Source organism: Acinetobacter sp. UNC436CL71CviS28, assembly GCF_000620525.1.
Classification (GTDB): domain Bacteria; phylum Pseudomonadota; class Gammaproteobacteria; order Pseudomonadales; family Moraxellaceae; genus Acinetobacter; species Acinetobacter radioresistens.
On record NZ_JIBB01000002.1, the window covers coordinates 57,672 to 173,014 of the forward strand.

Here is a 115,343-nt window from a genome sequence, read left to right on the forward strand (position 1 = left end):
ATCAATTCCCTGTTCGCTTTCGCCAATACCGCCTGTATCGACTACGATAAAGGATTTGTTTTGATACACAGCATCGCCATATTTGCGGTCACGTGTTAGGCCGGCGAAGTCGGCTACAAGGGCATCACGGCTCTTGGTAATCTGGTTGAACAACGTTGATTTTCCGACGTTCGGACGACCAATGAGCGCAATTACGGGTTTCATAGATTAACCTTTATTCAAGATCAGCCAGTTGGTCTGGTCTGAACATCAGAAACTTTGGAAGAAAATAATAGATCACAGATCTAAATAAAAACACGGGGCATTGAAATTTCAATTACCCCGCGTTTCAAAAAATACGGTTGGGTTTATTTTAGCACAAGCAGAGAAGAATTAACGATTCTGCCAGACGCTTAACGCTCCCTTTCTGGTAGAAACGTAGAGCTGCCCATCAATTACCTGTAGTGAACGTACTTCGCCACCGGTTTTAGAGCGACCTACCAGTTGCCCAGAGGCTGGATCAATCAAATGTAATACACCATCCAGATCACCAACCACCAGCTCTTGACCAAGTATCACTGGATTACTTAAACGACGGTTGAGCAGGCTATCATTCTGCCAGAGCTGTTCACCTGTCGTGAGATTAAATGCCGTGACTTTACCATCGTTCTGTGCAACAAAAACCGTGTTGTTAAAAACTTCCGGACGCTGTGTACTGCTGGCATCTTCACTCCAGACTACCTGTTGTGATGCCAGATCAGTTACAGTAACTTGCCCCTGATAACTGGTCGTCACCAAAAACTGGCCAGCCATCACAGGATCACCATCAATATCAATCAGGCGCTGCACATCCGAGCGACCGCTACTGACCGCTACACGGCGCTGCATACGCGGCACACCCGTTAATACATCCAAAGCATAAATATAGGCATTAGATGAAGCAATCAGTACTGTACGCGGATCAGCAGAAACTGGGGCTGCCTGGCCACGCAGACTAAACTGTGCATTTGGCAACCGGTATGCCCAGACCTCTTGCCCAGAGGCTAGGTCATGTGCAAAGACATTCCCATCATTTGCCACAGTAATAACACGACCAGCTTGTATCAGTGAGGGGCTGAGTAAAGCCCCTGATAACTGCGCAGTCCATAATTGCTTGCCTGTTGCCTGTTCCAGGGCAAACAGCTGACCTTTACGGTTACCGACAACAACCACGCCATCAGCTGCCTCAGCTCCGGCACTTAGCCCTTGCTTGCTGACACGAGTCTGCCAGAGACGCTGTTTACCACGAAAAGCTGCTACTTCGCCTTTAGGATCTACTGCAAAAATAACGCCGTTATCGACTGCGAGTCGTAACCGGAGTGGATCAGCTTCATCGGTAGAAGAAACATTTTGCGAAAATACAGGCACCAGACTTTTTGCTTGCGCAAGTTTTGGCAGTGGATTCGGTTTGGCCTCTTCTACTTTAATTTTATTACTTGAGCAACCGATCAGCGCAGCTGATAATACTGCCATTGCAAATGATATTTTATATTTTCTATCCATTAAGACTCATCCACTTGTGTTTCCAAAATAGGGCGTTCGATTTCAGGATCATCAACTAAAACGCCTACACTTTCGAGTTTAATTTGTAAAATTTGTCGTTCTTTTTTACGCTCAGCAAGTGCATCCCATGCGCTCTGATAAGCTTTTCTTGCTGAGGCAATATCATTTTTTGCCACATACACGTCGCCACGTGCTTCTTCAGCAGTAGCTTTAAAAGCCGGATCAGTTACATCAGCCAGAGTTTTAAGTGCCGCATCATATTTGTTTTGAGCCAATTGGGCATAAGCCAAGCGCAGTTTCAATACATGAACCAGACCTTCATCCTTGAGTTTAGTCGCTTCCACCCGCTTGAGTGCTTTTTCTGCTGCAGCATAATCACCACGGTCATAAGCCTGCTTAGCCATTACAAACTGGGCCTGAAGTGCATGTACAGAATCAGGCGCTTCTTTCACAATCTTGTCAGCAGATTGTGAAAGTGCATTCAGGGCATTAATATCCTGACTATTTACATTTCTGGCTTCATCCATAAGCTGCTGCACCTTGGCAGTACGCATCTGGTTCTCAGCCAGAGTTTTCTTTTGCCAGTATTCCCAGCCAAAAAAGGCAATTAACGCAATTAAAATACCGCTAATAATGGCAGAGCCATATTTTTTGGTAAATGACTTTAAATTATCTAGCTGGTCTTCATCACTTAATGCGTTCATGTGATTATCCTTTTTTGTTTATATTCTCGGCTTATTCGGAGGCAAGCTGTTCAATCAGGTACGGCGTAAGATTATCTATTTCAACTTCAACCTGCTCTGCATTTTCCAGACGTTTTACTGTCAGCTTCCGGTTTTCCCATTCGCGCTGCCCCAGAATCACGGCAAAAATTGCTCCAGACTGATCGGCCTTTTTCATTTGGCTTTTCATGCTGCCCTGTGATCCGGTTTTTAGGCGGAATGGACTGTTAGCTGCCTCAAACTGGTTACGGAACTGTTCTGCCATGACTAGGACTTTCCCCTGATAAGCAGGTTCTGCCAGCAAGAATATCTCGCAGTCACGCACGGCAGTATTATCTTCAACCTGTTCAAGCAGAAGTAATAAACGTTCCATTCCCATAGCAAAACCCACAGCCGGTACAGACTGGTCTGCTTTACCTTTAAGCTGGCCTACCAAACCGTCATAACGGCCACCGGCACACACTGTGCCCTGTGAGCCTAAATGAGTGGTGGTCCATTCAAAGACAGTTTTGTTGTAATAGTCGAGGCCCCGTACCAACTTTTGATTAATGACAAAACTAATGCCTGCATCAGTCAAATACTGTTGCAACAGGTTAAAGTGCGCCAATGTTTCCTCACCCATAAAGTCATGAAGTTTTGGCGCATTTTCTAAAATAGATTGAGTTTTAGCATCTTTAGAATCCAGAATCCGCAAGGGATTCGTGGTTAAACGGCGCTGTGAATCTTCATCCAGATCTGATTTATGTGATTCTAGAAATCTGACCAGTGCTGCACGGTAAGCTGCACGTTCATCAGCTTCACCCAAGGTATTTAGCTCTAACTGAACTTTCTCTGCCACCCCCATACGTTTCCACAGACGTGCAGTCATCAGAATCAGCTCTGCATCCATATCTGGCGTTGCTACACCAAAAGTTTCGACCCCAAACTGATGAAACTGACGATAGCGGCCTTTTTGCGGTTTTTCATAACGGAACATCGGACCGATATACCACACACGAGGCGTCGCTCCGCGCAGCAGGTTATGCTCAAGCATTGCACGCACACAGCCTGCCGTTCCTTCAGGACGTAATGTCAGAGACTCCGGCGGATTACCTTTGTCCAGAAATGTATACATCTCTTTTTCAACAATATCGGTTGCATCACCGATCGAACGTTTAAACAGATTCGTCTGTTCAACTATCGGCAAACGGATTTGTTGATAGCCATATGCATCCATCAAAGATGACAGGTGCTGCTCTAGACGTCTCCAGGCCAGGGTCTGTGCTGGAAGAATGTCATTAAAACCTTTGATTGCGACAATTGAACTCATGATGAACTACGAATGATCTCTTTAGATTTAGCTTCTTCAAGCTCGGAAACACGTTGACGAACCATAGTTTCGATTTCATCAACCAGCTGATTGGTATCAATTAAATGACTTTTTTCACCATTACGGTACACCAGTGAACGTGGACTTGCACCCACTACACCAATATCGGCTTCTTTAGCCTCGCCCGGACCATTGACCTTACAGCCAATTACGGAAACATCCATAGGTGTACGGATATCTTCCAGACGCTCCTCTAAAGCCTGCATAACTTTAATCACGTTGAATTCCTGACGTGAGCAGCTTGGACAGGCAATAAAGTTGATACCATTGGAGCGCAGACTGAGCGATTTTAAAATATCAAAACCGATTTTAATTTCTTCTTCAGGTTCAGCCGCCAAGGAAATACGCATGGTATCTCCGATGCCTTCCATTAACAAACCGCCTAGCGCAATGGCGGATTTGACAGAGCCTGTCCGGTAGACACCTGCCTCAGTCACACCTAGATGCAGCGGATTATCAATCTGCTGTGACAAGAGGCGATAAGCATCCATAGTCAGAAATACATTAGAAGCTTTAACCGAAACTTTAAACTCCTGAAAATTCAGGCGATCAAGAATGTCAATATGGCGCATCGCTGACTCAAGCAATGCCTGCCCGGTCGGTTCACCATATTTTTTCTGAATGTCCTTTTCCAGTGAACCAGCATTTACTCCAATACGCATAGAGATATCATGATGTCTGGCTGCAGCGACTACTTCACGGATTTTGGCTTCAGAACCAATATTTCCAGGATTAATACGCAGGCAATCTGCGCCAAAATCAGCAACAGCCAAGGCAATTTTATAGTCAAAGTGAATGTCAGCCACCAAAGGCACACTTACTTGCTTACGGATTTCACCAAATGCCTTTGCCGCTTCCATACTTGGCACTGAAACCCGCATGATATCCGCTCCTACATCTACACAGCGCTGAATCTGTGCAACTGTTGCAGCCACATCACAGGTTTCGGTATTGGTCATACTCTGGATACTGATGGGAGCATCACCTCCCACATACACTGAACCGACACGGATTTTACGTGTCGGCCGGCGTTTAATCGGATTTTCAATCATTGCATCGCTCTACTGTTGCGAATTAGCGAGACAAACGGAATTCTGCTTTTCCGTTCACCGTATATGGAGACAATGAAATCTGCTCACTATTTAAACTGAGTGATACTGCGGTCGCATCATCAAGACGGATCTGATATGGGCTTTCACCGCTTAGTGTCAGGGTGGAATCCTGACGTCCTGTCGCCAGCACCTTACCTGTCGCATCAACTATATGAACAGAGGTAGGCCGGGTAAAATTCAAGACCAGCTGATCACCAGATGCTGCTGCATTCGGACTGTTATCCAGATCAACAACCTGAACCTCTGACTGGGCTACAGCTGGACGCTCAGTTTCGTCCTTTTTACCTGATGTCCAGTTCTGGATAGCAGCCACCACCAGCCAGACTAGCAGTAGAATCACAGCTGCCACAATAGCCCGTTTTATCCATTTTCGGTTACGGTCACTGTTAGAACCAGGCAGTTTACCCATAATTTTAATCGGGGAGTTATTCAGTGCATGATTTGGCAGCAGGCCGGTATCATTGGCATAAATCTCATCAAACCGCTGGATAATGGCAGTTGCATCTGTACCCAGATACTTAGCATAAGAGCGGTAATAACCTTTAATAAATGCTGCCTCAGGCAGGGTTTTATAATCATCCTGCTCAAGCGCCTTCAAAGTCTTTAAAGGTATTTTAAGGTCAGCCGCCACAGTTTCAAGTTCAAGGTTTTTTGCAATACGGATATGGCGTAAATACTCACCAGGACGCTGAACATTTCCTAACGCATTCGGCGCTACGTTAGAGCTAGAACCAGTAGGTTGCTGTGAATTAGGATTTACTTCCATACGGCCTCAGTACTGTGCTGTAATTGCAAATAACGTTGATATTCTTGGCTGTCCGGGAACAAGGCACGTAACTGGTTCACCAAAACTTGTGTTCCCATTTTATCATCATTGGCACGCGCAATTCGAATTCCGATCCAAAGAGCACGCGCACCCTGATTCTTTTGCCCTACACGACGCACATATTGTTCATAAAGCTGTGTAGCAGCAGGAATCTGTTGCCGCAAATAGAAAATTTCCGCTAACTCTAACATTGAAATGGAAGAATCGCGGTTAGCTTGCAATGCCTGTTTGAATGTTTTTTCAGCATTCGCAACATTGCCGAGCTTAAGATAAATTCGTCCCAGATTTTCAAGCGCCTGGTAACGCTGCTCATAGCCTAAAGTTGCACCAGCAATTTCCAGTTGTTCGATCGCATCTTTATAACGACCGATCTGGTACAAATAGGCGCCATAATTATTACGCGCCTGTGCATTTTTAGGCTCAATTGAAATAGAGCGTCTGAAATAACTCTCAGCCTTGTCCAGATTTAGCTGACTCCCCTCTTGCTGGAGCAGTACTCCCATCATCATGTTCGCAGTGGCGTCTCTGGAATCAACTTCAAGTGCCTGGTCTAGTGCCCGTTTAGCAGCATCCAGATCACCCGATTTAATATATTCCGCTGCCAGCTGGGTTCGAACCTTGACTGCCTTTTCTGGATCCTTACTGAGGGTATCAGGAGTCTGGCAAGCAGTAACAAGCAAGGCCGACAAAGTCACTGTAAGTAATACAAATGTTTTATACACCGGCTTTCTCAACTGCTTTTCTCCTCTCAGGTTTATCTATCCATGAGAGCGCATAATTTCATTGCGCTCTGCTACTTTCTTTTTCCATTGTTCAGCACGACGGGTACGGTCCGCAACCTGTCCCACCAGCTGGCCGCAGGCTGCATCGATATCATCACCACGAGTCTGACGAATCGTACACACAAAACCCGCATCCGACAAAGCTTTTTGAAAAGCAATAATACGGTTGCGGCTAGAGCGGCCATAAGGAGCATGCGGGAACGGATTAAACGGTATGAGGTTAATTTTGCTTGGCAGGTTCTTTAACAGCCTGATCATCTGCTGGGCATGCTCAAGTGAGTCATTTACCCCGTCCAGCATGACATATTCAATCGTAACGTGTTTGCGTGCACTTTCATTGCCATCTTTATTGATGTAACGCTGACAGGCAGCAATCAGCTGCGCCAACGGATACTTTTTATTGATGGGAACCAGCTCATTACGCAGTTCATCATTTGGCGCATGTAAAGAAATTGCCAGGGCTACATCAATATCCTGTGCCAGCTGGTCAATTTTAGGCACTACACCTGAAGTCGACAATGTGACACGGCGCTTGGACATCCCATAAGCAAAATCATCCAGCATAATATGCATGGAGCTTAAAACCGCATCATAGTTTAAAAGCGGTTCGCCCATTCCCATCATGACCACATTGGTCACGGAGCGGGTGCGTTCAGCTACCGGTACATCTTCCATATAAGACTGGTTAGCTATCCATAACTGCCCGATAATTTCATCAGGTGTTAAGTCACGCTGAAAACCCTGTTTACCGGTAGAGCAAAACGAGCAGTCCAAAGCACAACCGACCTGTGAAGAAATACATAGGGTTTTGCGCAAACCGGTCTTATCTTCTGCTGGAATCAGTACGGTTTCTACCAGTGAGCCTGTGCCATCTCCAACACGAAAAACCCATTTACGCGTACCGTCTTTAGAATAATGACGGTGCACCACTTCAGGTGCCTTGATTTCACATAACTGTTCTAGCTTGGCACGCAGCTTTCCAGAGATATTGGTCATCTCGGCAAAGTCGGTCACAAAATATTGATGCATCCATTTCATCACCTGACCGGCACGGAACTTTTTCTCTCCAAGCTTTTCGAAAAAATTTTCCAGCTCAGCACGAGACATGCCCAGCAGATTCACCTTTTTCAGCGCACTATTTGAGGCTTGAGTAGCAGGTGAAGGCTGTTGTTCATCTGTTGACGGAGATGAAACGACCACTTCAGAACTCATGTGTATTACCTAACTCATGTCAGAGATCAATGGGAGTTGCTCAATATTCAAGCAATAAATTCTTTAGAGAATAAAAAAACCAGATAAGTATAATAACACTTATCTGGTTTAAATGCTGTCAATTAACGAGTGCGTGGGCAGATCTCGTTGTCAGCAAAGAAGTAAGCAATTTCACGCTCAGCAGATGCAACTGAGTCTGAACCGTGAGCAGCATTTTCATCAATAGAAGTTGCGAAATCTGCACGGATAGTACCAGGAGCTGCTTCTTTCGGGTTAGTGGCACCTAGAATGTCACGGTGAGCAAGCACTGCATTTTCACCTTCAAGTACAGATACAACTACTGGACCAGAAGTCATGAATGCAACCAGGTCACCAAAGAAACCGCGTTCTTTATGTTCAGCATAGAAGCCTTCAGCTTCAGCTTGAGTCAGGTGTTTCATTTTAGTTGCAACGATTTTTAGGCCAGCTTTTTCAAAACGAGCAAAAATATCACCGATGTGGTTTTTAGCTACTGCATCTGGCTTAACAATAGATAGAGTACGTTCAACTGCCATGATTGGCTCCTTAACTGAAAATTTAAACGTCAAAAAATTTGGCGCATTATACCTGAGGTCATACGCGATAAGCAGCTTTGAATATGTAAAAAGTTTAGGTTTTTTTAGCTATTTTTAGCGGACTTCATCAATCCAGGCCATTTGAATCGCTTCAAGTAGTCCTTCATTTGATTTTTCTGGATTATCACTAAACTCAGGTAATGCACAAACCCAGGCATGCAGGTCAGTAAAGCGCACCCATTGTGGGTCCACTTCAGGGTGTGCTTCAGAGAGCTCAATGGCAATATCAATGGTATCTGTCCAGCGTAAGCCCATAATCCAAGTTTCCATCATTTATTTACTGTTACGCTACTTTATCAATTCCATCTGGGTAGAGATAGTCTGGACATAAAAACTTATAACTTAAAGTATAAGCTCAAACCAAGGAGCGCAGTAGATCAATACTCCTGCAACGCCTGCACCCAGAATAGCGCCAACCAGTACATCACTCGGATAATGCAGTCCTAGAACCATGCGTGAAACAGCTACCAATACCGTAAAAGGCAGCATAAGTATCATGAGTACAGGCTGTACATAGCCCAAACTTACCGTCGCCAATACTGCATGTAGCGTATGTCCTGAAGGAAAGCTGAAGTGATCCAGAGGGCGCTCACCCAGAATGATGACCTGATGTACCTGATAAGGTCTGGGTCGAGTAGTTTTACATTTTAAGAATTTATAGAGACCTGTTCCAAGCAGCCCACCCAATGATAAATAGATAATTTGCAGACTATAAGCCAATCCTTTAAGCATCCAGACAGCTGCCAGCATTACATACCAGAAAGCTCCATCGCCTAGCCGGCTGATTATTTTAAAAAACAGGGCTATACGCTGTGAATGGGAAAAGTGATTAAGATATAGGCAACCTTTTAAATCAAGGTCTAATATTCTAATTTTGGCATTTCTAAATCTCATTATTATTCTCCTCTTTAGAAAAAGGATGCTAGGTGGTCATGACGGACTCCTGCACGACTTGGTAGAGCGCCTGCTCAAGCTGTTGTACTGGCTGCTGCCAGCCTGCATGCTGAACCCGCTTGCGGGCGTTTAGGCCCATTGTTCTTAAAACAGCATTCTCAGGCAGGTTCTCAATTGCCCTGCTTAAATCATTTATATCTTTTAAAGGGCTGAGCCACCCCGTTTGCCCGTGTTCAACATATACATGGGCACAAGCATAATCATAAGCGATTACAGGTAAACCGCTAGCCATCGCTTCTAAAACTACATTTCCAAATGTTTCGACCTGGCTGGCAAAAGCAAATACATCAGCACTAGCGTATGTAGTCGCCAATACTTCTCCACTTAAATTACCAGTAAAGATCACATTCGAATTCTGGACCATTTTTTGTAAGCGTGAACGGTCCGGTCCATCGCCAACAATGACTAATTTAGGTGATGACTCTTTATTGCTATAGAGCCGTGCATGACTTTCAATCAGCACATCTACTTCTTTTTCAGGAGAAAGCCGCCCCACATATAACAGAACTTTCGTATCGGCAGTTACTCCCCAGCTTTTACGCAACTGCTCAGAGCGTTTCTTCGGATTAAATTGTTGTGGATCTACTCCACGCGCGATCACTTTTAAAGGGCAAGAGACCCCCATATCTTTTAGCAACTGCTCGGTATCCTTGCTGGGTATACAGGTCAATTGGGTACTATTATGAAACCAGCATAAATATTTCTGGACAGGTTTCACCAGAAAAGCCAAATCAAAGAAACGGCTAAAATCCTGAAAAGGAGAATGAAAACCGCTTGAAACAGGAATACCAGCTGACTTTGCCGCCTGTAATGCTGTTAATCCTAGCGGCCCTTCTGTCACAATATGCACCACATGAGGCTTGAAATCATCTAGTGCCTGGGAAACCTTTAAATACTGGGGCCAGCCAAAATGCAGTCCCGGATAGCGTGGAATCGCTTGCGAAACCACCAGACATTCCCGGTTGGGAGTAAAATGTGGACATGTCTGATGCTGATGTGGCCGGATGAGTAAAATTTTATGGCCTTGCTGTTGCAGACCTTTACAAAGCTGTAGCAAAGATAAAGCTACGCCATTAATTTCGGGTGGCCAAGTTTCGGTGACCAAGGCAATTTTCAGGCGTGGACGGACTATTCCCTGAATCAGCTCAACTTCAGAGGTAGAATTAAGCTGCTGGTTTTTAAAATAGAATCTGAAATTTTCTGGAAAATCCTGCTGCTTGAAGGCTGTAGCGTATGGATTAGACATACGTCACCTGACTGATCTAGTTATTCTCATATATTCACTATAGAAGTCATGCTTGACAGAAATATGATCAGGTCATGACAGTTTTCTGACAGCTCATATAAAAAGCACGCCGAAGCGTGCTTTTTTCACTGATACACCCTAGTGTTTTAAGCTTGACCTTTTAACTTGGCATAGTCTAAAAGCACATTTGCAGCTTCAGAAACGAAGGTTTCTTCCTCGGGTAATGGTGGACGTTGAGTAGCTTTCATCTTGGCACGTGATTCTGCTAATGCTTCCAGTGAAGCCTGATAGCTTTCCCAATTAGCATAAGGTTTTTGGCCTGCGATTTGGCGACGGGCATTTTCAGCAGCCAAGGTTTTCTGTTCAAGATCCTTTAACTCAGCCTTGCGTTGATCAATGTCCAGCGCAAGCTGTTTTTTCTCTTTGCCGGCCTGAGAGATGGCTTTACGTTGTTCCAGATACTTAAATTGTGGATCAAGCTTTACGCGCTGGCTGGATAACTGGGCCAGTTGGGCAACATAAGGCTGAATAGATCCTTCACGCTTGAAAGGTGCAGTTGGAATAGTATCCCACTTTAAGGCATTTTTAGCTTTACGCTCGCCAAATTCCTCATCATAAATATCGACCAGTTTAATATCAGGAATGACACCCTTATTCTGGGTACTGCCACCTGTAACGCGGTAGAATTTACGCTGTGTCAGTGTAGCCTGTCCATATGCCAGAGTATCCAGCTGCACTTGAGCAGTCCCCTTACCGGTGGTAGTACTGCCAATTACAATACCACGCTCATAATCCTGAATAGCTGCTGAATAGATTTCACTTGCTGAAGCAGAAGCCAGATTGACCAGTACCGCCAATGGGCCGGCATAGGTTTGTAATCCACCATCATTATCTTCAAAGACGCTGACATTACCGTTACCATCACGGATTTGCACTACCGGGCCTTCCTTGATGACCTGACCCAGCATACGTGCGACTTCTTCTAGTGAGCCTCCAGGATTATTGCGCAGATCAATAATTATTCCTTCTACATTTTTAGCAGAAAGTGCACGTAATGCATTATTGGTATCCTCTGAAACCGAGCGATACTCCGTACCTGCACGACGTGCGCGGTAGTTCAGGTAGAATGACGGAATTTCAATTACACCAAACACATGTTTTTTACCATCACGGTTGATTTCAACCGTCCGTGAACGGACTCCTGCATCTTCTTCCTGAATGACATCACGAACTAAAGTGACGGTACGGGCCTGTCCCATTGAAGCTCCACTACCTAAAAGCTTTAAGGTTACTTTGGTGCCACGCTTGCCTCGAATCAGTCCAACAATTTCTGCACTTGGCCAACCAATGACGTCAATCATTTTGCCGCCATCTTGTGACACCCCGATAATTCGGTCACCAGATTTCACTTGTCCCGATTTACCAGCCGGACCACCTTCTACAATTGTTTCAATTTTAGTGTAGTCTTCATTACCACGTTCCGGCCGGATTGATACCCCGATGCCTTCAAGCTGTAAAGTGGTCTGACGGTTCAGCTCCATTGCATCAATTGGCGGGAAATAGTTACTGTGCGGATCATAAGTTGCCAGCATAGCATTCAAGGTTTTGTCCAGCACATCGTCACTCTTAATGCGACTGATACGTTCCAGCTGACGGGTATACCGTTTGGTGAGGGTCTGAACCGGGGACAAGTCCTCAAAACTGGAAAGATCCTGGCCGTTTGCCAGCTCCGGGTTATCTTTAATCGCTTTTTGCTTGGCCAGTTCTTCTTCTTTAGTGATAGTCAGGTTAATCAGCTGGGACACCAGCATTTTCCGCCAAAAATCTTGCTGCTCGGCAGTTGTTTTAAAATAAGGTGCCTTCTCTCGGTCCGTTTCAATGAAGACATTCGGCTGTTTCAAATTCTGCTGTTTCTTAAGTTCATTAAGCATGAACTGGTAAAACGCAGCTAGACGCTGACGGTACTGTGCATGAATTGTATAGGGTCCAGACAGATCTCCCGCCTTTAAGGATGCGCCAAAATTTGAACCGTATTTATTTTTATATTGCTCGACTTCCGGCTGTAGAAATAGTGAATGGTCTGGATCAAGGCTGTCCAGATACATCTCCAGAATCCGATTGGATGTCTGGGCATCAAGACGCATATTTAAGTAATGCTGACGGTCTACCAAAGTTGCCAACTGACGTGAAACCAGAGCCTGTTCCTGGGTCGGCTGAAGCGATACAGAAGAAACAGCCGTTTGATTGGTTGCAGCAGTTGCCTGACTAATGGCATGTGAAAAGAACAGTCCCCCAGTTGCCACTGCAACTGCACAAGCGAGCATTTGAAGTTTCATAAATAATTAATACTTCCTTGGATATTCCCAATTACACCACGATGTTTCCGAAATGAACAAAGCGAATTCAATATCTTAAACAGGCCGAAAAGTTGTATCGTGTAGTTTTATCATATTCTGTACCCACAAAATGTAGCAAAACATTGCTGAATTCAGGTATTGTTTTAATTAAAGATCTTAATACGGAACCCCATATGATTGGCGCACTAATGCTCGATATCGCCGGTACAACCCTGACCTTAGAAGATATTGAACTATTAAAGGCTCCGCAAGTCGGCGGCATGATTTTATTTTCACGGAATATTGAGTCTCCTGAACAGGTCCGTACGCTGACTGATCATATGCGCCTGATTCGTCCAGATATTTTAATTGCGGTAGATCAGGAAGGTGGCCGGGTACAGCGCCTTAAAACCGGCTTCACCCTGCTACCTGCCATGGGCCGTTTTGGTGAAGTCTATCAGCAGAATCCAGAAGCTGCTCTGGACCTCGCAGAAAAATGTGGCTGGCTTATGGCAACTGAAGTTCTTGCTGTAGGGATCGATTTTAGTTTTGCGCCCGTGCTCGATATCAATGCCATTAGTGATGTCATTGGTGACCGGGGTTTTGCTTTGACCCAGGCTGATATTATTCCTCTCGCACACGCTTTTATTCAAGGTATGCACCGTGCCGGTATGGCCACTACAGGTAAACATTTCCCAGGCCACGGTAATGTCAAAGCAGACTCTCACGTGGCCGCTGCCATTGATAACCGTAGTTATGATGAAATTTATCAGAATGACATGCAGCCCTTTATTCAATTACAGTCCGAACTGGATGCACTCATGCCGGCTCATGTGATTTATGAACAGGTTGATTCTAAACCAGCCGGTTTTTCCGAGTTTTGGGTACAACATATTTTGCGTAACGAACTTAAATTTGATGGTGTATTATTTTCAGATGACCTGACCATGCAGGCCGCTTGTGTGGCTGGTGGTGCTGATGCGCGTATACAAGCTGCACTGCAAGCTGGCTGTGATATGGGTCTGGTTTGCAATGACCGTACAGCTGCCCGTCTGGCACTGAGCGCCATTCAGGATTTCCCATTACCAGACCAGCAACGCCTGGAACGGATGCGCGGTAAAATCCCAGATATTTTACCTAAATCAGGACTTGAACTGGGTACCGAATGGCAACAAATCAAACAGGAAATTGAAGCATTTAAAGCCAATAGCTGCCATTAAGCGGTTAAAGTCAAAAGAGCATTACACATGCTCTTTTTTCTTATATAAATAGCAACTGATTAAAATAAAAATGAGGATTTATTCATGACACGAGAGCTGTCTAGACACCGGCATATTTCTTTTACTGCTCATTATACTGGTTATATTTGGTATCAGATGGGAATTTCACATCCTGAACTTGCTACGTCCAAGGGTAAAAGTCTGGCGATGCTGGTTAAACCGGTAGAAAGCTGGGCAGAGAAATTTATAGGCGCCAGTATGCGCAGCTCTTTGAAACAGCGTCATGAAATGCTAGATGATGCGCTTAAACAGTTGCTTGAGCAAACACCAAATTTACAGGTTCTGGAAATTGCCTGTGGATTATCACCACGTGGTTGGTGGTTTAGAAAACATTATCCACAAATCGACTATCGTGAACTGGACTTGCCAGCAATGGCACACATCAAACAACAAGCACTACAACAGATTGACCCTAATAGCCCAGAAGTTTTATCTGTTGATTTATTTAGTGAAAACTTTAAACAGGTTTTTGAAATTTTTGATCCTAAACGTCCTTTAGTTGTTATCAGTGAAGGATTAGTCAACTATTTTGACCTGACTCACTTAAAACAGCTGATCAGCAATATTTCTCTTTATGGCAGTAAGTTTAGAACATTACATTATCTGACCGATCTTTATCCCCAGCCCCAAGGCAGACGTCTGGCAAAGGTCATGTGGAGCAGCAGTAAATTATTAAAATGGATGTCACGTAGTGCTTTTACTTTCCATTTTCAAAATCCGGCTGAAGTACAGCAATTTATACAGAACGCAGGTTTTGATGAGGGTGAGGTTATTCAACCTGCAGATTCTCTTTATTCAAAAGGCTCCAAGCCGGCTCAAGAGGCCCGGTCACACGATATTGTCTGGATGGTTCATGCACAAAAAAAACAGCGTATATGACGCTGTTTTTTTAATATTTTAAATCAAGCTAAAGTCATAGCTTCCTGCTGACAGGCAATAAAATGAAGTAAACGTTCTGCCAGTTCAAAACTGCCATGCTTGAACAGTGCACGTATACCCTGCTGTTCTGCTTCAAAAATCAGACACTCTATTTGAAACACTCCCTGATCATCTTCAAGGTGAAGTGCCAGATCACGTGGATATTGCTGTATCAGGTTTAATTGCTGCGGGTCAGGAATTTTTAAATACACACCAAAAAAGCTGATGTCAGAAATATTCACTTGAAATTCTACAGACAGGTAACGGTGTGACAGTTGTGAAAGTTGACCGTACATAGAGATACGTCTTTCTCCACGGCGCTCCATCGTCAGGATTTCTTCACGAGTCATGGGAATAATGCCTTCGAGTCCTTCCAGCGCTTCGGCATTTAGGAAGGCTGAAAAGAGACGCATAGTTTCTTTACGCCGCTGTAACTGTGGAACATGGTCAGCATTGGCAATCAGGGCAAACTCCATATCCGGACATTGCAAGGCAAAATATGCGTTTTCATGAGGTAGTGTAAAACTGTCATATTGTCCAGCTGCAACGAGTGTTTTACAGGCAGGAGCAGGAACATGCTGTAATCTGAGTAATCGACTGCAATTAATCGCATAACGCTCACGTTCAGTAGACTGAAACTCAGCCATTTGCCGAAAAAATAATCGTTTGGCAGTAGGTGACATACGGGTCTTATCTAACTTGGCATGATTAACCAGATACAGAATCACTGCCTGACCGAACTCTTCCATCCGGTCTTCCTGCATAAGTTTGAGTGATTCTTCTAAAATCATGCGCCAGCTTTTCCGGGTTTTTTGCATTACGCCCATCAGAATCATACGCTCTACCAGTTCAGGTCGCTGCTCAGCAAAATAAGCCGCTACTACAGACCCAAGGGACATGCCCATAACTGATACTTTTTCCAGTCCTTCAATGTCGAGCCATCGACCAAGCATAGCCGCCAGGTCTGGCAATTCCAGACTTCCGGCAGACACACCGCTGTCATGATTCATAATTTGCTGGTTAGCCCCCATAGAAGGCAAGTCAATCAGAATAATCGGACCACTGGCAAAAAGCTGTTCAACACAATACTTGTAGGAATTGAAATTCTGAAATGCTCCACCCACAATAACGATAGGAGTTTTATGCACTGTCGCAGGTTGGGCGATAGCCATATACTCAACTTTCCAGCCGTCAATCCAGGTCATGCGTGGAGGTTGTTTAAAAATGTCCTTATGGTAAAAATCAAAAAAATGACGGTGTTGCTTCCCTTCGGCATCCATGTCCAGTTGGATAATGGAATTCATACTCCCTCCTCAACGCTTGCTTTATTTTTTATTGTGCAAGTCGGTTTTTAAAACCAAGGTATTCCTCTACCTTTTATAGATGTTTTGTTTTCTATAATTTTTTATTCATTTTATAGAATGCATTTCATAGTATACAAATGCTTTATTTTTGGGCAACTGCTTTCGTTACCGTTCATCTAGTTTTAGCGCTGAAAGTATTTCCAAAACTTTTTTATACTGCACTACATGACAGTTTTTTTTGAGACAAGCCTTCATTGCGCAGGCGGAGACTGTTACTATCAAAGAAAATTCTGAGTGATCAAACCGCTATGCACAATTCGATTGAACAGTATATGCAAACGGTCGGACAACAGGCTCGTCAGGCTTCGCGTCTGCTGGCCAGTGCTTCTACCGATACTAAAAACAATGCCTTGTCCGCAATCTACACAGCGCTTGAGAACAGTGAAACACAAATTCTCACGGCTAACCAGATGGATATGACCAAGGGCCGTAACAATAATTTGGACAGTGCACTGCTCGATCGCTTGGAACTGACTCCCAGCCGTTTCAAAGGTATGCTGCAGGGTTTAAAGGATGTCATCGGTCTGGTAGATCCGATTGGTGAAATTACTGACATGTCCTATCGTCCCTCAGGCATCCAGCTCGGTAAAATGCGTGTGCCCTTAGGCGTAGTCGGTATGATTTATGAATCCCGTCCGAATGTTACCCTAGAGGCTGCCTCTCTTGCGCTTAAATCAGGCAACGCCATCATTTTACGTGGTGGCTCTGAAGCATTCGAATCGAATCAGGCGATTGCAGCGGCTATTCAACATGGTTTAAAAACTGCCGGACTGCCCGAACATGCGGTTCAGGTACTGGAAACCACCGACCGGGCTGCTGTAGGCCAACTGATTACCTTGACCGAATATGTCGATGTTATTGTGCCACGTGGTGGCAAGAGCCTGATTGAACGAATCACAGAAGAGGCACGTATTCCTGTGATCAAGCATTTAGACGGTAACTGCCATGTATTTGTAGAGGCACAGGCAGATTTGCATAAAGCCTTGCCAATTGCTTTAAATGCAAAGACTCATCGTTACGGCGTATGTAATGCCATGGAAACCCTGCTGGTCGATGAACAGATTGCTGATGACTTTCTACCCCATATTGCCGAGCTGTATCAGGAAAAGCAGGTTGAGCTACGTGGCTGCCCTGAAACCCGTCGTATTTTGGGTACTTCAGTCAAGGCCGCCACTGAAGAAGACTGGTACACTGAATATCTCGGACCAATTCTGGCAGTAAAAGTCGTGAGTGGTATTGATGAAGCAATTGAGCACATCAATAAATATGGCTCGCATCATACTGATGCCATTATTACTGAAAACTTCTCTCTGGCACGCAAGTTTCTGGCCTTAGTAGACTCAAGTTCAGTGATGGTCAATGCATCGACCCGTTTTGCTGACGGCTTTGAATATGGTCTGGGTGCCGAGATCGGCATTTCAACTGATAAGATTCATGCCCGTGGTCCGGTGGGTCTCGAAGGGCTAACCTCACAAAAATGGATCGTTTTAGGTGATGGACAAATCCGTCATTAATTTCCTATTTAATTAGGATTACCTGTATACAAATCCTGATGTTTAGCATCAAACTCTGGTGCTAAACAGCCCAAATACTCCAGAATTCCTCTTTTCAGTCTAATAATTATAAAAACAAGGAGATGGATATGTTCTTTTATTTAATGTTGAGTACTTTCATTTTAGCACTGCTGGTTTCCTTCATTGTGATGCGAATTTTTTCCAGCTCTATTAATACTATTTTAGCCCGTATTATTCATGATCCTATTTATACAGCTTGGGCCAAATATACAAAATTTGCCGGCATGGTCGTAGGTACCTCTTCCGGAGTTCGCATCTACGATATGGAAAAATATATTAATCCTGTCAACTACGGCCCCAAAGATGAACGTTTTATTATTGAACTGACGAATGAGCGCTGGTTTCTGGAAATTTACCGGACAATTATCGAAACTCTGCAAGGTTTAGCCTGGATGATGCTGGTATTTTTCATGGTGGCACTGATTGCCTATGTTCTGGTGAGATGGGCCGAGATGAAATATAAATCTCAGGGGCAAGAGTAATAAATAAAGAAATGAACTATAGATGAAATTTGCAACGATACTTTAGCTTTGCGTAAAACCGAATATGATTTTTTTATTCCTGTGCTACGCTATAACAATTAACTGATTAATATTAAATATTATTGAATAGACCATCCATAGTGCTTAAGTCTAATCGGCTAAAGTCTAGGTTGGACAGAAAAAATACACGTGTTAAAACATACTCATGATCTCTAGCCTGTACACTGGTTCAAGATCAGAGGGACAAGATTATTTCAATTAGAATTCGGGTATCCAACGTGTCTACATCAGTATTAGTCATCAATTGCGGTTCTTCATCTATTAAATATGCCTTAATCTCTGAGCAGGCAAAAGATCGTATCTATGGTTTGGCAGAAAATCTGGGCTCTGCTGATGCACGCATCAAAGGTGTTACCATTGGTGGACAACCACTTGAACTTTCGATCCCTCATGCTGATCACGAACAGGCACTAGAAACCATTTTAAGCCGCCTGTCACAATACAAACCGCAAGCAATTGGTCACCGGGTAGTTCACGGCGGCACACTAACCAAGGCCGAACTACTGACTGATACGATTGTAGAACGTATTCGTGAAGCAACTCCGCTCGCACCATTGCATAACCCGGCTCATCTGGTAGGTATCGATGCTACCATGCGCCTGTTTCCCGAGCTTCCTCAGGTTGCAGTTTTCGACACTGCTTTTCACCAGACAATGCCGGCGCATGCTTATCGCTATGCAGTACCAAAATTCCTATACACAGAACATAATGTCCGTCGCTATGGCTTCCATGGCACCAGTCATGCTTACGTTTCTGAGCGTGGTTCAGAACTGGCTGGAAACCTTAAACAAGGGGGCTGGCTAACTGCACATCTGGGTAACGGCAGTTCAACTTGCGCCATTTGGAATGGTCAGAGCGTAGATACATCAATGGGGCTTACCCCTCTTGAAGGTGTAGTAATGGGTACACGCAGTGGCGATGTTGATCCAAGTCTGCACAGCTTCTTAGCAGCCAACCTTGGCTGGGATGTCTATAAGATTGACCGCATGCTAAACAAGGAAAGTGGCCTGCTGGGCTTATCTGATCTTTCTAATGACATGCGAACTTTAATTGAAGCTTCTGAACAGGGCAATGAAGATGCCACGCTGGCAATTGAAGTATTCTGTTACCGTCTTGCCAAATCTCTTGCTGCCATCAGCTGTGGGCTGCCACGTATTGACGGACTGATCTTTACTGGGGGTATTGGGGAAAACTCAGCTTATATTCGTGAAAAGACGCTCTCCTATCTGCCACACTTTGGCTTCAACTTAAATAAAACCCAAAACAATGAATTAAAACGTGGTACTGAAGGTCGGATTGACCAAGGCCATGGCCCACAAATATGGGTGATTCCAACCGATGAAGAGGCACGGATCGCCCAAGAAACCCGTCAGGTAGCTGCACAGACGAGCTTACTATCAAAAAAGTCTGAACTTGCTGTAGAGCCTGCTTAATTGCGGGCTTTAACCTTCTGTGATTTATATTTTGTTTAATTTTTTAAGGCTCCTATGAATACAATTCTACTGATTCCAACTGGAGAAGGTGTCGGTCTGACTTCAGCCTGCCTGGGAATGATCTATGCACTGGACTGTAATGGTATTAAGGCAGGATTTTTAAAACCTTTTTCTGAATCTTTTCAGGAAAATGATCAGAACCGTACCACTAGCCTGTTTGAACATTTATTCCAGACCAGTACGGTTGAACCGATTGCATATGAAAGAGTTAGCCAGCTGATCGCACTGGAAGAAATGGATGAATTGCTTGAGGAAGCAGTCAGCCTGCATCGCAGTATTGCCACCAAACATGATGTGATTATTGTAGAAGGCTTACTGCCAAATCATGAAGACCAGTTTGCAGGTGAGTTAAATGCCGCCCTTGCACAGGCACTAGATGCCAAGGTAATCCTGGTCAGTACTGCAGACGTACAGAATCCGCGTAAAACTGCTGAAAAAATTGAAGCACATCTACGCCAGTTCGGTGGCGCTGCTTCAGAGCGTACAGCAGGTGTGCTGTTCATGCGGACTAAAGGCTTACCTGAAGAAGTTGCACAGATTCCGGTGACCATTGATCCTTCACTGCGTTTAAGTGCAGAAATTGCAACCTTCACGATAGAGCTGCAAAAATATAACCGTTATTTAGGGACTGCTGACTTACCGATTATTGGTCTGGTTCCATTTAGCAATACCCTGAGTGTTCCACGTACACTAGACATTGCCCGTCTGATTCAGGGCGAATGGATTCATCAGGGGGAAGCACGGCAGCGTCGTGTATTACATAGCAGCCTGATTACCTCAAGTATTGAATATGAGCTGAACAAATTTGTTGCCGGTGAACTGATTATCAGTGCTTCCGAACGTACCGATGTACTACTTGCCAGCAGTTTAGCTACCAGTCATGGTATACCGCTAGCAGGCCTGGTACTAACCGAGCGTCAGGCACCCAATGCCCAGATTCTGAATTTCTGCCAGAATGCTATCAAACAGGGACTGCCCATTTTACATACGCAGCTGACTACTCTGGAAACAGCACAGCGTCTGGCAAATCTGAGCAATGAAATACCGGTTGACGATACAGAACGTGCCGAGCAGGTTACCCGTTTTGTCTCCAGTCATATTGATCTGGACTGGCTGACCCAGCAAATCAATGGCAATGCAACTCCCCGCCTGTCCCCTTCAGCTTTCCGGCATGAACTGGTTCAGAAGTCGATTGCTGCGAAAAAGCGCATCGTTCTACCAGAGGGTGATGAACCTCGGACTATTCAGGCTGCGGCGATCTGCCAGTCTCGCGGAATTGCTCACTGTATTTTGCTAGCCAAACCAGAAGCAGTTTTAGAAATTGCCAAAGCCCGTAATATTGAATTACCAGACGATCTTGAAATCATTGATCCGGATACTATTCGTAGCCAGTACATTAGCAGTATGGTCGAGCTGCGAAAAGGCAAGATCAATGACATTCAGGCCAAAGAACAGTTACAGGATACTGTAGTGCTAGGCACCATGATGCTGGCACTGGATCAGGTTGACGGACTGGTTTCTGGGGCGGTACATACCACGGCTAACACGGTGCGACCGGCATTTCAACTGATTAAAACAGCTCCAGAATATTCGCTGGTCTCTTCAGTATTCTTTATGCTGTTACCAGATGAAGTCTATGTATATGGGGATTGTGCTATTAATCCCGATCCAGATGCCCAGCAGCTTGCTGAGATTGCCATCCAATCCGCAGATTCAGCCAGGGCCTTTGGTATTGACCCGCGTATTGCCATGATCAGTTACTCAACCGGAACCTCAGGTACCGGTGCCGATGTTGATAAAGTTCGTGAAGCAACAGAGATTGCCCGTCAACGTCGCCCTGATCTGTTGATTGATGGTCCTTTGCAGTATGACGCTGCGTCTGTTGAAAGCGTGGGCCGCCAGAAAGCACCTGAGTCACCTGTAGCAGGGCGCGCCAATGTCTTTATCTTCCCAGACCTCAATACTGGCAACACAACTTACAAGGCTGTACAGCGTGCTGCAAATGTCGTAAGTGTTGGCCCAATGCTGCAAGGACTGAACAAGCCGGTAAATGACCTGTCACGCGGCGCTTTGGTTGATGATATTGTTTTTACGATTGCTTTGACTGCCATTCAGGCAGAACAACAGGCGACAGTATAAATTTTTAAATAAAACAGCCCCAGTATTTCAATTGGGGCTGTTTTATTTTGCTCTAAAAACACTTTCCTTTACATTAACTGGGCCAACCATATGGTATGTCGGGCGCAGTCAGGATCTTCAAACCGCATATTTACCACCCTAAAACCGAACGTCTCAAACAGATTCTTATATTCATCCGGGTCCAGACTTGCATGATATAAAACCTCACCCTGCATTTCCCCTAGAGCTGTGCCATGACTCGGGCCAGTGGTTAACATTAATGCCGTACCGGTTTTTGCATGTTTCTTAAAAATATGAAACATTGCTCTCTGGTCATTATGAGTCAAATGAAAAAAGCTGTCCCAAGCGATAATGCCATTAAAGCTTTGCTTCAAATCCAGTTGACGCATATCAGCTTCTAACCAGTTATGCTCAGGAAAACGGTTCCTAGATATTTCGAGCATGGCAGCTGAACTATCTATACCTATAATTTGACATTTTTTTGCAGAAAAATATTGAGCGGTTGGTATACCAGTACCGCAACCCAGGTCAAGAATAGATGATTGATCAGCAATCAGATTTAAAAACTGTTCAAGCCAGGCTTGTTCATAAAAATGCTGGGAGCGTACCTTATCCCATTCGATCGCATATTTTTTATAGATCGGAATAATATTATCTGCGTATTGTTGATCTGACATACCTGATGATAGTTTTAAAATTCAGGAAAAGAATAGCAGAATGCCAAGAGAGGTTACAGGCTAGAAGCAGATGAAGAAGAGAACAATCTAGAAAGAAGATGAAGCTTAGGCTTGATCTTCTAACTGACCATAGAACCAGGTTGCAGCAATAAATATCATAAATGCAATAACCATGAGAATGCTAGATACTGTCATTGTTGATGACTCTATGTAGTGGATACCGGCATTATGCGAAAGTTTTATGACAACTTTATGACAATTTTCTTAAAACTTATATTACTAAAATAACTTTATATAAATCAAATAATAATGACTAAAAAACCTTGATTTTCAGGTATGCAACTATTACCGAAGTGTCATATCACAGAAAACGCATTTAAAAGACCTGCCAAGAATTCATTTTATGCCATCCTGCGCTACCTTTCTTTTTACTATTAAACTTTCGCCCAAAACCTTGCCGGAAATACCCACAGCGGATGCTTTTTGTCTTATAATTTTGGCCGCTAGCCAACAGCCCGCTCAAGAGACATTTGATATGACAACTATTATCAAGCAAGACGACTTGATCACTTCGGTCAAGGATGCGCTTCAGTTCATTTCGTACTACCACCCGCAAGACTTTATTCAGGCAATGAGCCGTGCGTATGACCGTGAAGAAAACCAGGCTGCTAAAGATGCAATTGCGCAGATCCTGATCAACTCACGCATGTGTGCTGAAGGTCATCGCCCAATCTGTCAGGATACAGGTATTGTCAACGTATTTCTTGAAGTGGGTCTGGATGTTAAATTCGATTTAACCATGAGCTTGGACGATGCCATTAATGAAGGTGTACGTCAGGGTTATTTGGAAAATACCAATGTCTTACGTGCTTCAGTTCTGGCTGATCCGGCATTTGGTCGCAAAAACACCAAAGATAATACCCCGGCAGTGATTCACTATAAACTCGTTCCAGGTAATAAAGTAGATATTACGGTTGCAGCAAAAGGCGGTGGTTCAGAGAACAAATCTAAACTGGCAATGCTCAATCCATCTGACTCAATCGTGGATTGGGTTCTAAAAACTGTCCCAACTATGGGTGCAGGTTGGTGTCCTCCTGGAATGCTCGGAATTGGTATCGGTGGTACTGCTGAAAAAGCCATGATGCTTGCTAAAGAAGCTCTCATGGAAGAAATCAATATGGATGAGCTGCTACGTCGTGGCCCACAAAGCAAGATGGAAGAGCTGCGTATTGAAATCTTCGAAAAAGTTAATGCCTTAGGTATTGGTGCACAAGGTCTAGGCGGTTTGACTACAGTACTGGATATCAAGATCAAGGATTATCCTTGTCACGCTGCTGGCAAGCCAGTAGGCATGATTCCAAACTGCGCCGCGACCCGCCATGCACACTTTACACTAGACGGTTCAGGTGTAGCGCATATTCAGGCGCCGAGCCTTGAAGACTATCCTGCTGTAACTTGGGATTCCTCAACTTCTAAACGTGTTGATCTCGACCACATTACTCAAGAAGAGATGAATTCCTGGAAACCGGGCGATACCCTACTTCTTAATGGTACAATTTATACTGGCCGTGATGCTGCCCATAAACGCATGGTTGATATGCTGAACAACGGCGAAGAGCTTCCTGTTGATTTAAAAGGTAAGTTTATTTACTACGTTGGTCCGGTAGATCCTGTAGGCGATGAAGTGGTCGGTCCTGCCGGTCCGACAACAGCAACACGTATGGATAAATTCACCCGACAAGTGCTAGAAGCGACTGGTCTTTACGGTATGATCGGTAAAGCAGACCGTGGTCCTGCTGCGGTTGAAGCGATTAAGGATAATAAAGCGACCTACCTGATGGCAGTCGGTGGCGCTGCATATCTGGTTTCTAAAGCTATTCGTGAAGCAGAAGTGGTGGCTTTTGAAGACTTAGGGATGGAGGCAATCTATAAATTTGTGGTAAAAGATATGCCTGTATCTGTAGCAGTCGATGTAAACGGCACTTCAGTGCATGCAACCGCACCTAAAATCTGGCAAGCCAAAATTGGTAAAATCCCGGTGGTAGATGCTGCCGCGGTTTAAACTAATATAAATTAAAAAAGCATCCAATCATGGATGCTTTTTTATTTCTTTAATTAAAATATTTTCTCTAATCTTGTGCCTTTATTTGCTTAGTTACATATTAAGAAAAAAGAACTAATTTTACCAAGTTAAAGGATTCCAGAGTTTAAAACGCTTCTTTAAAGCCAGCTCTTCACCTTCTTCATAATTTTGTTTGACAATTTTACGCTTGGGTTCAGTTAATTTACCCTGTGCATCAGTAAAAGCAGCGAAGTTAAGTCCGGGACTTTTAAGCTGGGTAGTGCGAATTTCACGGAGTCCCTGTTTGACAGGCATTTGTATTAATGGTCCTGCGCGCAATAAACCAAGATTATGGTCAGGTGAGCCCCGAAATTTCTCTTCTTCATACTTCAGAAAATACTGCTGACCAGCACTCACTTTAAAGTCAGCCACTATCGGCTTTTGAAAATGTATTACGCCTAAGGGCCGGCTAATAGTCAAGCGGTAATGACCCTCGGCCAGTTCCAGCCAATAATAATGATTACTGATCAGACTGGGAATACGCTCACCATTCAGAAAAAAATTAGGTGCTACCACTTCCTGCCGGTTCCAGCGGCTATCCGGACGGTACAGATATACCACTGCAGCTTGCGGATGTTGGGGCTTAACTCGCTGAAAAAGCTGTCCCGGTTTCTGGTTTACCCAGGAACCAACTGAAAACATTCCAACCCGGTGCTGCTCTAGCATAGAAGGCGACTGACTCAGATCTATATTTTTTAACGTAGAGACCAAAGCCGGAGTTGGAGGCGAAACAGGTTGAGTATGACATCCCCATAGCATTCCGCTACCAAGTATTGTCAGCAATAAATAACGCATGATTATCCCTTACCATGTTTTTCTTATTTTAAATTTTTGTCATGTTACATCAACATTCTATTGAGCTTAACACCCGCATGTAAATTTGAAAATAAAAAACGTGCCCAGCGGATTATACTCGGCACGTTTCAGATGAACAGCCAATCAGATTCAGGCAGATTTGGTATTCACAACCTTCAGCTCAGATTTAGGGACTGCCCCTTCTTCGCCTTCTTGACGCGGCAAACGCTCAGAACGATATTCTGGCTCAGCACCATCATTGATTACTGCCTCATTAATGACCACTGTCCCGACATCATTACGGCTTGGCAGGTCATACATGGTTTCGAGCAGGACATTTTCCAAAATAGAGCGTAGACCACGTGCTCCGGTATTACGTTCTAGTGCCTTTTTAGCAACAGCACGCAGGGCAGAATCTTCAAATACCAGATCCACATCTTCCATATTGAAAAGATACTGGTATTGACGGGTCAATGCATTTTTAGGTTCTGTCAGAATCTGCATCAGTGCATCTTCATCCAGCTCTTCAAGTGTTGCAATCACTGGCAGACGACCAATAAATTCTGGAATCAAGCCAAATTTAACCAGATCAGCCGGTTCTACCTGACGGAACAGCTCGGCAAGCTTTTTAGTTTCGTCTTTGCTTTTTACTTCTGCAGTAAAGCCAATTCCACCTTTTTCCTGACGATGCTGTACAATTTTTTCCAATCCGGAGAAAGCGCCGCCACAGATAAACAGGACATTTGAGGTATCCACCTGGATAAATTCTTGCTGTGGATGCTTGCGTCCACCTTGAGGTGGAATAGAAGCCACTGTACCTTCAATCATTTTCAGCAAAGCCTGCTGGACACCTTCACCAGAAACATCACGGGTGATCGATGGATTTTCAGACTTACGAGTAATCTTATCAATCTCATCGATATAGATAATACCCTTCTGTGCTTTCTCAATATCGTAATCAGCTTTTTGCAAAAGCTTCTGTACAATATTCTCAACATCTTCACCCACATAACCGGCTTCAGTTAAAGTGGTGGCATCTGCCATAGCAAATGGTACATCCAGAAGACGGGCAAGAGTTTGTGCAAGCAGGGTTTTACCTGAACCTGTCGGTCCGATCAGCAAAATATTACTTTTGGCAATTTCAACCTTATCTTCTGTTTTATGTCCATTCTGGCTGACTTTCAGACGCTTGTAATGGTTGTAGACAGCTACAGACAATGTTTTTTTAGCAATATCTTGACCAATCACATATTGGTCAAGCGCAGCACGAATCTCGTGCGGTTTTGGCAAAGGACGGCTTGCCCAATCACCAGTTTCGACTTGCTGGCTGGTTTGTACAAGGTCCAAGCATACGTCCACACATTCATTACAAATATAAGCGTCCTCGCCTGCAATCAGTTTCCCGACTTCAGACTGCGTTTTACCGCAAAATGAACAATGCTTTTGTCCTTGAGGATGTTCGGACATATTTACTCCAATACTTGAATCTTAAAAATTAAGGGCGCTTGCTGAGAACTTCATCAACCAGGCCATATTCTTTGGCAGCTTGAGCTGTCATAAAGTTATCGCGGTCAGTGTCACGTGCAATACGTTCATAGTCCTGACCACTGTGTTCAGCCATCAGCCGGTTCAGGCGTTCTTTAATAAACAGTATTTCACGTGCATGGATTTCAATGTCTGAAGCCTGACCACGGAAACCGCCCAAAGGCTGGTGTATCATGACACGGGCATTTTCCAGACAGAAACGCTTACCTTTGGCACCGGCATTTAATAAAAATGCCCCCATTGAAGCCGCCTGTCCCATACAATAGGTCACTACATCTGGTTTAATAAACTGCATGGTATCGTAAATTGCCATACCTGCAGTGACTGATCCCCCTGGTGAATTGATGTAGAGATGGATATCCTTGTCAGGATTTTCTGCCTCTAAAAACAACATTTGTGCCACAATCAGATTGGCCATGTTATCTTCAACTTCACCAGTTAAAAAAATTACACGCTCACGCAGAAGCCGTGAAAAAATATCAAAAGAACGTTCACCACGAGATGATTGCTCAACCACCACCGGAACTAAAGCATTTTCAATACTTGGGACATACATAGGGCTATTTATTCCTAAAATTCTTATGACTCAGCTCATAGCCACAATATGAGGGATAATTTGCAAAAATGCAAAATTTTCCCTAGTGAATATTGAATAAAAAACGGGGAAATATCGTGTATATAAACTAATTTAACAAATTTACGACGTGTATAAAAAAAGGCGCATTAAGCGCCTTTTTCTGTATCGTCAGATTTAAGCACGACGAGCTTGCTGTTCTTTTAGCAAATCTTCATAGCTCACTTCTGTATCTGAAACCTGAGCTGCAGCAAGAATATAGTCAACAACTTGGTCTTCAAGCACAACAGCCTCGATTTGAGCACGTTGCTGTTTATCATTTTTAAAGTACTCAATAACTTCAGTTGGGTCTTCATAAGAAGAAGCCATATCTTCGATATAAGCCTCTACACGAGCCGGATCAACTTCAAGTTTAGCATCAGCCAAAACCTTGCTTACCAGTACACCAAGTTTTACTGATTTTTCTGCCTGTTCTTTAAACAGTTCATCAGGAAGCATGCTCTTGTCAAAAGTTTGCGCGTTTGCACCACCAAACTGCTGGGTAAACTGCTGGATCATCTGTTGACGTTGGCGGTCGATTTCCTGAGCAACCATGGCACTTGGAACTTCAACTTCATTTGCTTCAACCAGTGCATCAAATGCAGCCTGTTTTACCTGGTTACGAAGACCGTTACGAACTTCACGTTCCATATTTTTACGAACGTCAGCTTTTAACTTGTCAATTCCTTCTTCTTCAGAAACACCAAAGGTTTGCAGGAATTCAGCATCCAGTTCAGGAAGTTTTGCTTTTTCAACCTGCTTTACAGTAATTTTAAACTGTGCCGCTTTACCTGCCAGATTTTCAGCCTGATAGTCTTCAGGGAAAGTAACATCAATCACTTTCTCTTCGCCTTTCTTCATGCCAATGATGCCATCTTCAAAGCCAGGAATCATACGGCCTGAGCCTAAGACCAGTTTAAAGTCAGTTGCAGAACCGCCTTCAAATTTTTCACCATCGATTGTTCCTTCGAAGTCAAAAGTGACCTGCATGTCTTTTTTCGCCATACCTTTGGTCTCAACCCAGGTTTGACGCTGTTTTTGCAGGTTTTCAATCATCTGGTCAACATCTTTATCTTGAATTTCAGATGTTTTACGCTCAACAGTAAGAGTATCTAGAGCTTTAACTTCTACTTCAGGATAAACTTCTACAGTGGCTTCATATACCAGCGCATCATCTTTATTTTCAACTTTATCAATATTTGGCATGCCAACAGCATTGATTTTTTCTTGTTGAATCGCTTCAAATACAGTGTCACGAATAATATCGTTCACCACTTCCTGATAAATACCAGCGCCATATTCACGGCGTACAACGTTTACAGGCACTTTGCCCTGGCGGAAGCCGTTGATCTTCACAGTTTTGGCAGTGCGTTTCAAGCGAGCTTCAAACTGCTCGTTAATACGGCTCGTCGGTACAGAAACATTTAAACGACGGGCAACGCCCGAAACCGCTTCAGAAGTTACTTGCATGGCTTCCTCGATATGTGTGTTAGTAATAACAGTTTTAAAAAGTGCCACATTATATGACAACATTTAAAGATATACAAAATACACCGAAGAAACTACCTGAATTCGCCTGATTTGCATGAAATTAAGAAGATTATTTTAAATTTGGTCCCGAATTAAATATTAACTTCCTCCCTTAATATCGATAGAGAATTAAAAATATTGGAAACTCTGTCAAATTTGCCCTTTTAATAAAGCGCTAATCAATTTTAATTTTTATAAAGAAGCATTTATCAGAATATTTAGTTTTTATTTAAATATCCTATTAAGAGCTATAAACTCCCGTGTTCAACACAAAACATTAATTATCAAAAACTTATAAATTTTAAGTTACTATATAACATTAATTTATTGAATTAAATATATAAAATTTATTGCCAATACCAATACAAAAATATGGTGATAAAAAATAAGAATCATTATTATTCGCATACAATTTCACACTATACATTTTGAGTAAGAAATGGCTTTCATTAAAACACGTAAGAAAATCGTATCTTCTGCGATTGTCTCATCACTTTCAGTGATGGCGGGGCATGCTGTTGCACAAGATCAAGTTGCTCAACTTGAAACTATTCACTCCCAAGCCACCACAGAACAACAAAGCTTAAAGGTAGACCAGTCTGCAAATAGCAAATTTGTTGCTCCTTTACTAGATACCCCTAAATCAGTTTCTATTATTTCGAATCAGCTGATTGAAGATACTAAAGTAACGACTTTAAGTGATGCCTTACGCACTGTGCCTGGAATTACCCTAGGAGCAGGTGAAGGTGGAAATCCAAATGGAGACCGACCATTTATTCGGGGTTATAACTCTGAAAGTTCAATGTATGTTGATGGCGTTCGTAACGCTACCTCTCAAAACCGTGAAATGTTTGCTGTAGAACAGGTTGAAGTCACTAAAGGTTCTGCTTCTGCTATGGGCGGAGCAGGTACAGTGGGCGGCAGTATCAACTTGATTTCTAAAGTAGCTAAAAAAGGCGACTTTCTAGAAGGCTCTGTTGAAAATGGTACAGATAATTATCAGCGTATAACGCTAGATGGTAATAAAGACTTCGGTAATGGGATAGCAGCCCGCGTTGCCATTATGGGGCACCACAATGAAAAAGCCGGCCAGTCTGATGGGGCTGAATATAAACGTGCCGGTATTGCACCAAGTATTACATTTGGTTTAGATACTTCTACTCGTGCGACCCTGAGCTACTACTACCTAAAAACAGACGATACTCCTGATTCAGGCGTACCATACAACAACCCTACTGGATATTCGCAATATTCAGGAAAGCCAATTGATGTCAAACAAGGAATTTATTACGGCTGGAAAGACCGTGATTTCCAAAAACAGGAAAATCAGGTTGGTACAATCAAGTTAGAACATGATCTGGCTGATAATCTAACCATTTCAAATACCGCAGTTTATAGCAAGTCTAAGAATGATTATCTGTGGACCAACCCGGATGATTCTCAAGGAAACATTTATAAAAATGGGAATGTATGGGCACGTGTAAACTCACGTATTGCTAATACTGATACATTTACTGACCAGTTAGCATTAACTGGAAAATTTAATACTGGCACTCTTAAGCATAGCTTTAACTTAGGTGCTGAGTATTCGGATCAAGAAACAGATCGTACTCAATATATTATTAATGGCTTGTCTGCTACAGGTGCAGAATACAACAAATGTACCCCTGCCGATATTGCTTCGGGCTGGTGTACTTCTGTTCAAAATCCTAATCGGGGACCATGGACAGGAAGTATCAGTACTGAAGGTGCAGACCAATATAATACACAAACTAAGTCTACTTCTATTTATTTCCTAGACAGCATTGAATTCAATCCACAATGGATTTTAGATTTAGGCTTACGTTGGGACAAGTTTGATACAGAACAAACCATGACATATGGCGCACGTAACAGTGCTGTTCTAGGTTCATCCACCACTCCTCCAACAAAACAAGTTGGCGAGCAAGTTAAAACTGAAAGTGATACTGATTTCTTTACTTATCAAGCAGGTATAACTTTCAAACCAGTTGAAAATGGTTCAATTTATGCCAGCTATGCAACATCTGCAAACCCTGTAGGTGTAGATGCTGGTGACGGTTCTGAAGGTATTGGCGCAGCGTATAGCAATTTAGATCCTGAAGAAAGCCAGACTTTCGAAATTGGGACCAAATGGGATCTTTTAGAAAATCGTTTAAATTTAACTGCTGCAATTTTCCGTACTGAAAAGCAGAATGCGCGTATTCAGTTGAGTCCTACTACTTATAGTAATATTGGCGAAAGCAAAGTTGACGGTATTGAGCTGGGCTTGAACGGTAAAATTACCGATAAATGGGATATCAGCGCCGGCTATACCTATCTAGATAGTGAAGCAACTAAGAATGGCGTAAGCTGTCGTGGCACAACCTGTACTGACCAAGCGGTATTTAACGGTAACCGGATGCCGAATGTTCCTAAAAACAGCGCTACACTTTGGACAAACTATCAGGCTCTTCCACAACTTCAACTTGGTGCTGGTGCAACTGCAATGGACAAAGTCTATGGTGACTTAGCCAATACCAAGTATGTACCGGGCTATGTCCGTTACGATGCCATGGCACGCTATAACGTAAATAAAAATGTTGATCTGCAGCTGAACCTTAACAATCTCTCAGATAAACGCTATTTCACTAAAGCCTATGCTTCTCACTATGCTACAGAAGCAGAAGGCCGCAATGCTGTACTGTCTTTAAACTTTAAATATTAATCTTGTGCCGAAAACCATAATATTTTTATGGTTTTTAGCTTAAAATAGCCTCTATATAGGGGCTATTTTTATATCCATATTTTACTAAGACAGGTGAAAGCCGTGATCCATCATATTCCTCATGTATTAACTCAAACCCAGGTCCAGCATTTTCGGGAAGAAATGGCTAAAATTGAGTGGGTCAATGGCAAAGTCACCGCAGGGACGCTGTCAGCCACGGTCAAACAAAATCAGCAGCTTCCAGAAGACCATCCTCTTACTCATCATTTAAGTACAATTATTTTAGAATCTTTAGGCCAGCACCCATTATTTTTATCGGCCGCCATTCCTCTTGATATCATTCCTCCGTTATTCAATCGCTATGAAAATAATGAGGCATTCGGTTTTCATGTCGACAACTCTATCCGCCGTATCCGTGGGACCAATGAGCGGTTACGGACCGATCTGTCCTGTACTGTATTTTTAAGTGAGCCGGAAGAGTATGTAGGAGGTGAATTGGTGGTAGAAGATACTTATGGTTATCACGAAGTCAAGCTGCCAGCCGGAGACATGATTCTCTACCCTTCAACCAGTCTGCATGAAGTCACACCAGTCACCCAAGGCTGCCGGATTGCTTCATTTTTCTGGGTACAAAGTATGGTACGTGATGATGCAGAACGTCATATGCTGTTTAATCTGGACCAGACTATACAAAACCTGCGCATGCAGCTGGGTGACCAGCATCAGGAGGTTATCAAGCTCACAAATCTGTATCACAACCTGATGCGTAAATGGGCAGAGCTTTAAGACAGTTAAAGAAAAAATAAACTGTTATTTTAATAGGCTTTTTCTATTAATTATAGTTGTCTGATTATTTTACAGATAACGATTGACAGCTTATTTTTTATCACGTAATTTTAAGGGCATGAATATATACCCGAATATTCTCGCCCTCCTCCCTACAGGCTCCCTCCTGAGCTTGCCCCTGATGCTGCGCCTCGCGCGCGCATAATATATACCTGCCTGTATAAGGCTAAAAGATACCTTGAAATTTTAAATAGTTTGACAAAATATAGTTAATATAAAAGTAGTACGTTGCGCTTAAATTCGATCCGAGCCACCTTGCTACATAAGGAGTTCCCTCATGATGTTGGCTGACCCAAGTAAAAAATACCGTCGTATGTATCAGCGTGTCGATTTACCAGACCGCCAGTGGCCAAATAAAGAAATCAATCAAGCGCCTATCTGGATGAGTACTGACCTGCGTGATGGTAATCAGGCCATTTTTGAACCGATGGATCTTGAACAGAAATTCAAGATGTTCCAGATGCTGATAAAGATCGGTTTTAAACATATTGAGATTGGTTTTCCATCTGCTTCACAGATTGATTTTGACTTTACCCGTAAGCTGATTGAAGAAAATCATATTCCAGATGATGTCTATATCGAGGTTCTGGTTCAGGCACGTGACCACTTGATTCAACGCACTTTTGAAGCGCTGGAAGGTGCCAAACGCGCGATTGTGCATATCTATAATGCCAACTCACCGACTTTCCGTAACAAGGTATTAAATGTAGATATCAATGGTGCCAAGCAGTTAGCGATTAATGCAGCACAAAAAGTGAAAGAATATGCAGCGCAGTATCCTGAAACTGATTTTATTTTTCAGTACAGCCCTGAATGTTTCTCTGCAACCGAGCTTGAGGTTGCCAAAGACGTTTGTGATGCTGTAACTGAAATCTGGGAAGCCTCTCCGGAAAATAAGGTTATTTTAAACTTGCCAGCTACTGTAGAAGTTTCTACGCCAAATGTTTATGCAGACCAGATCGAATGGATGCACCGCAATATTGAACGTCGTGATGGCGTAATTATTTCAGTTCATTGCCACAATGACCGGGGCTGCGGTATTGCTGCCTCAGAACTGGCCATTATGGCAGGTGCAGACCGTGTGGAAGGCTGCGTATTTGGTAATGGCGAACGGACTGGTAATGTTGATGTCGCAGCAATTGCCCTGAATATGTACACTCAAGGTGTGGCACCAAACCTGGATTTTTCCAATATTAATGAAATAATTGCTACAGTTGAAGAATGTACCGGTTTGCCTGTACACCCGCGCCATCCATACGCAGGTGATCTGGTCTTTACTGCATTTTCTGGCTCGCACCAAGATGCCATCAAGAAAGGTTTTGAATTCCAGAAAAATGAAGAAATCTGGGATATGCCTTATTTGCCAATTGATCCCAAAGATCTGGACCGTGATTATGATGCAGTAATTCGCGTCAACTCACAGTCAGGTAAGGGTGGTATCGCCTATTTGCTTGAATCTAACTATAACGTTGTATTGCCACGTCGCTTGCAGATTGAATTCTCACAAGTAGTACAAGAGCACACAGATGCGACCGCAACCGAGATTACTGCCCAGGAAATCTGGTCACTGTTCAAGCAGACCTATGTCGAAGCTAAAAATACTCACTACATTGCACAGAACTATAAGCTTTCCGACCATAATGGTAATCAGGTCATTGAACTTGAAGTGACCATGAATGGCCAGAAGCAACAGATCCGTGGAGAAGGCAATGGGCCAATTTCGGCTATTCTGGATGCCTTGCAACTGCCGATTGATGTATTGAACTATGAAGAACGCAGTATTGGTTCAGGTGCTAATGCAAAAGCACTGGCACTGGTCGAACTGCAAGTCAAAGGTTCGGGTAAAAATGCTTTTGGTGCCGGCGTACACGACAATATCGTAACCTCTTCAATTGAGGCCATCCTTGCCTGTACTAACCGCCTGATTGATCAGGGCGTATTACACCCTGAACAGGTCATTGCTGCCGCGATTTAATATACAATTCCTTTTGAAAGGATACCCTGAGCTTGGTATCCTTTTTATTATTCATTTTTAAAGATTTAAGGCGAACCATTCCCGTGTCTTTTCCAAGCGACTCAGTGGGCCTGGTCACCCCGCAAAAGTTTCAATTTGAAGAACCACTCGAACTAGAATGTGGACGTATTCTGCCCCGTTTTGACTTGATGGTTGAAACTTATGGTACCTTGAGCCAAGACAAGTCCAATGCGATTCTGCTTTGCCATGCATTGTCTGGTCATCATCATGCCGCAGGTTATCATCATGAAGATGATAAAAAACCGGGCTGGTGGGATGCCTGTATTGGGCCTGGCAAGGCCATTGATACCAACAAGTTTTTTGTAGTGGCCCTGAATAATATTGGGGGCTGCCATGGCTCAACCGGTCCAACCTCCCCTAACCCTGATAATGATAACCTGCCCTATGGTCCGGATTTTCCACTGGTCACTGTACGTGACTGGGTAAAAACCCAGGCACTCCTGTCAGACCGGTTAGGAATTGATGTCTGGTACGCGATTGTGGGTGGTTCACTCGGCGGCATGCAGGCACTACAGTGGTCAGTAGATTATCCGGACCGCTTGAAGAATTGTGTGGTGATTGCCAGTGCACCTAAACTATCTGCACAGAATATTGCTTTTAATGAGGTCGCACGCCAGTCTATTCTCTCTGATCCGGATTTCCATCATGGGCGCTATCTGGAACACGACAGTTATCCAAAACGCGGTCTGATTTTAGCGCGTATGGTCGGCCATATTACCTACCTTTCGCAAGAAGCCATGATGCAAAAATTCGGCCGTGACTTGAAGTCCGGAAAATTCATGTATGGTTTTGATGTCGAGTTTCAGGTTGAAAGCTATCTGCGTTATCAGGGTGAACAGTTTAGCCGTAATTTTGATGCCAATACTTATCTGATCATGACCAAAGCTCTGGATTACTTTGATCCCGCCCGTGAATATGAAGAGTCCCTAACCCGGGCCATGAGCCAGACCAAATGCCGTTTTCTGGTCATTTCCTTTACTACAGACTGGCGTTTTACTCCAAAGCGTTCACAAGAAATTGTAGAAGCTCTGATTACGAATCATAAACCGGTCAGTTATCTGGATATTGACGCTGAACAGGGCCATGACTCGTTCTTGTTCCCGATTCCGCTTTATGTAAAAACCTTGCGTGCTTTTCTTGGTGGCGAAGAACACCTGAAGTCCACCCCGAAGGAGACGGTATAATGCGTATTGATCAGCAGCTGGCAGAACGTTGGATCAAACCAGGCTCTAAAGTCCTTGATCTTGGCTGTGGGGATGGAGAATTACTCGCCCATATGAGCCGCCGGCATCAAATTCAGGCCTATGGACTAGAAATTGATCAAGAAAAGATTGCAATTGCCATCAGTCGCGGGTTAAATATTATCCAGCAGGATTTGAACCTGGGTTTGAGCCGTTTTGATGATCAGTCTTTTGACTATGTAGTCATGGCACAGGCTTTACAGGCGGTGGATGCACCAGATGTGTTACTTCGTGACATGGTGCGTGTAGGGAAACAGGCTATTATTACTTTCCCGAACTTCGCCCACTGGAAAACCCGTTCTTTTCTGGCTCTTAAAGGGAAAATGCCTGTTTCGGATGCTCTACCCTATATGTGGTATAACACCCCAAACATTCATTTATGTACGTTCCGCGATTTTGAAGCTTTATGCGCGGAAAATGATATCCAAATTATTAACCGACTCGCCGTGAATGGGAATCAGCAAGGTAGTTTACTGAGTAAACATGTTCCGAATCTGTTTGGTGAAGTCGCTATTTATCGAGTGAGCGCTCTATGAAAAAAACGACCTTAATTGGCACATTGGTATTTGGACTTTTAACTATCCAGGCGCATGCTGACTATATTCCACAACAACAATCTACAGCAGCCCAGGCAGCGCGTTATTCAACTATGGGGATCAATGATCTGGTTAAAGCTGCAAAAGCAGGCCAGCCAGGTGCCCAGTTCTATTTAGCCACCCATTACCAGTACGGTAAAGATATTCAAAAGGATGAAAAGCAGGCATTTGCCTGGTTTAAAGCTGCCGCTGACCAAGGTTTGTCTGCTGCCCAACTGAATGTGGGCCGGATGTATGCAGACGGGATCGGCGTAAAAAAAGATGAGATTCTGGCTCGCCGTTATTTTGAAAAAGCCGCCAGCAGCGGTGACAACCGTGCCAGCTTTAACCTGGCAATGATGGAAGAGCAGAAAAAGAACTATGTAGGTGCTTATCAGTGGTATGAACTGTCTACCCGCGACGGTATGCTCGACACTAAAGTTATTAATCTGTCTGAGGGCAAGAAAACTGCACTGGCAGCTAACCTTACCCAGGAACAGATTCGTATGGCACGTGACCGTGCAGACAAATGGATTCAGGCCCAATAATTTGAAGCTTGTATTTAAGGCGCCTTCGGGCGCTTTTTTATGGTCTCAATAAAGCATTCGATTTGAGGTAAAATATTTAAACTGTTTCTTAAAGTGACGAGCACAATAAAATGTCTGCAAATACATGGTTATCTCAGGAAAGTCTGGTTCTGGCCAGTAACAACAAAGGGAAAATTGCCGAGTTTGAAAAACTGTTTGAACAGCTGGCACTTCCAGTTGAGGTCATTCCTCAAGGTCAGCTAAATATTGCTGATGCAATTGAAGACGGGTTGAGCTTTGTTGAAAATGCCATTATTAAGGCCCGTCATGCTGCACGTATTTCTGGCAAACCGGCGATTGCCGATGATTCGGGGATTTGTGTCCCGATTTTAAATGGAGCACCCGGTATCTACTCGGCTCGCTATGCTGGAGAACATGGGAATGATGCAGCCAATAATGCTCGCTTACTGGAAGAATTAAAATCTCTGCGAAGACCCGGAGAACCGGTTGAAGCCATGTTTGTCTGTGTTTTGGCCTTAGTACAACATGCTGAAGATCCGCTACCGCAAATTTTTGAGGGCGTGTGGCAAGGAGAGATTCTGGAAAAACCACGTGGTGAACATGGCTTTGGTTATGATCCCCTGTTCTGGTTACCAGAACTTGGCCTGTCCAGTGCCGAGCTGCCAAAAGAAGAGAAAAATAAAATCAGTCATCGCGGGCAGGCCATGCAGCTATTTCAACGAAGTTTGCAGAATCATCAATAAGCCACAGTTTAAATTCGTTTTAAAGGGTGAAAAGTTCCTTTTCTTTAAGAAAGGAACTTTAAACGATGTGTAGTAGCAGACCATAAATCAGAATAATTGCGCAGCTCACCATAGTACCTGAAGCAATATACTTGGCAGAGATTCCAGTACCCTGATAATGAGTTTCTAGCGCCACAATATTTGCCGCCGGCGGCAAACAGAACAGTAGAAACATGACTCCTATATACTGCCCGATATGTGGAATAGAAATAAAAAAATAAGTCAGACTACATAAAACCAGTCCACAGCACAGTTTAAGTACAGCCAGTTTTAAACTATAAGTTATATCGTCTAGCTGAACTTTCGTCCGGCGCAGCCACATGCCTAGCACGCACATCCCCGCAAAGCTCATACCGATTTTGGCCAGACCGTAAAGCATATCAATCCATTTATGCTCAGGCATATACTGAAAACCGAATAAGCGGCACAATATAGCAATAGTCAGGGCAATTACTGGTGGTGATTGAAGCACTTTTTGCAAAATACTCTTCCAGGACTGCTGCTCCGAACTGACCGCAGTCACTGCCCAGATGTTGCCAAAAATTGAACCGCCAATATATAAAGCTACCATTGGTGCACTGATTTCAGGCCCAAATAAAGCAATCGCAAAAGGAAAACCGAGCCAAGCCATATTTACATAGCTAAAACATAAAGACTGGAGCTTGTCTTGAGAAATGAGCCAGAAAAAATAAAATAGAATTACCGCGACAATAAAACTAAATATCATCAGGCTAAGGCTGCCTGCCTGATAAAACACCATATTATAAATAATGACAGCGGGTATAAATACTCGTGCCAGCAGGGTTGCGAGCATAGTTTTTAATGCAGAGGCATATGCAGTTGTCGCCAGTCCCAGACCACATAAAAATGCAAAGAGGGGTAAAAGCAATGCCACGTGGTTTTCCTCTGGTGTTGTGGCGCTATGGTAGCACTAACATTAATTAAATGCTCTAAATGGCAGGCTGTCTTTAAACTGCAATATATAAGTCACAAGGCTGTCATACAGACCTGTTGAGATATCTTCTAGTTAAAACAGGAGAATTTTCTATGGCTGGACTATCTATTTGGCATGTGGTCATTTTTGCAATTGTCGTTATCTTGCTGTTCGGCACGTCAAAACTTAAAAATTTAGGTAAAGATGTAGGTGGTGTAGTTAAAGACTTTAAAAAATCTATTCGCGAAGATGAGCAGCAAACTGTAGCCCTTCAGGAACCGCGCACTATTGAACACCAGAATGTTAGTGCTGACACAAATTCAACCGTAAAACACTAGGGTATTTTTCATGCTCAATATTGGTATGACTGAGCTGCTGGCTTTTGGCATCATTGCTTTATTGGTGCTTGGGCCGGAAAAGTTACCAGAGGCAGCGCGCTTTGCTGGCAGGTGGTATGGCAAGATCAAACGTATGGTCAGTAATGTACAGGCTGATCTGGACCGTGAATTGCGCCTTTCAGAACTCCGTGAGCAGATGCAGCAGGAAATGGCCCGTATTCAAGAGCTGGAACAGAAAATGCAAGCCCAGATGCATGAACTACAACAACACAAAAACTTTGCAGATAACGCTCTACAAGAACATGCAAATACTCATAATAAAAATTTATCCACGCAGTACTTTTTTATTGAGCAAGCCCCGTCTCTGGTCCTGACTCGTCAACCAGAACGGCCGGCCTGCTTTTGCCAAATTACTGAACAGCCAGAAAGCCCTGTACAGTCTTCTTATCCTGAACTCAAGGTGGCTGTATGAGTCAACTTTCTCCTTCACAGCTCCCAGGCCCAATATTAAATGAGCAGTCACAAACCCAACTTGAAGAGATGCCCATTACCCGGCACTTAATGATTTTGCGCCGTCATCTTTTTAAAATTGTTGCTATTCTAATTGCTCTATTTTTTTGTCTGCTGCCTTTTGCAAACCGGACTTATCAGCTACTTTCAGAACCACTAAGGGCCCAGTTACCCAGCTCGTCAACCATGATTGCGACCGATGTAACCGCGACGTTCATGGCGCCCTTCAAGCTGAATTTCTTTATCGCCCTCATGATTGCCATGCCCTTTATCATTTATCAGCTCTGGACATTTGTAAAACCGGCGCTATATGAAAAAGAAAAATCCTTAGCCCTGCCCTTATTGGTAGGAAGTATCAGCTTGTTTTATGCCGGCATTGCATTTGCCTATTTTGTTGCCCTGCCTTCAATTCTGCATTTCTTCATGAGTGTGTCACCTGAAACAGTGGCACCGATGACAGACATTAATAGTTACCTAGCTTTCTGTTTAAAACTGTTTCTGGTATTTGGACTGACTTTTGAAATTCCGATTATTACTTTGCTTCTGATTTTGATTGGGGTTGTATCTACACAACAACTGGTCGAGAAAAGACGTTTTATCATTGTCGGGTGTTTTTTTATCGCCATGTTTGTTACTCCACCAGATGCAATTTCCATGGTTATGCTGGCTATTCCAATGTGGCTACTTTTCGAAGCTGGACTTTTCTTTGGAAAACTCATTGAAAGGCGTAGAGCAGTCTAAGATCTTCAACTTTATTTCAGCAGACTTCGGTCTGCTTTTTTCATCATACTGTCTTATTTTCTTCACCTGAATGTCACTTAACCGTCAAGGTCCCGTCATATTTATCACCTAATTTAATTACAACTTAACAACACCTTACTTGTATTTAGGAAAAAACATGACGCAGCTGACGCCATATCATGAAGATCAAGAACTTGATAATAATACTTCATCTAATATCCATTTCCGTGACATTTTAGAGCAACGCATGACGCGCCGCAGTCTCATTACCAAGACAGCAAGTGGAGCAGTTGCCTTGGCGCTGGCTTCTACACTGACTGGCTGTAATGATGATGACGACAATAGTAATAGCGGAACAGCACCAGTTACTCCGAATGACCCTAACCAGAAGCCTAGCAAACTTTCATTTACTCCAGTGGCTAAAAATCTGGATGACATTGTGACTGTACCTGAAGGCTATCAAGCTACTGTAATCTATGCGTTGGGAGACCCAATTAATCCAATGCTTGGGGACTGGAATGATAATGATATTCCACCTGGTCCAAGCTTCCAGTTCCGTTCTGGTGACTGCCATGATGGTATGCATTTCTTTGGTTTAAACAGCGCTACAGACCGCTTTGATGATACGGTCTCAGCACAAGGTTTGCTGGTAATGAACCATGAATACATCAACCAGACCTTCCTTCATCCTAAAGGTCCAACCAAGGTTGAAGGACGCCGTCCTGAGGATGAAGTTATTCGTGAAACCAATGCGCACGGCGTATCTGTAGTCCATATTAAAAAGGACCCGGCAACTCAAAAAGTAGAAATTGTTAAAAACTCTGTTTTTAACCGCCGTATTACTGCCTCAACAGAAATGGATTTTGCCGGTGCTGCTGCAGGTTCCAGTCTGCTTGCTACACGTTTTTCACCTGCCGGACGTCAAACACGTGGTACACATAACAACTGTGGCAATGGCTATACACCTTGGGGTACTTATTTAACTACCGAAGAAAACTTTATTGGCTATTTCCAGCGTTCAGGACATGACGAGTACCAACGTACAAATGCCGAGAAAATCGCATTAAAACGTTATGGTCTGGGACTAAAAAAAGACGAACCTTATCTTTATGAGCTGGATGAGCAGGGCGCTCCTAAAAAGGGTGAAGATGGCAAAATTGTTTATAGAAAAGATTCAAATGGTAATTTAATACCAAATATTGATGATCAGGGTCGACCAGTCTATTTGGGCGCAAGCTCACGCTATGCTTGGGAAACTGTCATTGGACAGGTTGAGTCACAGGATCTATATGACCGCTGGAATGCTGATGTAAAAGCGGATCAGCCTACTCAGGACTATCGTAACGGACCCAATACTTTTGGCTGGATGGTCGAGATTGACCCGTTTGATGGCGGTCAGAGACCGGTTAAACGTACTTCTTTAGGCCGTTTTGCACATGAAGACAGTGCCTGCCGTGCAGTAGCGGGCCAACCTTTGGCATTTTATATGGGTGACGACTCTAAAGGCGAATACATCTATAAATTTGTCTCGAGTGCAGTATGGGACCCGAAAGATGTAAACCGCGGCTATACTGCTGGCGATAAATACATGAACTCAGGAAAACTGTATGTTGCCAAGTTTAACAGTGATGGTTCAGGCCAGTGGATTGAACTAAGCTATGGTAAAAATGGTCTGAATGAAAGTAGCAGTACTTATCCCTTCACCTCTCAAGCCGATGTGGTGACATTTGCCCGTTTAGCGGGGGATGCTGTCGGCGCAACAAAAATGGACCGTCCGGAATGGGCGACCGTTAATCCGGTAAATGGTGAAATCTACGTTACCCTGACCAACAACTCGAATCGGGGAACCAGTTACCCGACAGATGCAGCTAACCCGCGTAATTATGATGACCTTAAAGACAAAAAAACTCAAAGTGGCAACGTAAATGGTCATATTATCCGTTTTAAAGAAACCGATGATAAAACTACAGCTGAAACCTTCAAGTGGGATATTTATCTGTTTGGTGCCGAAGCCTCTATGGCATCAAATATTAACCTGTCTGGTCTGACTGATAACAATGACCTGTCTTCACCAGACGGAATGTGGTTTGACCCGCGTGGTGTGCTCTGGATTCAAACAGATGATGGAGCTTATACCGATGTCACAAACTGTATGATGCTTGCTGCTTTGCCAGGTCAGATTGGTGATGGTACTACCGCAACTACTTCAAGCGGACAGCAGACATTAATGGGTGTAAAAGTAACAGACTCAACCCTGCGCCGTTTCCTGGTAGGGCCAAAACAGTGTGAAATTACCGGGATTGCCATGACCCCTGATTACAAAGCTATTTTCATTAATGTGCAGCATCCGGGCGAAGACTCTGCCAGCTATGTAACTCCTGCAAGTCACTGGCCGGCAACCCAAACTGACCGGAATAACACTACAGCCCGCCCACGTTCGGCAACTGTCGTAATTACCCGTAAAGACGGCGGCGCAATTGCGGGTTAATCCTCTTTTTATGAATATGCCGGCCTATTGACCGGCATATTTATTTTTGTTGAGTCAGAGAAATCCGCTGCTGCACAATCTGCCCGCTCTGCTCTCCTTGCTGAGTCTTTTCCAGCCAATTCCATGCATGATGGTACAACCTTAAAAAATTTGAACACCGGGTTCCGTACATCGGGCTTTGAATAAAAGTAGAAGAAAGTAGCAGTTCCATATCCTGACTGATACCCGTCTCTGGCAGGGCATTCTGATCTACCTTGCGCTCATCTTCTAAAATATCCCAGACAGCTGACTCCAGTATGTGCTCAGCAACAGGACGCTGGAGCATAGGTAAAAATTCCTGGGTAAAGCGCTTTCGTAAATGCAAGGTCTTTTGCCAGGAGTCGCTCATGAGCCCGTTAGAAATTACGTATACGCCACTGGCCAGCACCTGAGGAGCCTCACCTCGGTTACTCATATATACTGCCTGCGTTTGATCTCCTATCACCAGGTTAAAACCAGCATATTCCTGCTGTTGTTTCTCAAGCATTTGAGCAAAGCGAATGGGTTTCTGCTCAGATTCCAAAAAGGCCTGCACTAAATGACCACGCGAGGTCGGATAATGCTGCCGGTCTGTGCCATCACGAAAATTGGTGATCACTGCCCAACGTCCAGATGCTGTAATACCCATCCACGTACCACCAGATTGTAAATCTTTGCCAGCTATAACCGGACTGTTCTCCCAGTGATTCAAGACTTGCGTAGGTCGCTGATAAAACTCATCCCGGTTAGAAATCAGGCATAATGGCATACGATCTAACACTTGCCAGGCTAAAGCCACAATACACATAGGCATCTCTCATGATCTTTACACATTGAATGTACAACATTTTTAGGAACATTCCGCTAGAATCTGTGCAAAACGAATACATAAAGGAGCTGTAATGCTGACCTATCCGAGTATTGACCCAGTCGCGCTGGCACTGGGTCCTTTAAAAGTTCACTGGTATGGGCTGATGTATTTATTGGCCTTCTTGTTTGCTTGGGGACTGGCCAGCTACCGGGTTAAACAGCGTGTAGGCTGGACCACCGATATGGTATCTGATCTGGTTTTCTACGGCGCACTTGGTGTTGTGATCGGTGGACGGCTGGGTTATGTGTTCTTTTACGGATTTGATCAGTTCCTAGCCAACCCGCTCTGGTTATTCGAGGTCTGGACCGGGGGCATGAGTTTCCATGGCGGTTTTCTGGGGGTTATGCTAGCAATGCTGCTCTGGTGCCGTAAATATCAGAAAACCTGGTTCCAGACACTGGACTTTATTGCGCCATGTGTCCCCACTGGTTTGATGTTTGGCCGCATCGGAAACTTTATCGGTGGTGAGCTTTGGGGTCGTCCAGTTATCAATCCAGACTATCCCTTCGGAATGGTTTTTCCGCATGTAGATAATCTGGTACGTCACCCATCCCAGCTTTATCAAGCTTTAGGCGAAGGCCTGATTCTGTTTATCGTGTTGTGGTGGTTTAGTTCCAAGCCACGTCCACGTATGGCAGTTTCAGCGCTGTTCCTGATCGGTTATGGTATTGCACGCTTTGTGGTTGAGTTCTTCCGTGAACCGGACAATGGCCAGCTCTTTATTGGCTGGATGAGTAAAGGCCAGTTCCTGACCCTGCCAATGATACTGATTGGTCTGTGGATGATGTGGTACGCCTACCACAGAAAAATTTATGACTGGGGTCCACAGAAAAATACCTGATACATAGAGGAGCAATTGCTCCTCTTTTTTATGCTAAAGTTCTGAGCTGTTCTGCTTGATTTCAAAAGACTATGCTTGAGTTCTGGTTTGATCCTAAAGTTTCCATCACACGTAAATTGCTGATCTTTGTATCTATTGCAATAATTACTGCTGTGCTGTATGGGATGCAGCCGTTGGCATTAGACGCTATTTTAATGTTTTCGGGCACAGGTATCATTTTTTTAATCTGCCGTTACTGCAAAATGCACTTTGCAGCCGGGCAGCCCGCTGGCTTGCTCTATCGTCTGTTAACCTGGATTCCCATAGCATTATTGCTTGCCCTGATTTTTATGAATATGAAAGAGGGCGAAATTTTACTGCCAGGTGCACAGGGAATTGGTTTTATGGCACTGGCCGTTTGTCTGTTCTCGCCTTTATCCCTTCTACATAAAAACAAAAATCCAGAAGAGAGTATGTAATGCTTGATTTTTGGTATTCGGCACGCTGCACCCGTCAGGTTAAGCTGATAGTTTGTATTATGACCTGTGCCATGATTTACCTGTGTTCTACTGTGCAGGCGTTGTCGGCTGTATTGACAGGATTTAGTCTTGGTTTGGGCATATCAATACATCTACTCAGGCAGCTGAATCTTAAAATAAGACAAGATAATATTTATAAAAATGGCCTTTCTATTTTGCTCTATAGCGTACCTTTGGCTGTTTTTCTTATTTTGCTTTATGTATTGCCTGATGAACATAAAATGATTTTAGGATTACAGGTGCTAGGGTTTACTGCATTAGGACTATTTATCGTATCGATCTATGAAAACCGCGCCAAACGCTTTAAATAAATTTTTCTCCAACCAAAACGCTAGATTTATATTTGAACTATAGGCATTTCAGGTTTCAGGACAATAAGCTGTAGTTTCAAGCTGTTTTAGAAAAGTCGAAAAACCTTGAGGTGTACGGGCTATTAAGCGGCTACTGGTCATGACCCTTACCCGGTTACTCCATATCACCTTGTATTGCAGGTTTAACATTCTTTTCACCAGACCTACATCCTCATGACAGGTTAGTGCTCCAAACCCGCCAGACTTGATATAGGCCTCGGCACTAAAACTCAAGTTGGCGCCATGAATATGTCGATGATCCATATCATCACAATAATGCTGCAGATAGCGCTGCCGGGTAAGTGACGACAGATGTTGCCAGCTATCTACCTCAACCACGCCACAGATTACATCAGCAGGCTGATGCAATAGCTGCTGCTTAAGCCAGAAGCGGTCTACTTTCGAATCTGCATCAGTGCAGGCAATCCAGCGGGCACCTGTAGCAATGAGAGTGCGAACACCCAGATCACGGGCATGGCCTACACAGCGCACTGCACACTGCAAGTAGTTTATACCTGCACGTTGTACCAGTTTCAGAGACTGATCGGTACAACTATCTAGCACCACCAAAACTCTTACCTGAACGGAAGCCGGCAGTTCATCTACAGCCTGTTGAATGGCCAGCAGGCAGTCAGACAGATGCTCTTCCTCATTATGGGCAGGAATGACAATGCCAATCATGTTAGTCCCTCCTGATGTGCCAAGCTACCAGACTCTGTAGTCCAGAGGTCGACCAGAAAATCCGGATCATCTAACCCAAGATAATGATAAAGTTTCAGGTGCTGCTTTAACAGCTGATGGACTAAATTCCCGTTTAAACTAAACCCGTCAATTGGGTAACGCCAGTGACAGCACAGCAAAGTACCGGTGTCATTTAAACTCCGTTGTACCCATTCAATCAGCTGTAACAGTTCATTCTCATTTAAATAGTAAGCAATCTCGCTAATCACGATGAGATCAAATTTTTCTTCAGGACACTGCTGGGGAATCCGTTTCTGCTGTATATCAATATGTAGCTGTCCTTTTAAGCGCTGCCGGGCCAACTCGACTGCTTTGCTGTTTGCATCCAAACCAAGCAGTTCGTCACAGCGGCTGGCCAGCTCTTGACTAAAAACCCCATTGGCACAGCCAAGTTCCAATATGCGTCCGTACCTTTGCCGGGGTAGCAAGGCCAGACAAATCTGCCGTTTGCGCTGTTCATACCAGCGCTGGGTATAACCCCATGGGTCATCATTATAATGATAGAGTGTATCAAAGTAATCCTGTTCAGGCATGTATATAAACCTCGCAGGGCATCAAGATTCGCTCTACCGTATGTGAAGATAAAATAGGTGCCTGTCCGGTACTTGGGTCTGTTTCAAGCTGGCTTTTAAAGCACTGAATCGCCTGTTTCTTGAGCCTGAGCTGTGCGGCTGTCAGTTCCAGCTTGCAGGCAGATTTCCAGGGAATACGGTTGTCCTGTGGCCTGGCCCAGTGCCATGACCAGATCAGGACTTGATAACAGCTAAGCTGCTGTTGATCTGCCAGCCGCTGTACAGTTTGACCAGTTGCTTCATGATCAGGATGACCATCCTTTGCAAATGTACACACCAGAATATCATCAGGTCTGACCAGCTCTTTTAGAGCAGCATACAACTTTTGCTGCTCAGCAGTCACTTCACCATCTGTCAGCTGCAGTGCAATCCGGTTTACCCGATTCTGCACGCCTAATACTTTAAGCGCATTCAGGCTCTCTTGAGGCCGCAGCTGATCCAGCTGCTGTGGTGTATAAAGCTGTGAGTCCGGATGGCTTTGTGTACCATTAGTCACAGCCACCAGCAGAATTTCACGTTCCAGTGTACTAAGCTGCTGTATCAGGCCAGCACATCCTAAAATTTCATCGTCTGGATGCGGCGCTATAATCAGTATACGTTGCCCTGCCGGAAAGGCTTGCTCAGGGACAAGCGTCTGTAATGACTGTAACCCGCTCCATTGCTGCCAAGCCCGTTTGGTCGTGCCATTTCCATAAATCAGGCGGTCTCCTACCGGACTATTTATAACATCCATGCAGTGTCCTCCATAACCGAACGCTCACCAATCTGTTCCAGATCAAAAGCCGCATGGCTTTGCCTTAAAAAAACCGGTAAATCTGCTGCCATTTGGGCAAACATGGTATTTTCACAGAAAGGTCGTGCTCCCAATGCCTTACCAACCAAGTCCAGAACCTTTTGTGCAGTCTGCTCAGTCTGAATACGCAACATCCGAATAATCAGCTCGTGACTTTGCGTAGGATGCTGATCAATTTGTGCTGCTACATATTTGAAATATTCACGGGTGGTAGCTAACGCACTATTTACTTCACCTAGATACATTAGCCGAAAAGTATTGGGTTTCTCCTGACAGGCCTGTTGTAATGTATGGGCCAGACGGGTAGCCGCACCATACCAGCAAGCTGCCACACCAGCAGCACCATGCCAGAATCCTGATCGGTCTAGATATTGTCCGGGCTGCCCTACCGTTTGTGCAACAACTTTATTAAAACTGATTTTTGCAGTCTGGGTATAAGCCATTCCTATAGCATTCCATCCACTATGGTCGATGCAAATATCTGGCTGGTGCATGTCAACAATTAACAGCTGTGAATTATTCTGTGTATCCCGATAGGTCATGAGTCCATAATCGACCAGCCCCGCACCCGAACACCAGTACTTATTACCTGAACATTGCCCATTTTGGTAATAAAGTGGTTGTATGCCACCCTCTGCAGCCCAGACAGCATAGACTCCCGCAGGCACCTTGCTGTAACCAAGCTCATGCAAAATACTCAAAGCATCCAGATGGGATTCAAACCATTTCACCAGATTCAGGTTAGTTGCCGCGACTTTTGCCAGAACTTTCCAGCGTTCATACGTCTGGCCGCTTGCAGGATGGGGAATTTCGCTACTCAAATTGCAAAGTTGCTTAAATGTCGTGATCAAACTGTCTGAAAGATGAGAAGAATCCTGCTCAAACTTGGTCAATATGATATTCAGGGTGGTCATAAAACTCCCAGATATAGCTGTATTACTTTAAAAAGAACACAGCGAGCTCAATGATTATGATGAATTTTTTATAATTAAAAACTTATAACATTGAATAACTTGATACTCATAGAGGTCTTATACCTTTCATTCAGTCAGGTTCTGTAAAAAAATATTATTAAAAGTAACTTACTCAGTAATTATTTTTATATCCGGTTCTGTTGATATTCAGGAACGTGGTTGGAAAATAAAACCATGATGAACCTCGTCTTTTAATGTAGCGGTTTTCAGTCAGGCTAAAAAAAGCTAATATGTACGGTCAGCTGATACTTATCTCTGATCTTCTTAAGCCCTTCGATTTTCTTAGGCCCTTCCTAGTGAGAGAACCATGCGCCAATATCTAGACCTTTTACAACATATCCTTGAACATGGTGGTGATAAAGGTGATCGTACCGGAACAGGTACTCGTTCTGTATTTGGTCATCAGATGCGCTTTGACCTCTCTAAAGGCTTTCCACTTTTAACCACAAAAAAGGTCCATTTTCGCTCTATCGTCGTTGAACTGTTATGGTTTTTAAAAGGCGATACCAATGTGAAATATTTACAGGATAACAAAGTAACAATCTGGGATGAATGGGCAACAGCTGAACAAACTGCCCGCTTTGGGCGTCCTGCCGGAGAACTGGGACCAGTCTATGGACATCAATGGCGTAACTTTGGTGCGACCCAGAATGAAGATGGCAGTTATCAGCAAAACGGGTTTGACCAGATTTCCTGGCTAATTAATGAGATCAGAACCAATCCGAATTCACGCCGGCTCATCGTTTCTGGCTGGAATCCTAAAGAAGCCAGCCAGGTTGCATTGCCACCTTGCCATACCCTGTTTCAGTTTTTTGTACAAAATGGCAAATTGTCTTGCCAGCTTTACCAGCGCAGTGCCGATGTATTCCTGGGTGTACCCTTCAATATTGCGAGTTATGCCCTGCTCACTCATATGATTGCTCAAGTCTGTGACCTTCAAGTTGGTGATTTTGTCTGGACCGGGGGTGATACACACCTGTATGCCAACCATTTTGAGCAAGCCAGATTACAGCTGGGCCGTGATCCGCTAGAACTGTGTCAGTTAAAACTGAATCCAGAAGTAAAAAGTATTTTTGACTTTAAATTTGAAGATATTGACATTATAAATTATCACTCGCATCCTGCAATCAAGGCACCGGTGGCTGTATGAGTTTTCAAGGCTTAGAAGTTGTACATGTAGTTGCGATGGACCAGCAGCGCTGTATTGGCAAAAATAATGATCTGCCTTGGCACATTCCAGCTGACCTCAAGCATTTTAAAGAGATTACTCAGGGCGGTGTAGTAATCATGGGCCGCAAGACCCTAGAATCCATGGGACGTGCTCTACCTAAACGGGTCAACTGGGTAATTACCCGTGATCCAGACTGGTCGTTTGAAGGTACCAAGGTTGCACATAGCATTGAGGATGCTCTAGAACAGGCCATCGCTGATGTGAAAACCAGTGAAAAACCTGAAAGTTTATTCATCATTGGGGGTGGAGAAATCTTTAGACAGACGCTGGAGATGGCTGACCGTCTGGAGCTTACTCATGTTAAACTAAGTGTGCAGGGTGAAGCTTATTATCCTGAAATTCCGCAAGTTTTTAAAAAGATTCAAAGTACGCCACAAAAAGATGACAAAAGCGGAATTGAGTTTGAGTTTGCAACCTATCAGAAATAGAAGGGACTCAGACTGACTTGACCACTTATGCACAATATTGGAAAGCGTGATTTTTTTATTGCTCTAGGCAAAGGGTTACTGCATTTTATCTTTAGCTTGTTTGTTATTCTTTCATCTATCTGGTTATGTCTGGCACTCTGGGTTCAGGAACCTGTTAGCTGGCTGGTTACCCGGATTCTGATCGGAAGCTGGATCGCTTTTGCGCTTAGTGTGCTTGGTATTTATGTCAGCCAGCATTTTTTTAGCCGCCGTATAAATAGTATCATTTATATCTTGTGTTTTATGAGCGCCCTGTCTTGGTATATAGGACTGGATGCCCGGCAAGACCGGGACTGGAACCCGGAAGTTTCCCGACTTCTTGAATACGAGCGTCAGGGTGATCAAGTAACCTTACATAATGTCCGTAACTTTGCTTGGGAAGCAGACGGTAAAGTCCATGAGCGCTGGAAAACCCGGCATTTTGATTTAAACCAGATTACCGGAATTAATATCATCACCTCTTACTGGATGGGTCCACAAATTGCTCATACCCTGGTCAGTTTTGATTTTGCCAATCAGGAGCCCCTTACCTTTTCTATTGAAATTCGTAAAGAAAGAAATGAAGAGTTTTCAGCGATTGGCGGTTTTTTCAGACAGTACGAACTGAGCCTGGTGGCCTCGGATGAGCAGGATATTATCTATACTCGCAGTAATATTCGTCATCAACAGGTATATTTTTTTCCCATCAGGATGAGTGCCTCGGAACGTAAAGCTCTTTTTTTAGAATATTTAAAGACGGCAGATGAACTGCGGGCAGAACCGCAGTGGTATAACACTCTGACCAGTAATTGTACTACCATCATTTTTGATATGGTTCAGGCAATTAACCCGTATCAGTTACCCAAAGATTATCGGCTGCTGGCTTCAGGCTATCTACCAGAGTATTTGTATGATCTGTATGCTCTAGATCATCAATGGAGCATTCAGGAATGGTATCAGCATGCGCATATTAACCCGCGCACTGAACAGATCAGTCAGAATCCTGAAAAGATTCAACAGTTCTCTCAACTGATGCGTCAGGGTTTACCCTCACCTCAGCCTTGAAAAGTGAGACTTTACTCATTTTATTTAGAAAATACACCTAAAGCTACATATTGAAGCTAAATTTTGCGTTATGTTTTTACTTTAATGTCAATAACATAATAAATGATGAGAACGCTAAAATGTTTAAACAGATTTTAATGGCGAGCGTGATAGGCAGTTCGGTTCTATTTACTGCATGTACGAATATGCCTGATCAAGGCAATACTACTGTCGACGTTGTTCAAGCACAATTATTGGATCGCAACTGGACCGTAACATATATCGGCAATACCGAGATTGTTAAAACTAGCCAAGCTGTCCAGACTCTCCCAAGCCTGATGCTTGAATCAGCCACACAACGTTTTAGCGGCACTGATGGCTGCAACCGGATTATGGGTAGCTATCAGCTTACCAATAAAGGACTGGTTTTTGGCCAGATGGCATCCACCCGTATGGCTTGTTTAAATCCGAGTAACCAGCAGGTTGCTGCAGCTTATAACGAGGCTCTCGCTAAAGTAAGCGCTTATCAGGTCTATCATAAAACCTTAAAGTTACTCGACCGTCATGGCAATGTAGTAATGCAGCTTAGCAGTCCAGCCCGACTACGCTAAGAATTGAATAGATTGATTTGCCCGTTTAGACGGGCTTTTTTACGTCTGTTGCACACAAGCTCTATTGTAGCTCTATGAAAATTTATTATAGTGGAGGAAATCTATTCAACAGGATAAGACTATGCAACAGGCATTATTTGGAGGCGGCTGTTTCTGGTGTGTTGAAGCAGTTTTTCTGCAACTCAAAGGTGTAGAAAAAGTCGTCAGTGGCTATGCAGGCGGTCATACTGAGAATCCGGATTATGAAGCCGTATGTAGCGGACAGACACATCATGCCGAAGTCATTCTGGTAGAGTTTGATGAGCAGCAGATCAGCTATCAGCAGCTACTTGAAGTATTTTTTGCCACTCATGACCCAACTACGTTAAACCGTCAAGGCAATGACATTGGTACACAGTACCGCTCAGTGATTTATTATTTTGATGAAGAACAGCAGCAACAGGCACAGCAGATGATTAATGCGCTCAAAGCTGAGGGTTTAGATATTGTGACAGAACTGAGTCCGGTACCTACTTTTTATGAGGCTGAAGAGTATCATCAGAATTTTTTTGCCAAAAACCCTTCCCAAGGCTACTGTAACTTTATGATTCCTCCAAAACTGTTAAAGTTGAGAAATAAATTCCAGGATTTACTCAAATCTGAATAAAAAACATCTATAAAAAAAGCGGCTATACTGGCCGCTTTTTTAACGTTTTTACTTTAATTATCACTAACGAAAGCAATATCGCTGAGCCCGGCTTCGCTCGCACGAGACATTACTTGCGCTACAGTGTCATACCGTGAGTCTTTATCTGCTCTTAGCTGAACTGTGGGTTTACGTTCAGCTTGTCCAGCTTCTGCAAACCGGGTTTCAAGCTCTTGAAGACTGATCATCTGATCATTCCATGCCACCTGATTCTGGGCATTGATACTGATTGTAATCGCCTCAGGCGGCGGATCGATAATTTCTGCTGTGGTTTGTGGCAGATTTAATGGAATTGATGGGTTGGCAACGGTCGCTGTCACCAGAAAGATGATCATCAAAACCAGCATAATATCGATGAGCGGAATGAGATTCATCTCATTCATGCCAGCATCGTTATCTTCACCCAATTGAAAAGCCATTAAGCCTGACCTCCAGCATATTGCTGCTGTGCAGCATTATTTACTTCTGTTTTAGATACATTACTGTCCTGCTGTAACATAGTATCAATCAGCAAGCTATGTGCCTGATCTTGCAGGTCATGAGCAAGTCCACGATTGAAACGTACTGCAATGTTGTAAGCCAGTACTGCAGGAATCGCTACGGCCAAACCAAGTCCTGTCATGATCAAGGCCTCACCTACTGGTGTTGCAACCTGAGCAAGACCGGCCTGGCCACTCTTACCTACGGCCACCAGGGCATGAAAGATTCCCCATACTGTACCGAACAGGCCAACAAATGGTGCAATAGAAGCAATAGTCCCCAAGACTGCCACACCTTTTTCTGCAGAAGCTTTCTCGGCAGAAATCTGGCGCAGTAGAGCCTGTTCAGCGACTGCTTTACGCTGCTCAAAACCGAGTGGTGCCAGTTTGGTTTTAAGTTTAGCCAAAGCCTGCGAGAGTTGAGCATAAGCTTGCTGTTTAAGTTGGCGGGTACCCATCAGACGTAAAATAAAGATGGTCCATGTCGCAATCGACATTGCCAAGAGCACGAAATACAGTGTTTTGCTGACTGCATCCGCATGTTGCCAATAAACTGAAAAGTTCATACTCGAACTCCTGAAAATGTTAGCCGTTAGGATTCAATGTTAATTCAAATGGCTGCTCAGCCCGGATCGGATAAGCTATACCATTTTCTTTATACGGTTTGAATTTTGCACTACGCACTGCGCGTAAAATCTTTTCATCGAGTGCACTAATCCCACTTGATTTGGTAATACGGGTCCGCTCTTTAATAATAGAACCTTTTTCATCTGCCTCGATATGTACCACAATTACCCGGGTTTCACCCTGTAAGTCTTTATTACTATAAGACGGTTTTGGTGAACGGCTCCACTGTACTCCTGCTCCGCCAATTGAAACAGTTTTTGGAGACGGTGGTGAAGGCGGAGCCGGTGGTGCAGCAGCAGGTGCGGGTGACGCAGCGGGTACTGGTGCCGGTTTAGCTATTTTAGTTTCTGAAACTGTTGTGGTAGCTACAGGTGAAGGTGCTGGCGGTGCTTCTACCGGTTTTGCAACAGGCTTAGGTGCTTCAGCTTTTTTCACCTGCTGAACCTTCTCAACCTTTTTCGGTGGTGGAGGTAAAGGTTTTTCAACTACTTTTACTTCTTTAACCTCTTTTGGCTTGGCAGGTTCAGCTTTTTTTGGCTCAACCTTTGGTTTAGGTGGTAAAGGTTCAGGTGGCTGCTGGATCTTGACAAACCGGACCTGTAAAGGTTCTTTTTCAATCGGTTTAAGATCAGCAGTTTTAAGATGGCTCACACCCCAAAGCACACCGATATGCCCGACCATTACCACGGCTAAAGCTGCGACAATTTTCTTTTTCATCGGGTTAGAAGGGGGCATACTGGACACGGAGGAATGACTCATAAGAATCTGTTACCTAATAGATTGCTTTACTTCAATACAACAGGAGAAGAAGATAAAGCTCATCGGTTAGCACAATGAAAGTATCGCAATAATAAATGAGAAGTGTTTTCATTTGCAACCGTTATTTAATTTATTTTGACCAACTTTCTAATTCAGCAATAAAAAAAGGCATATCCCTAGATATGCCTTTTTTTAGTCAGACTTTAATTAGTTTTACTGAAAAACAACAGTCTTGTTGCCATCTACAATAATACGGTCTTCAAGGTGCCATCTCACTGCTCGCGCCAATACGTGGCGCTCTACATCCTGACCAAGCTCACGCAACTGCTCTACTGTAAAGTCATGGCTCACCCGTTCTACATCCTGCTCAATTATCGGACCCTGATCCAAATCAGCAGTGACATAATGTGCTGTAGCACCAATTAGTTTTACACCTTTGTCATAAGCTTGCTGATATGGATTGGCTCCTACAAATGCTGGCAGGAACGAGTGATGAATATTAATAATTTTCATCTCCCATTTGCTGACAAACTCTTCGTCCAGAATCTGCATATAACGTGCCAGTACCAACAGATCATTGCCCTGCATCAACTCATCAATCTTGGCATAAGCTTCACGCTTGTTTTCTTTATTGACGGGCACCACTTCAAATGGAATACCAAAGTTCTCTACTGCTGAACGCAGGGTCTCATGATTAGATACCACCTTGGTGATTTCACATGGCAGAGCTCCGCGGGCATGACGCCATAGCAACTCAAGCAAGGCATGGTCGACTTTAGAGACTAAGATACCCACTTTTTTCACATCACTGACAAAAGCCAGACGCCAGTGCATGTCATAACGCTGGGCTACATTCACAGCAAAGGTCTGGATCAATGTTTCCTTACGGGTCTGCAAATGTTCAAGTTCAAATTCAACACGCATGAAATATCGACCGCCCTGCGCTTCAGTTGCATATTGATCAAGTGCGGTAATATTTGCTCCCTGATGATACAAAAAGCTCGATACAGCCTGCACAATGCCCGGCTTGTCTTCACAAGTAATCAGGAGTCGTGCTGTATTGGCAGTGGTCATGTTCATGTCGGTTGATATCGCTTATAAGTCAAATTAAAAACAAGCCGCATATTCTAGCGCGTTTTTACGGCGGGCAGAATAGTTATGAAAAAAGCTGTATGCTATTTTGCTGAAGACAGGCTGGCAAACAGTTCTGAAGAGCCGAAGGTTTCAAGCAGACGCTCATAAGTCTCACGACTTTCTCCCATGAGGTATGGCCCTTCCAGAAAGACCATCTGGCGCAGCGCCTGCCATACCCATTTTTCTTCAAGATGGTTGCTGTCACTGATGTGGCCAGACATATACAGGAAATTGGTCCAGTTGGTCAACACAATCCACAGGTTAATAATGAGTGCCTCAATTTCTGAAGCAGTCATTTTCATTAGCCCTGCATCGACAAAAGCCTGATAAATTCTCTGGCCCTGCTGCATGACCTGACCGGCAAAGCGTGGATACATCTTTCTAAAGTCATCATTGTTTTCGACCAGATGATAAACATCCCGATGCAAAAAGCGGTATTCCCATAACTGGCTGCTAAGGACCTGAAAATAACGAATCTTGTCATTGGCATTCAACTGACGGTCATCTGGCAGAGACAGCATGTCGAGTGTCTCTTTCTGGTATTGTTCCATCAGTTCCTTAATAATTTCCTGCTTGTTGCGAAAATGGTAATACAGGTTACCTGGACTGATTCCCAATTCGGCTGCAATATGGTTGGTGGTTACAGAACGCTCTCCACGCTCATTAAAGAGTTGCAAACTGATCTGCAAAATCCGGTCTTTAGTTTTCACGGTCTTGGAGTGGGACATTCTTAATAACCATCTATTTCAAAAAGTTAGTGGACTAACACATAAAGTGACTTGACTATTTAGAGCATTTACTCTAAAAAGTTAAATATTAGATTTTATTTAATGGTAGCGTGTCATGAATAGTCAAACAAAAACAACTCAAATGACTCCACATTCACCTGATATTCAGCATATGCAAGACTTGCTTGAACATCAGAGATTGGCGTATCAGCGTCATCAGGTACCTTCGGCCAAAGAACGTATTGACCGCCTGTCTCGTTTAAGACGCGTACTGGTAAAATATCAGGACCAGTTTGCAGACGCAATCAATCATGATTATTACAACCGTTCAATTGGTGAAACTAAAATTGGCGAGCTGCTGACCTGTCTTGAACATATTAAATATTATAGCAAGCATTTAAGCCAGTGGATGAAACCATCTAAACGTCATGTTGCCATGATTCATCAGCCTGCCAAGGCATGGGTACAATATCAGCCTATGGGCGTGATCGGCATTATTGCGCCTTGGAACTATCCACTACTTTTATCCATAGGCCCATTAATCTGTGCATTGGCAGCAGGCAACCATGCCATGATCAAGATTTCTAGCGCGTCTTCAAATTTTGGCCAGATTCTGGCAAGAGCTCTGGCAGAAGCTTTTCCGCAAGATCTGGTCGCAGTAGTCAATGGAGGCGGCCCTATTTCAGATGCCTTTAGCCATCTGCCTTTTGACAAGATTATTTTTACCGGCTCAACCGCAGTGGGTAAAACTGTAATGGCAGCAGCAGCTGAAAATCTGGTGCCAGTCATTTTAGAACTGGGCGGCAAGTCGCCAGTGGTAGTACACCCTTCCATGAATATGAAAGATCTGGCACAGCGGATCGCTGTGGGCAAACTCTGGAATGCCGGACAGACCTGTGTTGCACCAGACTACATGTTTCTCCCCAAAGGTAAGACAGAGGAATTTATAGCAGAATTCCGTACGATTGCCACGACTATGTATCCTCATTTACGTAATAATCAAGATTACACCTCCATCGTAAATGACAAGCAATACCGCCGGGTACAGAGTTATTTAGATGATGCGCGTGAACAGGGTGCGCAGATTGTGGAAATTAATCCAAAAAATGAACTGCTGGAAGATGTCTATAAAATTGCACCGACCCTAGTAACTGGGGTCACCAGTTTTATGCAAATCATGCAGAATGAAATTTTTGGGCCGGTACTACCCATCATGGAATATGATCAGATTGATGAAGTGATTGAGTTTATTAATCAACGTCCACGCCCACTTGCGTTATACTATTTCGACTATGATTCAGCACGCGCTGATTATATCGCACAGCGTACGCATTCCGGACATTTTGGTATGAATACCGTATTAACTCACGTTGCTCAGGATGACCTGCCTTTTGGTGGGATCGGGGCCTCCGGTATGGGTAAATATCATGGACCGGAAGGCTTCTTCAGTTTGTCGCATGAACGTTCAATGATGTCAAATTCCAAGCTCTATAGCTTAAAATTTATTCTGCCACCATTTAACAAGCCGCTCTACAAATTGATTTCAAAAACACTGTTGCGTTAAATGATCAAGGCATGATCTATCACACCAGATCATGCTGTGTTTTAACCGAATTCGCTTGTCTTTTAATCGGATTTTTGGTATAAAACGCCCCTTGAATGAATTCATCCGTTTATTTTATGACTGGCCACACATTTGCTGCTGGCTAAATCAATGGAGTTCCACCATGTCTAAGGTTTGCCAAGTTACCGGCAAGCGTCCAGTCGTTGGTAACAACGTCTCACACGCCAACAACAAAACCAAGCGCCGGTTCGAGCCGAACCTGCACCACCACCGTTTCTGGTTAGAAAGCGAAAAGCGTTTTGTACGTCTTCGTCTGACCACTAAAGGTATGCGTATTATCGACAAATTGGGCATTGAAAAGGTTGTAGCTGATCTTCGTGCTCAAGGCCAAAAGATCTAAGGAGTCATTGCAATGCGTGACAAAATTCGCCTAGTTTCGTCTGCTGGTACTGGTTATTTCTATACCACGACTAAAAACAAACGTACAATGCCTGAAAAAATGGAAATCAAAAAGTTTGACCCAAAAATCCGTCAACACGTGATTTTCAAAGAAGCTAAAATCAAGTAATCTTGATGAAGCGCCAAGAAACGATCTCCCTAGAGGTCGTTTTTTTTTTGCATTTTTTTTGCTTGACTTGCTACACTTTTTATATCAATAGATTTTGGCATCTTTCGTGCTTTATTTTTATTATTTTCTTTTCACCTCCATCTTTAAGGAGTAGGTAGTGCCTCATGACGTAGATCTCATTATTTTACTGGCAGTCGGTTTTGGTATTGCTCTGATCTTTGGCTATATTGCTGCCCGTCTACGCCTTCCTCCCCTGATTGGCTATCTTATTGCCGGTATCATTATTAGCCCCAACACCCCAGGTATGGTGGGTGATATTCAACTGGCCAACCAGTTAGCCGAACTTGGTGTAATGTTTCTAATGTTTGGCGTGGGCATGCATTTCTCGCTTAATGACCTGCTTCAGGTTAGACGAATTGCTGTGCCAGGCGCAATTTTACAGATTACAGTAGCAACACTGCTGGGAATCGGTATTAGCATGTTATGGGGCTGGAGTTTCGGCTCAGCTCTGGTCTTTGGTTTAAGTCTTTCCTGTGCCAGTACAGTCGTTTTACTTAAAGCACTGGGCGACCGTGGCCTGCTCGAATCAGTCAACGGCAAAATTGCTGTAGGCTGGCTACTGGTTGAAGACTTGGTTATGGTACTGGTATTGGTGCTGCTTCCTGCTACTGCAGTGCTTTTAGGCGGAACGCCACTATCTGATGGTAGTGGCGATGAAAATATCTGGCTTACTTTAGGTCTGACTTTACTTAAAGTGACCGGTTTTATTGCTTTTATGCTGATTATTGGAAAACGCCTGGTCCCAATGATTATGCAGTTTGTCGCACGTCTGGGTTCTCGTGAGCTTTTTACTTTAACTGTGGTTGCTGCGGCAGTTTCAATTGCTTATGGCTCATATGCGGTTTTCGGCGTATCGATGGCACTGGGAGCTTTCTTTGCCGGTATGGTAGTTAAGGAATCAGATTTTAGCCATCGTGCTGAAGAGGAAACCTTACCACTGCGTGAAATTTTTTCGGTACTGTTTTTCGTTTCAGTTGGCATGTTATTCGACCCTCGGATCCTAGTCGAAGAACCTGTTCATATTTTAGGTGTAGTCGCCATTATTATGATCGGCAAGACACTGGCAGCGATGGCACTGGTGCTGTTCTTCCGTTATCCGATTAATACAGCCCTGACTGTTGGCGCCTCACTGGCACAAATTGGTGAATTCTCTTTTATCCTGGCCACATTAGGCTTGTCTTTAGGCCTGCTTAGCCTGGAAGGCCAGAATCTGATTTTGGCAGGGGCCCTTATTTCGATTAGCCTGAACTCATTTATTTTCTCTGCCATTGAACCGGCACAGCGCTGGATTCGTGAACGATCTCATTTAGCCCGGCTACTGGAGCGTAGCGGTGACCCGCTTGCGATGCTACCGGATGAAGTATCTCAGGACTATCTGCGCGACCAGGTGGTAATTGTTGGGCATGGGGAAGTTGGCCGTCGCATCACTCGCACTTTAATGCAAGAGAATATCAAAGTTGTTATTGCTGAAGAAAACCGCGAAATAGTAGAGAAATTACGTGAGCGGGGTATTGCTGCGGTCAGTGGCGTGGCGACTGAGCCTGGTGTATTGATACAGGCCCATATTATGCATGCACGACTGTTAGTATTGTCGCCCATGGACATTGTAAATGTGCATCGTATTATCGATATTGCCAAACAGCTAAATCCACAGATTCAGGTACTGATCTGTGCGGAAAGTAAGGAAGAGGCTGAAGTTATCCGGGCAGAAAATATTGGCGAGGTATTCTTTGCCAAAGAAGAAATGGCTAAAAATATGAGTAATCATATCTTGAACCAGATCGAAATTGCGCACCATACAGCCCCGACACACTAGTTAAAATGTTTAAAAAAGCGTACTTTGATGTACGCTTTTTTAGTATAAGTTTTAAGCTTACAGTGCTTACTAGCTCAGGTATTTTGGTTTTTCATCAATAACTTGAGCCTGCCACTGATTAACCTGTTTTTCAAGCAGACCAAATAATGCGGCCTGTATCATATGCTGTGCTACTACAGCAGTTTCATCACCAAGCAAGGCTTTAACTTCATCATTAAACTGGATTTTAACCAAGGGTTCTTTTTCTGAACCTGCATTGCGCAATGCCAATTCACCACCTTCGAGCTGTACCAGTTCCAATACTGCTTCCTGATTACCAAATAATTTTTTCAACTGTTGTATAGACATAACTCCTCCATGCTCCGACATGGTGGCAAAGCATTGATACTTTGCATCTCGAAATATTTATATAAGAGCGGGTCAATCAAATTTCAAGTCTATCCAATAGACCGTTTTAGAACTCAACCATTTCATTACGAAAACCATCAATCAGCTGGGTCAGTTCACGGTGCCATTCCCGCAGAATTTTAACATCTGGCAACCAGCTTTGTGGGCCTTGGGTGACTTTAATAATCAGATTGGATGAGGTTTCTTCTTCAGGTACAGGAGCATTCGGTTCAGGTGCATACTGGCATAAGCGATAAGCCCGTTTAAGCTCGGCAATAAAGCCATGTTTGGCCAGTTGCTGCATAACGACCACTTCAGGCGAAATCTGTCCTTTATCTGCCATTTGTTCCTCAATTGACTTTAAGGTAGGCTGTGAATCATTTAAGCGGTAATAACGGGCCAGTTCCTGTAAAAATGCCAGTAATGAACCATGCAGATGAAACACAGCAGCTTCACGATAAGCCTGTGCCTGCTGTACATGCTCAATCTGCTCTACCTGCTGGCAAGCCAGACGTGCGAAATAGAGTTTCTGGTTAGTACGGTCAGCATGAAAGCGGGCAACACGGGACATGAAAAGTCTTCCTAAATTTTGTTTTTACTTAAATGATTAAGATAAACAGAATTAGCCGGGATTCACAATAAGAATTATGGATGAGTGACATAACCTAGATAGATTTTTTCTTTTGAATGATATGACTACAGTGTTCTATAGTAATATTTTATTGATCGCTATCCATCTCAGCCAGAGAGTGTTCTTCCATAATATAGGGCATATCAGATTTACTCTAATTATTCCAAGTATAAAAAAGGAGCATTATCTGCTCCATCTTTATTTAAGCCTTAGGCTTGTCTTCCGCAGCTTTTACGCGAATACCATGACCATGCAGTCGCAAGGTATTGAGACCCTTGATTGCTTTTACAGCTTCACGCCCATGTGGCATTTCAACAAAGGCAAAGCCTTTAGACTTGCCAGTTTGTGCATCAAGTACTAGCTGGCAGGAGTCAACCGTACCATAGGCCTTAAACAGCTCTAGCAGTTCAGCTTCAGTGACGGTACGTTCCAGGTTGCGTACTAAAATTTTCATAAATTACCTTTTCCAGCGGCAGGTATGTAACATCAAAAAGTATATGCCTACTCTACTTTTCGAGTGCATTAGCACAATCTGACTAGTTTAATCGAGATCTATACCAAAACCTAAATTTATTGCAGCTGAATTATTCCAGCGTTTTTGTACAAAACTGCGCGATGACGGCTGATGGATCTGCACATCGACCAGTGATTCAGGCAAGTCATTTAAAAAATAGCTTTCAATGATACGGCCCTGTTCATCATATTTATCTTGTGCCCAGCTACTGAACTCCTGCTTGGTCAGAATCAGCTCATCCTGCGCCCGGGTCAATGCCACATACAGAACACGTCGCTCTTCTTCTACCTGGTCAAAATCACCCTGTGCACGAGCATGTGGATACTGACTTGGTGAAACATGAGGAACGTAACAGACTTTTTGCTCTGCTCCCTTGGCAGAATGGATAGTAATCAGGGTAACCAGATCCTGATCAGTGCTACGCTCCACTTCTGACACCGAAATAGGCTCCAGTACATATTCTTCAAGAAAACCGGCCAGGCTGTTATGTTTACGGGCTAATTGCTTGACCAGATCAAAGTCTTTCAGACGTCTGGACCATTCTTTGTTTTTGTAATTATCTTCTAGCTGTTCAGAGAGTGCTTCTACAGCAAGACTGATACAAACCTCGACTTCATGTTGTAAAACATCTAGCTGTTTCATCATCAGTATTGCTTTAAGTGCCACCCGGCCATGCTGTTCCAGCCGCTCACAACGCATATCAATATCAGACAACTGAATCAGTTCATGAGCGAGCTTGCTGGCACCTACATCCCCTACACCATTCCATAGCGTCAGAAAACGCATCCAGGCAATATCATCCTGTGGATTAGCTACCACCCGCAGCATGCTCAGCATATCTTTTACATGCGCAGATTCAAGTAGTTTTACCCCACCCACAAATTTATAGGGGATATTGGCATTGATTAATGCACCTTCCAAATGCCGTGCAGTAAAAGAAGAACGTACCAGAATCATATGCTCATACCACTGGGCGCCTGTATATTGACGCTTGATCAAATCTTGAGCGATCCAGTTAGCCTCTTCAAATTCATTACTGAACAGGTGCAATTGTGGTTTTATTCCGCGGCCTCGAGCGGCAATCAGATGTTTATCGTAATGAAGTGGACTTTTATCAAGCAGCCAGTTAGATAAATCCAGAATCTCCTGAGTAGAGCGGTAATTAAAATCCAGATTTAATACCTCGGCATCAGGCACACGTTCTTTAAAATGATGGATATTCTCAAAATCAGCCCCCCGAAAGCCATAAATCGACTGCGCGTCATCACCTACACAGAATAGTTTGATTTTACCCACCAAGGGCTGTAGTAAAGCCCATTGCAGCGGATTAGTATCCTGCATTTCATCAACCAGCAGAACTGAACACAATCGGGTTACCCAGTTAACCAGTGCTTCTGAATGTTGTAAATGCACCGCTACAATTGCCAGAATATCATCATAGTCCAGAAAATTACGCTCACGCTTTCGCCGTTCATAAGCTTGCATGAGTTCAGCGATCTGTGCCTTATGTTCCAAAGCATCTGGCCATTGCTGTGCAATTGCTTCACTCAGTTTGTTCCGGGTATTACGGGCATATGAATAAATGTCACAAAGCTGTGCTGCCTTGGGCAATACACTCTCTTTATCTTTGCCACGTAACAGCCGGAACATCAGTATCTGGTCATCACGGTCAATAATACTGAACTGGCCCAGTCCAAATGCCTGAGAATTACGGCGCAGCAGGTACATACAAAAGGTATGGAATGTCGAGGCACGCAGACCCCGGGCTTTTGCTCCGAGGTGTTGCTCTACCCGAGTGACAATTTCACTCGCAGCACGACGGGTAAAGGTCAAGATCTGAATCTGGTCAGCGGGTATACCCTGATCAATCAAGTAAGCAGCCCGGGCTACAATTGTTTTGGTTTTGCCACACCCAGCACCCGCCAGGACCAGACAATTCTGGGCAGTGGTGGTGGCCGCCTGTTTCTGTTTCAGATTTAACTCATCACTCAGGGTACTTAAACTCATGCTATCTGTTCATCCGCACTTGAAGCACCAGTTTAGCAGAGCCAATATAGAAAGGCAGGCTCATCTACCCTGCTTTTCAGCCAGTTTTAAAATACGACCGATATTTTCGCAAGTACGCTCCAAATTAATGGCTCCATTTTGGCAAGCTGCGATAATATCGCTGCTCTGGTCCAGAATTCCGAAAATTGCAGTAAAGCCCTCTTTATACAGAGTGTCAGCTTGTGGGCCAATACTCCCCGCACAGGCGATTACAGGTTTACCATACTGTCGAGCCAGACGAGCGACTCCCACCGGAGTTTTACCAAAACAGGACTGTTCATCCAGTCTCCCTTCACCAGTAAAAATATAGTCAGCCCGGGCAATATATTTTTCCAGCTGGGTTTCCTGTATAACCAGTTCAACACCTGACTGAATCCGCGCACCCGTAAAAACTAACAGGCCAAATCCAAGCCCCCCTGCCGCACCTGCGCCAGGCACTTCGCGTTTTCTCAGGTTTAACTGCTGTTCTACAATATCTGCGAAATGGCTGAGGTTATGATCTAGTTGTAAAACCATATCAGGCGTAGCGCCCTTTTGCGGACCAAAAATATAAGAAGCTCCCTGCGCTCCAGTTAACGGGTTATTGACATCACTGGCAATAATAATTTCTGTAGTCTTCAAGCGTGGATCCAGTCGAGACCAGTCGATTGTTTTTACCCGATCAAGTTCCCTACCCCCTAAAGATACTTCATGGCCATTATTATCATAAAAATGTACACCTAGTGCCTGCGCCATACCTGCTCCGGCATCATTAGTAACACTCCCACCGAGCCCAATAATAATTCTGGATACACCTAAGTCCAGTGCCAGACGAATCATCTCACCAGTACCATAGGTTGTGGTTAAAAGCGGGTTACGTTCTGCCGGAGTAAGCAGATGAATACCATTGGCTTTAGCCATTTCAATCACAGCAGTCTGGCCAGCATCGATAAGACCAAAATAGCTTTCAACTTTTTGGGCAGGTAGAGGACCCGTGACCTGACATTTAACCTGCTGTCCTTGAGCAGCGGCAATCAGGGTATCTAATGTACCCTCTCCGCCATCTGCCATAGGAACTTTTATAAATACAGCTTCAGGAAATATTTTACTGAGTCCGTTTTGCATGGCATGACAGGCTTGTAGTGCAGTCATACTTTCTTTAAAAGAATCAGGAGCAAGTACAAAGGTAGGTGCCATAAGCTTTTCTTTTTATGGATAAATTTAAAATTTAAATGAACAGAAAGAGGCATATGCCTCTTTCTTGTTTTAAACATCTGCCGAACTTTTTGGAATACGCTTAATCGCAGCTGCCAGTGTTAAATAGTTCACTCCCTGAAAAAGGATATCGACAGCCAGAAACAAGCCTAACACCCAAAACGGCGCATCGGGCGACATCAAAATGATAATACCGGTAGCCAGAGTCAGCAGCCCGGAAAGCAGGATCCAGCCCCAGCCTATTAAAGGTTTTAATATAAAAGCATTTACGCTTCGAATTACACCCGCAATGATCAGAAAAATAGCCAAAATGTTGGTCAGGACAATTGCTGTTTTAACTGGTGTACTAAAAGCATAGTAACCGGCTACCAGATAAAGAATTCCAAACAGCGCCCACAGCCAGCGTGAACCGCCTCTAAAAATTTTAAAGGCAGCAACAAAGTGCAAGATACCGCCTATCATCATCAAGATACCGAACAAAAATACTGCGGACAACGTTGCGAAAGGCAAGGAGGCTAATAGTAATATTCCGAATAGCACCAAAAGGATACCAATACCTAAATACCATTTACGATTTTCATGGAATTGATGCCGGATGAGATCATTGCCTACAGTTTTCATTTTCATTACTCTTCTAGTTATTAAGTCTTTAACTACTGTAAGTAACAAGTCATCACTTGTCTGTATAAATAGTTTTTATACCGGTTTCATGCCTTGTGGATAAGTTGTTTTTTATCCCCAGTTTATTTTAGCCAGCCAATCTCTGTAGCTGTTTGTCGACTAACCATCGTTTGCTGGAGGTTTTCTGCCATTCTGCTTTTATCGGCTGAAAGCGGAATATGGCCAGTCATAATCTCGGCACGCTTTTGCGGATATAAAGGTTGAAGATGAGGATCAGTATAACCTTGCGGATATAAAGGTAAACCAGTATTGAGATCATATTTATCGGATGCTCCAAATGCATGGAGCAACTCATGCACCAGCACAATCTGATTTTGTTGTGCCTGCTTACTCGAAGCAAACAGGTTGACTGAGCCGATTCGCCCTTTTTCAAGTGCTGTAGAATGTTTTAGTATCCGGTTAAATTGAGGATCATAGAAGTTCAGATAGAGCGTTACACTGGGAGAGCCTTCTTGGCTCATCGAATTTTTCCAGGCATAAAAGCGGAATTTTAAACTCCACAATATGACATCGATTAAACCCGCCTGTTCAGGAACTTTAGGTGGAAGCTGTTGTAGAGGCCGGCCCAACTGAAAATAAAAATAAACTGGTTGTATTCGGTACGGAGCGGCAGCACTGCTGAGATACTTCTGTATATCTTTAAACTGATCGATTGTGAGCTGATCAATATACTGCTGTGTGGAACTACGCTGGTCAGCATTAATAGGATGTAATAAAACAGTCACCGGGCGGTCCCAGTTCTGGTTCTGGTCACGCCAGGCATTTATGGCGACCACCAGCAAGATCAGCAATAAAGCTATAATCCGAATACTTTTCCACACTGCTGTGCTTCCCCATCAATCTCTTATAGATTCTATTATTTTCTTTTGTTTAGTCATAAAAAATGCCAGTCGAAACCGGCATCTTTTTAGTTAAATATCAGGCTTCGGTCCATTTACCACTTTGGAAGACTAAACTCCATTTGGTCTGTTTACCTTCTGGTGTTTCAGAGCCGATATACTGCTGTTGGTTTTTACGGCTGAATTTTACCACTGTCGGGTTACCTTCAGGGTCAGTATCAGGTGCCTGTAATAGAAACTGATATTTTGGATCCAGCTGTCCGGCTACTGTACGCAGCTCGGCAACTTTAGGTGCCCGGGTTTCACGGATTTTTGGAAACTTACTGGCTGCCAAGAACAGACCGGCTGCCCCATCGCGTAGGACAAAATAGTCATCATGCTTGGTAGAGCGCAGATGCTCCATCTTGATCGGATCAACACGCGGTGGCGCAGGCTGCCCGTTTTTCAAAACTTTACGGGTGTTGTCACAGTTATTACAGGCAAAGTATGGACCGAAACGTCCAGTCTTAAGCTGCATTTCACCATCACATTTATCACATGGAATTGTTGGGCCATCATAACCCTTAATCTTGAACTCACCTTCTTCAACTTCATAACCGTCACAATCCGGATTATTGCCACAGATGTGCAGTTTACGACCACCATCGATCACATAGCTGTCCATAGCAGTTCCACAGATCAGACAGCGTTTTTTCGACATCAAATCGGCTGTTTCTGCTCCATCGTCATCAGATAGTGCGGCCAGTGACTCAACTGGTACAAGATTCAATGTACCCTTACAGCGTTCTTTAGGGGGAAGGTTATAACCTGAGCAGCCCAAGAATACACCGGTGGTTCCGGTGCGGATCTGCATCGGACGGTCACATTCCGGACAATGTACGTCAGGCACTTCAACCGGTTGATTACGACGCATTCCCTGATCACCCTGTGCATTATTCAGCCGCTGCTTAAAGTCACCATAGAAACTGTCTAGTAGTTCCTTCCAGTTGCGTTCGCCTGTCGCGACTTTATCTAGCTGGCCTTCAAGGTCAGCAGTAAAAGCATAATTCATCAGGTTATTGAAACTTTCATCTAAGCGATCAGTAACAATCTCACCCATTTTTTCTGCATACAGACGGCGGTTTTCCAGTTTGACATAACCACGATCCTGAATCGTTGAAATAATCGCTGCATAAGTCGAAGGACGGCCGATTCCGCGTTTCTCCAGTTCTTTTACCAGAGAAGCTTCAGTAAAACGGGCGGGTGGTTTGGTAAAATGCTGACTAGGGTCAAGTTTCTCCAGTTTAAGCACTTCACCCACTTTCACAGCAGGAAGTAGTACATCATCATCAGATTTGTTTGCACCACGAATTTTAGTAAAGCCATCAAAAACCAGAATTCGGCCTTTGGCTTTCAACTCGACATCAGAAGCCGCGACCGTAAGAGTAGATGATAAATATTCGGCTGGTGTCATCTGGCAGGCTACAAACTGACGCCAGATCAGGTCATATAGACGCTGGGCATCACGCTCTACACCTGCAAGCTGGTCACCTTTAAGCTCTACACTCGATGGACGTATTGCTTCATGAGCTTCTTGTGCCCCGGCTTTACTGCCATAGCGGTTCGGTTTTGCCGGTAAATATTTATCACCATATTCACTTTCAATATGGTTACGTACCATTTTAATCGCGTCATCACTCAGGAAGGTTGAGTCCGTACGCATATAAGTAATGAAGCCGCCTTCATATAAGCGCTGGGCCAACATCATGGTTTTCTTGACTGAAAATCCGAGACGTGTGCTCGCTGCTTGTTGCAGGGTAGAGGTAATATAAGGCGCACTCGGATTAACCTTGGTCGGTTTGTCTTCACGCTGCGCTACAGTAAACTCGGACTTTTTCAGTACTTCAAGCAGCGTATCAGTCTGGGCCTTATTTTTTAGTTTTAAGGTTTTACCCGCCTGTTTCACGGCTTCCAGACGAATCTGGTCTTTTTTAGACAGGGTATCAGCAAATACCTGCCAGTATTCTTCAGGAATAAAGGCACGGATCTCCCGCTCACGCTCAACCACCAGTTTGACTGCAACAGACTGTACCCGGCCCGCCGACAGGCCACGGGCAATTTTTTCCCATAACAAAGGCGAGATCATGAAACCTACAACACGGTCGAGGAAGCGGCGTGCCTGCTGGGCATGAACCTTATTGGTATCCAGGCGACCGGGCTGCTTAAATGCTTCCTGAATGGCATTTTTAGTAATCTCGTTAAACACTACACGCTGGTAGCGCGAGTCATCACCACCAATCACTTCTTTCAAGTGCCAGGCAATTGCCTCACCTTCTCGGTCCAAATCCGTCGCGAGATAGATTTCATCAACTTGTGATGCCAGCTTCTTTAACTCAGAAACCACATTTTCTTTACCTGGTAGCACTTCATAATGCGCTTCCCAGCCGTGTTCAGGGTCAACCCCCATACGGTTGATCAGAGCCTGCTGGGCCTTTTTAGCTTTGTCGGCTTCGGTCAGTTTGGTCCGGGCAGCCGGTTTCTTGTCGGTATTTTTGGCTGAACCACCGGTAGGCAGGTCACGCACATGGCCAACAGAAGATTTAACAATGTACTGCGAACCCAGATACTTGTTGATGGTTTTCGCTTTTGCAGGCGACTCCACAATCACTAAGGCACGCTTGTTGGCAGCACTTGACGAACTTGCTGAGGTGCTTTTGGATGTGGATCGAGGAGCATTCGCCATAATTAACTGTTATTCCTGTAGATAAATTAAGAGATTAGTGAGCAGCCAAAGCATGCAGATAAGCTTTGATATCTTCTAACTGTGTAGCCCTGAGATCAGTTTCTTCATCCCAGTAAATTCCAACACAGTTTGCCTGCATATCAATAGCATAAATCCCTTTTAATGCAATGGGAGAATCATCCAAGCTTTGATCTCCCTCGATGACTTTAAGTTTCTGGTCAACAACACGCGCCCGCATTAAAGGCAGACGGGCATCTGGAATCAGGATGCTGTAATAAGCTACCATACTGGCACGGTTTTCTGTAGCCATCGGAATTTTAGTCCAGGCAGGGGCTGCAACCAGTCGTGGATGCAGGCCAATCTTACGGGCTTTTTCTCGCATCAGGCCGAGTGCTTTTTCTCGCGGGCTAACTCTTAACCCGACAATAGATCCAAACACAAAAACAATAATGACGATTGCGACCCAAATTCCAACGTTTTCCATAGTTCAACCTTTTTATTCCTTTATTAGAGTTGCACAAGGCCAATATAAAACGCAAGTTTACTGAATAAATTAATGCTGGAGCTGTTCGGGACTATAAATGAAGAAAACATATGATTTCTGTATAAATTTGTTTTTTTCAATATAAAAAGCATTTAGTACCAGATTTTCAGCTGTTCAAATTAGCTTCTGTTTTAGGCAGCCTAACAGTTTAAAATGCCTTCTCTTCATCTAAATCTATTGTTTCAATACTGATTTAAACTTAGTTCTAGCTCAGAAGTTTTAACATTCAAAATACTAATGCAGTAGAATTTCCGGACTATAATGCATTTTATATCCATCCCAATAAATATAGCCTTTTTCAAGCATTTCCTTCAGTAGCAGCTGGATATTGGCCTCTGGAAAAATGCTTTTTAACAGATCACGCAAGGCATAGATATTGTCAGGTTTTTTATGTCCCGCCTGATTCAGCTGACGTATAATCTGCCATTGCAGCGGATCAACACGGGCAAATTCTGAATACAGGTCTTCCGTATGGCGCTGCTGTTTTAAAGCAGCTTCGAGTGATGCAGATGAATTTGTTGAAATTTCAGTAGTGTGGATATCAAAAGTTTCAACAGAAGGCTGTGAAGGTAAAGGCATCGTGTGCACTTCTGCCCGCATATACTCTTCAAGCTTTAAGTTCAGCCAGTGTGCCAGTATTCTTTTGCGATATGACACGTGTCCATCCTGTGACCTGACAATTTTCAGATTGATCAATAGTCCCACCAGCTGCTGTGCTGTTTCAGCGAATATATTTAAACTACTGATAATTGAATGCTTTAAGCCCTGTATAGTTGCCGGTTTACCCGGCATTTTCCCTAACAGATCACAATATTTTTTAACGAGCTGCAGCTGAGGCTTTTTTTCAAAGGCTTCTCTGCTCGGCAACCTGTAAATTACAGTTCTTGACTTCTGTTGTGCAGAAGCTTCCATTTTTATCAGGCTGCAACTGACTGCCGAAGCGCCCAGCAGCTGCACCAGTAACTCACTTTCTGGCATTGCTGAAATAACATCAACATGCACTTCAGCTTCCAGAAGAGCCAGACACTGCCCCACGACTAACGCATATTCAAACTCTTTAAAATCTGCTTCTGCAGTTTCCAGTATCACAATCCGGCCTGACTGAATCCAGCCAGCCAGCTCTGTCAGGTCAACCAGTGCATATTCAAACTGTTTCTGGCAGTTGAACAGATACAGGGTTGAATAGTGCTGAAGCAGTTCACGCAGCAGACTGGCAGCTGGCTTATTTTGTTCAAGATCAAAGAGTATGACTTTATTCATGGTATTTTCAGCAGTTGTAACACAGCGCGCTGCATTACAGCTGTATTTCAGTTCAAGGTCAAATGAATTTCAGATTAATAGTGTGGGGGAATATTGGTAGAAGGATCAAACGGGGCAATACCTTCTGAAAGATCAGCAGCTTCAACACGCTGATAAAGTAGCTGCATTTGCTGCTTCAGATGGGTAATCTCGACACTCTGTCGGGTGACCTGTTCATTGAGCTGTTCAACTAAATCATCCAGAAATGCAATTCTTACTTGCAAATCTTCAATGGGTGCGGAAAATGTCGCCTGATTATTATGGTATGTTTGTTTAGTCATTTAATACTCCTCACGGATTTTTTCAGGAAACACTATGGCCTATATTACTTTAAGGGATGTCCAGCTTGCATTTGGTGGACCCGCCCTACTCGATGGCGCGAACTTTACATTAGAACGTGGCGAACGGGTATGTTTGATTGGCCGTAACGGTGAAGGTAAGTCTACTTTACTTAAGCTGATCGAGGGAAGCCTGCTACCTGACCGTGGTGAAGTTTCAATACAAAATGGCGTAACAATTTCAATGCTGGCCCAAGATGTACCGATGGATTCGGGCAAGGTTGCTGACATTGTAGCCGACGGAGCAGGCGAAGCTGCCCAGGTACTCAAGGATTATCATGAAGCCAGTGATGCCTGCGTACTTGGTGATATGGAAGCCTGTGACCGTATGGGCCTGCTACAGCATAAAATGGATCAGCTTGATGGCTGGGCATTAGAAAACAAGGTCAATAATATTCTTAGCAAGATGGGATTAGATCCGGATGCTGATCTGGCTGATCTGTCAGGTGGACGTAAGCGCCGGGTTCTTTTGGCCCGTGCACTGCTTACCCAGCCGGATGTACTGCTGCTTGACGAACCGACCAACCATCTGGATGTCGAGAGTATTGAATGGCTAGAAAAATTTCTTATGGATCAGAATAATCTGACCTTACTGTTTATTTCACATGACCGTTCTTTTGTTGACCGGCTGGCTACCCGTATTGTCGAACTTGACCGTGGTACCCTACGCAGCTTTGAAGGAAATTATTCACGTTATCTGGACCTGAAAGCCCAACAGCTTGAAGCAGAAGAAAAACAAAATGCCCTGTTCGAGAAAAAACTGGCTGAAGAAGAAGCCTGGATTCGTCAGGGTATTAAAGCCAGACGTACCCGTAACGAAGGCCGTGTCCGTGCATTAAAGACTTTACGTGAAGAATCCAAGGCACGCCGCTTCCAACAGGGCAAAGTCAATATGGGGGTACAGGAAGCTCAACGGTCTGGCAAACTGGTATTTGATATTGAGCATCTCAGTGTTTCTTATGATGACCAGGTGTTAATTAAGGATTTCTCGGCGATTGTACTGCGTGGCGACCGTATTGGTCTGGTCGGCGACAACGGTGTGGGCAAAACCACCCTGATCAAGGCAATACTCGGTGATATTCCACATCAAGGTACAGTCAAGGTCGGTACCCAGCTAGAAGTGGCTTACTTCGATCAGCTACGTAACCAGCTTGATCTGGAGAAATCAGTTTCAGAGAATGTATCCGAAGGCTCAGATTTCGTCGATGTAAATGGCCAGCGCCGTCATATTTACAGTTACCTGCAGGACTTCCTGTTTTCACCAGAGCGTGCCCGCACACCAGTTAAAGCACTATCAGGAGGAGAGCGGAACCGCGTATTGCTGGCTAAATTACTGCTTAAACCGTCTAACCTGATTGTCATGGACGAGCCAACCAATGACCTCGATATGGTTACATTGGAGCTGCTTGAGGAAATGCTGGCTGAATATAAAGGTACGCTGCTTCTGATCAGCCATGACCGTGCCTTTATGGATAATGTCGTAACATCGACTTGGGTCTTTGATGGCAAAGGCCACATTGAAGAATATGTGGGTGGCTATCAGGATTATCTGATGCAGCGGCCAGACCAGAAAGTAGTAGACCAAAAAGCGGATGTAAAAAAAGCTCAAGCAAAAGCAGAGACCGTAACCATGCCTAAAAAGGCAAAGCTGAGTTACAAGGATCAGCGGGAACTGGAACAGCTCCCTGCCGAAATTGAGCAGCTTGAAGCGGAACAGGCTCAATTAAATGAAAAACTGGCAGATGGTTCCTGGTTTGTAACAGATGCAGATGCAGCAACACAGGCTTCACAGCGTTTGTCAGAAATTGAAGAGCTCTTGCTTGAAAAACTGGACCGCTGGACTGAGCTTGAAGCAATGTCGCAAAACGGCTAAACAAATAGCCTGAACTTGTTACCAGATACAGGTTCAGGCTTCAATTTTCAATTTGAGTTCCTGCTGTTCCAGGAGCCGCTGCTTTAATAATTCTTCATACAATTCAAAATTCTCCAGATCAAAACATACCAGTGCAACTTCCTGTACTGTTTCCGAATTTTTTAATAGTGGAATCAGAGTATCAATAGCTATGGCAGCTGCTTCCACCTTAGGAAAGCGATATACACCTGTTGATATGTTGGGATAGGCAATGCCAGTCAGATAGTGCTGTTCAGCCAATGCAAAACTGTTTTGGTAAGCCTGCGAGAGTAGTGTACGCTCATTTGCCTTTCCCTCTTCCCATATTGGCCCGACAGTATGAATCACATACTGGGCTGGCAAGCGGCCCCCAGTTGTCATTACAGCTTCACCGACTGTGCAGCTTCCTTGGCGTGCCCTAATCTGTCTGCACTCTTCAATTATATCAGCCCCACCAGCCTGATGAATGGCACCATCTACACCATGACCTCCCAGCAGGGTACTATTGGCTGCATTTACTATGGCATCAATTCTAATTCCGGTAATATCTCCATGAATCAGACGAAACTGTTTCATGTACTGTCTCCTTCTTTATTTGAATTTTTGTTCTTTCATATTTAGCGGTAAAACACGTATGTAACCAGATAAGAAGTGCTACCAATTAAGTGTTTCAGGTAACGGACAGCGGTTTTTCTTTTCAAAAACAGTTCATGCTAAACTGTCGGCACTTTTGAGGCACAGTATTGTCAGGATTTATGAGCAAGAAGCAGCACTATACGCCAGGTGAATTTCAGTGGTCTTTTTTGTTACCACAGTATTGGGGCATTTGGCTTGCGATTGTCTTTCTGATGTTACTGGCAATACTACCTTGGGCAGTCCAGCACCGTATGGCAAAATTTCTGGGCAATGTAGCATTTGAACGGCTAAAATCACGTCGAAAAACTACTGTCCGTAATCTTGAAGTATGCTTTCCAGAGTGGACAGAGGAACAAGTTCAGCAGCAGGCCCGTGAGGTATTTATTGACATGATGCTGGGGGTTTTTGAAACCTTGAATGCCTGGTATAGCCCTACCTGGTTTAATGGCCGGGTGAGTATTGAAGGACTTGAATACTTAAACCAGGCACAAGCCCGACAGCAAGGTGTATTACTGCTTGGTACCCATAGCACCTTGCTAGATGCTGGCGGTTATATCTGCTCTCAATATTTCAGTCCAGATGTGGTGTACCGCCCTCAAAATAATCCGCTTTTAGATATGCTGATTTACCGCTGCCGGGCAACCATCTATACCCATCAGATTGATCATGATGACATGCGCGGCCTCATTCGACACCTGAAAAATGGCCGTGCGATCTGGTATAGTCCGGATCAGGATTTTGGATTAAAACAGGGTGTAATGGCGCCTTTTTTCGGAGTGCCTGCCGCTACAGTGACTGCTCATCGGCGCTTATTGAAAATTTCCAGGGCAGTTGCCATCCCCTTATATTTTTATCGTTATGGTGATATTAAGGATCCCAAGTACCGTATCTTGCTTGAGCCCGCACTTGAGCAGTTTCCAAGTGAAGACGAAGTAGCTGATGCAACCCGGGTAAATTCCATTATTGCGCAACAGCTACGGATTGCGCCTACACAGTACATGTGGTTTCATCGCCGTTTTAAAAGCCGTCCAGAAGGCTATGACAAAATTTATTGAGCTATTGAAAATAGTAATTCAACAGTGCAATGAGCCCCCTATTTAACAAGAGAATAAATATGAAAGTGATGCAACTGCTTCCAGAGCTCAATAGTGGCGGTGTAGAGCGCGGGACACTTGAAATTGCACGGGCACTGGTCAGCCAAGGTCATCAATCTCTGGTCGTGTCCAATGGTGGCCGGCTGGTGGCCCAGTTAGAAGCCGAGGGTTCTACTCACTTAACATTGCCTGTTCACAAGAAATCATTGTCCAGTTTATGGCAAATTCGCTCACTTCGAAAATTAATTATGCAGTATCAACCAGATATTGTTCATGTACGCTCGCGCGTACCGGCTTGGCTGATACATTTTGCCCTACGCGGCATACCCGCTTCACAACGTCCACATCTGATCAGTACTGTACACGGATTTTATTCAGTTAACCGTTATAGTGCGATCATGACTCAGGCAGAGAAAGTCATCGCAGTTTCCGATAGCGTGGTGCAGTACATTACTGAACATTATAAAAACTGCCCGCCTCAAGATATTGTACGGATTTACCGGGGTATCGATCCCAAAGCTTTTCCACATGGCTATCAGCCATCAGCGCAGTGGATTCATCAGGCTTTTGTAGATTATCCTCAACTTGAGCATAAATTTCTGCTCTGTCTGCCCGGACGGATTACCCGCTTGAAAGGTCATGAAGTACTCATTGAAGTGATGGCTGCGCTTAAACCCTTTTATCCACAATTACACGCTGTCGTTGTAGGCGGCGCCGACCCGAAAAAACAGGCCTATCTAGAAGAGCTGGCTAACACTATTCAAAACAAAGGACTGGGCGATGATATTACGTTTGTCGGCCATCGTTCCGATATCCGCGAATGGCTGGCTTTCTCAGATGTAGTGTTGTCACTTTCAACTCAGGCAGAAACTTTTGGTCGTACTGCTTTAGAAGCTTTATCAGTTGGAACACCAGTTATTGGCTGGAATCGCGGGGGTGTGGCTGAAATTCTGGCAGAACTTTATCCGCAGGGACTAATTCCCTCCGAAGATATGAATAATTTACTTGGCACCATTAAACAGCATATTGAACAGCCACAGCAGGTTTCACCTGTCACCCTGTTTAGCCTGAGTGATATGTGTCAGCAGACACTGGATTTATATCAGCAGGTGATCAATTCTAAAGAGCAGCAATATTGAAATACTGTAAACTAAAAGATTAATAGTATTTAATCTATCCAGTAGATTTTTAATACGGTTGCTTAAATTTCAAATGGCTTAAACTTGATTTCAAGCTATACTCTAAAACATAAACCCGAGTTCTGCTTCCTGCAAAACTCGGGTACATGAGGTTGTGCTTTCAACTTACTTTATTCTTATAGAGTGGTTTTCCCTACCAACATCTTATCCTTGATGTATACCATCAGCATTTAACTATCCTTAAGGGATTTTCCATTCCCAGTTCCTTGTGCTGATAGACTTAGAGTAAGCTATACTTTGTGTTGCTGCTAGCCGTTTGGCGCCTAAATCGATGTAAGCAATTTCGTACACTTTTCTATGGCTTGAAAGTAGGTGTAGGTACTTGTTCTTTATAAGGCTCTACAATTTCATCTGTTAATTTTTTTTCTTCCTGTTCAGCTTTGGCAACCCCCTGTTCGATGGCTTCTTGCGCTTCCTGCTCATCGGCTGCACTCTGCTCCAGTTCTTGCTGTGACTGCTCAAAAACGCGGCCACTTTGTAAAACGATATAAACTGGAAAGTGGTCAGAGCCGACATGACTTAGCCGCTGCATATCAACCAAAGCAAAATCAGTACTATGAAAAACATGGTCTAACGACCAGCGAAATAAAGGATAATTGGCATGAAAGGTATTTACAAAATGCCGGCCTACCCGCGGGTCCAGTAAACCGCTAATACGCTGAAACAAGCGTGTTGTACGTGACCAAGCCACATCATTTAGGTCGCCCATTACAATACAGCTCTTGTCCATGTCTTTAATCTGATCACCCACAATCAGCAGTTCAGCATCACGCAAGGTTGAATCTTTGGCCTCAGTTGGACTTGGCGGTTTGGGATGTAGACAGAATAGCTGTACCGGTTGTCCTGAACGTAAACGTACAGTGGTATGGATGGAAGGAATTTCATCACTTAAAATAAATTTGACTTCAGTATCTTCAAGCTTTAAACGGCTGTACAGATGCATGCCATATAAATTATCAAGTGGTACAGCTACCCGGAAGGGATAATCTTTTTCGATTCCTGATAGTTCATTTTGCCAGGTCTGATCAGTTTCCAAGGTAAGTACTATGTCTGGCTGATATTTTTGAATCTGCTCAATCAATAGGTGATATTGAGTATTAGGGGTCAGAACGTTCGAAACGATCAGTGAAATCTGCCGTTCGGGATCCAGCTGTTCTGGTTTGACCTTTTTGACCTGTTTTTTCCAGACAAATGTATAAGGCAAAACCATTTTTAGCTGATAGGCAATCGCTGCAATCAGGCCAACAATCCAGATTTCACGCCATATAGTCCAGTCCGCCTCCCAAACCAGCATTAAAACAAGTATGACCATACCTGCTGATAATAACTGTAGCCGTGGAAAATCTGCACCACGAATCCACCATTCGTCACGGGGGATCAAGGACCAGAAGCTGAGCCAGATCACCATACCGGCCATAATTTCTATCCAGATCATATTCACACCAATAATTTATAATTTTTTGAATAAATCAAACAAGTTAGCGTTCTACTATCTGCTCTATGTAGCACAGTTATAAAATTATTCACAATATTATTTATGTAGTGCTTGAAGTTGCAAACACTTTTGTTACACTCAAACCCCCTTTAATTTTTTAACGCACCGAGGCAAAGAGACAATGAAAGTAGGTCTGGTCGGTTGGCGCGGGATGGTTGGTTCTGTCCTTATGCAACGTATGGTTGAAGAGAATGATTTTGCTCATTTTGAGCCATTCTATTTTTCTACCAGTAATGCAGGTGGTGAAGCACCTGTATTTGGTGGTAAAACTGCCCCAGCACTTATGGATGCTTCAGACATTAGCAGTCTGAAGCAGATGGATGTCATTATTACCTGTCAGGGTGGCGACTATACCTCTGAAGTCTTTCCTAAACTGAAAGCGGAAGGCTGGAAGGGTTACTGGATTGATGCGGCCTCGACCCTGCGCATGAGTGATGATGCCATTATTGTCCTAGACCCGGTCAATCTCAACGTGATTAAGGATGCGCTGGTTAAAGGCACCAAAATATTTGTAGGTGGCAACTGTACCGTTTCCCTAATGCTGATGGGCCTAGGTTCACTGTTCCAGCATAATCTGGTGGAGTGGATGAGTGCCATGACCTATCAGGCAGCTTCAGGTGCAGGTGCACAGAACATGCGTGAACTGATCACCGGCATGGGATATTTATATAATAATAGTAAAGATCTGCTCGATGATCCCAAGTCAGCTATTCTAGATATTGACCGCAAGATTGCAGACTTGCAACGTGGTGAAGGTTTCCCTTCAGCCAACTTCGGTGTGCCACTGGCCGGTTCACTAATTCCATACATCGACAAGCAGCTTGAAAATGGTCAGTCGAAAGAAGAATGGAAAGGTCAGGCCGAAACCAATAAAATTCTGGGAAATTCACAGATAGTACCTATTGACGGGCACTGTGTACGTATTGGCGCAATGCGTTGTCACTCTCAGGCTCTCACCATCAAGCTCAGAAAAGATGTACCTCTTGATGAAATTGAAGATATGATCCGTTCTTCAAACGAGTGGGCCAAGGTGGTGCCAAATACCCGTGAAGCCTCAATGACTGATCTGACTCCAGTAGCAGTTACAGGTACTTTATCTGTGCCAGTAGGTCGACTGCGTAAACTGAATATGGGTAAAGAATATTTAGGTGCTTTTACTGTAGGTGACCAGTTACTTTGGGGAGCTGCCGAACCTTTGCGTCGTATGCTTCGCATTTTAATTGACTATAAAAATGTTTAATTAATTTTAAGTATTTTAATAAATAGAACCGGTCGACCATGGCCGGTTTTTTGTAATTGTAGTTTGAATAATTTCCACTGCCTTTATGGCAAGATCATGTATACTTTTTGTGTTTGCATTGTTTTCAAGCTCCAGATCAAGATGACTGTTTATAAGAAATTAAAAATTGCTGTCCTAGCCATCATGACATCGCAAACAGCTTCTGCGATCATCATTGAACCAATTCAAGTGCAGTCCGCACCTGGAGAGCTTCTGTATGCAGAAATGGCTTTCAGCCAAGCCGATACAGATGAAAACATGCAGGTCAGCCTTGCCAGCCCAGAAGATCTGGCGGGCTTGGGAATTCAGCATCAGCCACCGGGTCATCTTAATTTTTTTAACCGTCGTAACGGTCAGGGCGCTGGTGTCATCGTGATTACCTCTTCTCGCCCTCTCACCAGTTCCGAACTGAACATTGTGGTTAAGGTTAAAGAAGGAAATGCTACCCGGCTACAGCACATAAAAACCACACTTAAACCTAGCCAGACAGTGCCATTGCGAGCCTCGGTTAATGAAAAACCACTTGTGCCTGTCATGGTTACTGAAAAAGATATTGCCCTGAATTTGCCAGAGAGTACGGCGTATCAGGTCACCCAGCAGAAAAGCCGTAGCCCGCTCCCTAGCAAGCAGGACCGGCCATTGTTAATCAATAACAGCCGTCCCCCTGCATTAAGTGGTTCGGCTATTTCTATCGTTCAGCAGCCAAGTTCGGTTGCATCTTCTATCGTACAGCCAAAAGATACACTTCATAGACAAGAGCAGGCACTGAGAAATAAAACGCAGCTTTCCGCTACACCTAATACAAGGCCTAGCACAACAGCTTCTGCCAGACCGAACCCCACTACGCAGTCTGCATTAACAGCAAAAACAGGACCTAGCGCCAAGAAAACTGCTGAACCCCAACAACGGAAATTAGCTGTAAAACCAGCAATCACTTCTACTACCAGTAGCAGGGCTCCGGTAGAACAGCCCCATACTTATGTAGTTCGAAATAATGAGTCACTCTGGACCATTGCATCACAGGTTGCAGCCCAAACCCAACAGCCTGTTACAAACGTAATGCAGCAAATCAAGGAAGCGAATCAGCATGCATTTATTCAGGGAGATGTGAACCGGTTACGTCGTGGTGCAGTTTTAAATTTAAACACTCAACCTGTGATGACACAGAATAAATCTCGTCCCAAAGCTGTTTCTCCTTCTTATTCACCTAAGACAAAATACCGTCTAAATGAAGCAGAAATGAGCTTGGTCGCTGAAAGTACAAAAAATACAGCTCAAGGAAATGCTAAAAGAAATAACGACCAGTCCATGAGCAGTGCGGATTTAGTATTAAAAGTTATGACAGCTCGTGAAAAAACCGTTAAATTACAGAAGAACGTAACGCAGCTGGATCTGGCATTACAGAAAAAGGATCATAAGATCCAATTATTAAATGCCCGGCTGGCGCAGCTCGAACAGCAACTCAAAGCACAGCAGACAAAAAAATAGGTCAAGACGCAGTTAAAAAGATTTCAATCAGAAATTAGCTGCCATGATGGTTCAGTATTAAGGGGTTTAAATTATGTTGTTGTATGTGATTCCATTTGTCCTGCTCTTGGTCATCGCAATTTTTCTTAAAAAACGTGAAGCGGCCCAGCAGGATGACAGTTCTGCAACAAAAGGAAGTTCACGGAAAAAAGCGTCTAAAAAAGTTGCAAAAACCAAAGCAGTTAAAACTACTCACAAGCGTAAAGCGGCTCGCATTGTAGAAGATCCGATAGCAACTCAACAAAAAACGTCCACCCCTATTCCTGCTGATGTTCATCGTAAAATTGAGAATCTGATTGAACAGCGTAATTACTTTTCTGCTGAAGCACAGATTAATCAGGCACTAAACCGTGATAACACTCAGCATGAATTATATTTATTATTACTTAAAATTCATCTAGACCAAAAAGATGAATTTGCCATAAATCAGCTGATTCAGCATCTTCACTCTTTGGGATTAGAGGAAATTGCCAGACAGGCAGAACAGAAGTATCAAGCTTATAATCAGCAACAGCAACCTGATGCGATCGAGTTCGCTGTAACAACAGATGTTCCTGACCCTGCTCCTGTCACTCTATCACAGCCACATGCACACAATAGTGCTGATTTTGATGCTCTGGTACAGCAAGCTCCGGTAAATATTCCCGTTTTAACGCCTTCATTTGATGAGTTACAGGCAGAACCAGCCCCATCTGTACAACCCAAAGAAGCTGTAGTTGAACTTGCGCCCTTAGAGTTTAATTTCGGTGAAATCAACACTAAACCAACAGAAACCGAACAGCCGCCACAAGCCACTGTCCTTGATCAAGATAGAACTGTTGATTTTTCTTTCCCACTTGAGAGTCAAGAAGAGCGATCTACAGACAAGACAGCTCTTGCTCAGGAGCAAAGTCAAAACCAGTCCGTACCACTTGCGCTGGACTTCAATTTTGGTGAGCTTCATCTGAGTCCTCAAGAGGAAGAGAAACCTGAAAGTGTCAAACCGGTAACTCTTGATTTTGAAACGGTTCCGTCAGCAACCCATGCTCCAGCATCCGGTTTAGATTTCAAACTTGAACCCGTTGAAATTTCGACTGAACCTGCCCTGTCTGAGCCACAAGTTTCATCTGTTCATGCTTCTGAGACATCAGCTGTAGTTTCAACAACTGATATTCACCAGAATGATCCCCTAGTTCAGGCATTTCCCGAATTGGCACAGATCAATGCCATTAATTTGGATCTGGAATTGGCGCAGCGCTATGTCGAGTTGGGCGCCTATGAGTCTGCACGTCATCTGCTTAGTCAGAATCAGGACCAGTTCAATCCTGAACAGCAAGAACAGTCAAAAAAAATACTCAATCAAATAGCTTCTTGAGTGTGTTCAATTTAGTATAGGGCAGTCATATGACTGCCTTTTTTTATGATGAAAAAGATTGCTTTACTTTATATGGGAGGAACTTTCGGCTGTGTAGGTGAGCCATTGACGCCCATGCCGGAAACAGAATTTCTCCCTAAACTGCAAAATACTCTTCCTGCCAAGTATCAGGTCGACTGTCTTGCTGCACCCTTAATTAAAGATAGTAGTGCTTGCAGTGCTGCTGACTGGCTTTTGCTTGTACAGTATATACAGCAGCTTAAAGTACGCTACACTTACTTTGTGGTGATCCATGGTACAGATACGTTAAGTTATGCTGCAGCATTGCTGGCACGTTTTTTAGGCCAGTCTTGCCATGTAATATTAACCGGTAGTCAGTATCCGTTGCTTGATATCCAAGGCAATGCCCCCCGGGTATTTACAGATGCTGTCGATAATCTATATTTTGCCTTGGAACAGGTTTCCCGCAAACCAGCCGGAGTCTATCTAGCATTTCACCAGCAGGTTTTTCATGCCCAGTCTGTCATGAAAATGCATACTACTGAGCTGGATGCTTTTAAAGGAATAGAGGCTGACCAAGATTTCCCTGTTTATAAGGAAGAGATTTCCGTCCAGGATGACATAATTGAACAGGCGATGAGTTTTAACCTGATCAGCTGGCAACTTCAGCCCCAGCCTGTAGAACATCTCATCAAGAATTTAAGCTTATTACAAGATGAACCCCCACACTTTTTAATTCTACAAGGTTTTGGCACAGGAAATCTGGCAGTTAACCAGGCTGTTATCGAATGCTTGCAAAAATTTCAGCATAAGGGCTGCTTACCTGTTCTGGCTACTCAGGTTCCTTTTGGCAGCATGGATCAACGCTATGCAGTCAGTAGCTGGGTTAAACAAGCCAATATTTTAGTCAATAATACATATAGCAATGCAGATCTTTATGCAAAAGCCCTGCAAATCTATTTAAAATATCCATCTTGCGAGCAACGGTATCAGGGCTGGTCTACGCAGTCTTAAAAGAGGAACAGTATGCAACGTTATGCAGTCGGTATAGAGTTTTGCGGCATTCGCTATCGGGGCTGGCAAACTCAGCAGGCCGGTGTCCCGAGTGTGCAAGAAACTCTGGAGCGGGTTTTAAGTAAAATTGCCGATGAAAAAATTATTCTGCATGGTGCCGGGCGTACTGATGCTGGTGTACATGCCACTAATATGGTTGCACACTTTGATACCCATGCCATTCGCACGGAACGTGGCTGGATGATGGGTTCAAACAGCCAGTTACCAAAAGATATTGCACTACAGTGGTTACAACCCATGGGTGAAGATTTTCATGCCCGATTCAAGGCCTGTGCCCGCCGCTATCGTTATGTCATTTACAATGCCCCATATCGGCCTGCCTTACTGCATAAACAGGTGACTCATGTTTATCAGCAGCTTGATATTGAAAAGATGAAGGAAGCTGCAAAAAAGTTTCGTGGTGTACATAATTTTGAAAGCTTTCGTGCTGCTGCCTGCCAGTCTAACCAGCCGATACGTGATGTAACTCACTGCGAGCTGTTCGAGCACGGACGTTATCTGGTCCTAGATATACAGGCCAATGGTTTTCTGCATCATATGGTCAGAAATATTGTAGGTTGTTTGCTAGAAGTCGGACAAGGCATGTATGACATTGGCCATATTGATAGTATTTTTGCAGCAGAAGACCGCCGTGCTGCAGGAATGACCGCCCCTGCAGATGGACTGTATTTTATTCAGGCTTATTATCCCGAGCAGTTTGCATTACCGCAATTACCACTTGGCCCACATTGGCTTAACTTGCCAGAATAGAAAATGCCGGTCTCAGACCGGCATTTTTTTAACGCTGTTTACGTTTTCGGTACTCTACCGGCGTTTCATTGGTCCAGCGCTTAAAAGCCCGATAAAAGGTACTCGGTTCAGAAAAGCCTGTCAGATATACAATGCGTTCTACACTTTCACTGGTATTGGCAAGAAGCTTTTTTGCCAGTCGGCAACGGTAATCAGAGAGTATTTGCTGAAAACTGGTATTAGCTTCACTCAGTTGGGTGCGTAGGCGTCGAGGCGTGATATTCAACTGGGCAGCTACAGTTTCCAAGGTTGTTTCACCACTTTCTAGTGTAGAGCCGATCGCACGCCGCACTTCTCCGACCAGGTCATAACGCGCCAGTTCCTGCAATTTTTCCAGTGCCAGCTGTTCATGTAGCTGTAATAATTCCGGCTCGGCCTGCCATAAGGGATAATCTAGAATAGAGGGTTCAAAATACAGGCGGGTTTCTTTCTGGCCCAGACTGACTGGACAACCGTAAACCCTCAGGTATTCATCTGGCGATGCGCCTTCACTAAAATTAAAATCAATGAAGATCGGGGTGAAATTCCCCTCGGTAATAAATTTGAAGAAGCGTAGCACGCCTGACATCGCACACTCAGAAAAATGGCGGTTAACCAGATTATCAGGAGAAGCTACTGATCCGTTTGTTAAATAGCAGCTGTCTTCTTCTATGATAAGTTTGGCATGGAAAGCATCACTGATCAGACGCTGATAAGCCAAAGCCCGTTTCAGGCCTTCGCCAAAATTATCACTACTAATAAAGAGATGTTCAATTACCTGGCCCCGATATAACGGCAGATGTTCACCTAGATGTAACCCGATATCAGCGTCTTTGCTGACTTCTTCAGCTGCTGTCCAGAAAGCATGTTGTGCGCTTAAAGGTGTACGTGCATTGATTTCAACCTGATTCAGTGCAACGCCTGCTTTTGTTAATATTTCTTCGGTTGGTAATCCCGCACGACGAATCGCTTGATAGCCAAATCGCAACACAACCGATGCATCAGTTAGCTGACCCACGCAATACCCTTCCTTGTATGTTATTCATTTATACTTAAAACATTAATTTTAGATTAACTGTGATTGGCCGAACTGACAACTCTATTCAGGTATTTTTTGTTGAAAATATTTATGAAATGACTTCGCTTAATTTACTAGCAGCTGGAACCTCGACAGGCCTGATGTGTCTTGTGTTTGACACAAAAATTGGCTATAATTTGCGCCTTTCCAATTTGATCATCAGGTAGGCTATGGCCAATAAAGAGGAACTCATTGAGTTCGAAGGCGTTGTCACCGAAACGCTTCCTAATACTATGTTCCGTGTCCGTTTAGAGAATGGTCATGAAGTGATTGCACATATTTCTGGCAAAATGCGCAAGCACTATATTCGTATTTTGACTGGCGACAGCGTTAAAGTTGAAATGACGCCTTATGACTTAACTAAAGGCCGTATTACTTATCGTGCCCGCTAAGTCTGAGTAAATATAAAAAGCCACCTCTATTTTGTGGCTTTTTTTATACCTGTTTTTATATTTTATAAATTACCTATCCGAATTTCTTTATAGATTCCTGTATTTGATCCCGCCTTTTATCGTGTTTTACTGTTCTATAACGCTTTATTGTTTTTAAAAATCTTAAGCTTGATATTGTTTTCTGATTTATAGGTTAGATCATGAACAGTTTAAAACTTGTTTTCCTAGGTCTGGGCTTTACCGGTTTATTGACTGCCTGCACCACAACCTATCAGGCACAGCCAAATCTCGATACTTATCTGGAACAGTTTATTGGGCAATCTGCTGAACAGATTAAAGCCAAGATTAATCTGCCAGCTTTAGGCTATGAGCTTAAAGGTTCACCAGTGCAGACTACAAACCAGCTCAGCTATACGATTTTGCGACCCCTTGCTGTACCTATTCCGTCTGGCCTGCAATCTGTAGGCACAGGTGGAGCTGTCATTGCCCCCCCTACCAGTTTAGGTGCCAACTCTTATGAAATTGATATGTATTGTCAGATCAGTTTTATTCTTCAAAATAATATTGCCAAAGATGTGCAATATCGTGGCCGTTCCTGTTAGCTCATCCTATAACTAAAATAAAAAACGCAGCATAAGCTGCGTTCTTTATTTCTTTTTTAAATTAGCCGAGTGCCTGCACTACTGCCTGGCCCATTTCAGCAGTTCCGATTTTCTGCATGCCTTGTGACATGATGTCTGCAGTACGCAAGCCCTGGTCTAATACCTGGCCTACTGCATCTTCAATCGCTTGAGCTGCAGTTTCTTCACGGAAAGTATAGCGCAGCATCATGGCAACCGACAAAATAGTGGCTAGCGGATTGGCAATATTCTGGCCGGCAATATCAGGTGCTGAACCATGACAAGGTTCATACATACCTTTACCATGTTCATCCAGTGAGGCAGATGGCAGCATTCCAATCGAACCGGTCAGCATTGCAGCTTCATCAGAGAGAATATCCCCAAACAGGTTACCGGTTACGATGACATCAAACTGTTTTGGCGCACGTACCAGCTGCATGGCTGCATTGTCGACATACATATGTGATAATTGGACCTCTGGATACTGCTCGGCCTGAAATGCAGTTATTGTTTGCTTCCAGAGTTCAGTGACTTCAAGTACATTGGCTTTATCAACCGAGCAGACTTTTCCACCACGCAGTCCAGCAATCTCAAAAGCGACTTTAGCTATTCGCTTGATCTCAGATTCGCTGTATACATCGGTGTTATAACCCTGCTTTTCACCATTTTCCAGTTCCCGGATTCCGCGTGGCTGGCCAAAATAGATTCCACCCGTTAACTCACGTACGATCAGGATATCCAGTCCAGCTACAATCTCAGGTTTTAAACTTGAAGCATCTGCCAGCTGGGGATATAAAATTGCCGGACGCAGATTAGCAAACAGATTCAACTCGCTACGGATTTTAAGAAGACCACGCTCAGGACGGATTGAACGTTCAATCGTATCCCATTTAGGCCCACCTACAGCACCAAGCAGAATCGCATCTGCCTTTTTTGCCTGCTGACTGGTAACTTCAGGGTAGGGTTCACCATGTGCATCAATTGCGGCCCCGCCCAACAGTCCCTGTTCCCAGCTCAAGTCCAAACTAAACTTTTCATTCACACGGTGAAGGACCTGTTCTGCTGCTGCAATAATTTCAGGTCCGATGCCGTCGCCAGCTAAAATGAGGATGTGTTTGGACATATGCATTTCCATAATTTTAAAACCAGCGTATATCTACAGCTGATGAGCGATTAAAGTTTCTTTTCCACAAACTCGCCCAAACCCGTCAATACATTATAAGGACGGCAGAACCGGCGAATCGTGCGTTTTTCCTGTTGCAGATCGACACAGAGCGGATCAGGTGCTGAAACATTTAGCAAGCTTCCGGTTCTGCTTGAACGATCACGAAACATATGAAAGGTATAGCGCTGATTAGCCTTGAACTGATGAATGACATGCAGTTTTTCAGCCCGATCCTGCGATATAGGATAAAAACGGATTACCACTTCATACTGTTTGGCTGGAACTGATAGGTACAACGGATTCGGCTGGCTGAGGGAACTGCCCTGCAAACGTACAATTCCTTCACGAATTGCTTCCGAATTTACCCGATGTGTTAAGGGATCAACGATTTGAATATCACTAATCCGCTCAAATTCACAGTTTTCTGTTCCTGAACAGTAAATCAGCGCATTCGTCTGAGATTCTGGTTTTTCCGCATATTTAATACGGACAGTGTCTACCGCGTTCTGAGTACTTTGACATGCACTAAGTAACACGCCACATAAACTGATAATAACACTATGGCCGAATATCCTGTTCATCGTCCGAGCCCAACCTCATATATAGAGAAACTATAAATATTTTTATAGTCAAACATGTTAGCAAGACTTGGACTCCTGCGCTACGCCTAAATGTCGAGCTTAACCTTGAATATTATTGAAAACCCATGGACGTGACTTTTGGATTTTCGCTTCATATTCACGGATTAAATCTGCATCCTGTAAAGTCAGACCGATATCATCAAAACCGTTTAACAGACAATGCTTGCGAAACGGGTCAACCTCAAAACTGAAGCTTTGACCATCAGGTGTACACACCTGCTGAGCGGCCAGGTCTACTGTGAGCTGATAGCCTTCATGGGTATTTACTTCCTGAAATAACTGATCGACCACTGACTCAGGTAAAATAACCGGCAGCATGCCGTTTTTAAAACAGTTATTAAAGAAAATATCAGCAAAGCTTGGCGCAATAACGGTACGGAAGCCGTATTCATTTAGCGCCCAAGGTGCGTGCTCACGGCTGGAGCCACAACCAAAGTTCTGACGCGCCAACAAAATTTTGGCATCCTGATAACGTGGCTGGTTCAAGACAAAATCCGGATTGATCGGACGCACTGAATTATCCTGACCCGGATAGCCTTCATCCAGATAACGTAATTCATCAAACAGGTTATCACCAAAACCGGTCCGTTTGATGGACTTTAAAAACTGCTTTGGAATGATCAGATCAGTATCAACATTTGCACGGTCTAATGGCGCAACGATTCCCTGTTCAACAGTATATGCTTTCATGGTGTGCTCCTTAGAAAGAACGAACATCAACAAAATGACCGACAATTGCCGCAGCAGCTGCCATCGCTGGACTTACCAGATGAGTACGTCCACCATTGCCCTGACGGCCTTCAAAGTTACGGTTAGAAGTAGAAGCACAGTGTTCGCCTGGCTGTAACTTGTCTGCATTCATAGCCAAGCACATGGAACAGCCCGGTTCACGCCATTCGAAACCTGCTTCAATAAAGATTCTATCAAGACCTTCGGCCTCAGCCTGCTGTTTTACCAAACCAGAACCCGGCACCACCATCGCCTGTTTGATGCTTGATGCAACCTGGCGACCTTTAACAACTTCTGCCGCTGCACGGATATCTTCAATACGGGAGTTAGTACATGAACCAATAAAGACACGGTCCAGCTGGATTTCAGCCAAAGGCTGTCCGCCATTTAAGCCCATATACTGGTAAGCACGGGTCCAGTCATTGCGTTGTACATCATCTTTAGCCTGTTCTAACATAGGTACAGCCTGCGATACAGGAATAACCATTTCAGGTGAAGTACCCCATGAGACCTGTGGTTCAATCTCTTCACCCTGTAATACAACTACCGTATCAAATACTGCATCACTATCCGAATGCAGGGTATTCCAGTAAGCCACAGCCTGATCCCATTCTGTACCTTGCGGGGCATAATTACGGCCTTTGACGTATTCAATGGTTTTTTCATCGACTGCGACCATGCCTACACGTGCACCAGCCTCAATTGCCATATTGCAGACAGTCATACGGCCTTCAATCGACATGTCACGGAAAACCTGACCACCAAATTCAATGGCATAGCCTGTGCCACCTGCGGTACCAATCTTGCCAATAATTGCCAGGACTACATCTTTTGGCGTGACACCCTGACCAAGCTGGCCATCGACACGAATCAGCATATTTTTCATTTTCTTCTGGACCAGACACTGGGTTGCCAGCACATGTTCAACTTCTGATGTACCAATCCCATGAGCCAGACAGCCAAATGCTCCATGAGTTGCAGTATGTGAGTCGCCACAGACTACTGTCATACCTGGTAAGGTTAGACCCTGCTCCGGCCCAACTACATGCACAATTCCCTGACGGATATCATTAATACCAAATTCTACAATATTAAATGTCTTGCAGTTGTCATCTAGGGTTTGCACCTGAATTCGTGAGGTTTCATCTGCGATACCGGCAATGCCCTGTGCCCGCTCTGCCTTGGAGGTAGGTACATTATGGTCAGGTGTTGCAACATTGGCACTTAAGCGCCAAGGTTGACGGCCTGCTAGCTGTAATCCCTCAAAAGCCTGCGGAGATGTCACTTCATGCAATAAATGACGGTCGATATAGAGTAGACATGAACTATCATCCCGCTGGGAAACCAAGTGATCATCCCATAATTTGTCATATAATGTTTTTGCTGCTGATTGATTGCCTGCCATGTCGACGTGCTCCAAGGACTGGGTATTTCCTAAATTATTTTAAATTATAATCGCTATTTTACATAAATCTAATTTATCATTTTTATTAATTATTAAACTTTTTGGAATTAAAAGAATTTTATTCATTAGAAATAATTTAAAACCGGATTTGCTTTATTATTTCTTAAATTTTATAAATAATACTGAATATATAAAAAATCCTTATAGGATAGAGTATCCACATGAATCTTGCCGCCTTCGAAGCCTTTGTCAAGGTAATGGAAACTGGTTCCATTTCCCAAGCTGCCGAGCAACTATTTATCACCCAGCCTGCGGTGACCAAACGTATCCACAGTCTGGAGGATTACTTCGGAGTTAAACTTTTTGAATCTGCGGGACGAGGTGTACAGGCGACTCATGCGGCCCACTCTCTCTTGCCTAAAGTCAAAAACTGGTTAAATGAGCTAGGTGATATCCACCATACTTTGAGTCATGAACAAAGTCAGGTGCAGGGACGCCTAAAAATTGGCACCAGTCATCACATCGGACTGCATCACTTACCCCATCATTTGAAGAAATATGTACAACAATTTCCAGATGTGACACTGGATGTACATTTTGTTGACTCTGAACAGGCACACGAACAGGTGCTCGCGGGCGATCTGGAACTGGCATTTTTAACCTTGCCGCCACAGGGAGATAGTCGTCTGAATTACAGTACCATCTGGAATGATCCTTTGGTTTTTGTAGCCGCACCTTTTCACCCACTCGCCCAGCGCAGTAACTTAAAGCTGGAAGACCTGATCGCCTATCCGAGCCTGCTACCTTCAATTCAGACCTATACCAGCCAGATTACGCTTGCGGAATTTGAAAAGAAGGGGTTAAAACCTAAAATTACAATGAGCAATAATCCATTAGAATCAATCCGCATGCTGGTTTCAATCGGTCTAGGTTGGTCCGTCCTGCCACAAAACCTGATTAATCAGGATTTACAACGCTTGGATATTCCGCTGGAAATGAGCCGTAAACTGGGTCTGGTATGGCACCCGGGGCGCAGCCAGTCCAGAGCCATGCTGGAACTGATCGACATGATGAATACAGAAATAAAAATATAGCACCTCGAGGTGCTATATTTTAAACCGGATATACAGCTTAGATTGACCAGTCCTGAATTTCCCATCCCTGCACCTCGGCTAGGACCTGTAAGCGCTCATCCGGATTGACTGCAATAGCATGGCTTGCATATTCGAGCAAAAACCGGTCATTAATTGAGTCCGAATAAGCCCACGATTCGGTTACTGTACGGCCATTTAACCATTGTTCCAGACGAGCCAGTTTACCCTTCTGGTAACATGCTATTCCAGTTACCTTGCCAGTATACCGATGATCAATTAGTTCTGCATTGGTGGCAATAATCTCGGTAATACCGAATTCACGGAAAATAGGCGCAGTAATGAAGTCTGAAGTTGCGGTAATCCCGACAATTTCATGACCCAATGCCTGATGTTTTTTGACAGTTTCAAACCCTTGAGGCCGCATTTGTGCACGAATAACTTTTTGCATAAATCGTTCATGCAATTCGGTCAGGTAAGGTAAATCATGTTTTGTCAAAAACTCAAAAACAAATTCATTGTAAGCAATCGGGTCCAGCTGACCAGCTTTATAGTCTTCATAGAAGCTGTCATTGATCTGACGGTGACGTACCGGATCGACCAGTCCCTCATTGACCAGAAATTCTCCCCAAGAATGGTCAGAATCGGTGTTAAGGAGCGTATGGTCCAGATCAAATAAAGCCAATTTCATAAAAATTCTCGTTAAAACTGAAATTTAAAGCAAAAAAATGTAAATCTATCTCCGCTAGTCGATAGAAATTCGTTAAGATCATAGCAATTTTTAACATTTTACTTTGATCTTTTTTCGAGCTGGATGCAGTTATTTATCATCCCCGATTTCAAAGTTAAGCCAATAGATAAATTTAGGTAGCCAAATGATCGACTCAGAAGGTTTCCGACCGAATGTCGGGATCATTTTGGCAAACGATGATGGACAGGTGTTATGGGCAAAACGCATTGGACACAATGCATGGCAATTTCCACAAGGAGGGATCCAGTTTGGAGAAACCCCTGAGCAGGCACTTTATCGTGAACTGAGAGAAGAAGTCGGCTTATTGCCTGAACACGTTGAAATTATTGCGCAGACTAAAGGCTGGCTGCGTTATCGTTTGCCACACCGTTACATCCGCTCCGATTCAGAGCCTGTATGTATCGGACAAAAGCAGAAGTGGTTTTTATTAAAACTAGTGGCCTCTTCCCAGCATATCCAGCTGGACCTGTCTAATCCGCCAGAATTCGACCAGTGGCAATGGGTCAGTTACTGGTATCCGCTCGGACAGGTGGTAAACTTTAAACGGGATGTTTACCGTAGGGCCATGATGGAATTGTGTATGCAGTTACCACAGCAGCCATCCTGAAAATTCAGCATTTTCGCGAATGATTTTTGTCAGGGCTGCTGTTATAAAGAGTAAACAGATTTAAAAATATTTGGAGCATTCATCCATGTCAAACATGCAGCTGGACACCCTAAGACGTATTGTGCAGGAAATCAATGCGTCGGTCAGTCTGCATGAGTCCTTGGAAATTATGGTGAACCGGGTGGCCGAGGCCATGAATGTGGATGTGTGTTCGGTTTATCTGCTAGATGAACGCAATCAGCGTTATCTGCTTATGGCTTCAAAAGGTTTAAAGCCAGAATCTGTCGGGAATGTTTCGTTACAGGTAGGTGAAGGCCTGGTTGGGCTGGTCGGTCAACGTGAGGAAATCGTCAACCTCGACAATGCCCCTAAACATGAACGATTTTTATATTTGCCAGAAACTGGTGAGGAAATCTATAACTCCTTTTTAGGAGTGCCGGTCATGTATCGCCGTAAGGTGATGGGTGTGTTGGTCGTACAAAACCGGGAATCACAGGATTTCAGTGAAGCGGCTGAGTCTTTTCTAGTCACGCTGTGTGCACAGCTCTCCGGCGTTATTGCTCATGCCCATGCTGTAGGCAATATTGATGTCTTTCGAAAATTCAATAACTCTACCACTTATAAAACCTTTCAAGGCGTTTCAGGTGCAGGTGGAATCGCCTTAGGCCGTGCAATCATTTTATATCCTCCGGCTGATTTGGCTGCCGTGCCTGACCGTGAAGCAGAAGATATTAGCGATGAGCTGAATTTACTTGATCAGGCGGTACAGTCAGTGCGTACTGAAATCAAGGCACTGGATGAGAAAATGCAGGATTCCCTGATTTCTGATGAACGGGCGCTGTTTAGTGTCTTTTTACGGATGCTGGATGAAAATGCTCTGCCGGCCGAGATTAAAGAGTTGATTCGAAATGGCAGCTGGGCACAGGGCGCTGTTCGCCGGGTAATTGATAAACATATTAATCTGTTCTCCCTGATGGAAGATGATTATCTGCGTGAACGGGTGGCAGACTTAAAAGATTTAGGCCGACGTATTCTGGCTTATTTGCAGGAGGCTGAGTCTGGTCACCGTGAACTAAGTGCTGACAGTATTTTAATTGGTGAAGAAATCAGTACGGCGGCACTGGTAGAGCTACCTGTCGATAAAATTGCTGCGATTGTCACCTCTGAAGGTGCAACCAACTCACATATGGTGATTGTAGCGCGGGCATTAGGTATTCCGACTGTTGTCGGTGTAACCGAATTACCCGTTAATACGCTTGATGATGTCGAGATGATTGTAGATGCCTATCAAGGCCGGATTTTTATTAATCCGCCACGGCGCCTGCGTCAGCGCTATAAAGATGTGCAAAAAGAAGAAGAGCAGATCGCCAAGGATTTAAAACAGTATGAAACCCGCGATGCGATCACGCCAGACGGACATGTGGTTCCGCTTTACGTCAATACTGGTTTAATGATCGATGTGGTCCGTGGTGTTCAGCGCGGCGCCAAAGGTGTAGGCCTGTACCGCTCTGAAATTCCGTTTATGCTGCGTGACCGTTTTCCGGGTGAAGAAGAACAGCGTGCAATTTACCGCCAGCAGTTGAGCCACTTTGCCAATAAACCGGTAGTAATGCGTACGCTTGACATTGGTGCAGATAAAGATCTGCCATATTTTTCAATTGAAGAAGAAAATTCGGCGCTCGGCTGGCGTGGTCTGCGTTTTACACTAGATCATCCGGAAATTTTTTCCTCACAGATTCGTGCTATGCTCAAAGCCAGTATTGGACTCAACAATTTGCACATTTTGCTGCCTATGGTAACCAGTGTCAGTGAAGTAGAAGAAGTACTTTACCTGCTAGAACGGGACTGGGTCGCGGTTCAGGAAGAAGAGCAGGTCAAGATCACTAAACCGAAAATTGGAATCATGGTGGAAGTACCGAGTGTACTGTTACAGATTGATGAATTCGCCGATCTGGTAGATTTCTTTTCAGTGGGTTCGAATGACCTGACTCAATATTTGCTGGCAGTTGACCGTAATAATCCTCGGGTCGCCAATGTCTATTCACATTTTCATCCTTCAGTACTGCGAGCCCTCTACCGCTTGGTGGGAGAATGCCGGAAATATAACAAACCTATCAGTATTTGTGGAGAAATGGCAGGCGATCCACTTTCGGCAGTACTGTTAATGGCAATGGGCTTTAATACTCTTTCCATGAGTTCAAGTAATATTTTACGGGTACGAAAAGCAATCTGTCATACACCGTTTAGTGATGCTGAACAGTTATTGGAAGAAGTACTGAGAATGAATAATCCGCTGGTCGTAAAAAGCTGGCTTGAGCATTACTTTAAAACGCATGGCCTGACTGATATGGTGAAATCTAGCCGTCTGGTGGTATAAATGTCAGCTTAACTTAAGCTGCAAAGCTGAAACAGGAAGGACGATAATCATCAGAATATCGCCCTTGCTTATGTTTGCTATAACCGCGTTTTGCATTTTTTTTGCGGTCTGTAAATACATGACTGCGGTTGACTTCATGCATATGTTTAGCAACAAAGTTATGAATAATAACTTCTGGCTGCTTCTTGCTTTTTGCCATAGTGTTTACCTATCAGGTCAGATTAATTCAGAGTATTATTTTTACACAGAGCCTGTGCCAGCAGATTATCGCCTATTTTACTCTGCTGGCAAGAGATATTGATGGGGGCAGTATGTATTTTTTAAAGTCACGCTACCCTCTCATCAAGATGCTTTTTTATACCCTTAAAATTATAGAAACTTTAAGCAGGAAAAGCCCGTTCCAGTACACGCTGCATATCAACTAAATGGAGATCGATCAGTCCTGTAACCCGACCATGAAATGCCGTATAGCGAGTCTGGATAAAGGCATTTGCTACAAAATCTGGAGCATATTTTTTCAATAGTACTGCTTGTGCCAGAATGACCAGGCGACTCACTAAAGTCCGTGCCATAAATTGCAGCTGATCTGGACTTTGTGCGAAAAGCTGTAGCAACTGCTGTAATTCCTGTTGTAACAATGGTTCATCCTGAATAGTTCCGGCAAATGAATGTATTAAAATCTCTATAGATTCGCGGTCACGCTGTACCGCACGTAATACATCCAGGCACATTACATTGCCTGAACCTTCCCAGATTGAGTTTACCGGTGCTTCCCTGAAAATACGTGCCATGATTCCGGTTTCGACGTAGCCATTGCCTCCAAAAACCTCCATTGCTTCGCCACTCAGTTCTACCACTCTTTTACAGATCCAGAATTTTGCAGCTGGCGTCATCAGACGTTGCCAGGCTTTAGACAGCGGATCATCTTGCTGGTAGCAGGAAGCCAGATGCATAGCTAACTGTACTGCTGCTTCAGATTCCAATGCCAGATCGGTCAGTACTGATTGCATGAGAGGCTGTGCTGCCAGAGGTTTACCAAAAGCCTGACGCTGCCGGGTATAGGCTAGACACTGAACCAGTGCCTGACGCAACATGGCACTACTGCCTACTACACAGGTCAGCCGGGTATATGCGGCCATTTCAATAATAGTCGGAATACCTCTGCCCGCCTCACCCAGCATGATTCCCCAAGCCTCCTGAAATTCGACTTCACTACTGGAATTACTGCGGTTACCCACCTTATCTTTTAAGCGCTGCACATGAATACTGTTTTTGCGACCATCCTCCAGCCAGCGCGGCACAAAGAAACAGGCCAAACCATCTTGTTCGGTATTGGCGACCACCAGATGTGCATCACACATCGGCGCTGAAAAAAACCATTTATGACCGGTAATCAGATAACCCTGCCCACGTCCGTGCTGTCCGACTGGTACTGCTTTGGTCTGGTTGGCACGCACATCGGAACCACCTTGTTTTTCAGTCATGCCCATGCCTAACCAGATTGATTTTTTCTGGCTTATGCGCAGGTCGCGCGCATCATAATGCTGCGACAGTAATTTATCACCCAGCTGTTGCCATAGCGCCGGTTCACGCTGTAGCAAGGGAATACTGCCAAGCGTCATGGCAGTTGGACACAGACTACCGCATTCGATCTGCCCATTTAAATAAAAACGTGCTGCCCAGTTCAGCCAGCCTTGTGCATCATCTGGTTTACTAAAAGGATAGGCATGGACTTCATAGCTGCGGTTGAGTACCATCCACTGATGCCAAGCCGGATGAAACTCAATTACATCACAGCGCCGGCCACGTGCATCAAACGCCTTAAGCTCCGGTGTATAGCGGTTAGCCTGTTCGGCATACTGATAATATTCGGCAGAACCGGCTATCGTACCTAACTGGCTTAGCCTGGCCTGATCTTGACTTTGATGGCGTTGCAATATTTCCTGTAATATCGGATCGGTATCAAACAGGTTATAGTCTTGAAGTTCATCAAACTGATTCTGGATTTGATGAGTCGCCCATGTATTCATTCTTCTTTCCATATAGTCATTCTTATCTTTCTTCAGTATAAAAGAATCAGCTCTATATAGTGTTCGGTTTCTCCTATATGAAAACACCAGCCTTTAAAGCTCGCCGCAAACCGCAACAGTCACGTGCGCGCATGACTCAGGCCGCCTTACTAGAAAGCTTTGTTCGGCTTTTAGATACTCAAGATTACCCTGATATCACTATTCGGGATATTACTGAGCTGGCAGGTGTCGGCTTGGGTACTTTTTATGAATACTTTGGTGATAAAGATGAACTGGCCGCACTTTGCATCCATCAGTACATTAAACAGCAGGCCAAAGCCCTAGAACAGTATGCCAATACCTTAGAAGCTTCTTTAGAATTAGCGTTATATATTGAAGCACTGGTTAATTTCCAGATTCAGAGTATTTGGCAAGAACAGCACATTTGGGCCACTTTATTTTTACTTGAACGTCAGATTTCCAGTTTGTCTGCCTATCAAAAACACTATCGCTTACATGTAGAAAGCTGGTGTAAGGTTCTTGTGCACCTCTGCAATTGTCCTAGGCAAGAACTCGAAAGTCTTGCCCTCAATCTGCACCGGATTATTTATGGCATGATTTCACAGACCCTGCTTCAGGAGCCGGAATACCAGCACTGGTTTGAACTGAAACAAGATATCCGGCGCGCTATCTCCGGCTTTTTACCCTTAAGCCCTTAAAATCTAATTAATTAATTAAAAATAAAATAATAATCGTTTTTACCTATACAAACCATTAATTTTTATCGTTGGTAAATCAATCAGATAACCTCTAAATTATGCTTAACAGAACAGATATACCGAACGTTTATATAGCTCGTAGTTCAAGGCAGAGCCAATACGCAGTGAACATGCCGGTATATAAGGTTCCTTACCGATACTGGAAACAGTGGCAGCTAGAATACAGTGATTTGATCAGTAGTTTAGTCAGAAGAACTGGTCCTATTTTAGAGCACCACTGCACCAGACATTCAAAGAATGGAGCATAGCATGAGTCAAGACATCAAAAAGTGTCCAGTCAGCCACTTAACTACAGACTTCGGTGCGCCCGTTGTAGACAACCAGAATAGTATGACTGCTGGCCCACGCGGTCCGCTTTTAGCCCAAGATATGTGGCTCAATGAGAAACTTGCCAACTTTGTCCGTGAAGTTATTCCTGAACGCCGTATGCACGCTAAAGGTTCCGGTGCATTTGGAACATTTACTGTCACCCAAGATATTACCCGGTATAGCTGTGCCAGCATTTTCTCTGAAATTGGTAAACAAACTGAAATGTTTGCACGTTTTACCACTGTAGCAGGTGAACGTGGAGCAGCTGATGCTGAACGTGATATTCGTGGCTTTGCCTTGAAGTTTTATACTGAAGAAGGCAACTGGGATATGGTCGGTAACAACACGCCAGTGTTTTTTCTGCGTGACCCGCGTAAATTCCCGGATTTGAATAAAGCTGTTAAACGTGACCCACGCACTAATATGCGTAATGCCACTTATAACTGGGATTTCTGGACCTTGTTGCCTGAGTCATTACATCAGGTCACCATTGTTATGTCAGAACGCGGTATTCCTGCCAGCTACCGACATATGCATGGTTTTGGCAGCCACACCTATAGCTTTATTAATGCCAGCAGTGAACGGTTTTGGGTGAAGTTTCACTTCCGTACCCAGCAGGGTATTAAAAACTTGACAGATGCTGAAGCAGAAGTACTGATCGGAAAAGATCGTGAAAGCCACCAGCGTGACCTGTATGAGGCCATTGAACGGGGTGAATATCCGAAATGGACTATGTATGTTCAGGTCATGCCAGAAGCAGATGCCGAGAAAGTACCATATCATCCTTTTGACCTGACAAAAATCTGGCCACATGCCGATTATCCACTGATTGAAGTCGGTGAATTTGAACTGAACCGTAATCCGGAAAATTTCTTTCTGGATGTAGAACAGTCAGCTTTTGCGCCAAGTAATCTGGTTCCGGGAATTAGTGTATCACCTGACCGTATGCTGCAGGCACGCCTATTTAATTATGCCGATGCCCAACGTTACCGTCTGGGAGTAAACTATCAGCAGATCCCGGTGAATAAACCACGCTGTCCGGTACATTCTAACCACCGTGATGGACAGGGTCGGATTGATGCCAACTATGGTAGCCTGCCACATTATGAGCCAAACAGCTTCAGTCAATGGCAGGAACAGCCGCAGTATAAAGAGCCGCCATTAAAGATTACAGGTGATGCAGCATACTGGGATTATCGTCAGGATGATGCAGACTATTTCAGTCAGCCACGTGCACTTTTTGCTCTCATGAATACTGAGCAAAAACAGGTTTTATTTGAAAATACAGCACGGGCAATGGGAGATGCGCTGGATTTTGTTAAATACCGCCATATCCGTAACTGTTATGCCTGCGACCCGGCTTATGGTGAAGGTGTTGCTAAAGCACTGGGATTAGAGGTAGCTGATGCTCAGGCTGCACGTGATTCGGACCCGGCCTATGGCCAGCCAGGCTTTCTTTAATCTGAAATAAACCCTTTAAAAAGAAACCATCTGGTATGGTTTCTTTTTTTGCTTGTCAGGCATAAGAGCATTAACTCTTCACAGAAAATTCTCACCATGTGCGAGAATATTGCTCCTGAAGAAATCGATTAAAAATAATTTCTGAAAAGACACTGCTAATAAATGCCAGGCATATCTTTATGCATCCACTCTTTACCGTTCAGCTCACGTTAGCCTTACTCTGGTTATATCAGGGGCTTGTTCCCAAAATTCTGTTTCAATCTCCTGATGAAATCATAATCTGGCAAAATATGGGCTTTGATCTGGTTCTGGCTAAAATTTTGCTGGGTCTGTCCGGGAGCATCGAAATGCTGTTCGGTTTATTCTTCTTGAAATGGCCTAGATCTATTCTCTTGCATAGCTTAAATATCATCGGACTTATAGGACTGCTACTGCTGATTATATGTATAGCACCTCTTCAACTTACAGCTGCGTTTAATCCGGTAGTCATGAATATTGCCATGCTAATGCTTTCTGTAGTGGCAGTTCAGCTTATTGTACAAGAACAAAATAAAGACCTTAAACAATGAGGCGTCTTCCTTCCCGTATGCAATAAAATGGCCCTAACAGTTTGGATGAATTCTGCATGGCTATATTCAGGTCCTGTTCAGGCTGCTCACGACCTTCATCTGTGAGCTGGAAAGTCCGGTAATGGATTGCCAGTGAACGACGGGGTGCCAGATCCAAATGTGCCTGAAATGCTTCTTGAGGATTCATATGCATATATTGCATCAACTCTCGCGGCTCATATGCGCCGATCGGAAGCAAAGCGATCCGGGGAGCTCCCAGTTCGGCATGAATCTGTTTGAAATGCGGTGAATAACCTGTGTCACCTGCAAAAAAACAGTGACCGGTCTCATGTATGATTGAAAAGCCCCCCCACAAAGCCCGGTTACGATCACGCAAACCACGCCCTGAACCGTGTTGTGCAGGTGTGTACACTATTTGAAACTTATGCAACAACGCAGCCTGCCACCAGTCCATTTCTATTACCTGAAACTTTTTAGGCAGATAAAAACTGTTGCCAAGCCCGGTATAAATTGGCATGGCAAATTTTTTGTGCAGCCAGCGTAGAGTTGCCAAGTCCATATGGTCGTAGTGGTTATGACTCAAGAGTACGGCATGAATTTCCGGTAATTGTTCTAATGCAATACCGGCAGTACAGCTTCGTTTTGGACCTGTACCCTGCTGCGGACTGACATAGTCTGCCCACACCGGATCTGTCAGAAAATTATACGGCCCGATTTGAATCAGTACGGTAGCATGACCAATAAACCAGACCTGCCAGTCGTCCATACTGGCATGTGGCCGGTTCTGTGGACCCGCATGTGCCGGAATTTCTGCCTGTGTATTTTCCTCTTCCCATGGCAAAGGTTTACGGCTATATAACCACTTGATCAGATCACGGCGGCGATAACCGGCCGGATGAGCCACATAATTAAAGAACTCTTCTCCATTGTAATGGTCAGAAGGACTGAAACTAAGGTCAGGTTTTCTCAAGGTATGTGACCAGCAGGATTCCGTCTTTAAACGGTAAGAGTAATGAGCTTGCTTATTCATGAATAAAAATCTTTATATAAAACGGCAAATCTGTAGGTATAAATACTGATATCTGGCCGTGATTATGCTGTGTCATCGAGGCGACCTTTCATACGTTCCATCCAGACCTTCTGGGTTTGGGGTTTTACAAAAAGTGCCACCACTTCCGGATGCACTTTTTTTGTATTGGCCTCAATCCGGTTTACACAGGCTTCAATCTGGTCTGAAGTCAGGTTATCTTTAAACTCAAGACTTAAGGCAGCCAGCACCTGATGTGCACCCAACTGTTCAGTAATCAGACCATTTGCCGAGAGTACCGCCGGGTCCTGCTGTGCAATACTCAGAACATTTTGCCGCAGTAAGGGATCTGCAGTTTCTCCCAGCAGCAATCCCTTGGTTTCCCGGCCCAGCAATAGAGCTGCCACAGCCAGAATCACACCAATGAGAATTGAAGCAATACCATCAAGTACTGGCATATTCAAAGTATGAGAAAAATAGACACCGAGCAATGCAATTACCAAACCAAGCAGTGCAGCTGTATCTTCAAACAGAACTGTAAATGTAGTCGGATCTTTACTACGCCGGAATGCCTGAAAGTATCCAAGTTTACCCTTGCTTTTGCGAAAGCTTTTTAAAGCGATAAACCATGAAGTACCTTCTACAACAATAGCAATTCCAAGTACAACATAGTTAATCACCGGTGAAACGATTTCTTCAGGATGACGAATATGCTGAATCCCCTGATAGATCGAAACTACCGAACCTAATGCAAATACCATCAGGGCCACAATAAAAGCCCAGAAATACAGTTCTCGTCCATAACCAAAAGGATGACGCATATTGGCTGGCTGCTGGGATTTTTTCAGTCCATAGAGCAGCAAGATTTCATTGAGGGTATCAACAACTGAATGGATTGCCTCACTGAGCATAGCCGAACTGTTCGTCAGATAAGCTGCCACGAACTTGACCATTGCAATGATCAGGTTCCCGATCAGGGCTGCATAAACAACGACTTTATTGGATTCAGACATGGAAAATGACCTAATTTTATTTTTATCAGACCGGCTGATTCAATTTTCTAATGGACTTTCCTGATCTTAGCCAAACTTGGGCCTGACTTTTTTTATTTTTTGTTGTTTTCTCTGCTGTTAGTTATTACATCTTCATCAGCTAAAGTTGCAGGGCACGCCCGTGCTTTTATAGAAGCCACTAAACTATAAACATTTAAAGTTTAATGTTTTTTTGCTCTATATTGGCTGTGCCAGTCCTTCCAGAAGTACAGAACAATACCAAACATTACAACACTTACCCCAGCAAATGCATGTGAACCAATTTGTTCATTATTCAGTGTGGCGCCTAGTATAAGCGCCAATACCGGGGTAATCACATTACTTAAAGATACTGTAGAAGCATTTAAGCGCTTGATCAGCCAGAAATAACACAGCATCGCCACAATAGAGGACATAACCATGGTAAATAAGAAGCCGATTATGGTTTTAGTACCCGGTATAGCAGTCGGTATATGTTCATAAATAAAAGGAACCAGCAGTAGTGAAGCCAGTGCTGATACTAAAAGCGAGCCTGTTGCTTGAGACATAGGGGCCAAAGGCGCATTAATCTGTTTAACCCAGAAAATCGAGCTGATATAGGACACCATACTGATAAACATCAGTACAACGCCAATTGGATTTACCTGAGTTTCTGCCTGATCTGCAAAAACGAAACTTAACCCTGCAACTGCTATCGCCATGCCCAGCCATTGTAGTGCCACCAATTTTTGAGTTTTCAAGATGACATGACCAATCAGCCCGGCAACCAGTGGCGAAAAACCAAAAATTAAAGCCATTAACCCCGAAGTAAGATAATTAGCTGCTAAATAGATAAATAACTGTGCACCAATCAGGTTCAGGCTACCGGCCAGATAACTCTTCATGGCCATCTGATCAAAAGGTAATGGAGCACGCATCAGTTTTAGAATCAGGAATGCCAGTATTGAAGCGCCAAAATAGCGAATAATGAGTACCCACATCGGGTGAACTTCTTCTACACTCCAGACAATGGCCAGTGGCGTGGTTGCCCAGATCAATACCAGTAGTGCATAAACAGATGAAGTAAACAGTAACGATGCAGATGGAGTGCCTGAAGCAGTTGAACTCATAAAATCGCTCATTCTTTAAAATTGAGTTTTTACCAATAAAAAACAGACCTATAGTGGGTCCATACTATAGGTCTGTTCAATAGAAAGCCGTTTTATTTAGGCAATTTTACGTAGCTCTTGGGCAAGGTCCAAGTGTGTATCTGCATGAAAAGCGATACATTTGCTAATCATTTTTTTCAGATGGCGCATATCTTTAGCGGCATTGACCGTAATACCAGCCACAATAATTCCATTACTGACTCCGTACAGAATAAAAGATGAGGCAGGCCCCTGGCTAATATCCATAGTACCGCGCACATGCCATTCTGCCGCGCTCATGTCACCGACAAACTGGAAATTGATACCGAGCTGATCAGTCCAGAACCAGGCCGGATTTGCTTTAGGATGTTCAATACCCATCACATGGCGTGCAAAGATACCTGCCTGCAGATTGGCATTTTCCCAGGTTTCAACCCGGCTATACTGGCCATCTGCACGAAGCTGGGTAGCCACATCCCCTGCTGCATAAATATCAGGATTAGAAGTCTGGCAGTTCTCATTCACTTTTACAGCAAAATCAACGTCCAGCCCAGCCTCAACTGCCAGACGCGCATTTGGGATAATGCCGATGCCATATATGACTGCATCTGCACGTAGCTCTTCACCATTTTCCAGTTGAATCACCACCTCTTCACCCTGCAGGCTACAGCCTGCAATTCTGGTTTCAAGACGGATATCGATACCAGCCTGACGATGCTGAGCCAGCAAGAACTCACTGAGTAACCGTGGTGAGCAGCGACCCATCACCATAGGGCCCATTTCAATTACAGTTACCTGACAATGTTTAGAGCGCGCTGATGATGCCAGTTCCAGACCAATCACACCGCCACCAATCAGGATAATCCGGCGCTCGGGCTGCAATACGGGCACCAATGCCTGAGAGTCTTCCAGATTACGCAAGGTATAAACATGTTTACCTAAAGCATCAAGGTCCGGCAAGCGGCGCGGCGCGCCACCGGTAGCCAGTAACAACTTGTCATAACCAAGTACTTCACCATTTTTCAGAGTGAGCTGATGGGTATCGGCATTAATTTTTACTGCGGCATTGCCACGGATGACCTCAACGCCTAGCTCTGCCAGCTTCTGCACTGAAAGAATCTCAACTTTGGTTTCTTCAGGCTTCAAGATTACATCTTTAGATAAAGGCGGGCGTTCATAAGGTAAATGAACTTCATCACCCACCAGTATGATTTTCCCTGTGTATCCATTGGCACGAAGTTCCAGGATAGCGCTCGCACCTGCCTGACCGGCTCCTACAATAACAATAGTTTCAATGCTCATCTGTCTGTTTCCTTAATCTTTCAGTTCAGCAGAAACAATACCGAAACCTGCAATCCACTCACTGATAGCTTCATAGACATGGGTTGTCATCTGGTACTGCCCCAGCTCGGCAAAAGCGGCAAAGGCTGCAATCCAGCAGCGGATTTCCTGACCGCCACGGCCACCCTCACGGCGGATCTCGTCTTCGGTCATAGCCTCTAGCGCGGCAAAGTCCGCTTGGGCAAATTTTTCTAGTAATGCCTGATCCCACTTGGCATTCAGGGGCACTGCCACAGAAGTATCTCCTGCTGCCAGCTTCTGACCGACTGCAATGATTTTGGCCTGGCGTGCCTGACGTGCTTCAGCAGTCGGGTTACGGCCGGCGATCAGAAACTCTTCTACTTCGGGGGGTACTGCGCCCATTTGCGGCGTAGGCGGATCATGAGATAGACCACCTGTACCCAGAATCAGTACACGCTCCGCCTCAAGATCCAGTGACTTGATAAACTGGCCAATTGCCCGACCAAGCGCTACAGTGCGTTTAGGGGTAGGCATCGGAGCGGCTGCTCCGTTTACAAATACAGGAATGGTAGGATAGCGGTCGAGTTGACCATCACATAAAAAATGCAGTGGCTGCGTGACACCATGATCAGCCTGCATACGGTAGGAGTAGGCAACATCGACGCCTTCATTTAGTACACAACGTACCAGACTCAGGGCGGTCTGCTCTGGTACATCAATTTTGCCCGGACCATAGTTCCAGTCTCCCGCTGCACTGGCCCGGATACCTACACAAAAACTTGGCATCAGGTCATAGAAGAAACCATTAAAATGATCAGGGCCAAAAGCAATAATCAGTGTCGGATTATAAGCCTTGACTTGTTCAGACAACTTGGCAAAAACGGTACGAACTTTTTGTTCCTGAGAACTGTCCTGTGGAGAGGCAAACTCCATTAAAGGGCTATGTGAAGCACAAATCAGTTTAACGGGCATAAGACGCTCCTTAACACAAGGCAGCCAACAGGCTGCCATTTAGTCCTTTACTGTATGGAAAGATTTTATTCATCGAAGAAGCCTGCACGTGGCTGACGCAAGCCACGAATTCCCAATCCACACTCGGCATTAATCAGGACGCCAGTCAATGGCCGGTTATTCTGACGAGAGGCCAGCAGTACGTAAGAACCTGTCATTTCCTCAGGTTCTGGCAAAAAGTTAAGCGGCATACCGCGAGCAATTTTTTCCGGATCACGTGCATCCAGCAGCCCAATATTTTCCTGTCCCAATGACGCCGCACCTTTGATATTGACATTCATACCGGAGGGGGCCACTGCATTGACCCGAACTTTAGGTGCAAGTTCATAAGCCAGTTCTTTCATGATACCCACACCAGCATGCTTAGAAGCGGTATAAACCGGGCCGCCACCTGCTGAATACAGTGCAGAATTAGACAGGGTAAAAACAATTGACCCTTCAGTTTTGACCAGCTCATTCAACGCAGCCTTGGCCCCTAGAATAAGTGACTTGGTGTTAATACCCATAATTTCATCAAAGGCTTTATCCAGCTGCTCGCCAGAGGTATTGACGATATCGGCATAGTGATCCCATATGCCAGCATTACCAATGAAGCAGTCCAGCTTGCCAAATCGCTCTACGGTTGCCTGAACAGCACGGACATTGTCTTCATAGTTGGCCACATCACCAGCGACAGCCACAATCTGGTCACCAAACCGTTCTTTCAGGGCATCTACTTTAGACTGTGAACGTTGTAATACCCCCACATGCGCGCCTTCTTCCAGAAAACGCTCAACTAAAGCCCAGCCCAGACCTGAACCGCCACCAGTGATCAGTGCAACTTCACCTTTTAGCCAACCCATGATTACTCTCCTGCCATCTCTACATATAAAGCACCGTCTTCAATCACCACCGGAAAAGTCTGAATCGGATCGGTAGCTGGCAGACATAATGCCTGACCGGTTTTCAGACAGAAACGGGCTGAATGCAGAGGACACTCTACCGTCCCGTCATCTTCAAGATAACCTTCTGACATGGAAGCATTACCATGTGAACAACGGTCGTTCATGGCGAAGAAATCTCCGCCATTGTTGAATACTGCCAAGGCCTCAATACCATTTATGCCGCAGTCTACTTTTAGCGCTTCACCTTCATCGAGCTCATCGACCTGGCAAACAAAAATCTTATTCATTAGAAGAATACACTCAGGTTATGTGACGTATAGGTCGCTTGATCAAGCGTGATCTTGCGGTTGAAAATCTGGAAGCCAAGACCACCTTCAACCTTGCGAATCTTGTCATGACGCTTGCCACAATAAATCGTCACGTCTTTTTCTTTCTGGGCACGGTACAATACATAAGTAACGTAGACATCGTATTCACCTTCTACGTCAGTTGGCTCAACAATAATATTTGAAACCATGTGGGTAGTACGTGATGGAGGCTCTTCAGCCCAAGCCATACCGGTTTCCAGACGTGCGACCCGGCGTTCCAGCAGGTCTTTGGTGTCATTAAAAACCCAGGTGGTTGGCGGTTGTACCGAACGGCGACGGTCACGGGTCTGCGCATTTGCAGTTGTACGCAGCGTATAAGAGATATCATCGGCCAGCATGTCTAGCCAGGCACGAAAATCCCAGTCGTCCAGTGCTTTGGCTTCACGGTATAAAAACTGGCTAATCTGATGATGAAGTTCTAAACTGATCTGACTCATTTCATTAGCTCCTTCTCATATTCGTCAGCGGCTTTCTCGACTTCTTCCCATGTTTCATGAATCAGCAGATCTGCCCAGCGGCGATATAAACCACGTGCTGCAGTTTCAGAGAAAATGTAATTGGTAATCCCCGGAATGCCATCTTCACGAACTTTTTCATTGCCCAGTCCCATTTTCATAATGAGCGGATTATTACGGGCCTTATAGCCGCGTAATACTTTCTGGATTTCGATCCAGTTCTCAGAGTCATCCTGCTCAAGAAAACCTGCCGGACCAAATGCACGTGTCGCAGAGCGTTCAAATGCTTCTTTAACTTCCTGAGAGGCTTCAGCATCAGCAATACAGAATGCCCAGACTTCTGTCTTATTTGGACCACGTGGATGCCACACACGAAGTGTTGCTGTACCATTTAGCCATGACAATGTCGGGAACATATTATTGTGACCCGCCAAACGTAAAGCACGTACTTCACCCAGACGCTCTTTGACCTCTTCATAGGTTTCACGGAAATAATTGGCGACTTCACCATCGACCCATACATTTGTATCTGGCTTTTCCGTAAAGAAGAAGCCTGAACCGTGGCCACGCGAGCCATACTGGATAGCATCTTTCGCAGTTTCCCAAACTGGACGTGCAGTCTGTGCTGCGCCTAATTTCTTAGAAGTTTCATCATCCGGTTTTGCGCCCAGAACCTGAATGGCAGAAGCATGCGAAAACAGTGCATGGTACTGGTCGGAAGCAAACTGTTCCGCTGCAAATTTCCAGTTACATTCAATTTCCCATTTATGTACGCCGCCAATGATTTCTGTACCACCCGGACGACGGTCCAGCACCCCATCCAGATACCAGGCAATATCACCCATGTAGTCCACCAGATCAGGCGTGGTTTCATCCCAACAGCCAAAGATCAGGCCTTTATAAGACTCGACACGGTTGACTTCAATTAAACCCCATTTTTCTTTACAAGCACCTTGTGGAAAAGCACGGTTTTCCAGAGGAATATCTTTTAATGAGCCATCTACACCGTAAGACCAGCCATGATACGGACAGGTAAATGCACGGGTATTACCACAATCAGCGAAACTGACACGCATTGAACGATGGCGACACTGGTTTAATAATGCTTTGATTGAGCCGTCTTTTTGACGTACCACAATGATTGGATCTTCACCCATATAAGTGTTGAAAAAATCACCCGCCTTAGGTATCTGGCTTTCATGACAAAGGAATAACCAAGTACGCCCAAATACGCGTTCCAGTTCCAATTCGTACAGATCCGGATCAGTGTAGATAGATGGCGAGATACGTCCATTTTGTGCATCGACCAAAGCATCGATTTCACGCACATCAATTTTGCGACTCATGAAAAGCACTCCTGTGACTGAGCGTCAACCAAAGTTATTAGACTCAACTAGACAGGGATAATGATTTTTTAACCGTTTTTAGTGAAATATTTATTTTGTTTTAATTAATAGATTTTTTAGATTATTAAGAGATAAAATTTCTATAGTAAAACTCGGGCATATTGTCAAATAGTATTTATTTTCTAAATAGTAGAATAATCTTCACGAGATAGTTGTTTATAGATTATACTTTTCGCCAATCATAATAAGACATTTTTTGGATTAGTCTTATGGAATTACGCCACCTTCGCTATTTCATTACAGTTGCAGAAGAACTGAACTTTAGTAAGGCAGCCTTAAAACTGTATACCGCGCAGCCCTCTCTTAGCCAGCAGATCAAAGATCTTGAAGAAGATGTTGGCGTCAAGCTATTACACCGTACCAAACGTAAAGTTGAACTGACTGAAGAAGGTGCTGTTTTTCTGGAACAGGCGCGTTTGACCTTGGCGCAGGCAGATAAAGCCGTAGCAATGGCGCGTCAGGTTTCTAAAGCCAAACAGCAGATGCTCAGAATCGGTTTTGTTCCGGTTGCTGAAATGAAAGTATTCCCTTATGTTCTACCTAACTTAAGGGTTCAGAATCCGGACCTTAAAATCGAACTGCTCAGCCTCAACAATAATGAACAGATGCGGTTAATTAAGAAGGGTGAACTGGACATTACCTTTACCCGGCAGAACTTTCAGAATGACGAAATTGAAAGCCAGTTTGTTTTGCGTGAGCCCCTGATTTTCATATTACCTAAAGATCACCCGCTCACTAAATATGAGCGTATTCCAGTAAAAGCACTTGATGGTATAGATTTTATAATTCCAGCTGCGGAAGAGTCACTCACCCTGCATAACCTGATTCTCGATTTTGCCAAACAAAACGGTATTGAGTTCAATATCATACAAAAGGCAGATAACATCCTGTTTAATATTAATTCTATCGGTATCGGTCTTGGCTGTACAATTTTGCCGGGTTATATTGCGCCATTAATGATGGAAAATACGGTAATCCGACCGCTCAGTGTAGAGCTGCCTTTTTTAGATTTATATGTCAGCTATCGTAAAGACACGGCTTTAGTTACTGCGCATAAATTTATTGAACTGCTGACCAAGGTGTTTTATCTCGATATTAACCGTAATGATGCCTAATTTTTTCCTGACTGATGCGTATACATTTCACCCTACTATTTTTTAAAAAAATATTAGGGTCTGTTTTTTAACTACCCAGCCATATTTTTTCAGGTACTAGCTCTCTTTTTTTACTATTTCAGCCTACTTAGCACGTATCTTAAAAAGCTAAATTTTAGTGCTGTATTTTTCTCACGATAAATTACAACTTAAGTCTAATATCTGAACCAGACTCCATAGTAAATTGAATCTAGCTTAAAGTTATAACAATAACCAATTGAAAAACTGGAGTTATATATGACGATCGGTATTTTTCATTCTTTGATGAGTGGTATTAAAAATCGTCCACAATTTTTTCTGGCTTTTCTGACAGCAGCAGTATTAAGTATCCTGTTATTCTGGTTAACGTCCTGGTCTTGGTCGACCAATTTATTGATTGGCTGGAATACAGCAATATGGTTATTTCTGGCTAATCTGGCTTATCGCATGTGGCAGGCAGATCATAGCGACATGCAAGAACAGGCAAAACGCCAAGATGAGAGTAAATGGATTATTCTGCTTTTAGTCATCATGGCTTTAATCATGTGTATGGTCGCCATCGGTGCCCAACTTTCAGACTTGCCTAAAACAGGCTGGCTCAAATTTGGTCATCTTTTACTAGCATTTCTAACGATCATGTCATCCTGGTTATTAATGCATAGTGTATTTGCCCTGCACTATGCTCATGACTTTTATCTTGCCCGCTCCAGGGGCCAGAATGATGGCTTGAATTTTCCGGAAACTGAACGTCCGACCTATCCCGACTTTATTCACTTTAGCTATATTATGGGTACGGCCGCCCAGACAGCTGATATTGAAATCACCAATCGGCACATGCGCATGTTAAATACTTTACATGCCTTGCTATCATTCGGTTTTAATACCGTGATTCTAGCTATTTGTATCAACGTTGCTTCAGGCTTACTTGGCGGTTCTTAAATAATTTACCTCATAAAAAGGATGGCTAAAGCCATCCTTTTTAAGTGAAATACTATGCCGGTTAAACACCGTGTGCCGTGAGATAGTTTTTAACAACGGTATTAAACTCATCAGCTTTTTCAACCTGTGACCAGTGACCGCACTGGCTAAAAATATGTGCATCCGCATTTGGTACTACATTCAGGATATCCCAAGTCCGTGACACTGGAATCACCACATCTTGCGTCCCGTGAATCAGCAGTACAGGAACTGTAATACTTTTCATTTTTTCGAAATCAAGCGGGAATTCGAAACGATCACGATCACGTGCGCCCACAACATCCATCAGACGGTCAGATGCATAATCATTTTTTGCAGAAGCAAAACGTACCTTAACCAGCTCATCGGTAATCAGGTCTTTGTTGACTACAAACATTGATAGGGTTTTCTTGATTCCCTCTTCGGTCAGCACCGGATTGGCATGCGCTTTAAGTGCTGCTGTCTGTTTTGCACCGCCTGTGCCCATCGATATGATTCCAAGCACACGTTCCGGATAGTCAAGCGCCAGCTGGAATGCCAGCCAGCCACCAAGTGAATTACCTACCAGCCAGGTCTTTTCAATGCCCAGTGCATCTAGAGTACGGATAGCATGGTCCACCCAGGCACGAATACCATATGGAGTGCCCGGTGCCACTACAGTCTGTCCATAACCAATCGTATCAATTGCTATACAACGCGCCTGCTCGCCAAGCTGGGGCAGGTTTAACCACCAGTTTGCAGCAGCAGAGACACCAGTTCCTGAACCATGTAAAAACAGAATAGGTGTTCCCTCACCCACCTCATGATAATGGGTCAGCTCACCTTCAGCCGTCTCAATCCACTTATCTTCCAAACCAAAAAATGGGTCCGTTTTATAATCAGGGATTTGTACTGTGCTCATACTTACTCCTCATACAGCCTTAACCTATTTTTGCTTCATTCATAAAACAGGTCAAAAGATTCAATTTGATGATTTTACCTATTCATATTACATGTTCGGCAAAGACCGACTGATACTTAATAACGATGACAAATAATAAAAAAACGATAATTTAACCTTTTGTTTTTTATAAAATTAATTTTAATATTTATTTAAAGATCCTGTATTTTCACTATAGCGTAAACAAAAAGAGGATGGCCTGTTTCAAGTCATCCTCTAGCAAGTCTCTGTGGCTAAAACTTATAAGTATAGATTGTCGCTATACGATGTTCTTCCAGATCCATAAATCCTGGAATCTGCTCATAGTTCACATCAATATACATCCATTGCAGCCCTAAGCCTTTCAGCCTGCCTTCCGGTACTGTATAACCTATAATGAGATTATTCTCATCTTCTTTACCCCGGGTCCCGTTGCCATTATCTACATTCCAGCCTTCATAGTGGCGAACTGTTGCAGTTAATCCGGGTACACCAGCTTCTTTGAAATCATAGCTGTATCCTAGACTCCATGATTTTTCATCTTTACGGATAAAACTCGCCACTGACCAGTTGGCCAAGTAGGGTTGCGGGACCCAACCCGACAAGGTTGGAAAAAATGGAGCATGACTACCATGCTCACCAAACATTTGCTGATAACCGGCATCTAATGTATGCGAACCATGAGTCCAGGCAGCTTTTAATGATAGAGCCTGACTATCAATCTGGCCATATAGTGCTTCTCCTGATTCCTGATTGTCAAAATAGCGGACATGGGTCGCCAGCTGGTTGTGCTGGTCTAGTTTTTTATTATACATGACGCCAATATAATGCTGACGATAGATTTCAGTGACGTCTCCGTAGAAATAACTGAGCCCAAGCTCGGGGCTAAGCTGGTAATCCACCCCAGCTACGATCATGCCATGACTGTCCCCCGCTTTGATCTGGTTTTTTTCTGTATTCAGTTCATTTGGCCACAATTTAAAATCATGCAACTGATTTTCATATCGTGCATTAATACCATCCAGATAACCTAATGTTATCTTGGTTTTATCAAGATCTTTAGATTCAAGCCATATGCCCTGATAAGTGGTCAACAGTTGCCGTGAAGGATCAAAGTAGACTACTGGCGTCATGGGCAGGATCTCTCCGATCCGCAATTCGGTGTTACTAACTTTGGCTTTAAGAGTGATACCTAGCTTGAAATTATCGCGGGCCTGCTTTTTGCTAGCATAATCATAAGGCATGATATAATCATTATCTCCACGGTCATTACTCAGACGCAATGCATATTGCGCCAGCAGGTCTATGCCGACCTGAGCTTTCCCTAACTCCAAATAACCTGATTTTGCGTCCAGCGTGATTCCCTGTGACCAGCTGCCAAAATCTTGTGGCTTGTTCAGATCAGGTTGGCTAATCTGGCGGTCCAGATAAAAATTACGCAGCTTTAGCTGAACTTGACTGTTATCAGTAAAATCTGCATGAGTAATAGAAGTTCCTGAGGTTGTTACCGTAGCAAAAAGTGCTATCCATAAGTTGTGGGAATGCATGGCTCAAATCCATTGATCAAGTAAAGCAATGGTGCCATCATGCTGAACAATAATCTGATAAAAAATCAGACTACAGTATGAAGATTCTGATTAAAAAGTATTTTTTAGACAGAGTATAATGTTCTCTTATTATTCTTTAAGAGCTTTTAGCAATAAGCCATTTTTCTGGATAAATATTAAGATATGATTTAAAACCTGACTAACTGGCATATTGCCCAGAAGAATCAGATATTTTTCTCAAATTATAATTTTTATAAGTGTTTTTAAGTTTAAGTATTTTATTCAGATTTAATATGTCTAAATTATACTTATAAGAAATAAATTTAATCTGAACGATATTTTCTATATTTCAGTTCTCAGATTTTGTATAGACCCGTTAGCTTTAAGTCAAAAAGGCTGAGTTTTAATGAGCTTAAACTGGCCGTTCTGTTCTATAAAGTATTTGGTAGAGCAGCCTTCCTCATTATCATAACCGCCAGAAGTAATAAAGAGACGGCTATTCGCCCGGTAGTAGATTTCGTAATCGGTAAAGCTCGCCTCTTTATAACATGCGGTCAATGCACCAGAAGGTAAAAACTGAGTAACACCATTTCTCACATTAAATGCAATTCCAATAATACAGCTGGTCCCGCAGCCAAAAAAGTCAATAACATAATGTCCGGCAAAATTTGGCTTTTCATTTTTCAGATAGCCAAAACGGGTTCTATAATTTTTTGTATTTTCATTCAGTTGCATCGCCGCATTTTTACCCTTAAACACTGGAGCAGGATAATCAGAGAACTGCGGGACTTTTGCCAAAATAATACTGGAATTTAGCAACAAAAATATAATCAGAAGTTTCTTCATACTTGTTTTGGTTTTATTGAATATATTGAAGCAGTGTATATGAAAACTACTATAAATAAAAAAGCGTCCGAACTGGACGCTTTTTAAACGGATTTTTTTTAAAGCTTAAACACTTGCCGCTTTGGCTTTTGACATGGTAAGTGCCAAGTCTTCAATCATATCTTCCTGACCGCCTACGGTACCACGGCGACCAAGCTCCATCAGGATTTCACGCGCAGAAACACCATACTTCGCTTCAGCACGTTTAGCGAACAACAGGAATGAAGAGTAAACACCAGCATAACCTAAAGTTGCCGCATCACGGTCGGCTCGGATCGGGTTGTGCATCATTGGGATCACTAAATCTTCGGCCACATCCTGTACTTTGAACAAGTCAACGCCAGTGTCCATACCCATACGGTTTGCAACAGCAATAAATAGCTCAAGTGGTGTATTACCTGCACCCGCACCTAGACCTGCAGATGCCAAGTCTACACGAACAGCGCCTGCTTCAACTGCAGCCACAGTATTGGCAACCCCCATACCCAGGTTATGGTGACCATGAAAACCGAGTTCGATGCCTGAATCAAGTGCATCACGCAAACATGCTACACGGTCAGTGACATCTTGTGGCAGCATATAGCCCGCAGAGTCCGTTACATAGATACAGTTTGCACCATAAGACACCATTTTTTTTGCTTCTTCAAGCAGTTGTGCTGGAGTTGCCATGTGCGCAAGCATCAGGAAACCGACAGTATCCATCTCTAGCTTACGTGCAGCTGTAATGTGCTGTTCAGAGCAGTCGGCTTCAGTACAGTGAGTCGCCACACGAATAGTAGATACACCAATTTCATGTGCCATTTTTAAATGGTCAACCGTACCAATACCAGGCAGGAGTAATGCAGAAATTTTTGCATTTTTCATCCGTGGCACAACTGCAGACAGATATTCTTCATCCGTTGCGGCAGCAAAACCATAGTTCACTGATGAACCACCCAGGCCGTCACCATGAGTCACTTCAATTAAAGGTACGCCAGCATCATCCAGTGCTGTTGAAATCGCAATCATTTGTTCAACAGTAGTCTGATGGCGCTGCGGATGCATACCATCACGTAAAGTCATATCATGAACAATAATCTTAGACATTTTGGTATTCCTTTAAGCTTCAACAGTCTTAAACACGTGTTCTGCAAACATTTCTGCTGTACGTGCAGCTGCTGCAGTCATAATATCCAGGTTGCCTGCATATTTCGGCAGGAAGTCACCCAGACCTTCTACTTCTAAGTAAATTGATACGCGGTTACCATCAAATATCGGACCATTTACCAGTTTATAACCGGGTACGTATTTCTGAACGTCCTTGATCATCGCATGTAC

The 115,343-nt window shown here is 43.9% G+C and carries 113 protein-coding genes (2 of these 113 cut by a window edge); 48 read left to right on the top strand and 65 right to left on the bottom strand.

The window, feature by feature from the left end:
- The 13 genes from der to N518_RS0101455 all read right to left on the bottom strand — a co-directional run.
- Positions 1-204, bottom strand: partial view of a ribosome biogenesis GTPase Der gene (der, locus tag N518_RS0101395; protein WP_017400720.1) — the 5' portion only. 1,206 nt of this gene lie to the left of the window's left edge; the window shows 204 of its 1,410 coding nt (coding positions 1-204); it begins with the start codon at positions 202-204; its stop codon lies off the left edge, out of view.
- 168 nt (positions 205-372) lie between these two features.
- Entirely contained in the window at positions 373-1,521 is a 1,149-nt protein-coding gene (gene bamB / locus N518_RS0101400; protein ID WP_017400719.1) for an outer membrane protein assembly factor BamB, read from the bottom strand.
- Complete coding sequence (locus N518_RS0101405; protein WP_005016495.1) at positions 1,521-2,225, bottom strand: YfgM family protein; 705 nt, start codon at positions 2,223-2,225, stop codon at positions 1,521-1,523. Before N518_RS0101405 ends, bamB begins: the two co-directional genes overlap by 1 nt.
- A gap of 31 nt (positions 2,226-2,256) precedes the next feature.
- On the bottom strand, positions 2,257-3,552 hold the full coding sequence (hisS, locus tag N518_RS0101410; RefSeq protein WP_017400718.1) for a histidine--tRNA ligase: 1,296 nt from the start codon (positions 3,550-3,552) through the stop codon (positions 2,257-2,259).
- On the bottom strand, positions 3,549-4,664 hold the full coding sequence (gene ispG, locus N518_RS0101415; RefSeq protein WP_005016500.1) for a flavodoxin-dependent (E)-4-hydroxy-3-methylbut-2-enyl-diphosphate synthase: 1,116 nt from the start codon (positions 4,662-4,664) through the stop codon (positions 3,549-3,551). The genes hisS and ispG overlap by 4 nt, the downstream gene beginning before the upstream one ends.
- A 22-nt stretch (positions 4,665-4,686) precedes the next feature.
- Entirely contained in the window at positions 4,687-5,490 is an 804-nt protein-coding gene (locus N518_RS0101420) for a helix-turn-helix domain-containing protein (RefSeq protein WP_005023389.1), read from the bottom strand.
- The gene (pilW, locus tag N518_RS0101425) at positions 5,481-6,284 is read right to left on the bottom strand and encodes a type IV pilus biogenesis/stability protein PilW (protein ID WP_005016505.1); all 804 of its coding nucleotides are present in this window, start codon (positions 6,282-6,284) and stop codon (positions 5,481-5,483) included. Before pilW ends, N518_RS0101420 begins: the two co-directional genes overlap by 10 nt.
- Before the next feature lie 24 nt (positions 6,285-6,308).
- A complete protein-coding gene (gene rlmN, locus N518_RS0101430) occupies positions 6,309-7,544 on the bottom strand; it encodes a 23S rRNA (adenine(2503)-C(2))-methyltransferase RlmN (RefSeq protein WP_026443927.1) in 1,236 nt (411 codons plus the stop codon).
- Between the two features lie 122 nt (positions 7,545-7,666).
- Positions 7,667-8,098, bottom strand: coding sequence for a nucleoside-diphosphate kinase (ndk, locus tag N518_RS0101435; RefSeq protein ID WP_005016515.1), 432 nt, complete (start codon positions 8,096-8,098; stop codon positions 7,667-7,669).
- Positions 8,099-8,212: 114 nt separating this feature from the next.
- Positions 8,213-8,413: a Fe-S cluster assembly protein IscX gene (gene iscX / locus N518_RS0101440; RefSeq protein ID WP_005023385.1), complete on the bottom strand. Its 201-nt coding sequence runs from the start codon at positions 8,411-8,413 to the stop codon at positions 8,213-8,215.
- Positions 8,414-8,500: 87 nt separating this feature from the next.
- Positions 8,501-9,052 (bottom strand): phosphatase PAP2 family protein, encoded by a 552-nt coding sequence (locus N518_RS0101445; protein ID WP_005023384.1) that lies wholly within the window; start codon positions 9,050-9,052, stop codon positions 8,501-8,503.
- A 28-nt stretch (positions 9,053-9,080) separates the two neighbouring features.
- Entirely contained in the window at positions 9,081-10,358 is a 1,278-nt protein-coding gene (locus N518_RS0101450) for a glycosyltransferase family 4 protein (protein WP_026443928.1), read from the bottom strand.
- A gap of 146 nt (positions 10,359-10,504) precedes the next feature.
- Positions 10,505-12,694: a carboxy terminal-processing peptidase gene (locus N518_RS0101455; RefSeq protein ID WP_026443929.1), complete on the bottom strand. Its 2,190-nt coding sequence runs from the start codon at positions 12,692-12,694 to the stop codon at positions 10,505-10,507.
- 194 nt (positions 12,695-12,888) lie between these two features.
- Between N518_RS0101455 and nagZ the strand changes: the two genes are divergently transcribed.
- Positions 12,889-13,914, top strand: coding sequence for a beta-N-acetylhexosaminidase (gene nagZ, locus N518_RS0101460; RefSeq protein ID WP_017400717.1), 1,026 nt, complete (start codon positions 12,889-12,891; stop codon positions 13,912-13,914).
- An 84-nt stretch (positions 13,915-13,998) separates the two neighbouring features.
- The gene (locus tag N518_RS0101465; protein WP_005023376.1) at positions 13,999-14,853 is read left to right on the top strand and encodes a class I SAM-dependent methyltransferase; all 855 of its coding nucleotides are present in this window, start codon (positions 13,999-14,001) and stop codon (positions 14,851-14,853) included.
- A gap of 23 nt (positions 14,854-14,876) precedes the next feature.
- Here the strand turns inward: N518_RS0101465 and N518_RS0101470 are convergent, their stop codons facing one another.
- Positions 14,877-16,196 carry an alpha/beta fold hydrolase gene (locus tag N518_RS0101470; RefSeq protein ID WP_005023373.1) on the bottom strand — a complete coding sequence of 440 codons (1,320 nt, stop codon included), beginning with the start codon at positions 16,194-16,196 and terminating at the stop codon, positions 14,877-14,879.
- A gap of 308 nt (positions 16,197-16,504) precedes the next feature.
- On the opposite strand from N518_RS0101470, the gene N518_RS0101475 reads away from it, so the two are divergent.
- The 4 genes from N518_RS0101475 to pta all read left to right on the top strand — a co-directional run bounded on the left by N518_RS0101475 (position 16,505) and on the right by pta (position 22,004).
- On the top strand, positions 16,505-17,770 hold the full coding sequence (locus N518_RS0101475; RefSeq protein ID WP_005405421.1) for a glutamate-5-semialdehyde dehydrogenase: 1,266 nt from the start codon (positions 16,505-16,507) through the stop codon (positions 17,768-17,770).
- Between the two features lie 128 nt (positions 17,771-17,898).
- Positions 17,899-18,312, top strand: a complete 414-nt coding sequence (locus tag N518_RS0101480) for a hypothetical protein (RefSeq protein WP_005023368.1) — start codon at positions 17,899-17,901, stop codon at positions 18,310-18,312.
- A 278-nt stretch (positions 18,313-18,590) separates the two neighbouring features.
- Entirely contained in the window at positions 18,591-19,805 is a 1,215-nt protein-coding gene (locus N518_RS0101485) for an acetate/propionate family kinase (protein WP_005016542.1), read from the top strand.
- A gap of 54 nt (positions 19,806-19,859) precedes the next feature.
- Positions 19,860-22,004, top strand: a complete 2,145-nt coding sequence (gene pta / locus N518_RS0101490; RefSeq protein ID WP_005023366.1) for a phosphate acetyltransferase — start codon at positions 19,860-19,862, stop codon at positions 22,002-22,004.
- A gap of 68 nt (positions 22,005-22,072) precedes the next feature.
- Here the strand turns inward: pta and N518_RS0101495 are convergent, their stop codons facing one another.
- Positions 22,073-22,681, bottom strand: a complete 609-nt coding sequence (locus N518_RS0101495; RefSeq protein WP_017400716.1) for a class I SAM-dependent methyltransferase — start codon at positions 22,679-22,681, stop codon at positions 22,073-22,075.
- 535 nt (positions 22,682-23,216) lie between these two features.
- On the opposite strand from N518_RS0101495, the gene N518_RS0101505 reads away from it, so the two are divergent.
- Positions 23,217-24,743 (top strand): fumarate hydratase, encoded by a 1,527-nt coding sequence (locus N518_RS0101505; RefSeq protein ID WP_005016550.1) that lies wholly within the window; start codon positions 23,217-23,219, stop codon positions 24,741-24,743.
- 120 nt (positions 24,744-24,863) lie between these two features.
- On the opposite strand, the gene N518_RS0101510 is transcribed toward N518_RS0101505, so the two are convergent.
- The 4 genes from N518_RS0101510 to tig form a co-directional block, all read right to left on the bottom strand.
- A complete protein-coding gene (locus N518_RS0101510; protein ID WP_017400715.1) occupies positions 24,864-25,598 on the bottom strand; it encodes a DUF2846 domain-containing protein in 735 nt (244 codons plus the stop codon).
- 150 nt (positions 25,599-25,748) lie between these two features.
- A complete protein-coding gene (gene clpX, locus N518_RS0101515) occupies positions 25,749-27,065 on the bottom strand; it encodes an ATP-dependent protease ATP-binding subunit ClpX (RefSeq protein ID WP_017400714.1) in 1,317 nt (438 codons plus the stop codon).
- Positions 27,066-27,093: 28 nt separating this feature from the next.
- Positions 27,094-27,699, bottom strand: a complete 606-nt coding sequence (clpP, locus tag N518_RS0101520; protein WP_005016556.1) for an ATP-dependent Clp endopeptidase proteolytic subunit ClpP — start codon at positions 27,697-27,699, stop codon at positions 27,094-27,096.
- A 195-nt stretch (positions 27,700-27,894) separates the two neighbouring features.
- Positions 27,895-29,226 (bottom strand): trigger factor, encoded by a 1,332-nt coding sequence (tig, locus tag N518_RS0101525; protein WP_005023356.1) that lies wholly within the window; start codon positions 29,224-29,226, stop codon positions 27,895-27,897.
- A gap of 499 nt (positions 29,227-29,725) precedes the next feature.
- Here tig and N518_RS0101530 point away from each other — a divergent pair, with 499 nt between their 5' ends.
- The 7 genes from N518_RS0101530 (at position 29,726) to rdgB (ending at position 37,999) form a co-directional block, all read left to right on the top strand.
- Complete coding sequence (locus N518_RS0101530; protein ID WP_005023353.1) at positions 29,726-32,011, top strand: TonB-dependent receptor; 2,286 nt, start codon at positions 29,726-29,728, stop codon at positions 32,009-32,011.
- 102 nt (positions 32,012-32,113) lie between these two features.
- Positions 32,114-32,797, top strand: coding sequence for a Fe2+-dependent dioxygenase (locus N518_RS0101535; RefSeq protein ID WP_005023351.1), 684 nt, complete (start codon positions 32,114-32,116; stop codon positions 32,795-32,797).
- A 337-nt stretch (positions 32,798-33,134) separates the two neighbouring features.
- The gene (gene leuA, locus N518_RS0101540; protein ID WP_005023350.1) at positions 33,135-34,832 is read left to right on the top strand and encodes a 2-isopropylmalate synthase; all 1,698 of its coding nucleotides are present in this window, start codon (positions 33,135-33,137) and stop codon (positions 34,830-34,832) included.
- An 83-nt stretch (positions 34,833-34,915) separates the two neighbouring features.
- Positions 34,916-36,076 (top strand): homoserine O-succinyltransferase MetX, encoded by a 1,161-nt coding sequence (metX, locus tag N518_RS0101545; RefSeq protein WP_010699871.1) that lies wholly within the window; start codon positions 34,916-34,918, stop codon positions 36,074-36,076.
- Positions 36,076-36,669, top strand: a complete 594-nt coding sequence (gene metW, locus N518_RS0101550; RefSeq protein ID WP_005016574.1) for a methionine biosynthesis protein MetW — start codon at positions 36,076-36,078, stop codon at positions 36,667-36,669. The genes metX and metW overlap by 1 nt, the downstream gene beginning before the upstream one ends.
- Positions 36,666-37,256 (top strand): tetratricopeptide repeat protein, encoded by a 591-nt coding sequence (locus tag N518_RS0101555; protein ID WP_005016576.1) that lies wholly within the window; start codon positions 36,666-36,668, stop codon positions 37,254-37,256. The genes metW and N518_RS0101555 overlap by 4 nt, the downstream gene beginning before the upstream one ends.
- Positions 37,257-37,366: 110 nt before the next feature.
- Complete coding sequence (gene rdgB / locus N518_RS0101560) at positions 37,367-37,999, top strand: RdgB/HAM1 family non-canonical purine NTP pyrophosphatase (RefSeq protein ID WP_005023345.1); 633 nt, start codon at positions 37,367-37,369, stop codon at positions 37,997-37,999.
- Positions 38,000-38,057: 58 nt separating this feature from the next.
- On the opposite strand, the gene N518_RS0101565 is transcribed toward rdgB, so the two are convergent.
- Entirely contained in the window at positions 38,058-38,933 is an 876-nt protein-coding gene (locus tag N518_RS0101565) for an AEC family transporter (protein WP_005023343.1), read from the bottom strand.
- 152 nt (positions 38,934-39,085) lie between these two features.
- Here N518_RS0101565 and tatA point away from each other — a divergent pair, with 152 nt between their 5' ends.
- The 4 genes from tatA (at position 39,086) to N518_RS0101585 (ending at position 43,049) form a co-directional block, all read left to right on the top strand.
- Complete coding sequence (gene tatA, locus N518_RS0101570; RefSeq protein ID WP_005023341.1) at positions 39,086-39,310, top strand: twin-arginine translocase TatA/TatE family subunit; 225 nt, start codon at positions 39,086-39,088, stop codon at positions 39,308-39,310.
- 10 nt (positions 39,311-39,320) lie between these two features.
- Positions 39,321-39,782, top strand: coding sequence for a Sec-independent protein translocase protein TatB (gene tatB / locus N518_RS0101575; RefSeq protein WP_005023338.1), 462 nt, complete (start codon positions 39,321-39,323; stop codon positions 39,780-39,782).
- Complete coding sequence (gene tatC / locus N518_RS0101580) at positions 39,779-40,561, top strand: twin-arginine translocase subunit TatC (protein WP_005023337.1); 783 nt, start codon at positions 39,779-39,781, stop codon at positions 40,559-40,561. The genes tatB and tatC overlap by 4 nt, the downstream gene beginning before the upstream one ends.
- A gap of 157 nt (positions 40,562-40,718) precedes the next feature.
- Complete coding sequence (locus N518_RS0101585; RefSeq protein ID WP_017400713.1) at positions 40,719-43,049, top strand: PhoX family protein; 2,331 nt, start codon at positions 40,719-40,721, stop codon at positions 43,047-43,049.
- Between the two features lie 40 nt (positions 43,050-43,089).
- On the opposite strand, the gene N518_RS0101590 is transcribed toward N518_RS0101585, so the two are convergent.
- Positions 43,090-43,875: an NRDE family protein gene (locus N518_RS0101590; RefSeq protein WP_005023333.1), complete on the bottom strand. Its 786-nt coding sequence runs from the start codon at positions 43,873-43,875 to the stop codon at positions 43,090-43,092.
- 94 nt (positions 43,876-43,969) lie between these two features.
- Between N518_RS0101590 and lgt the strand changes: the two genes are divergently transcribed.
- From lgt to N518_RS0101605, 3 genes are all read left to right on the top strand, one after another.
- Positions 43,970-44,779: a prolipoprotein diacylglyceryl transferase gene (gene lgt, locus N518_RS0101595; RefSeq protein WP_005016611.1), complete on the top strand. Its 810-nt coding sequence runs from the start codon at positions 43,970-43,972 to the stop codon at positions 44,777-44,779.
- 71 nt (positions 44,780-44,850) lie between these two features.
- Positions 44,851-45,237: a hypothetical protein gene (locus tag N518_RS0101600; RefSeq protein ID WP_005016614.1), complete on the top strand. Its 387-nt coding sequence runs from the start codon at positions 44,851-44,853 to the stop codon at positions 45,235-45,237.
- On the top strand, positions 45,237-45,608 hold the full coding sequence (locus tag N518_RS0101605) for a hypothetical protein (RefSeq protein ID WP_005023331.1): 372 nt from the start codon (positions 45,237-45,239) through the stop codon (positions 45,606-45,608). The genes N518_RS0101600 and N518_RS0101605 overlap by 1 nt, the downstream gene beginning before the upstream one ends.
- A gap of 48 nt (positions 45,609-45,656) precedes the next feature.
- Here the strand turns inward: N518_RS0101605 and N518_RS0101610 are convergent, their stop codons facing one another.
- From N518_RS0101610 to N518_RS0101625, 4 genes are read right to left on the bottom strand one after another with little or no spacing between them, the layout of a single operon-like run.
- Entirely contained in the window at positions 45,657-46,328 is a 672-nt protein-coding gene (locus N518_RS0101610; protein ID WP_005023329.1) for a glycosyltransferase, read from the bottom strand.
- On the bottom strand, positions 46,325-46,921 hold the full coding sequence (locus N518_RS0101615; RefSeq protein WP_005023325.1) for a class I SAM-dependent DNA methyltransferase: 597 nt from the start codon (positions 46,919-46,921) through the stop codon (positions 46,325-46,327). The genes N518_RS0101610 and N518_RS0101615 overlap by 4 nt, the downstream gene beginning before the upstream one ends.
- A complete protein-coding gene (locus N518_RS0101620; protein ID WP_005023323.1) occupies positions 46,914-47,693 on the bottom strand; it encodes a PIG-L deacetylase family protein in 780 nt (259 codons plus the stop codon). The genes N518_RS0101615 and N518_RS0101620 overlap by 8 nt, the downstream gene beginning before the upstream one ends.
- Positions 47,681-48,667: an acyl-CoA/acyl-ACP dehydrogenase gene (locus tag N518_RS0101625; protein WP_005023320.1), complete on the bottom strand. Its 987-nt coding sequence runs from the start codon at positions 48,665-48,667 to the stop codon at positions 47,681-47,683. Before N518_RS0101625 ends, N518_RS0101620 begins: the two co-directional genes overlap by 13 nt.
- Before the next feature lie 367 nt (positions 48,668-49,034).
- Here N518_RS0101625 and thyA point away from each other — a divergent pair, with 367 nt between their 5' ends.
- The 5 genes from thyA (at position 49,035) to msrA (ending at position 52,705) form a co-directional block, all read left to right on the top strand.
- Entirely contained in the window at positions 49,035-49,877 is an 843-nt protein-coding gene (gene thyA / locus N518_RS0101630; RefSeq protein ID WP_005023318.1) for a thymidylate synthase, read from the top strand.
- Positions 49,874-50,386, top strand: a complete 513-nt coding sequence (locus N518_RS0101635; RefSeq protein WP_026443930.1) for a dihydrofolate reductase — start codon at positions 49,874-49,876, stop codon at positions 50,384-50,386. Before thyA ends, N518_RS0101635 begins: the two co-directional genes overlap by 4 nt.
- Positions 50,387-50,413: 27 nt before the next feature.
- Positions 50,414-51,469 (top strand): DUF4105 domain-containing protein, encoded by a 1,056-nt coding sequence (locus N518_RS0101640; RefSeq protein ID WP_005016631.1) that lies wholly within the window; start codon positions 50,414-50,416, stop codon positions 51,467-51,469.
- Between the two features lie 119 nt (positions 51,470-51,588).
- Entirely contained in the window at positions 51,589-52,059 is a 471-nt protein-coding gene (locus tag N518_RS0101645; RefSeq protein ID WP_005023310.1) for an META domain-containing protein, read from the top strand.
- 121 nt (positions 52,060-52,180) lie between these two features.
- Entirely contained in the window at positions 52,181-52,705 is a 525-nt protein-coding gene (gene msrA, locus N518_RS0101650; RefSeq protein ID WP_005016635.1) for a peptide-methionine (S)-S-oxide reductase MsrA, read from the top strand.
- Between the two features lie 53 nt (positions 52,706-52,758).
- Here the strand turns inward: msrA and N518_RS0101655 are convergent, their stop codons facing one another.
- The 5 genes from N518_RS0101655 to N518_RS0101675 form a co-directional block, all read right to left on the bottom strand.
- Positions 52,759-53,163, bottom strand: coding sequence for an ExbD/TolR family protein (locus tag N518_RS0101655; protein WP_005016638.1), 405 nt, complete (start codon positions 53,161-53,163; stop codon positions 52,759-52,761).
- Positions 53,163-53,789: a MotA/TolQ/ExbB proton channel family protein gene (locus tag N518_RS0101660; RefSeq protein WP_005016640.1), complete on the bottom strand. Its 627-nt coding sequence runs from the start codon at positions 53,787-53,789 to the stop codon at positions 53,163-53,165. The genes N518_RS0101655 and N518_RS0101660 overlap by 1 nt, the downstream gene beginning before the upstream one ends.
- A gap of 19 nt (positions 53,790-53,808) precedes the next feature.
- The gene (locus N518_RS0101665) at positions 53,809-54,609 is read right to left on the bottom strand and encodes a TonB family protein (RefSeq protein ID WP_005404563.1); all 801 of its coding nucleotides are present in this window, start codon (positions 54,607-54,609) and stop codon (positions 53,809-53,811) included.
- A 213-nt stretch (positions 54,610-54,822) separates the two neighbouring features.
- A complete protein-coding gene (purU, locus tag N518_RS0101670; protein WP_005404562.1) occupies positions 54,823-55,689 on the bottom strand; it encodes a formyltetrahydrofolate deformylase in 867 nt (288 codons plus the stop codon).
- A gap of 95 nt (positions 55,690-55,784) precedes the next feature.
- Positions 55,785-56,471, bottom strand: a complete 687-nt coding sequence (locus N518_RS0101675) for a TetR/AcrR family transcriptional regulator (RefSeq protein WP_005016645.1) — start codon at positions 56,469-56,471, stop codon at positions 55,785-55,787.
- 115 nt (positions 56,472-56,586) lie between these two features.
- Here N518_RS0101675 and N518_RS0101680 point away from each other — a divergent pair, with 115 nt between their 5' ends.
- From N518_RS0101680 to N518_RS0101695, 4 genes are all read left to right on the top strand, one after another.
- Positions 56,587-58,035, top strand: coding sequence for a coniferyl aldehyde dehydrogenase (locus N518_RS0101680; RefSeq protein WP_005404561.1), 1,449 nt, complete (start codon positions 56,587-56,589; stop codon positions 58,033-58,035).
- Positions 58,036-58,198: 163 nt separating this feature from the next.
- Complete coding sequence (rpmB, locus tag N518_RS0101685; protein WP_000048256.1) at positions 58,199-58,435, top strand: 50S ribosomal protein L28; 237 nt, start codon at positions 58,199-58,201, stop codon at positions 58,433-58,435.
- A 12-nt stretch (positions 58,436-58,447) separates the two neighbouring features.
- The gene (gene rpmG, locus N518_RS0101690) at positions 58,448-58,603 is read left to right on the top strand and encodes a 50S ribosomal protein L33 (protein WP_001205031.1); all 156 of its coding nucleotides are present in this window, start codon (positions 58,448-58,450) and stop codon (positions 58,601-58,603) included.
- A gap of 157 nt (positions 58,604-58,760) precedes the next feature.
- On the top strand, positions 58,761-60,479 hold the full coding sequence (locus tag N518_RS0101695; protein ID WP_005016649.1) for a cation:proton antiporter: 1,719 nt from the start codon (positions 58,761-58,763) through the stop codon (positions 60,477-60,479).
- Positions 60,480-60,548: 69 nt separating this feature from the next.
- On the opposite strand, the gene N518_RS0101700 is transcribed toward N518_RS0101695, so the two are convergent.
- The 11 genes from N518_RS0101700 to N518_RS0101750 form a co-directional block, all read right to left on the bottom strand.
- The gene (locus tag N518_RS0101700; protein ID WP_005016657.1) at positions 60,549-60,827 is read right to left on the bottom strand and encodes a hypothetical protein; all 279 of its coding nucleotides are present in this window, start codon (positions 60,825-60,827) and stop codon (positions 60,549-60,551) included.
- 106 nt (positions 60,828-60,933) lie between these two features.
- On the bottom strand, positions 60,934-61,437 hold the full coding sequence (locus N518_RS0101705; RefSeq protein ID WP_005016660.1) for a DUF6586 family protein: 504 nt from the start codon (positions 61,435-61,437) through the stop codon (positions 60,934-60,936).
- A gap of 262 nt (positions 61,438-61,699) precedes the next feature.
- Positions 61,700-61,951 (bottom strand): RNA recognition motif domain-containing protein, encoded by a 252-nt coding sequence (locus N518_RS0101710; protein ID WP_005016663.1) that lies wholly within the window; start codon positions 61,949-61,951, stop codon positions 61,700-61,702.
- An 87-nt stretch (positions 61,952-62,038) separates the two neighbouring features.
- Complete coding sequence (locus N518_RS0101715; protein WP_005016665.1) at positions 62,039-64,018, bottom strand: ATP-dependent helicase; 1,980 nt, start codon at positions 64,016-64,018, stop codon at positions 62,039-62,041.
- A gap of 60 nt (positions 64,019-64,078) precedes the next feature.
- A complete protein-coding gene (locus tag N518_RS0101720; RefSeq protein WP_005016667.1) occupies positions 64,079-65,233 on the bottom strand; it encodes a glycerate kinase in 1,155 nt (384 codons plus the stop codon).
- A 69-nt stretch (positions 65,234-65,302) separates the two neighbouring features.
- Positions 65,303-65,872, bottom strand: coding sequence for an HdeD family acid-resistance protein (locus N518_RS0101725; protein WP_005016669.1), 570 nt, complete (start codon positions 65,870-65,872; stop codon positions 65,303-65,305).
- Positions 65,873-65,994: 122 nt separating this feature from the next.
- Positions 65,995-66,753 carry a hypothetical protein gene (locus N518_RS0101730; protein WP_005016671.1) on the bottom strand — a complete coding sequence of 253 codons (759 nt, stop codon included), beginning with the start codon at positions 66,751-66,753 and terminating at the stop codon, positions 65,995-65,997.
- Between the two features lie 97 nt (positions 66,754-66,850).
- Entirely contained in the window at positions 66,851-69,493 is a 2,643-nt protein-coding gene (topA, locus tag N518_RS0101735; RefSeq protein WP_005016677.1) for a type I DNA topoisomerase, read from the bottom strand.
- Positions 69,494-69,527: 34 nt separating this feature from the next.
- On the bottom strand, positions 69,528-69,977 hold the full coding sequence (locus N518_RS0101740) for an ammonium transporter (RefSeq protein ID WP_005016678.1): 450 nt from the start codon (positions 69,975-69,977) through the stop codon (positions 69,528-69,530).
- Positions 69,978-70,271: 294 nt separating this feature from the next.
- Positions 70,272-71,297 (bottom strand): hypothetical protein, encoded by a 1,026-nt coding sequence (locus N518_RS0101745; protein ID WP_017400708.1) that lies wholly within the window; start codon positions 71,295-71,297, stop codon positions 70,272-70,274.
- Positions 71,298-71,371: 74 nt separating this feature from the next.
- On the bottom strand, positions 71,372-71,617 hold the full coding sequence (locus tag N518_RS0101750; RefSeq protein WP_005016680.1) for a SlyX family protein: 246 nt from the start codon (positions 71,615-71,617) through the stop codon (positions 71,372-71,374).
- A gap of 34 nt (positions 71,618-71,651) precedes the next feature.
- Here N518_RS0101750 and N518_RS0101755 point away from each other — a divergent pair, with 34 nt between their 5' ends.
- The gene (locus N518_RS0101755; protein ID WP_005016681.1) at positions 71,652-73,547 is read left to right on the top strand and encodes an ATP-binding cassette domain-containing protein; all 1,896 of its coding nucleotides are present in this window, start codon (positions 71,652-71,654) and stop codon (positions 73,545-73,547) included.
- A 33-nt stretch (positions 73,548-73,580) separates the two neighbouring features.
- Here N518_RS0101755 and N518_RS0101760 read toward each other — a convergent pair whose 3' ends face one another.
- Positions 73,581-74,141, bottom strand: coding sequence for an O-acetyl-ADP-ribose deacetylase (locus N518_RS0101760; RefSeq protein ID WP_005023276.1), 561 nt, complete (start codon positions 74,139-74,141; stop codon positions 73,581-73,583).
- Positions 74,142-74,320: 179 nt separating this feature from the next.
- Between N518_RS0101760 and N518_RS0101765 the strand changes: the two genes are divergently transcribed.
- Positions 74,321-75,256, top strand: a complete 936-nt coding sequence (locus N518_RS0101765) for a lauroyl acyltransferase (protein ID WP_005406023.1) — start codon at positions 74,321-74,323, stop codon at positions 75,254-75,256.
- Between the two features lie 59 nt (positions 75,257-75,315).
- Positions 75,316-76,434, top strand: coding sequence for a glycosyltransferase family 4 protein (locus tag N518_RS0101770; RefSeq protein WP_005023271.1), 1,119 nt, complete (start codon positions 75,316-75,318; stop codon positions 76,432-76,434).
- 355 nt (positions 76,435-76,789) lie between these two features.
- Here the strand turns inward: N518_RS0101770 and N518_RS0101775 are convergent, their stop codons facing one another.
- Positions 76,790-77,929 (bottom strand): endonuclease/exonuclease/phosphatase family protein, encoded by a 1,140-nt coding sequence (locus N518_RS0101775; protein WP_010699875.1) that lies wholly within the window; start codon positions 77,927-77,929, stop codon positions 76,790-76,792.
- Between the two features lie 181 nt (positions 77,930-78,110).
- Between N518_RS0101775 and asd the strand changes: the two genes are divergently transcribed.
- From asd to truA, 5 genes are all read left to right on the top strand, one after another.
- Positions 78,111-79,229: an aspartate-semialdehyde dehydrogenase gene (gene asd, locus N518_RS0101780; RefSeq protein WP_017400707.1), complete on the top strand. Its 1,119-nt coding sequence runs from the start codon at positions 78,111-78,113 to the stop codon at positions 79,227-79,229.
- Between the two features lie 141 nt (positions 79,230-79,370).
- Entirely contained in the window at positions 79,371-80,756 is a 1,386-nt protein-coding gene (locus N518_RS0101785; protein WP_005023264.1) for a FimV family protein, read from the top strand.
- 73 nt (positions 80,757-80,829) lie between these two features.
- Positions 80,830-82,149, top strand: coding sequence for a hypothetical protein (locus tag N518_RS0101790; protein WP_005023263.1), 1,320 nt, complete (start codon positions 80,830-80,832; stop codon positions 82,147-82,149).
- A 48-nt stretch (positions 82,150-82,197) separates the two neighbouring features.
- Positions 82,198-83,163, top strand: coding sequence for an asparaginase (locus tag N518_RS0101795; RefSeq protein WP_026443931.1), 966 nt, complete (start codon positions 82,198-82,200; stop codon positions 83,161-83,163).
- A 12-nt stretch (positions 83,164-83,175) separates the two neighbouring features.
- Complete coding sequence (truA, locus tag N518_RS0101800) at positions 83,176-83,973, top strand: tRNA pseudouridine(38-40) synthase TruA (protein WP_005023258.1); 798 nt, start codon at positions 83,176-83,178, stop codon at positions 83,971-83,973.
- A 28-nt stretch (positions 83,974-84,001) separates the two neighbouring features.
- Here truA and N518_RS0101805 read toward each other — a convergent pair whose 3' ends face one another.
- Positions 84,002-85,009 carry an AraC family transcriptional regulator gene (locus N518_RS0101805; RefSeq protein WP_005023255.1) on the bottom strand — a complete coding sequence of 336 codons (1,008 nt, stop codon included), beginning with the start codon at positions 85,007-85,009 and terminating at the stop codon, positions 84,002-84,004.
- A gap of 230 nt (positions 85,010-85,239) precedes the next feature.
- On the opposite strand from N518_RS0101805, the gene infA reads away from it, so the two are divergent.
- A complete protein-coding gene (gene infA / locus N518_RS0101810; protein WP_001284370.1) occupies positions 85,240-85,461 on the top strand; it encodes a translation initiation factor IF-1 in 222 nt (73 codons plus the stop codon).
- Positions 85,462-85,661: 200 nt separating this feature from the next.
- Complete coding sequence (locus N518_RS0101815) at positions 85,662-86,063, top strand: hypothetical protein (protein WP_005023252.1); 402 nt, start codon at positions 85,662-85,664, stop codon at positions 86,061-86,063.
- A gap of 61 nt (positions 86,064-86,124) precedes the next feature.
- Here N518_RS0101815 and leuB read toward each other — a convergent pair whose 3' ends face one another.
- From leuB to leuC, 4 genes are all read right to left on the bottom strand, one after another.
- Positions 86,125-87,204, bottom strand: a complete 1,080-nt coding sequence (gene leuB / locus N518_RS0101820; RefSeq protein WP_005016753.1) for a 3-isopropylmalate dehydrogenase — start codon at positions 87,202-87,204, stop codon at positions 86,125-86,127.
- A gap of 50 nt (positions 87,205-87,254) precedes the next feature.
- Positions 87,255-87,827, bottom strand: coding sequence for a hypothetical protein (locus tag N518_RS0101825; RefSeq protein WP_005016754.1), 573 nt, complete (start codon positions 87,825-87,827; stop codon positions 87,255-87,257).
- A 99-nt stretch (positions 87,828-87,926) separates the two neighbouring features.
- Positions 87,927-88,577 (bottom strand): 3-isopropylmalate dehydratase small subunit, encoded by a 651-nt coding sequence (gene leuD / locus N518_RS0101830; RefSeq protein WP_005023249.1) that lies wholly within the window; start codon positions 88,575-88,577, stop codon positions 87,927-87,929.
- Positions 88,578-88,587: 10 nt separating this feature from the next.
- Complete coding sequence (leuC, locus tag N518_RS0101835; protein WP_026443932.1) at positions 88,588-90,021, bottom strand: 3-isopropylmalate dehydratase large subunit; 1,434 nt, start codon at positions 90,019-90,021, stop codon at positions 88,588-88,590.
- Between the two features lie 221 nt (positions 90,022-90,242).
- Between leuC and N518_RS0101840 the strand changes: the two genes are divergently transcribed.
- A complete protein-coding gene (locus N518_RS0101840) occupies positions 90,243-91,115 on the top strand; it encodes a LysR family transcriptional regulator (protein WP_017400704.1) in 873 nt (290 codons plus the stop codon).
- A gap of 37 nt (positions 91,116-91,152) precedes the next feature.
- Here the strand turns inward: N518_RS0101840 and N518_RS0101845 are convergent, their stop codons facing one another.
- Complete coding sequence (locus N518_RS0101845) at positions 91,153-91,803, bottom strand: HAD family hydrolase (RefSeq protein ID WP_005016758.1); 651 nt, start codon at positions 91,801-91,803, stop codon at positions 91,153-91,155.
- Between the two features lie 184 nt (positions 91,804-91,987).
- Here N518_RS0101845 and N518_RS0101850 point away from each other — a divergent pair, with 184 nt between their 5' ends.
- Together N518_RS0101850 and ptsP are read left to right on the top strand one after the other, a co-directional pair.
- A complete protein-coding gene (locus tag N518_RS0101850) occupies positions 91,988-92,470 on the top strand; it encodes an RNA pyrophosphohydrolase (RefSeq protein WP_017400703.1) in 483 nt (160 codons plus the stop codon).
- An 85-nt stretch (positions 92,471-92,555) separates the two neighbouring features.
- Positions 92,556-94,847 (top strand): phosphoenolpyruvate--protein phosphotransferase, encoded by a 2,292-nt coding sequence (gene ptsP, locus N518_RS0101855; RefSeq protein ID WP_017400702.1) that lies wholly within the window; start codon positions 92,556-92,558, stop codon positions 94,845-94,847.
- A gap of 13 nt (positions 94,848-94,860) precedes the next feature.
- Here the strand turns inward: ptsP and N518_RS0101860 are convergent, their stop codons facing one another.
- Together N518_RS0101860 and N518_RS0101865 are read right to left on the bottom strand one after the other, a co-directional pair.
- Entirely contained in the window at positions 94,861-95,046 is a 186-nt protein-coding gene (locus tag N518_RS0101860; RefSeq protein WP_005023237.1) for a hypothetical protein, read from the bottom strand.
- Between the two features lie 181 nt (positions 95,047-95,227).
- Positions 95,228-96,877 carry an acyl-CoA dehydrogenase family protein gene (locus N518_RS0101865; RefSeq protein ID WP_005023235.1) on the bottom strand — a complete coding sequence of 550 codons (1,650 nt, stop codon included), beginning with the start codon at positions 96,875-96,877 and terminating at the stop codon, positions 95,228-95,230.
- A gap of 77 nt (positions 96,878-96,954) precedes the next feature.
- Between N518_RS0101865 and N518_RS0101870 the strand changes: the two genes are divergently transcribed.
- From N518_RS0101870 to N518_RS0101880, 3 genes are all read left to right on the top strand, one after another.
- Entirely contained in the window at positions 96,955-97,575 is a 621-nt protein-coding gene (locus tag N518_RS0101870) for a TetR/AcrR family transcriptional regulator (RefSeq protein WP_005023232.1), read from the top strand.
- A gap of 309 nt (positions 97,576-97,884) precedes the next feature.
- Positions 97,885-99,405 carry a catalase gene (locus N518_RS0101875; RefSeq protein WP_005016778.1) on the top strand — a complete coding sequence of 507 codons (1,521 nt, stop codon included), beginning with the start codon at positions 97,885-97,887 and terminating at the stop codon, positions 99,403-99,405.
- A 179-nt stretch (positions 99,406-99,584) separates the two neighbouring features.
- Entirely contained in the window at positions 99,585-99,974 is a 390-nt protein-coding gene (locus tag N518_RS0101880; protein WP_017400700.1) for a DoxX-like family protein, read from the top strand.
- On the opposite strand, the gene N518_RS0101885 is transcribed toward N518_RS0101880, so the two are convergent.
- From N518_RS0101885 to hcaE, 9 genes are all read right to left on the bottom strand, one after another.
- A complete protein-coding gene (locus tag N518_RS0101885) occupies positions 99,964-101,004 on the bottom strand; it encodes an MBL fold metallo-hydrolase (RefSeq protein ID WP_017400699.1) in 1,041 nt (346 codons plus the stop codon). The genes N518_RS0101880 and N518_RS0101885 overlap by 11 nt on opposite strands.
- Positions 101,005-101,066: 62 nt before the next feature.
- Positions 101,067-102,014, bottom strand: coding sequence for a cation diffusion facilitator family transporter (locus tag N518_RS0101890; RefSeq protein ID WP_005016783.1), 948 nt, complete (start codon positions 102,012-102,014; stop codon positions 101,067-101,069).
- A 200-nt stretch (positions 102,015-102,214) separates the two neighbouring features.
- Entirely contained in the window at positions 102,215-103,141 is a 927-nt protein-coding gene (locus tag N518_RS0101895; RefSeq protein WP_017400698.1) for a DMT family transporter, read from the bottom strand.
- 96 nt (positions 103,142-103,237) lie between these two features.
- Complete coding sequence (gene hcaD / locus N518_RS0101900; protein WP_017400697.1) at positions 103,238-104,461, bottom strand: 3-phenylpropionate/cinnamic acid dioxygenase ferredoxin--NAD(+) reductase subunit; 1,224 nt, start codon at positions 104,459-104,461, stop codon at positions 103,238-103,240.
- Between the two features lie 12 nt (positions 104,462-104,473).
- Positions 104,474-105,433, bottom strand: a complete 960-nt coding sequence (locus N518_RS0101905; RefSeq protein WP_005023216.1) for a 3-carboxyethylcatechol 2,3-dioxygenase — start codon at positions 105,431-105,433, stop codon at positions 104,474-104,476.
- Between the two features lie 65 nt (positions 105,434-105,498).
- Positions 105,499-106,314: a 3-phenylpropionate-dihydrodiol/cinnamic acid-dihydrodiol dehydrogenase gene (gene hcaB / locus N518_RS0101910; protein WP_005016792.1), complete on the bottom strand. Its 816-nt coding sequence runs from the start codon at positions 106,312-106,314 to the stop codon at positions 105,499-105,501.
- A 2-nt stretch (positions 106,315-106,316) separates the two neighbouring features.
- Positions 106,317-106,643, bottom strand: a complete 327-nt coding sequence (gene hcaC / locus N518_RS0101915) for a 3-phenylpropionate/cinnamic acid dioxygenase ferredoxin subunit (protein ID WP_005016801.1) — start codon at positions 106,641-106,643, stop codon at positions 106,317-106,319.
- A complete protein-coding gene (gene hcaF, locus N518_RS0101920; protein WP_005016802.1) occupies positions 106,643-107,161 on the bottom strand; it encodes a 3-phenylpropionate/cinnamic acid dioxygenase subunit beta in 519 nt (172 codons plus the stop codon). The genes hcaC and hcaF overlap by 1 nt, the downstream gene beginning before the upstream one ends.
- Entirely contained in the window at positions 107,158-108,525 is a 1,368-nt protein-coding gene (gene hcaE / locus N518_RS0101925) for a 3-phenylpropionate/cinnamic acid dioxygenase subunit alpha (RefSeq protein WP_005016805.1), read from the bottom strand. The genes hcaF and hcaE overlap by 4 nt, the downstream gene beginning before the upstream one ends.
- Positions 108,526-108,794: 269 nt before the next feature.
- Here hcaE and hcaR point away from each other — a divergent pair, with 269 nt between their 5' ends.
- Together hcaR and N518_RS0101935 are read left to right on the top strand one after the other, a co-directional pair.
- The gene (gene hcaR, locus N518_RS0101930) at positions 108,795-109,700 is read left to right on the top strand and encodes a DNA-binding transcriptional regulator HcaR (RefSeq protein WP_005016808.1); all 906 of its coding nucleotides are present in this window, start codon (positions 108,795-108,797) and stop codon (positions 109,698-109,700) included.
- A gap of 276 nt (positions 109,701-109,976) precedes the next feature.
- Positions 109,977-110,657 (top strand): DUF1345 domain-containing protein, encoded by a 681-nt coding sequence (locus tag N518_RS0101935; RefSeq protein ID WP_005016810.1) that lies wholly within the window; start codon positions 109,977-109,979, stop codon positions 110,655-110,657.
- A 61-nt stretch (positions 110,658-110,718) separates the two neighbouring features.
- Here the strand turns inward: N518_RS0101935 and N518_RS0101940 are convergent, their stop codons facing one another.
- The 5 genes from N518_RS0101940 to N518_RS0101960 form a co-directional block, all read right to left on the bottom strand.
- Complete coding sequence (locus N518_RS0101940; protein ID WP_005016815.1) at positions 110,719-111,576, bottom strand: alpha/beta fold hydrolase; 858 nt, start codon at positions 111,574-111,576, stop codon at positions 110,719-110,721.
- A gap of 272 nt (positions 111,577-111,848) precedes the next feature.
- On the bottom strand, positions 111,849-113,141 hold the full coding sequence (locus N518_RS0101945; RefSeq protein WP_026443933.1) for an OprD family outer membrane porin: 1,293 nt from the start codon (positions 113,139-113,141) through the stop codon (positions 111,849-111,851).
- Positions 113,142-113,528: 387 nt separating this feature from the next.
- Positions 113,529-113,939, bottom strand: coding sequence for a hypothetical protein (locus tag N518_RS0101950; protein WP_227592456.1), 411 nt, complete (start codon positions 113,937-113,939; stop codon positions 113,529-113,531).
- Positions 113,940-114,092: 153 nt separating this feature from the next.
- Positions 114,093-115,112, bottom strand: coding sequence for a 4-hydroxy-2-oxovalerate aldolase (gene dmpG / locus N518_RS0101955; protein WP_005405858.1), 1,020 nt, complete (start codon positions 115,110-115,112; stop codon positions 114,093-114,095).
- Positions 115,113-115,124: 12 nt separating this feature from the next.
- Positions 115,125-115,343: the 3' end of an acetaldehyde dehydrogenase (acetylating) gene (locus N518_RS0101960; RefSeq protein ID WP_026443934.1), read on the bottom strand. Its footprint extends 678 nt past the window's final position; only the last 219 of its 897 coding nucleotides appear in the window; its start codon lies off the right edge, out of view; it ends in the stop codon at positions 115,125-115,127.

What these genes read in the sequence shown, in the direction of transcription:
- N518_RS0101635 (WP_026443930.1), top strand. Translation starts at nt 49,874, where the DNA reads ATGAGTTTTCAAGGCTTAGAAGTTGTACATGTAGTTGCGATGGACCAG.
- N518_RS0101845 (WP_005016758.1), bottom strand. Translation starts at nt 91,803, where the DNA reads ATGAAATTGGCTTTATTTGATCTGGACCATACGCTCCTTAACACCGAT.
- N518_RS0101850 (WP_017400703.1), top strand. Translation starts at nt 91,988, where the DNA reads ATGATCGACTCAGAAGGTTTCCGACCGAATGTCGGGATCATTTTGGCA.
- N518_RS0101585 (WP_017400713.1), top strand. Translation starts at nt 40,719, where the DNA reads ATGACGCAGCTGACGCCATATCATGAAGATCAAGAACTTGATAATAAT.
- N518_RS0101455 (WP_026443929.1), bottom strand. Translation starts at nt 12,694, where the DNA reads ATGAAACTTCAAATGCTCGCTTGTGCAGTTGCAGTGGCAACTGGGGGA.
- tatA (WP_005023341.1), top strand. Translation starts at nt 39,086, where the DNA reads ATGGCTGGACTATCTATTTGGCATGTGGTCATTTTTGCAATTGTCGTT.
- N518_RS0101825 (WP_005016754.1), bottom strand. Translation starts at nt 87,827, where the DNA reads ATGAACAGGATATTCGGCCATAGTGTTATTATCAGTTTATGTGGCGTG.
- N518_RS0101890 (WP_005016783.1), bottom strand. Translation starts at nt 102,014, where the DNA reads ATGTCTGAATCCAATAAAGTCGTTGTTTATGCAGCCCTGATCGGGAAC.
- N518_RS0101865 (WP_005023235.1), bottom strand. Translation starts at nt 96,877, where the DNA reads ATGAATACATGGGCGACTCATCAAATCCAGAATCAGTTTGATGAACTT.
- N518_RS0101745 (WP_017400708.1), bottom strand. Translation starts at nt 71,297, where the DNA reads ATGAATAAAGTCATACTCTTTGATCTTGAACAAAATAAGCCAGCTGCC.
- N518_RS0101505 (WP_005016550.1), top strand. Translation starts at nt 23,217, where the DNA reads ATGACAACTATTATCAAGCAAGACGACTTGATCACTTCGGTCAAGGAT.
- hcaB (WP_005016792.1), bottom strand. Translation starts at nt 106,314, where the DNA reads ATGGGTTGGCTAAAAGGTGAAGTTGCACTGATCACTGGTGGCGGTTCA.
- N518_RS0101785 (WP_005023264.1), top strand. Translation starts at nt 79,371, where the DNA reads ATGACTGTTTATAAGAAATTAAAAATTGCTGTCCTAGCCATCATGACA.
- N518_RS0101615 (WP_005023325.1), bottom strand. Translation starts at nt 46,921, where the DNA reads ATGCCTGAACAGGATTACTTTGATACACTCTATCATTATAATGATGAC.
- lgt (WP_005016611.1), top strand. Translation starts at nt 43,970, where the DNA reads ATGCTGACCTATCCGAGTATTGACCCAGTCGCGCTGGCACTGGGTCCT.
- leuD (WP_005023249.1), bottom strand. Translation starts at nt 88,577, where the DNA reads ATGAAAGCATATACTGTTGAACAGGGAATCGTTGCGCCATTAGACCGT.
- N518_RS0101620 (WP_005023323.1), bottom strand. Translation starts at nt 47,693, where the DNA reads ATGGATGTTATAAATAGTCCGGTAGGAGACCGCCTGATTTATGGAAAT.
- dmpG (WP_005405858.1), bottom strand. Translation starts at nt 115,112, where the DNA reads ATGTCTAAGATTATTGTTCATGATATGACTTTACGTGATGGTATGCAT.
- rlmN (WP_026443927.1), bottom strand. Translation starts at nt 7,544, where the DNA reads ATGAGTTCTGAAGTGGTCGTTTCATCTCCGTCAACAGATGAACAACAG.
- clpX (WP_017400714.1), bottom strand. Translation starts at nt 27,065, where the DNA reads ATGTCCGAACATCCTCAAGGACAAAAGCATTGTTCATTTTGCGGTAAA.
- N518_RS0101870 (WP_005023232.1), top strand. Translation starts at nt 96,955, where the DNA reads ATGAAAACACCAGCCTTTAAAGCTCGCCGCAAACCGCAACAGTCACGT.
- hcaF (WP_005016802.1), bottom strand. Translation starts at nt 107,161, where the DNA reads ATGAGTCAGATCAGTTTAGAACTTCATCATCAGATTAGCCAGTTTTTA.
- N518_RS0101940 (WP_005016815.1), bottom strand. Translation starts at nt 111,576, where the DNA reads ATGAGCACAGTACAAATCCCTGATTATAAAACGGACCCATTTTTTGGT.
- N518_RS0101750 (WP_005016680.1), bottom strand. Translation starts at nt 71,617, where the DNA reads ATGACTAAACAAACATACCATAATAATCAGGCGACATTTTCCGCACCC.
- N518_RS0101465 (WP_005023376.1), top strand. Translation starts at nt 13,999, where the DNA reads ATGACACGAGAGCTGTCTAGACACCGGCATATTTCTTTTACTGCTCAT.
- iscX (WP_005023385.1), bottom strand. Translation starts at nt 8,413, where the DNA reads ATGGGCTTACGCTGGACAGATACCATTGATATTGCCATTGAGCTCTCT.
- N518_RS0101470 (WP_005023373.1), bottom strand. Translation starts at nt 16,196, where the DNA reads ATGAATTCCATTATCCAACTGGACATGGATGCCGAAGGGAAGCAACAC.
- N518_RS0101510 (WP_017400715.1), bottom strand. Translation starts at nt 25,598, where the DNA reads ATGCGTTATTTATTGCTGACAATACTTGGTAGCGGAATGCTATGGGGA.
- pta (WP_005023366.1), top strand. Translation starts at nt 19,860, where the DNA reads ATGAATACAATTCTACTGATTCCAACTGGAGAAGGTGTCGGTCTGACT.
- N518_RS0101495 (WP_017400716.1), bottom strand. Translation starts at nt 22,681, where the DNA reads ATGTCAGATCAACAATACGCAGATAATATTATTCCGATCTATAAAAAA.
- hcaD (WP_017400697.1), bottom strand. Translation starts at nt 104,461, where the DNA reads ATGAGCATTGAAACTATTGTTATTGTAGGAGCCGGTCAGGCAGGTGCG.
- N518_RS0101655 (WP_005016638.1), bottom strand. Translation starts at nt 53,163, where the DNA reads ATGGCTTTTCAATTGGGTGAAGATAACGATGCTGGCATGAATGAGATG.
- N518_RS0101720 (WP_005016667.1), bottom strand. Translation starts at nt 65,233, where the DNA reads ATGGCACCTACCTTTGTACTTGCTCCTGATTCTTTTAAAGAAAGTATG.
- N518_RS0101590 (WP_005023333.1), bottom strand. Translation starts at nt 43,875, where the DNA reads ATGTGTATTGTGGCTTTAGCCTGGCAAGTGTTAGATCGTATGCCATTA.
- N518_RS0101895 (WP_017400698.1), bottom strand. Translation starts at nt 103,141, where the DNA reads ATGAGTTCAACTGCTTCAGGCACTCCATCTGCATCGTTACTGTTTACT.
- N518_RS0101905 (WP_005023216.1), bottom strand. Translation starts at nt 105,433, where the DNA reads ATGCCCGTTAAACTGATTTGTGCTTCACATAGCCCTTTAATGGAGTTT.
- rpmB (WP_000048256.1), top strand. Translation starts at nt 58,199, where the DNA reads ATGTCTAAGGTTTGCCAAGTTACCGGCAAGCGTCCAGTCGTTGGTAAC.
- tatB (WP_005023338.1), top strand. Translation starts at nt 39,321, where the DNA reads ATGCTCAATATTGGTATGACTGAGCTGCTGGCTTTTGGCATCATTGCT.
- N518_RS0101480 (WP_005023368.1), top strand. Translation starts at nt 17,899, where the DNA reads ATGTTCTTTTATTTAATGTTGAGTACTTTCATTTTAGCACTGCTGGTT.
- N518_RS0101530 (WP_005023353.1), top strand. Translation starts at nt 29,726, where the DNA reads ATGGCTTTCATTAAAACACGTAAGAAAATCGTATCTTCTGCGATTGTC.
- N518_RS0101945 (WP_026443933.1), bottom strand. Translation starts at nt 113,141, where the DNA reads ATGCATTCCCACAACTTATGGATAGCACTTTTTGCTACGGTAACAACC.
- thyA (WP_005023318.1), top strand. Translation starts at nt 49,035, where the DNA reads ATGCGCCAATATCTAGACCTTTTACAACATATCCTTGAACATGGTGGT.
- N518_RS0101680 (WP_005404561.1), top strand. Translation starts at nt 56,587, where the DNA reads ATGAATAGTCAAACAAAAACAACTCAAATGACTCCACATTCACCTGAT.
- N518_RS0101665 (WP_005404563.1), bottom strand. Translation starts at nt 54,609, where the DNA reads ATGAGTCATTCCTCCGTGTCCAGTATGCCCCCTTCTAACCCGATGAAA.
- hcaE (WP_005016805.1), bottom strand. Translation starts at nt 108,525, where the DNA reads ATGAGTCGCAAAATTGATGTGCGTGAAATCGATGCTTTGGTCGATGCA.
- ndk (WP_005016515.1), bottom strand. Translation starts at nt 8,098, where the DNA reads ATGGCAGTTGAACGTACTCTATCTATTGTTAAGCCAGATGCAGTAGCT.
- N518_RS0101640 (WP_005016631.1), top strand. Translation starts at nt 50,414, where the DNA reads ATGCACAATATTGGAAAGCGTGATTTTTTTATTGCTCTAGGCAAAGGG.
- N518_RS0101710 (WP_005016663.1), bottom strand. Translation starts at nt 61,951, where the DNA reads ATGAAAATTTTAGTACGCAACCTGGAACGTACCGTCACTGAAGCTGAA.
- N518_RS0101840 (WP_017400704.1), top strand. Translation starts at nt 90,243, where the DNA reads ATGAATCTTGCCGCCTTCGAAGCCTTTGTCAAGGTAATGGAAACTGGT.
- N518_RS0101450 (WP_026443928.1), bottom strand. Translation starts at nt 10,358, where the DNA reads ATGTCTAATCCATACGCTACAGCCTTCAAGCAGCAGGATTTTCCAGAA.
- bamB (WP_017400719.1), bottom strand. Translation starts at nt 1,521, where the DNA reads ATGGATAGAAAATATAAAATATCATTTGCAATGGCAGTATTATCAGCT.
- N518_RS0101600 (WP_005016614.1), top strand. Translation starts at nt 44,851, where the DNA reads ATGCTTGAGTTCTGGTTTGATCCTAAAGTTTCCATCACACGTAAATTG.
- topA (WP_005016677.1), bottom strand. Translation starts at nt 69,493, where the DNA reads ATGGCGAATGCTCCTCGATCCACATCCAAAAGCACCTCAGCAAGTTCG.
- N518_RS0101860 (WP_005023237.1), bottom strand. Translation starts at nt 95,046, where the DNA reads ATGGCAAAAAGCAAGAAGCAGCCAGAAGTTATTATTCATAACTTTGTT.
- leuC (WP_026443932.1), bottom strand. Translation starts at nt 90,021, where the DNA reads ATGGCAGGCAATCAATCAGCAGCAAAAACATTATATGACAAATTATGG.
- N518_RS0101715 (WP_005016665.1), bottom strand. Translation starts at nt 64,018, where the DNA reads ATGAGTTTAAGTACCCTGAGTGATGAGTTAAATCTGAAACAGAAACAG.
- clpP (WP_005016556.1), bottom strand. Translation starts at nt 27,699, where the DNA reads ATGTATGTCCCAAGTATTGAAAATGCTTTAGTTCCGGTGGTGGTTGAG.
- N518_RS0101740 (WP_005016678.1), bottom strand. Translation starts at nt 69,977, where the DNA reads ATGGAAAACGTTGGAATTTGGGTCGCAATCGTCATTATTGTTTTTGTG.
- rpmG (WP_001205031.1), top strand. Translation starts at nt 58,448, where the DNA reads ATGCGTGACAAAATTCGCCTAGTTTCGTCTGCTGGTACTGGTTATTTC.
- N518_RS0101475 (WP_005405421.1), top strand. Translation starts at nt 16,505, where the DNA reads ATGCACAATTCGATTGAACAGTATATGCAAACGGTCGGACAACAGGCT.
- N518_RS0101405 (WP_005016495.1), bottom strand. Translation starts at nt 2,225, where the DNA reads ATGAACGCATTAAGTGATGAAGACCAGCTAGATAATTTAAAGTCATTT.
- N518_RS0101765 (WP_005406023.1), top strand. Translation starts at nt 74,321, where the DNA reads ATGAGCAAGAAGCAGCACTATACGCCAGGTGAATTTCAGTGGTCTTTT.
- N518_RS0101770 (WP_005023271.1), top strand. Translation starts at nt 75,316, where the DNA reads ATGAAAGTGATGCAACTGCTTCCAGAGCTCAATAGTGGCGGTGTAGAG.
- N518_RS0101705 (WP_005016660.1), bottom strand. Translation starts at nt 61,437, where the DNA reads ATGTCCCGTGTTGCCCGCTTTCATGCTGACCGTACTAACCAGAAACTC.
- N518_RS0101700 (WP_005016657.1), bottom strand. Translation starts at nt 60,827, where the DNA reads ATGTCTATACAACAGTTGAAAAAATTATTTGGTAATCAGGAAGCAGTA.
- N518_RS0101775 (WP_010699875.1), bottom strand. Translation starts at nt 77,929, where the DNA reads ATGATCTGGATAGAAATTATGGCCGGTATGGTGATCTGGCTCAGCTTC.
- N518_RS0101875 (WP_005016778.1), top strand. Translation starts at nt 97,885, where the DNA reads ATGAGTCAAGACATCAAAAAGTGTCCAGTCAGCCACTTAACTACAGAC.
- metW (WP_005016574.1), top strand. Translation starts at nt 36,076, where the DNA reads ATGCGTATTGATCAGCAGCTGGCAGAACGTTGGATCAAACCAGGCTCT.
- N518_RS0101445 (WP_005023384.1), bottom strand. Translation starts at nt 9,052, where the DNA reads ATGAGATTTAGAAATGCCAAAATTAGAATATTAGACCTTGATTTAAAA.
- asd (WP_017400707.1), top strand. Translation starts at nt 78,111, where the DNA reads ATGAAAGTAGGTCTGGTCGGTTGGCGCGGGATGGTTGGTTCTGTCCTT.
- N518_RS0101790 (WP_005023263.1), top strand. Translation starts at nt 80,830, where the DNA reads ATGTTGTTGTATGTGATTCCATTTGTCCTGCTCTTGGTCATCGCAATT.
- truA (WP_005023258.1), top strand. Translation starts at nt 83,176, where the DNA reads ATGCAACGTTATGCAGTCGGTATAGAGTTTTGCGGCATTCGCTATCGG.
- rdgB (WP_005023345.1), top strand. Translation starts at nt 37,367, where the DNA reads ATGTCTGCAAATACATGGTTATCTCAGGAAAGTCTGGTTCTGGCCAGT.
- N518_RS0101760 (WP_005023276.1), bottom strand. Translation starts at nt 74,141, where the DNA reads ATGAAACAGTTTCGTCTGATTCATGGAGATATTACCGGAATTAGAATT.
- leuA (WP_005023350.1), top strand. Translation starts at nt 33,135, where the DNA reads ATGATGTTGGCTGACCCAAGTAAAAAATACCGTCGTATGTATCAGCGT.
- N518_RS0101815 (WP_005023252.1), top strand. Translation starts at nt 85,662, where the DNA reads ATGAACAGTTTAAAACTTGTTTTCCTAGGTCTGGGCTTTACCGGTTTA.
- tatC (WP_005023337.1), top strand. Translation starts at nt 39,779, where the DNA reads ATGAGTCAACTTTCTCCTTCACAGCTCCCAGGCCCAATATTAAATGAG.
- purU (WP_005404562.1), bottom strand. Translation starts at nt 55,689, where the DNA reads ATGAACATGACCACTGCCAATACAGCACGACTCCTGATTACTTGTGAA.
- ispG (WP_005016500.1), bottom strand. Translation starts at nt 4,664, where the DNA reads ATGATTGAAAATCCGATTAAACGCCGGCCGACACGTAAAATCCGTGTC.
- infA (WP_001284370.1), top strand. Translation starts at nt 85,240, where the DNA reads ATGGCCAATAAAGAGGAACTCATTGAGTTCGAAGGCGTTGTCACCGAA.
- N518_RS0101725 (WP_005016669.1), bottom strand. Translation starts at nt 65,872, where the DNA reads ATGAAAACTGTAGGCAATGATCTCATCCGGCATCAATTCCATGAAAAT.
- N518_RS0101610 (WP_005023329.1), bottom strand. Translation starts at nt 46,328, where the DNA reads ATGATTGGCATTGTCATTCCTGCCCATAATGAGGAAGAGCATCTGTCT.
- N518_RS0101625 (WP_005023320.1), bottom strand. Translation starts at nt 48,667, where the DNA reads ATGACCACCCTGAATATCATATTGACCAAGTTTGAGCAGGATTCTTCT.
- hcaR (WP_005016808.1), top strand. Translation starts at nt 108,795, where the DNA reads ATGGAATTACGCCACCTTCGCTATTTCATTACAGTTGCAGAAGAACTG.
- N518_RS0101660 (WP_005016640.1), bottom strand. Translation starts at nt 53,789, where the DNA reads ATGAACTTTTCAGTTTATTGGCAACATGCGGATGCAGTCAGCAAAACA.
- leuB (WP_005016753.1), bottom strand. Translation starts at nt 87,204, where the DNA reads ATGTCCAAACACATCCTCATTTTAGCTGGCGACGGCATCGGACCTGAA.
- N518_RS0101645 (WP_005023310.1), top strand. Translation starts at nt 51,589, where the DNA reads ATGTTTAAACAGATTTTAATGGCGAGCGTGATAGGCAGTTCGGTTCTA.
- hcaC (WP_005016801.1), bottom strand. Translation starts at nt 106,643, where the DNA reads ATGAATAAGATTTTTGTTTGCCAGGTCGATGAGCTCGATGAAGGTGAA.
- msrA (WP_005016635.1), top strand. Translation starts at nt 52,181, where the DNA reads ATGCAACAGGCATTATTTGGAGGCGGCTGTTTCTGGTGTGTTGAAGCA.
- N518_RS0101795 (WP_026443931.1), top strand. Translation starts at nt 82,198, where the DNA reads ATGAAAAAGATTGCTTTACTTTATATGGGAGGAACTTTCGGCTGTGTA.
- N518_RS0101935 (WP_005016810.1), top strand. Translation starts at nt 109,977, where the DNA reads ATGACGATCGGTATTTTTCATTCTTTGATGAGTGGTATTAAAAATCGT.
- N518_RS0101555 (WP_005016576.1), top strand. Translation starts at nt 36,666, where the DNA reads ATGAAAAAAACGACCTTAATTGGCACATTGGTATTTGGACTTTTAACT.
- N518_RS0101605 (WP_005023331.1), top strand. Translation starts at nt 45,237, where the DNA reads ATGCTTGATTTTTGGTATTCGGCACGCTGCACCCGTCAGGTTAAGCTG.
- N518_RS0101755 (WP_005016681.1), top strand. Translation starts at nt 71,652, where the DNA reads ATGGCCTATATTACTTTAAGGGATGTCCAGCTTGCATTTGGTGGACCC.
- tig (WP_005023356.1), bottom strand. Translation starts at nt 29,226, where the DNA reads ATGCAAGTAACTTCTGAAGCGGTTTCGGGCGTTGCCCGTCGTTTAAAT.
- N518_RS0101880 (WP_017400700.1), top strand. Translation starts at nt 99,585, where the DNA reads ATGCATCCACTCTTTACCGTTCAGCTCACGTTAGCCTTACTCTGGTTA.
- N518_RS0101885 (WP_017400699.1), bottom strand. Translation starts at nt 101,004, where the DNA reads ATGAATAAGCAAGCTCATTACTCTTACCGTTTAAAGACGGAATCCTGC.
- ptsP (WP_017400702.1), top strand. Translation starts at nt 92,556, where the DNA reads ATGTCAAACATGCAGCTGGACACCCTAAGACGTATTGTGCAGGAAATC.
- N518_RS0101675 (WP_005016645.1), bottom strand. Translation starts at nt 56,471, where the DNA reads ATGTCCCACTCCAAGACCGTGAAAACTAAAGACCGGATTTTGCAGATC.
- N518_RS0101420 (WP_005023389.1), bottom strand. Translation starts at nt 5,490, where the DNA reads ATGGAAGTAAATCCTAATTCACAGCAACCTACTGGTTCTAGCTCTAAC.
- nagZ (WP_017400717.1), top strand. Translation starts at nt 12,889, where the DNA reads ATGATTGGCGCACTAATGCTCGATATCGCCGGTACAACCCTGACCTTA.
- hisS (WP_017400718.1), bottom strand. Translation starts at nt 3,552, where the DNA reads ATGAGTTCAATTGTCGCAATCAAAGGTTTTAATGACATTCTTCCAGCA.